Below are 115,343 nucleotides of genomic sequence, written 5' to 3' on the forward strand. Positions count from 1 at the left end.
CGATGATTACCAAACCACTTAACGAGCTGACGATTGCTGAAGCCGCAACACTGATTAAAAATAAGTTGATATCTCCTGTCGAGCTTACGAAATCCTATTTAAATCGCATTGAGAAAGTAGAGCCTGCTGTGCAAGCCTTCGTTACGGTCACCGCCGAACAGGCTTTGCAGGCCGCAAGAGAGTCTGAACAGAAACTGATGAATGGCGAATATCTCGGTCCTCTGCATGGCATTCCCTATGGAGCCAAAGACATTATCCATACCGCTGGCATACGCACCTCGGCCGGATCAAGTACCTTTCCAGACTTCGTACCCGGAACAAATGCAACTGTGATTAATAAGTTGCAAGCTGCAGGTGCTATCCTGCTCGGCAAGACAACAACGACGGAGTATGCCTTTCAGGGAGGAGAACCGCCAACCCGCAACCCATGGAATCTAGAACATACCCCAGGCGGTTCCAGCTCCGGCTCTGCCGCTGCAGTTGCGGCTGGCATGGCTTCCTTCACACTCGGAACACAGACCTTTGGATCTCTGCTTAGACCCGCAGCTTACAACGGATTAACCTGTATGAAACCCACTTACGGCAGAGTTAGCCGTAATGGTGTCATCACAGCCAGTTGGAGCCTGGATCATATTGGCGCATTCACTCGGTCCGCACAAGATAACGCAATCGTTCTGGAAGCAATGGCCGGGCAAGATGAGCTGGACTCCTTCACGCTTCCTTATGGCAAGCCAGACTTAAAAAATGCTCTTGAGCATCCTATTTCAGAAATGGTGATCGGTCTCCCGAGCAACTTCTTCCAAACCGATGAACCAGCGATCTTGTTAGCGGTAGAGTCGGCAATCGCTGTGCTTGAGAAGCTGGGCATGCAATGGAAGAAAGTTGACCTGCCCTCTTATATGGAAGAGACCATTGCTGCTCATCGTACGGTTATGCGGGCAGAAGCTGCCGCCTTCCATCAGGAACGCTTCGCGGAAGCCTCTGATCGTTACGGTCACACGATGCGGGAGCAGCTTGAGCTTGGTTACCAGACGAGTGCCGTTGATTATTTGCAGGCACAACGCATCCGAACGATATTCCGGAGCGAGATGATGATGCTTTTCGATGAAGTGGATGTGTTATTGACTCCATCAACACCCTATGTGGCCCCATACGGCTACAAGACGGGGAGCCCGATTTTTAACGGACCGTTCACCAATACGGGTCTACCGTCCATCACCGTACCCATCGGGTTTGATACCACCTCAGGGAAGCAATTACCTATCGGCATGCAGCTTGCTGGTCCACTCATGCGAGAAGACCGCCTGTTGTCCATCGCTCATCATTATCAGCAGGCTACGAACTGGCATCAGTTAACACCAATCATACACATTCATTAGGAAAGGAATGACCGCTACGATGTCTACCATCATACATGCAAGTGCAGCACCCAAGTTCCCGCTTCCTTTCTCCCATGCTGTCCGCGCAGGAGATTTCCTCTACGTCGCAGGTCAGGTAGGTGTCGATCCACAGACGCTTGAGCCCATTGGCGGCATTAAGGAGCAGACGGAGCAGTGCATTCGTAATATTGAGGTGATCCTGCAAGAAGCCGGACTTACACTCGATCATATTGTGAAGGTAACCACTCATCTGGCCCGAGTCGAGGATCAACCCGAATACAACGAAGTGTATGCGCGAATGATTAAACAACCCTATCCCGCCCGTATTACCGTATTCAGCGGTTTAGGCCCTTATTTAATTGAAATGGAAGTGCTGGCGTATGCGCCTTCCATTCGAGGAGAGTAACACATCACCAAAGAGCACCTGTAGCCATAGATGGGTACAGGTGCTCTTTTTGTTCTAGAAACCCGGTTCTCTTTTGAGAAAAGGGTTTCTTTTCGTATTCCTATTTTGTTTTGAAGCGAGATGCTTCTTCGGCAAGTTGTTTGGTCAGTCCATCAATTCTCTGCACCATATCTGTCAAATGTTCCGTCATGCCGGACTGTTCCTGCATTGTTGCTGTGACTTCCTCAACAGAAGCCGACACCTCTTCACCGGAAGCAGACAAGTTCTGTGCCGCCCCAATGACGTCATCCTTATCACGTTCAATGGATTCGATCTCTGTGGCAATAGCTTGAACCTGGCTCATCATCTCATTCATATTCTCGGTGACAAAATTGAATGTCTCCTTGGTCTGGCTAACGCTGCTCTTATGCTGTTCCGCAATTGCTTCAATAGCCTGAACACTTCGGTTATTCTGCTCCACGTGATCAATGGTCTGCATCACAATTCGGTTGATATCCTCCGATTGAGCTGTCGTCTGCTCTGCCAGCTTGCGAATCTCAGAAGCAACGACTGCGAAGCCACGTCCCTGTTCACCAGCTCTCGCCGCCTCGATCGAAGCATTCAAAGCAAGTAATTTCGTCTGATTTGCGATTTCGGCAATCGTACCTGTAATCTGGTGAATGCCCGAGGAGCTTTCGGCGAGTTGCACTGTAATTTTGGAGATGTTGCCAACTTCAATCTCGTTCTGCCCGTTCACCGCAATGAGTGCATCAATAACTTCATGATTATTTTTGAATGCATCCGTAATTTCATCTGCCTTGAACTTCACTGCCTGCGACATTCCATTCACGTTGGCAATCTTGTTACCAACATTCATGAATTTGTCCACAATGGCTTCCGTATCGTTCGCCTGGGACTCCATCGCTCGTGAAATCTCAAATGCTGTGGTCGTTGTTTCGGCAATCGTGGTCGAAGTTTGCTGAGTGGACTGTTCCAGCTCGGATGTACTTGTTTTCAGGATGCCGATGGAATGGTTCATGCTGGAGATCAGCTGTTTATTACCTGCTGCCATGGTATTGAAGCTGTCCACCAATTGTTTGAATTCTCCGCTATATTTACCTTGAGCCTGCACCGTCAGATCGCCGTCAGCAAGCTGTCTGAACAACACAGTTAGTCTTGTAATTGGTCTGGTTACCAGCAAAGAGATCAGAATACCCGCTACGACGGAAACCGCAATAGCACTAAACAGAACAATATACATCTGTTTTGCCATCGCACGCAAAGGCTTCTGCACATCGCTCAGTTTATCTTCAACAACGACGGTCCAATCGGATCTTGGTATTTTGGAGTAATACGCCACTTTCTCATCTGTGCTAATATCCCCTTGCTGTAGTTCAGCGCCAGGAGCAAGATCTATCAATGATTGGTATTCGCCGGACTCCATCTTCTGGCCTGCCAACTTCTCATCCGCTGAATCGTAGATGACCGTACCTACACGGTCCAGAATGATCACTTTTCCCTCATCATTAATATTGATATTTTGTAGCTGATTAACGAAGAACGAGGTGGATGCTGCAGATACGAGCACTCCCTGTACTTCTTGATTCTCATTGTAGATTGGCATGGCAAAAGCCGTACCTAATTGTCCTGAGGACTTGGCTACAATCCCTTCACTAATCACGTTTTTACCCTGAATCGCTTCTTGGAAATATGCCCGATCTCCGCGTTCCGCCTTGATAACTGCCGGATCATTCGCTGCAATAATAATGCCATTCCGATCCAACAAAATCAGACTGTTGTTACCTTCCATACCTGCCAGACTGTCCGCGAGAATACCACTCGCCTTATCCAGCAGCTCATTGTTTTCCGAGAAGAAGTTCTCACCTTCCTGTCCATCCGTATTCCGAATCTCCAGCAAATCCTGGAAGGTCCGATGTGTTGTGATCAGAAAGGTGGATTGTTCTTCCAAACTTAGTGAAGCAGACAGACCTGCCCCCACCCGGTCCGAGGTTGCTTTAATCTCATCTTTGCTTTTGTCGAGTGTGATGACAGCCGCTACAGTGTAGGATACTACTGCAGTTACCGCCAGTACGATACACACCAGCAGACTGATCATAAGTGGCAGTTTGACTCTGAACGACATGTTGCGCATGCGTTCTCTTGCCTTGCTAAATACCATGATTACATTCACCATCCATTTTCATTTTCATCATTATGAAGTCCAAATTCTATGTATCTACTTTATATCGGTCGATATCAAATAATCTGTAAGCTGTTTCGCCAGTTATACTAGGTCAAAGGCCACTGCAAACGATTGGAAAATGAAGACTTTGGGTTAATACAAAATATAACATCAACATCGTATAATATATAAAATACATATCGTGCAGGAAGAGGGACGACGCATTGAATCCGAAAATGCCTACTTTATTAAAAGTCGAATAGGAGAAGTGATATGGCAAAAACAGCATTACCTACGCTATTAAATGTCGTGCGCATTTTATTGAGTGTAAAACTGATCTACGTGATTGTGTCCTTTATCGTGTTCCTCATTGACTTCAACCAGAACCTGGAGACCTATCTGGGTTTCTTACGCAAAGGAGATGATCTGGCTTACGCCTCTGGCGTAATCTTAGCCAGAATGTTGTTTATCATCGGTCCCAGCCTGCTTGCTGTTATATTCATCACCAAAAGAAAGTTCAAGCTCACCGTGACGTTTCTGAGTCTGGCGCTATTCGTTTCCATTCCAAATGAGAGTAACCTGTTCACCCTGATTCATCTCTTTGCCCTGCTTATCGTGCTCTTGCATCGTCCAAGCAAGTTGTATCTGAAACGAAAGGATACCCCTGTCAATGAAGCCGTAGTTGAACCGAAGAATTAATTCGAAAAGCGATCACATGACATTGAAGCCTAGAAAAAAAGGGAGAGCGCACAAGATATGATGTCATAATAAAAAAACAAGGACGTTCCTATGTATTACAGGAAGGTCCTTGTTTAATGTGACTCATTATACAAAGTGATTGTTAGATTTACAATTACAGTGCAGCTTGATAAATTTGTACTACATCTTCACGCTGCAAGTTTTTGAAGAATCCGAACGGACCAAATCGCATAGCTTTATCAGCCATTACGTCAATCTGACTGTCGTCGATGTCATAGTCCGCCAGACGGCTAGGGGCACCAATCGAAGTCCAGAATGTACGCAGCGCTTCAATCCCTTCTTCAGCAACTTGTTTGTCCGACTTTCCAGTAGGATTAATATCAAATACATTAATGGCCATACGTTTGAATCGATCTACATCCACATCCAGATTATGCTTCATCCAGTGTGGGAAGAGGATTGCAAGACCTCCCCCATGAGGAATGTCATACACAGCCGATACAGCATGTTCTATATTGTGAGAAGCCCAATCTCCGGCAAGACCCATATTCAGGACATCGTTAAGCGCCATTGTTCCGCAGTAGAGAATGGTTTCACGCAGTTCATAGTTTTCTGGATCTTTAATCAGACGAGGGGCCGTATCAATAACGGTACGAAGAATCGTCTCACAGAATCCAAGCTGGACCGGTGTATTCGTATCCAGATGGAAATAGTGTTCAAACACATGAGACATCATGTCTACCATGCCGTATACTGTCTGATCCAGTGGTACTGTGTATGTGTACTCCGGATCAAGAATGGAGAACGCTGGGAAAGAATACTCGCTGAACCATGCCCATTTTTCCTGCGTGTCCTGATTGGTTATTACTGAACCGTTGTTCATCTCGGAGCCTGTCGCTGCCATCGTTAGAATTGTCCCCAGTGGAAGGCCGCCTTCTGGGGTTGCTTCGCGCACAACAACATCCCACATGTCTCCATCGTATTTGGCTCCTACTGCGATGGCTTTCCCGCAGTCAAGCACACTGCCGCCGCCAACCGCAAGAACCAGATCAATGTTATGTGTTCTGCATAGTTCTACACCCTTATGAACCGTAGACAGACGAGGGTTCGGTTCCACACCAGCCAGTTCCGTAACCTCTGCTCCGATTTCATTCAACTGGCTGATTACCTGATCGTACAGCCCGCTACGTTTGATGCTTCCACCACCATATACAAGCAAAATACGCTTTCCGTATTTTGGAACTTCGGTTTGTAGTGCTTGAAGTTGCCCTTTGCCAAAAATCAGCCGGGTCGGATTATAAAACTGAAAAGATCTCATAACGTATGTTCCTCCAAAGAAATCTGAAATTTTGTGCATCCACCATTATAGTTCTCTTTATTCGTAAAAACAAATACAGGCAAGAAGGAGATAACAAATGAGTATGGAGTCTGTCATGGCTAAACACTGTTTTCCTGAACAAAAAAAGCTCCTGCCAGCAAAGTGGCAGGAGCTTACGTGACAGGGATTAAGCATGAACATCACATGATTCATGCTTTCATGACAGGCATGCTATACGTCCCCTCAGATATTAATAATTCGGTACTTAGGTTCTACCCCAGATCGGCAATCCGCTGTCCAATACGCGGAAACAGCCCGAAGGCATTCTCATAGAAGACTTTATCATGATGCTGTTCCGGTACAAGTCGACGGACAAATTCGGCATACAAATCGATGGGCGCAAGCGGCCAGTCGGTGCCAAACAGCATTTTCTCGTAATGATCCGAATAGACCAAGGCCCGGCGGAAATGATCCATGAACAAAGGCTCGTTCATGAACCGTTCAAAATGGGGCCGATCCCCCACCACAAGACCAGACAAATCCGCATACACATTAGGATTCTTCGCCACCACTTCAGCTGCATCCATCACCCAGGGATCACCCAGATGACAGATCATGAAGTTCACACCGCGTTGCTGCAAGGCTAATTCATCCACCGTCAACGGATGCGAATATTTGAGCAATCCATTCATGGAGTACGTGTCACCCGTATGAATCACGACAGGCAGGTTGTACTTGGCTGCGAGTTCATAGACTGGGGTATAGATTTTGTCGTACACATAGTGATGATAGTATCCGGCATAGAGTTTGATTCCGGCTACTTCAGGGGATTGCAGTCTTGCTTCAATCCGGTCCAGCTCATCCTGAGCGTGTTTACCATCTAGCGCATTGGGATTAATCCCCACACATTCCATGAGGAATGACGGAACTTTCTCTTCCAGATCAAGTCCCATTGGGTTAGGAGAACTGGAATCCGGGAACGCTCCCTTCGTCTGCTCCGTAACCCCCATTCCGATACCCATAATGACGTCGTTTTTATCAAACTCCGCTTTAAGACCAGCGGCAGAGTAATCCACTTTCGATAGATCGATTGCTGTTCGGTGAAAGCTGTCGATGTCCGACAGATGAATGTGAATATCAATGATCGGCATGTGGAGCCTCCTTTTCATCGGTAGAAGTTGCAAAATTCAGTTTGAGAAGGTCATGTACATCCGCTGAACTCAGTGAGATTGGTCCCAGAACCAGATATGTCGGCTCTGTCCAGACCGTCTCCCCCTGCTGGAGTGTCAGATGATGATTCACGTTCAGACCCGTCACCTGATTATTGGCAAACCCCCATGCACTCTGATTCGGGTAACGATGCACCGCATGCAGCATGTTTTCACGCGAAACCGATCCTACCCGCAAAAGGTCTTCAAGTGGCAGGCCCACATCCACCTTGCCGAGCGGGAATCGATCTTTACCCGGTTGCTCTATCCAACCTTCCGCAAATACAGATGATGGCTGGAGGAAACGTTCCTCCGCAAGCGAGTAATCCGTCAGCGTCAGGCCGCTTTCGTTTGTCACGGCAAGTAGCGTGCAGAGTACAGGGACACCCGGCAGCATCAGATAATGCTGGTTGATCGTGATTCCCCGATTCGCTTCATGCTTTTCAATCCGGGTGGTCAGCTTTATACCCTTCCAGACGTTGCCGTATTGATCCTTCTGCTCTGTCCAAGAAGCGGCTCTTTGTTCCAACTGGCGGCTGAAACCATTCATGCCCGGAACCCCGACACCCAGTCCGCCATACCACGGATTCCACCACGAGCGTGGAGCGGGTTCAGGGTATGAGCTATCCAGCCATTCTTCTCCTGCATATTGCAGGGAATGTACTACACTCCCGAATACAGGAGCAACGGCGATCGACAACACTCCATTGTCTACAGTGTACAAAGGTCCATCAGAACCTTCTTCAATCTTCTGCTTCACCTCTGTTCCGCTCTGCGGGAACCAAAGGGCAGTTCGCTCCTGAATCCGATCTTCGCCCCGGTATAGCCCACGAACTTTCCAACCACTCACGTGCTGGTCTCGGTCCGCTTCGTCTGGTGAAAATGTCAGCTTGGCGGAGTTTAGGTTCTGCTCCGGACTGAATTCCTTAGCATTTGCCATAACCTCCGGTTCGCCACCCTGTTGCACATATAGCTCCAGCTTGCCCGCAAGCGGAACCAGTTTGTGTTCAGTCAACGTTGCTTGCAGCACGTCTGGTGCAAATGGATTCCCCTCATTCAGTGTCAGATCCAGATGACTGTCCAGCAACGGAATGACCGGGTTACGCTCCTTCCGTGCAAACGCACGGAAATCATACCATTTGGCAAACGTGTTCAAAGCATATACAGTTGCTTTGGTCCGTACAACGGCTCCTGCGGCAATACGGCCAAGCTCATGCTGCAACCCCAGCGTGTATTCCGGGCGAAGCAGCTTCAGAGAAGGGTCCCAATAGATACCGCTGGCACCATACTCTTCTTTGCAGAACAGCCAGTTCTCCGTAATCTGTGAGCTATTCCAATGGCTCGGATCGCCAGCGTAAGAATCCCCCATATCCACAAAACGACCTTGGTAAGGGAGGATTAGCTGGTTTCCGTAGAAACCGAAGTTATTCATCAGAAACAGGTCTTCTTCCCAGGCGGTGTCTCGTGTATTTTCAACCTCTTGGTGGAATTCGGCGACTCCATTCGCAGACAGCTTGACCACGGACTTAATCTGCAAGCCAGGGAAATCCTCCGAGTCATACAGTGCTTCAAGAACCTGACGTTCCCCTTCGGGATAAATATTCACTTCTTTTGCTTGTTTCTTGGATAACTCTTCGGCAAACGGCTTACCCAGCTTCGGATAAGTCCACCAGAACGAATGACGGGAGCCCGGGTATTCAATCCACATAACATTATCATGCTTGTTCATATGGAGCGAGAATGCGCCATTCACAGCCACCCATTGATCCTCAATCTGCCCGCCATATTTCCCTTCGATTCCCTTCATCAGTACAGAAAGTTTACTTGTAAAAGAGATCGCATGGTTCCCCACTGGGACAGCCGTCACTTCAACTTCTTGGGAATAGAGACCATACGAACGCAAGGTGAAGGGCACTGGCACAGACATCTTACCTTTGGCAGGCACCGTAAAGCGCACCGAACGCTCCGCCCATTCCAGGAATTCATCCTCAGGCAGGTTCAAGCTAAACTCCGTTTCGGCATCCACATTATTTTCCACGTTCAGAACCAACTCCGCTGGAATACCTGGATAGAGCTCCTTTACCGGCAAGATAGTCTTGATCTTGGCCGGGAATTTCGGGGCAATACCTAACCTGAACTCCGCTTTCTTACCGCCGATCAACCATGTGCTGGCAACCACGGGGTGGGTCTTATTGTTATTCTGTTCCTCTGTAATTGGATCAAGGTGGAACTCACCTTCCACGATGATGGTTTCTCCCGGAGCGACTGCTCGTGCAACGTCCAGCGCAAATCGAATGTTTTTGTTATCCTCACCATTGATCTCAATCGCAAGTTCGGACGCAGAAGTGTTCTTAATGCGATAGCGAACCTTATAGCTGGAACCGAATACCAGATCATGATCATCGACTTCTGTTGAGATTTCGTAATCTGGTGTTTCGAGGGCAGTCAGCCCGCGACCCGACTTTTCAAATTCAGCCCGCAGGGAGACATCTCCCTTTTTCCACGTATAGTCAAAGAAATCAAAACCACGCTCCCGTCGGCCATCCGGCTCGGTGACGAGTTCACGCGTGCTGTCTGCGTACCAGTCCAACTCCTCGAAATAAGGAGCGAGTGCTTCGGTCTGCAAAATGGTAGGGATGAAATTCATCAGATGCACATTATCATCTTTTTTCTCCCAGAAGAATCCACATTTCTTGTACATCGGTACAGCCTTCGTGTTGCCTGCCCATGTGAACAGATCCAGGCGGGGCCATCCGGCCTCTACGGTCTTGCGCACAGCATTCAGGATCAGATTACGTCCAACTTTATAACCGTGATAGTCGGGGCGTACGTTAAGCAGCGGTACATATAGCGCTCTCTCGTCATAGCGGTAATGAGCAAAACTGCAGAAGCCAACAACCTCTTTCTCATGAACAGCTAGAAATGCATAAAGATTGGACGAACTCTCCATCTCCCGGCGAACGGTTTCCTCTGTTCTAAGGTTGGTGCCACCTCCCCAGCTTTCGTTACTACGGTTCCACATATCCGCGAGTGCGGCAGCGTAAGAGGGATCGTATTCAATAATATGGATTTGATCAATAATCGAAGTTACAGTCATATTTGGATCTCCTTATCTTTATCTATAGGGTGGTCTTTGTGAATTTTCGATATGGCCTTTGCCCGATAGCCGCAGAGATAATACAGGCCATGTTTGAAGAAGCTAGCGATAGTCTTATCATACTATAAATGGAAGCATTTTCAGAGAATTAAAAATCTTTCTTTCCAACTTATATGTGCCTTTCGGAAGCTCTTGTTAGAAGCGTCAAGGATGGACGAATCTATTTAGGCATGAAAGAAAAAATCCACGTCTTTTAGTTAGACGTGGATTTAGGAATATGATCAGCTACTAATTTTAAATTATGCCAATATAGAACGGACATTGCGTAGAACTGATTTCATAAATTCAGAGGTTGGTTCGGCATGCCCCGCAATTTGGATACGTCGTTGCCGCACATCAAGACTCTTCAACTGATCCGTCAAAACAACACCTGAAAATGGCAGCTCTTCTGGTAGAGTAACTTCAAAAGGATAATCCTTGGCTTGACTCATTATGGGACATACAACGGCAAAACCCGTTATTTCATTGAATTCAAGTTCCGATAGAACAATAGCCGGTCGTCTCCCGGCTTGCTCTTGACCCGCTTGAGGATCAAAGTCAAGCCATATCAGATCGCCTCGTTTGGGAATAATCAAAGTAACTCGTTCCCTTCAGTACCAAAGTCTATTGCTTCATGTCTTGTATCCTGTTTCACTTTAGAGAGCAAAGTCTTTAGATGGTTACGTAGTTCCTCATTGGACTCTACAGGCTTGGTTTTTGGACGCAACAACAATTCATTATCTTCTGTCACCAAAATCTCGATTTCCGAGCCTTCTTCCAGATTAAGACGCTTAAGCAGTTGGTTAGGAATGCGAATTGCACTGCTATTTCCCCATTTGCTAAGTGTGGCTGTAGTCATGGCAATCCCACGCCTTTCGTTTGATTGATGCTCCAATTATACTTCACCTCCCTACAGTTGTATATCTATATGATATACATGAAACAATAAAAGGATACATCGTATTCAACCATAAAATAATGATTGTACAGCCTATCATTATGAATAGATATACCATTGGTATAAAGCAAAATAAGCATATAAAAAAACCTCATTTGGTCGAAACGCGTTTTCCCAGTCAGATCATCCCCAACAATGAAAAACAGCTGCAAGCCCTAGACGAAAAAAATGAAGTCCAGACTGCCCCTGTTTTATGGAGCTATAGTCCCTCGGTAGCTTACCCTTGTATAATGTGCCTTGATCTCGACTGCCAGTTCGGACGCAGAAGTGTTCTTAATGCGATAGCGAACCTTATAGCTGGAACCGAAAACCAGATCTTGATCATCGACCTCTGTAGAGATTTCGTAATCCGGTGTTTCGAGGGCAGTCAGCCCGCGACCCGACTTTTCAAATTCAGCCCGCAGGGAGACATCTCCCTTTTTCCACGTATAGTCAAAGAAATCAAAACCACAACTCCCGTCGGCCATCCGGCCTCCACGGTCTTGCGCACAGCAGCGTAAGAGGGGGCGTATTCAATAATATGGATCTGGTCGATAATCGAAGTTTCGGTCATGTTCTGATCTCCTTCTCTTTATGTACAGGATGGTGAAGAAGCTAGTGATAGTCTTATCATACTATAATTGGAAGCATTTTCAGATGATTATATCATTGCCTGGTATCCACTTCTGTATGAAGTGTCAATGAATCCATGCCTTATGTACGGGTAAACATATTGCCGCAGTGTGTCCTGAAATGGACTTTCATGTGAACTTTGACAAGCTCTATTCGCTATTGTTACTCTTTGTATAGGAGTGTTTCTTTTATATATAAAAAAGATAGATTCATGGAGGGAAAGCATGACAGAATGGATCACGCAATTTATACTCTTTTTTAAAGATTTGTCATACTCAGGTCTGGTCATTGCCTTATCGTTTGAATTCGTACCCGCTGAACTTGTACTGCCCATGGCGGGATATTGGGTGTATCTTGGGGATATGAAGCTGTGGCTGGCTATTCTGGCTGGTACCGTAGGTGGTACGTTTGGACCTCTGACGTTATATGCCCTGGGACGATACGGTGGCAGACCGATGGTCGAAAAATTCGGCAAGTATTTCTTGATTCGCCCCCACCATCTGGACGCTTCCGATAAGTTCTTCGAGAAATATGGCAGCGGGGTAGCTTTCTATGGACGTTTTGTACCCGGCATTCGGACCGTGATCTCCATCCCTTGTGGTATGGCGAAGATGAATGTGTTTAAATTCAGTATCTTTACATTCTTGGCCATGCTTCCGATCACATCATTGTACATTTACTTAGGCTTCAAATTAGGCTCTCAATGGGAGCATGTGGATGAAATTGTTAAGCCTTATATCGTTCCGGCAGCGTTGGTTTTCTTAGGCGCCTTTGGATTGTACGTGCTTTTGAAACGTTGGAAAAGAAGAACGGCTTTGAACAAGTCATAGGTTTGTTAAGTAAGGAAAAGAGATGCGCAGATTGATGTTTTTTTTGAAATAAGTCGTATGCTAAAATTCATCTGATTATATGTAAGACCCCACTCGATCCTAAGGATCAGTGGGGTTTTATCGGTTTAATGACTATCTAACTAATAAGATACTGATAGAAAAATTAATTTCTATTTTAAGTCCCTTTTAGAATTGTTTTTAAGTCTTTTATAGACTGACTTGATAGCTCATAAGCATAATTACTGTCAGATTCCATTACGACCATACCGACACTCTTATCAAAATCGATGTATAGATCAAAAATTTTGATATCATTGCTACTGTAATTAACAACTATTTTTTCGTCTGTTTTCCCTACATCAATAACCTTCTTGTTCTTTTGAGCAGATTCTAAAATATTTAGAATTTGATTAACAGTGTCTCTTTGAGTGATTTTGATTACATTTCCTTCCTTATGATATTCTATCTCTGCCACAACATCGTCATTGTTTTTTTGATTACAAGCTACAATGATAAGGGGACATAAACAAATTAAAAACAATAATACTATCCTTTTCATTTTGCATTTCCTTCCTTGTTCATAAAAAAACTCTTTTCCCACTCTAATGTTTAAGTGAGAAAAGAGCCATTAAAAATTATTTATTGCTTTGGTTTATAAGTATTTAAATCAGTTCCTGTCGTCTTTTCAAATACACATACAACACTACGCCAGATGCCGCACAGATCACCGCACATAAACCGATGAATCCATATCCCGCTTGAAGTCCGCGCAGCAGTCCCAACTGAGTCGTTGAACCGTACAGATTCTTCACACCCTCAATCACCCAGCCAATCACATAGTTACCGATAACACTACCAACCCCCATCAAGGTAACCGTGAATGTAATCGCGGTGTCACTGCCATTCGGATATCTGCGTGCGATAAACGCCATAACTGTTGGATAGATCATCGCTATTCCCGCGCCAGATATCGCAAAGAAAATCGCAAGTCGCTCTCCCCCTGCAAGCGCCACGAACGTACATACTCCCGAGAAAGCTGAGAACATAATCAGTGACAATACAAATCCGATCCGGTCCGTCAATGGTCCAAGCAGCAGTCGTCCCAGCGAGAACGTGAGGAAGAACGCAGATAATAACCCGGAAGCTTTGACCGTGTCCCACGTGTAGGCTTTTTCCAGGAAATTAACCAGCCAACCTCCAACCGCCAGCTCCGATACCACGCCAAAAGAAAGAATGAGCACCATCAGCCAAAGGGCAGGATCACGTGTTAACGTCCTCAGTGAAGTCCGATCTTCATGAGGAAGATCATCCCCCGGAAATTTGCTGCGCAGCGCCGCAATGATCGGCAGCAGACAGAGTGATAACATCACCAGATACATGCCGCGCCAGTCCAGTTCGTGACCAAACACTTTCAAGGACATGACACCCGTCGCCAGTAAAGGCGCCACCGTTGAACTCAGCCCATAGAAGAAATGGGACAAGTTCATCATCGTACCTGTGTTTTTCACAAAAATCCGTGCACCCAGAATCGCCAAAGCAATCTCCAGCATGCCGTTACCGATGTACATGAAGAAGTACGATGAAGCAAAGAGTGGATAGGTATGAGACACATAAATGAACACACCCGAGAGGATCATCGATGCAAACGATATGATGCTAACCGCCTTGATGCCCCATTTGCGAACCAGAATAGCCGTGAAAGAGCACGCGATCAGGTACCCCAATGCATTCAGGGACAATAACGTCCCGAGCTGTTTCTCATCCAGATTGAAGTCGAATTGAATGCGCGGAATGGCCGGCCCCTTAATATTTTCCGATATCCCGAATACGATAAATCCCAGAAAGATCGTTGCCAGTTGCATAGCGTAGAGCTTGTTGAACTTTCGTTTGTTCCCTTGTGTACCAGCTTGCTGATTCAAAATAAGTTCCTCCAGTGTGTTCAGGAAAATGATTGCACGTTATAACTACGATTGCAGTACCATCTTCCGACCGCTGTTATCCCTGTATTTTTTTGATTTGTTCCTAAAGGTGAAAATACAGTGATAAAGGCGTTCTTCAGATTGGTTCTGCCCTCTACGTTATCGTGTCAATGATTTGTACATTTGAAATAGGAAACATGGTTAAGCTTTATTCCTAAAAATAGAATACTCGTAAAAGCTCCTTTTTCCTTTACCATTGCTTCTCAATTACCTGAATACGGTAGGTCAGGCTCTCCAGGGTCACCGCGACCAGCCCCGTGACATATTCGCGACGAGTGTCTCTTTGGATGATCAACTCCGGCATATGCTCCAGTGGAATCATTCGATCCAGACAACCTTGCATCAGGTCATCCCTCATAGCAGGGTCCGTCGTATCCCCAGTGACTACAATCGTAGCGGGGTTAATGATCGCGATGATGGATACAAGCGTCTGTACGATGAGCTCCTGCAAACCCTCTGTCGTTTTCAACATGCGCAGTTGCTCTTCTCGTGACACGCCAAAAGGTAAAAAGGACACCTCGCCCCCAAATTGCGTATTCCCTGTCAGCGGACGACCATCAATGATAAAACCTGCACCCGGAAAATGGTTCTCCGGAAAAGTCACCACCGCAAAGTTCTTCTCTTCCTCAAATTGCTGCTGGTTGTACAGACCGTAAACGGTCAGGTTCATGTCGTTGCCAATGACCACTTCCACGTCTTCATATTGCTCCTTGAGCCTTGGCCCGAGTGGCTGATACATCAGCTCCGGTACATCGCAAATGCCAATAACGCCGTTGAGCGCCACCCCAGGTATGCCGATACCAATCGCCTGCACATTGTGGTGTTGTTCGATCAGGTTTGCAATTAGATCCTCTACCACCGGGACATTAATCTCATCCAAAAAGAGTGTCTGTTCGTCCGCCATCTCTCCGTTCAGATTGGCATATGTATGTGTAATCGAGTGAATGCCACCCTCCGTTCGAATAATCAGACAGAGCACACTCGCGTAGTCAGCATTAAACTGGTACCGACTCGCTGGTCTTCCCCCGCTCGATTCGTCTGGACCCAGATCGATAATCTCACCCGTCTGAAGCAACTCATTCAGGATCGTGCCGCATGTCGCCACGCTGAGTTTGGTCAGGTTCGCAATCGAAGCCTTCGTGCCTACTCCCATGGATCGGAGCGTGTTCTTCACCAGTTCGACATTAATGCGCTTCACCTGTTGGGTGTTGTGTGATGTAGGTAACATGGTTAGTTATATGCCTCCTTTCGTTCATTTCGAACCATTCAATGAAAGTTTTTAAAAGTATTTTAATAATTGAAGTTTAGGGGGATTTGTGGGGAAAGTCAATGCTTAATTGGGAGCAAAAATCGTTTTGACGGGAAGGTAAAAAGAAAGTGCAAGATCATCTTGTATGATCCTGCGCTGTCCTTTTGTTAAGGTGATTTTATGTAGACTGGCTCATTTGATTTGCCAAGATGCTCTTCTCCAGTCGAACTTCAAATAACTTTCGGTTCAGATCCTGTTCCATGGCATGAAGGTGATACGCTGCTTGTTTCACGGTATCCATCTCTAGCACACCTGCCTGCTTTGCGATGATGTCCATGGCGTCTAATATGAGTTTGTTACATGTGACCAGTTGGTTAACGTAGTCGTCTTCCTGTTCAATGTGTTGTGCGTACTGTGAACTCAGGTCTTCGCTGTTGGTACTTGTCATGTCACCACTCCTTTGTTAAGGAGAGGGTAACATCTCACTAGAAAAGATGTGGTACGTGAGAACGTACCATTGTATTCCTACTCACATCATTGTTTATTAAAAGTAATCATCTATTTGACTGAATTTATAGTAATTTTTAAGCTTTGCATGTGTAGCAGGTAGCATCAAGATTTTTGTGTAAATGAAAACTTTGACGTTGCCAGAAGCAAATGCGGCTTTATAAAGTATTATTATTTTAGATTTCCAACATAAAACAATCATTAATTCAATTTTTTATATACATATTTGAAACATTTCAATAAATTCCACTGTCTAATTATTGAAAAGAACATAAATTTTGATTGGAGGTTAGCTTTATGAATAAAAAATTAGTTTTTTCAACAGTCATACTCTCTTTAATGACAGGTGGAATGATTTACTCAGGTACACTTGATCAAAGGAATTCAGGGACAGTCGTTAATGGGGATGCTCAGACTTCAGGACCTATTAATATTCAAGAAACGAATGAAAAGAAAACCTTCAGAGGTCAACTAGAGGTATTTCCCTTCGAGGATGGGGTTAAACAAGCCGATTTAATTGTCAAAGTAGTATTACGTGAAAACCTTGGTGAACTTACCGAACCTGTCCCTAAAAGTATATTTAATGCTCAAATTCTAAGTACTCAAAAAAGTGACCCTACACTAGTATCAGAAACTATTAGTATCATGCAACAAGGTAATAATGAAGTCTTGTTTAATGATAATCCGTTATTCCAAGAAAATGAAGAATATATTCTATTCTTGAAAAAAGCTGTTGGTTCTGTGGCAAAAGAATATCCAAACCTTTATTGGATACTGGGTGAAGAGACTAATATGTATAAAAATATTAGAAATAACAATGTTGAAAAATTAGGTTATATTGACAAAGAACTTTATGATATTGAGAATAACCATACTTTAAATCTCAATGAAACGACTAACACCCAAGTGCTCAACGAAGAAGAATTCATTAAGAAAATAGAATCAGTAACTAAGTAGTTATTAACAATGAGAAAGAAATGGGGTATAGATTATGAGAAAATTCCTAGTAAAATTGTCAGTATCATCTCTTCTTTTATCAACTCTTGTTCCTATAAATGCATATGCACATAAGTCTCCTAATACTTGTCACCAGAATGGAGAATCTTCTGGATACTCTGTTGATTGTAACAATCATCAAGGTTCTTCAAATTTCACTTATAATCTCCAAAATGTTGACTCAACATACGCTGGATATGTCAGTAACGGAGCCTCAAGGTGGGATACTACTGGTGTAGTTAATATTACAAAAACTAATACTGAGTCTACTAACGGAAGAGTTATTAAATACGCTGATCCGAACACGAGTACCATTGCTTACTTTGGTAATTATTATTCTGACGTTAACGGAAATTTATATGCTTGGACTCTAGGAATGAACACATCAATTATGTCTTCTAGGACAGTTGCCAAAAATCCCTAAGCAGCCTTGGTTCAATATTCGACTGAACTATGGATGCTTAATTTTTCTTGTATTCGAGTCCGACAAAATAAATAATATCCACTTGGCTACAACTTAGATAGCATATTTGTTACATTATTATTGGCATTCCCTCCCCCATTTGACACCCACCCTCAAAAAGGTCTATCCTAATAACGAACCAACCATTCACTATTAAGGAGTCGTTCCCGATGGTGCAAGCCAAGAAAGACGAAGTCAGGAAAGAGATTGAATACGCAGCGCTCAAGGTCTTTTTTGAAAAAGGCTATGTGGATGCCAAGATGAGCGATATCGCGGATGAGATCAATATTTCCGTGGGCAATATCTATACTTATTTTAAGAATAAGAAAGAATTATTCTACGCCGTTGTGCCGCCGGATCTCGTGGATTATCTAAAAAATGTGCTGGTGGAGACGATCCACTTTGATAATCAGACCTTGTTCGAGGAAACGGATAGCGAGCGAAAGTCGGCACTGTTGCAGGAACAGGTGGATGTATTACGAAAATACCGGAATCAGATTGTCATTATCTTTGAAAAGAATAAAGGCACCATCTACACCAACGCCAAGAATGAGCTTGTTGAGCTGATGATCGAAACCAAGAAGGCCTATCTGAAGAATCAATATAAACGATATGAGATCGGCACCGAGGAGAACCTGATCTTGCTGAACATTCTCGCGCACAACGTGATTGATATGAACCTGGATCTATTGAAGCGAGAGATGAGTGAGGACAGCCGGAAGCAAATCTTTGAGGCGTTGTATGTATACAGACTGTACGGTATGAAGAGTCTCAACGAATAACGCTTCATCTCATCACTTATGCCAGGTAGACAAAGCGTGCAGATCAGATCAACTTCACTTGGTTTGCACGCAAAAAAACACTAATATTAAGTCACTCTATTTTTTTGACCCAAAAATGAATTTATAATTCATTTTTAAGTTGGATATTTACCATTTACCAAACTATTTAAGTTGAACCTACATTTACACGATAACGGAGAGGACAGAAACAACCAGAGGAAACGAAGCGTTCGCCTGAAAGCTTTCTGAAAGAAAGCTACATCGGAAGCATAAGCTATCACCGGATTTTCCCTATTAAGAGGGAATCAAAAAAATCTGGGGATAACAGCGATCCGAAGGTTGTTCTGTCATCGGAGTGGCAAGTGTACATACCCTCTTTCAACTTATATAATCCCATCCACATTCTAAGGAGGAACACAACATGAACACCGCTTACGCATTGAAAAACGTCAATCTGATCCACGGCGACTCAAGCCGCAATTTGCAAGAAAATATGACCATTCTCGTCAATGAACAAGGACTTATTCAGGATATCGGCCGAGATAACGATTTGCATATCCCAAGTCACTACACAACCATCGACCTCTCAGGAAAATACATAATGCCAGGACTGATCAATGCACACGTACACCTCTTTGCAGATGGAAAACCGTTCAGTCTCTCGGTCAGTGAAGGCTTGTTGCAGTTTGGCTATGATCGAATATTGAACACGAAGTTTGGCAGAAACGTTTTGAAAAAACGAATGAAACGCAATGCACTGACCGCACTCCATGCGGGTGTAACAACGATGCGCAGTGTGGGGGAATTCTTTTACACGGATGTCCAGCTGCGGGATGAGATTAACAACGGTGACTTTGTCGGCCCCAATCTGCTCGTCTCCGGGTTTTTCCTAAGTGTCACGGGTGGGCACGGTGCTCCATTTCTGGCTCTGGTTGGTGACTCTCCGTGGGAAGCACGAAAAAATGTACGCATTAATGTGAAACACGGCGTGGATCTGATCAAAATCTGTGTGACGGGTGGTGTGACGGATGCGAAAATAGTCGGCGAGGCTGGCCGTTTACAGATGACGGTGGACGAAGTTGCGGCGATCTGCGATGAAGCGCATAAGATTGGTTTGCGGGTGGTAGCGCATAAGATTGGTTTGCGGGTGGTAGCGCATGTGGAGAGCACGGAAGGCGTACGGGTTGCGTTACAAGGTGGCGTCGATACCATTGAGCACGGTTCGGAGATGGATGACGAAATCATTCGTTTGTACAAAAATAATCCCAATGCCTTGAATGGCTACACCGCACTCATCCCCACCCTGCAAGCCGCTTATCCCTCCGCTTCATTGGATACCAACGTAACGAAGGTAAGTGCAACAGTAAAAGAGAACTCCAGACTCGTCTACGATTCCATGCTCAAAGGCGTAAAACAAGCGATCGAAAACGACATCACCATTGGGATCGGTACCGATGCCTCCATGCCTTACGTGACTCACTATGATATGTGGAGAGAGATGGACCACTACATGAGGCAGGCCAACCTGAACAACAAACAGGTCATCGACATGGTGACTCGAACCAATGCGAAAATCCTCGGTGTTGAGGATGTTACAGGGACGGTGGATATCGGAAAAAATGCCGATCTGATTATCATGGAGCAAAATCCACTGGAACATATCGAGGCCTTGTCAGACATCTCTATGGTCATGGTCAAAGGAAATCTAATTCAAACACCATCTGTCACAAGAATCACAGAAGTCGACGATGTTCTAAACTCAGTTTGGTAAATTCAGGGGTGAAATCATGCTTGGTATATTGTTATCCTCTATGATTATTGGGTCAACGGTATTTTTACAACCTTTTGAAAAACACCCTACAAGATGGACTTTTTCAAAAAGTGTCTATCTTGTAGGGTACAATTTAGTTTTTAAAAGATGATCTGTATCTCAACTTATTAGATCATCATCAAATCAGTATTCGGTAAAGTTGTCTCATAATAGTAGTCCAATGATCTGGCAGAGCTATATTATGACTATTCCGAGTTTCCAGACCACTTCTGAACTTTCACTCGTCTTACAAATACACCTAGAACAAGTCCGGCAAGGGCTACAAACATCGTGAAGAATAATGCGTTCTGCATACCAGCGGTTAACGCCAGTGTTGCATTTCCCAGCTCCGTAGGATCAGCCACACTCTTAATAAATTCTGCGGTTCCGGTTGTCATGATACTTACTGCCATTGCAATACCGATAGCGCCTGCGATTTGTTGAAGTGTGTTCAATATAGCCGCACCATCGGGGTACATATCAGAAGGTAGCTGATTCAGACCATTTGTCTGAGCAGGCATCCATACCATCAGAATTCCGACAATTAGACAGGTATGCATGACCATAATCAAAGCAATGGACGAAGCAACCGTAATATTAGAACAGAACCATAGAGTGACTGCAACTATGATAAGACCAGGGACTACCAAAAACTTAGGTCCGAATTTGTCAAATAGTGCCCCTACGACAGGAGAAAGTACAGCTGAAATTACACTGCCTGGTAGAAGAATAAGTCCAGTCGTCAGTGCGCTTAATTCAAGAACTCGAATCATAAACATGGGAAGAATGAACATGGACGATAGAAAAACCATCATACATATGAATACCAGCAAAGTACCTATAGCAAACATAGGGTTCTGTAGAGTTCTTAAGTTCATTAGAGGTTTTTTCATGTTCAGTTGACGAATGACAAATAGGATTAATGCGATAACCCCGGCAATCAGGGGTACAATAACAACAGGGTTACTCCAACCATGATCTCCCTCTCCTGCACTACTAATACCATAAACAAGTCCACCAAAACCAATTGTCGACAAGACTAGAGAGTATATATCAATACGTGGTTTGGTTATAGGTGCTACATTTTTCATAAACGCTACGCCTGCCAACAAAGCAAGCACCAGAGCCATCAACGATACCCAGAATATCCAATTCCAGCTTAGATAATCAATTAAAAGACCTGAGATGGCTGGGCCTAAAGCAGGTCCCGCTGTGAACACAAGACTGACTAGTCCCATCGCTTTTCCGCGTTTCTCGGCTGGGAATATAATAAGAGCCGTATTAAGCATCAATGGGAATAATAGCCCTGCTCCAGCTGCTTGAAGTATCCTCCCTAATAGCAAGATATCAAAACTTCCCGCCATAGCACCAATTGCAGATCCTACGATAGACATACTGACTGATGTCAGGAAAAGTTGACGTGTTGAAAACCATTGTATCAATAGTCCAGAAAGAGGAACTAAAATTCCCAGTGTAAGTAAGTAACCACTTGTTAACCATTGAACTTTAGCTTCCGTAATCGCGAACTGATTAATAATATCACTTATAGCAATATTAATTGCCGTTTCATTAAAAGTACCTATGATACCAGCAAGCATCAATGCAAACATAATAGGGAAAACCTTAACATTTGGAACTTTTTGATTTTCAGAAATAGTACCTGATTGCAAAACCTTCACTCCTCAGTGTCTTTCAAATTTTTGATTCATGTTAGAAATTAAGTAGAACTAAATACCTCTGTCTGCATATGTTAACCAGAACTGCAATAGCAGGAAAGGCATTGTGTTTTGCTCATATATAAACCTCCTTTTGGAAAGTTATCTGATTCTCGTTCAAAATCTGCAGGAGAACTTTCAACTTTTTGATCATAACATACGCCTGTCAAGGCCCCCCCTGAGCCAAAGAGAAAGTCAACCCCCTTTTTTTTTGATTCACAAAAAAACCGCAACGATGTGCTACTTTCTTACGATATTTATTTTTTTACAATTACCTATGTTCCCAGAGATTCAGCGATGTTTAAACTTAGTCTGTCGCGTCTGACCTGAAACCAAAAAGGTGTATTCAGATAATATGAGCAAGTTGCGAAGTCAGTTATTTTGGTTTGAAGTTTCTTCAAAAAAAATTGGCGACCTCTCCCCGATTGAATTCTAGGGAAAAAGTCGCCGCTTAGTAAATTTTTTTTATTGTCTCTACGTGATGGGGCTATGATCAGAGATGTACTTATTTATTAGCACTTTTACAATAATTTTGCTTCTCACTCATATTTGATTTTTTGGACCTTTCTTTCGAGACTCCTTAGCTAACTCATCTTGCAAATCAAAATCTATGCGATTAAAAGGATTTACTCTAAAAGGTTCCGCCTTATCTCCAAGATCTACATCAAAGTTCGATACTTCTCTTTCAGAGATGGATTCAGTAATACATTCGGTTTGAATCTTTTTACCTAATAACATTACCAAGTTGGCTATCCATCTCATTGGAAATTTGACCTAACAATAACAACTCCAGCGAATTGTTGATCGAGATATCGATTCTTGTAGAAATGATGCTTTAATTCAGTCCATTCCCGTTACTAGTCATTATTCTCAAAGTTTTCCCATCTATTATGAAAATATTTTCACTAATTGTAACAACTCACAGTTATTTATTCCGATCTTTCTGCTGAAGCTTCAGATATTTGCTTCAATTAAATACGCTTTATCTTTAGGATTCAATAATTCAGGCATTATGCTTTGAGAAGGCGGAATATCTTCAACAGGTTCTCCACCCAAAAATAATTCAAGTGCTTCTTTCGCCATCAATAATGCTTCATCAATTGATTCGCCACAGGTGATACATCCAGGCAGATCAGGAAATGTAACATTAATTCCATCCTCAGCAAAATTAAAAATTGCGTAGTATTGGTAAGTTCGAATCATATGGGACACTCTCCTGTTATCTATACTTTTAACAAAACAGCAAAAAGCCTTTCGGATTATATCTGAAAGGCTTTCACTCGTTTTAACTCTTAATTTCCCTCAAATATATTGTTATAAGATCAATCATTCAATCCTTTGCCCTCCAGGATCGGCTGCATGTACTTCTCGATTCGTGACACTTTTGTTTTGGATTGCTTCGGTTGTGAGAAATAATAGAGATATGCCCGCTGCCGTCCGGGTGTCAGTGCCTCAAATGCATCTCGGAAAGCAGGATTCTCATCGAATTGCTGTTGAAGTTCCTCGGGAACGCTATATTCGGCAGTTTTTTTCATTTCCACTTGCAGTCCGGCCTGTTCCACTTCAATCGCTTGCTGGATATAGGCTTTGATCATAGCCTCCTGCTCCACAATCTGCTCCAGACTGGTGAAGCGAAGCTGGCGTTCTGCCTGTACATTCTCCGTTTGCTGGACCAAAATGCCGTGTGTATCCTTCAGCAGAGCACCTTTGAAAAACAGAATGGCCACGTATTCTTTGAATCCATGGATTAAAACGATGTTTTTTCCATCCAGCATGTAACAAGGATGCATCCATTTCATATCCTCTGTCAGTTCAAAATCCCGAATAATCTCTCTCAGCTTTGTGGACTCTTCCTTCCACGTTTTGAGTTTCTTCAAATAACCGTCAACTTTGCGATTCCCACTTGTATCCGTCATGGAGAAATACCTCTCTTTATCTCATGTTCTTATAGGATCAATTGTACTGGTTTTCAGTGGATTGTACAGCGTTGCTTACAGAGCTTTTATTGACTTTTCTACTTGAATTTAAACCTTAATAGCAACAAAGACCATCTTGTTAGATGGCCTATCATTTAATCCAATCCCATCTAATAAGTTTCAATCGACAGTTTACCATACCCATAGTAAAATAATGGAATGTCTATTGCCATAATTCCAACATACGAAAGGATGATTTAAATGAGAGAGTACACAGTTGTTCCAGGTCCGAAAAATGTTCAAGTAAACCGAGGTGATACTCAGGCTGCTGTTAATTTATTTGCGGATATCATCAATCACAAAGCACAATCTGGATGGACCTATCAATCCATGGAGTCGCTATCCGTCACTGAGAAACCCGGTTGTCTCCAGCAACCTGTTACAACGCATCATTATATGCTGATTTTCTACAGAGAGATTTAATAATAGTACAACAATCATGAGAAACTCAGAATCTGAGGAACTGATATATAATAACATGCCATCCGAAGAAGAACTTATTAGACTCTTACATACACATCATGAAAAAAACGACCCTCGAAGCAGTTTCTATATAAGAACTCATGTTATTCCAGAAATCGATTGGTTGAAGTCTTTGCTTAACGTTACACTTGCATTATTCGCAGGTCTAATCATCTCTATGATATGTTTCTATCTCTTGAATCCATTCATTCCAGTATATGCTTTGCTGAGTGCCCAGATTGTTTTCATAGCAAGTATGTTATTCATAGTTCTACGACGTGTTAGAGCAATCCTGATATGGAGTATTAGAATTTATCAACGTTTTGCCCCCATTGAAGTGAGGAACAAATGTCGTTTTGAACCAAGCTGTTCTGTGTATATGATTCAAGCTATTGAGAAATACGGGGCGATTAAAGGTCTTTCCTTGGGCATTCATCGTCTTCGCAAATGTAATATCAACGGTGGAGGATATGATTATCCGTAACAGCAAAAGGTCCATAGACAATCTATGGGCCTTTTGCTTTGGTTAACATTTCTGGCTTAAGCTAATATCCAGTAGTGATAATGTCTCATTTTCCAACATGGAGGAAGCTATCATCATGAAGTCTTCAGCCCCAATTTCAAAATGACCTTTACGAAATGGAAACCCCCAATTGCGATTCCCGCGTGTAAAACTGAGTTGGTCTAACAACGTTGCGATCTTTACTTCTCGACACGGAAGATAACGAAGATCTCGGCGAAAGGGTACAAATGATTCCGACATCTGATATTGGTAGATCCTGTCGTCGGTAATTTGACCAATAGCAGTAAAAGCCTGAAGTGGCTTGCCAGTTGATATGTCTGTGCGTGGAGAATAGTATATCAGCCAATCACCCGCAGACATTTGTCGCAACAGCGCTGACTTGCCATGGCACAACTGCGCAAACCCTCCCTCTACCGCTACATTCACATGAGAAGCAGATACAACGCCAATCCAATATTTGCTGTCCTGATTTGGTTTCATGGATACATCCCATTCCCCTCTCTCGTTTACATTTCCAGATTCGATTTCAATCGATCCAATTGTAAAAAATGATGTCTGTAGTGCATCTCTATCAACAAAAACCACTCCTGAGCATTTAGAGCGCCAAGCCTTGGATGACGTATTTTGTTGTTTACGGACGCTTGGTATAAAAGGGATTCTGTACTCCTCATTCGTTTCACGACCATGTGAAGCCCATCAATCAAGGACTCCATGCTCTCGGATGGTTGCGGGGTATACTGCGGGGAAGCAGGAACCTTAATTGGAACGGGAGGGAATTGTCCTAATTCGAACACTCTCCTACCCAGTTCTGTTTTTTCCTCACCTGAATTTAACGTCGAATCCTCGCTGCTCAAACACTGCTCAATATTATGCAGATGCAAGAAAAGCGCTGATTGAATCAAATGTACATACATCTGTCCAATAGACCATTCCTCTTCACTTTGTTTTTTAAGTAAGCTACCCATATCCAATTTGTTCAGTTCTGCCAAATATCGTTCTACTGCCGTTTCAAATGATTTCAATACTTCCGTTGTACTTCTCATCCTTCAACCCACTCCTCTTGATCTGTGATATATCAAAGTATAAAAAAACACTACTGACAGGTGTATGTCAGTAGTGTTTTAAGATGTTTTTGGCTACTTCCTGCATTCGGAAGCGCAAAGACTCCGGCTCCAAGACCTCGATATCTCCACCCCAGCCAAGTAAATAATGCAAGATTTCTTCCGGGTAGCGGACACGAAAATGAAAAATGACACCTTCCTCTTGCTCCTCAAATGCATCCATATAAAAATGTAGGGCCTCCATAACTTTGTCAGCAATTTCAGGTTTTGCTCTGATTAATACTTGTTCGTTACGGTCGTCAGGAGGTCGATAACTGTTTAGATCAAAATCCGGTGGCAAAAGGAATTGATCCTCCAGCACGGAAAGTTCAGTCATCCGTGACAAACGAAAATGACGGATGTCTTGTCGCATATCACAACGTGCAATTAACATCCAATTCTCCTGAACCAGTGAGAGTCCGTAGGGTGAAACCTCACGCATATTATACCGATTGCCATCCGTTCCTGGCATTTTTTTCAGGTACATAAAACTGATTTTACGTTGCTCCAAAATGGCATTACGAATCTGGTTAAGGTATGTTTTCACCCGTGCTCGGGTTAAAGGTTCAACCGTATGAAGCAGTCGCATCGTTTCCCGAACACGTATTGATTCGTTTCGAACGGCTTCTGGTAAAATCGCTTCAATTTTTCGTTGAGCCGACTTAGCCTCCATCGCGTATTCTGTATCCAATCTCTGTTCGATAAAATCAGCTCCCATGAGCAGGGATACGGCTTCCTCTGCGGTGAAGCTTACCGGGGGCAGAAAATATCCTTCCATGAGGGAATACCCATGACCCGGAGCACCCATAATCGGAACACCAGCTTCGCTTAACGCCTGTATATCTCGATATATCGTACGTACACTTGTCTCAAATTGAGCAGCTAAATCTTCTGCTCGTAGCATCTTTCTTCGCTGCAATTCAAGCGTAATCGCAAGTTGCCGCTCCGTTTTGTTCATTTTCTAGCCCCCACCGTTTCATCATCCAAACCTAACTTATTCTAACACAGTAACTTGTCTTTTCGTTTCGTGAATTAAAGCAATGGCACGTCTCAAATATCATCCAAGATGAGATATTCTTAATCCCCAAAAAAACTGATACCCCAAAAGGATATCAGTTTTTTGTTTACTTTATATCTGCTCTATATACGGTTAATTCTCTTTGTTATTTCTTACACGTACATGGCCAGCAACAAGTTATAGATCATCGTCGCAGCTTCCGCTCGGGTCGTTTCACTTCCTGCACGAACCGTATGGTCCGTATATCCACTCACAATCTTGGCCTGCACCGCTGCATCCAGTGCTTCTTGTGCCCAAGATGGCGTCTGCGATGCATCGGTGAAACTTGGTTTAACGGAGGTATTACCGGACATTCCGGCTTGTGCATCTGAACTTACTTTCAGCGCATTCGCCATCATAACAGCCATCTCGGCACGGGTAATGGTCCGATCAGGCTTAAATGTGTTATCACCGTAGCCGTTCACAATTCCGGCTTGCACGGCTGCGGCAATATCACCTTTTGCCCAGTCTGGCAGACTACCTTGATCTGCAAATGTCAGATCCGACTCCACGGACTTCAATGCCAGCGCCTTACTGAGCAACGTAACAAACTCTGCCCGTGTGATCTTCTTCGATGGTTGGAACGTACCATCTGTGTAGCCTTGAATCACGTTCATGCCCAACAAACGATCTGCGTAGTCGGAAGCCCAGTGTCCATTCAGGTCAGACAGATTCACCGGTGTGTAACTGGACACAACGAATGTACCCAGATGATTAACATTGGCCGTTATGCTTCCTGCTGCATTCATCTTGCCACCGATAAATACCCAGCTCTGACGAGCTTCATTATAGTAATAGATTGCAGGTTGGGTGCCATTAGGCAGCACTGCCGAATCCACATTCAGGCTCAATGCCGCCTGATCATTCAACGTTCTTCCGCCACTGCGGCTAATCTGTACAGCTTGTCCAAGTACATTCAGGGAAGCTGTATTCTGCAACTTGTCCTTGGTAACCACAGACACTTGCAGCGTATCCTTGGAACCAATGGCTCCCGATGGAACATTGAATTGCACGATGTCTTTCAAACCCGTTTGGACCGGCTGATTCACTTCCACCTCTACCTTCACTTCAGTGGATGAATCTGACCCCGTTTCCGGGTTCGTTGGTGTGGTTGGAACGGTAGGCGTTGTTGGTACACTTGGTGTACTTCCTCCAGAATTCCCACCAGAGTTGCCTCCATTACCTCCACCTGAACCCCCGCCGCCATTGCCTGAGCGGGCTTGTACAGTCACGGTACGGATAACTTCCTGTGCCGCATTACCAGCGATATCCTTCACGTTATACCGAAGGGTGTAGATCCCTGCTGCTTGTGTGTTCACCGTGCCATCCACCTGCACGGAACCACGGATGCCGACATTATCAGAAGCCTGTGCTCCAGGCTCGTTGTACGTATCTCCTACGTTCAGCGTCATCTGGCTGCTACCTTGCAGGGTGATGACGGGAATCTCACGGTCTATTTTAATGACCAGAGGTAAAGTATACGTTTGTTCCAGATCGTCTGTTGCTCGGAATAAAAGGTTGTGCTCTCCCGGCTCCGTTACCTCCAAAGGTGTATTCTCTGTATAAAGTTCATACGTCTGCCCTCCATCACGGGACAACTCGATAATTGCGGAAGTAGCAGGCGCGTATACTGCGCTGGTTACACTAACCGTTACGGACTGGTTCGTCCATGTATCCGTGTGATACGGCTGGCCGTCAGCGGTAGTCATGTTGCTTTTTAATACCAGCGCCTGATTATTCTTGCCTTCCACAATGACAGTGAACGTTTTGGGTTGTGACTCCGTGCCACGTTGCACGGTTGCCGTCAGTTCCAATCGCTCATTATTGTCCGGTTGCGTTAGCAGCTTGCCCTCGTTATTCATTAGTTCCGGGTTGGAGCTGGACCAGCTAATCGTTGCACCATGCTTCCCTTCAACAGGAAGGGTAAGATCGGAATGGACCGCGTTCAGATCGCCCAGATCGATTGCTTGAAGTGTATCGGTTACCGCCTGTGCATCACTGTAAGGTGTGGCACTCATGAAGATTGGGTTGGAGTAGAACCACAGATCGCGATAGTTGCTATCGTTAATTTGATTAAAACGGGTCGTTGCATCAGCTGTCGTATTTTTCGGATCAAGTTGTGGTTCACCATTTACAGTCTCACCTGTCACGTTCATCCCCAGATTCGTACCGCGCAGGCGGAAATACTTGTCCTGGTCTGTGGCTTTGATCTTGGTTGTGATGACATTATAGCCTTCGGCATCTGTCGTCCAATCGTTGGATGTGAAGGTAGCCAGTACTTTGGTAGAGTCGTTGGTGTCTTTATTATATGCGGCTGTACCCTTCTGGGCCTTGGCTGTCACATCCCCAGCGATGAGATCAACGTGATCCACCACGGGTACTTGTCCAGCGGACGTACCACTGTTGATTGGATTTTCATAGTTGTTGCTCGTCGTTGGACTCTTGAAGCGAATCTTCAGCTCTACTTCATCGCCTTGAGTCACATTAAGGTCTCCGCCCATCTCAACCTGAGCACCCGCTCCGGAAGCTGTAAAGTCCAGTGCGTTGATCAGGTCGCCGAATACGGAAAATGATTTTCCCGAACGCAGTCCATTCAGAACAGCCTGCATACCTGTACCCTCAACCCACGAATAGGTCTTAGCATATTCGCCAGGAAAATAACCACTGGAATTCGTGCCAATCGTCTTGAAGTGGTAATCCGAATTGCCATAGTTCCAGAAGTGACGTCCTTCTCCCAGCAATGCATCCCATAGCCCGCCAACCTTGGCAACCATATAGTCTACACCGCCGTATGTACGGTATTTGTATCCATCATCTGCGGTCGGATTAGCTACATTGTAGCTTGTGTTGTACCCTCCACGATCCGGTTCCATCTGGTTACCCAACATGCCTTCGATACCAAATACCACTTGTGGAGCCAGATCGTTGAACTCACGGAAGTCCGCGATGGTATATTTGTTTTTGCCGCGTGAAGGATGGTTGATCATCGCATAACTTGTCATTGGATAGTTCGTTGCGAGCCAATTGATAGCGGTTAAGGCATCCTGATGAGACGTGTAAGCACGCCCTCCGTTCTGATCCCATTTTGTTACGTCAGCTGCATTAAACAGATTCGCTGCGCGATTCGTGAAGCGGTACTCGAATTCCTTGGCAGCGTTCAGCGCTTCGGTTGAGTTCGGCTCATCCGTAAGAATCCCCACCCCAACGTGTTCATGTGTTGGCATGTCCCATTCGAAACCGGAGAAGATCGTTTTCCCTGCGTATTTGCCCGCATCCTGAAGGGCCTTGATCTGTGGTACCTGATATTCATTCATCCCTTGGGACATGGGTATTGGTCCACCCGAAATGTCGTTCCCGTTGTGATCTCGCTTGGATAACCGCAAATGATCCGTAAGCGCGATCCAGTCCAGTCCATATTTTGTTAGACCCGCATCGAGTACGTCCTCCAGTGAAACCTGTGCATCATCAGACTCAAACGTATGTACATGCAAATCTCCCGTTTGCCAAGAACCTGTTGCCGAGCTGTTGATTGATGTGTTATCCCCCGCATCTGCATACGTTATCGCAGTAGGGAAAGCCCCCATGACCATCCCTGTAGCCAAGGGTATAAGTGTAAGCATAGCGAGCATTTTCTTGCCTTTATTAATGAACAAAATCATCCCACCACCCGTTCTGAGTTGTTGTGTCGGGAGTAAATATAAGAGACTTTTGGGGGCAGGGTCAACGGCCTGGAAGTATGTATTTAAAATTTTACATATACCTGCATTCTTTCATATTCCCTTAAAGGTTTTTCTAACTTATCCTAACGAAGTTATACTCTATACTGCTCCATATTGGGGGAGTGAATCTAGGGATAACGCTGCAAATAGGAGGTGATACAAAATTCAGAGATTGTTCACGATTCAGGAAAGTTCCACCACTGCTGTGGATCATTAGGAGGAGAATTGGTGTAGGCGAAATGATGAAGTGGAGAAGATAGTGGGTTTTGTAAAAAAAATCAGGGTTACGTATACGCTGAGCATAGAAAAAAAGCACCCACGAACTACAGGCATAATATGCCCTGAAGCCGCAGGTACTTTGGATTGAGCAGGATTTTGTATCAGCCTTTACATCTTTACTTTTGTGAACTGGGGACGAGTTGTTTGTGAAATCCGACCTATCTCCACTTTATAATTAAACTGGAAAAATACGATATATAAACCGATAATGTTGAAGATAGCTAACAACGCAAAGATCATTATTCATTGAAGGAGTTGCACATTTTTGAAAAGATTCTATCTAGGTTTTGGATTAACGATCACCATTATCATTGTACTATTATCAAGCTCTACTCCAACAGAAGCAGCATCGAAGAAAGTAACCTTAAAATTGTCAGATGGAGCGACGTACTATGGTGAAGTTTTAAACGGGAAACCTCATGGTAAAGGAACCGCGAGATGGGGAAAAACCGAAGTTTACTCTGGAGATTGGGTGAGTGGTACACGGCAAGGAAAAGGCAAGTATACATATACATTAGTTGAAGGTGGAGGTGTCCCCTTTGAGGATTACAATGAATCTAATATGGGCCATGGAACAGGTGAATTCACTACAAAAACCTACACCGGATCATGGATTAATGATACATATCATGGTAAAGGAAAAGAAATTACGCAATGGTTAGAAGTACAGTATCTTACTTCTGATGGCAAGGTTTACCCTGTACATGACCGTTACAACAACACCATTAACGATGGAACATTCAATCAGGGCAAGATGTCTCAGGGATATTACGCAATCCACTCTTCAGATACTGTCTCACTAGGATATACTGATCATACAACTACGATTACTCTCAAAAATGATTATTTCAACGAAAAGTTAACCGGGGATAAGGACTTTTTTGACACGATTATCAATTATAACAAGAAACACGGTTCTTCAGAAAAATATATCGGGATTAAACCATCCGAATTCTCCAAAGGCACATTAACTAGTGGCAAATTCACGGGGGTTACGCATCTAATCGATTATAGTGATTCAGTTAGTTATTCTAAGCAAGTCATAATGAACGATAACGTATTAAAAGAGAATCACATAACATCTACAGCCTTTCATAAAGATCGCAAGAAGACCATTAATGAATTCCTGCAAGCTATTAAGCCCTATTCAGTCAAAATCAATACCATCTCTGACGAGATTATGTCATTAAAAGACATTAACTATGAGCAAATGATTCCCTAGGTAGTGGAGGTCACAAAATGAGAAAAAAGCGATGGATTGTTAGTATAGTCATTTTAATTATCATACTTTTCATGAGCGAATTGATGATTTTGTCCTCAGGAAAGGTTGGCGTTCTCAACATAACGCAGAGAGTCATTTCAGGTGCACCTCATGTTATCGTTGAAGGGCAGACACTGTCTTACCAAGGTAAGGTTCATTGGGAGGATATCCAAAGTAGTATCGAAGAATATTCCGTAAGCGATGAAGGAACGGTCTTGTATAAAGCACTAGGCACCCCTGTCCCACCACCTTGGATATATGTGAGAAAAGGAAACCATCAGGGTTTCCGATATAAAATCCCGCAGCTTCCCTGGAAACTATAAAATGATCTGAGAACTTCACGAGCGGGCATCATCAGATGTCCGCTTGTGCTATGAATTTGTAGTCTACCTCGCTCAATGGTGACATCTCCTATGGTTCAGGTATCAAATACAATCCACACTATTGTTCCTCTCACTTTTCTTCCAATCCATTAAACTGCCTGAGCATGGCGGTGAAACGCTCCAGTTCCTTATCATCCCATCTGGATATACGGTTATAAAAAGCTGACTCCTTCTCCTTGAGCGCACCAACCGTCGATTGTTGACCAAGTTCCGTAAGAGATAGTAACACCCCGCGCCGATCCTTGGGGTCTTGCTCTTTGCTAACATATCCCGACTTTTCAAGTTGTTTGATTAATCGGCTGACCGAGCTGCGGTCCATTGCATTTGCTTCTGCCAAAGCCGCGGCGCTTGTTGGGCCATAGGAGTAGAGCCACCGTACCAGTTGAAAAGCGGCAGGTTGCAGGTTCGCATCAAAACGCTCGGCAGACCGAACGTTAAGCGCATGCGATGCACTGATCAGTGCATGAATCTGCTCACCCAGCGCTAGCTCCAGGGTTGCTCTATCTTTGGTTTTGACTGGATTTTCACTCATTATTGTTAACTCCCTCTCCCTGAAACATGAAAGTAGACTCTTGAAATATAGTTGACAAATATCAATTAATATTTATAGTTGATTTATATCCATTATATAATTCCGAATCTATTCGTGTCAAAAGGAGATCTTCTTATGAAAACTAAACATCCCATTATTGTAATTACCGGAGCAACAAGCGGTTTAGGGCAGCTTGCTGCCATGGAACTCGCCAAACGCGGGACACATCTTATACTTACAGCCCGAAGCAAGGAACGTGCCGAGGCTACCAGGTACAAAATTAAGGAAATCATGCCTTCTGCCAAAATCGAATTTTTCTATGGAGACTTGTCCTTACTGAGTGAAGTAAAACGTATTGGGCTTGAGATTGCAGCCGCTTATCCGCGTATAGACGTACTTTTGAATAATGCCGGACTTCATGCTTTTGAACAGCGAGTCACGTCCGAAGGATATGCCGAGATGATAGCCGTCAACTATTTGGCGCCTTGGCTATTAACGCACACCTTGCAATCTTCCCTGATTCAATCCGGCCATGCCCGAGTCGTCAATGTTGCATCTGAAGCTTCGCGGAATCATGGCACACTGGTGTTGCCAGATGACTTAACGGATATCACTCCTTTTACTGCACGCGGTTCCTCTCCAATCTATGGCAAAACCAAACTGCTCAATATTATGTTTACTGGGGAACTAGCCAGACAATGGCGTGGAACCAGAATTCGCGTAAATGCCTTGAATCCTGGCTTTAATGTTACGGGTCTTGGACGAGAGCTATGGTTTGCAAGTGTGCTTGAACGCATGTTAACCTTTTTGCACATCGGCGACCCGCGCCGGGGTGCGGATATCATTACTAGGTTGGCTGTGGATTCGAAGTATGGCGAGGTATCAGGAGGATATTTTAATGTGGGAACTGGAGCATCTATTGTTCCTATACATCCTGGCGGAGATGAGGGCATGCAAAACAGACTGTGGATCGTTACGAAACAACTGATGAAAGATCACGGCGTGCTGGATTAATTGAACAAGAACAGGGGTGTTCCATAAGCCATAAACACAGCTAGGAACACCCCCTCCTTTTTTCAGTAATTAGATTGCTGCAAATACCTTGTCAAAACCTGCTTTCGTCTTAGCGAACAGTTCACTTGAACTTAGATTCGATGCCGGTGCCAGTACTTCCTGAGCCACCACACCATTGTAGCCAATCGCCTGCAGGTTTCTCAGAAACCCACTCAGATCAATGACCCCTTCGCCGGGATACAAACGCTCATAATCCAATAATTCTTCCACAGGCAGATCATAAGCATCGTTGATATGCACATGAACAATCTGCTCTTTCTTCAACTTCAACAGATCTTCCATCGGTAAACCATTTGTTTGCCAGTGATAGGAATCTACCAGTAAACCTACGTTAGGCGCATGGATCGTCTCGATCCAGTCCAGCGTATCTTCCACACGCCAGATAAACGGATTCTTCCATTGCGTCCGCAAATGGTGGCAGCCAACAAACTCCAGCCCTAATCGAATGCCGTAAGCGTCCAAGATATCTGCGCAAAGTCTCAAGCGTTTCGTAGCCGCTGCCATAAATTGCGCTGCCGGTTGATCCGTTGAGGGTAAAATATACGTGCAACAGCTGTAACAGTCCAACGAAGCAGAAGCTTCTGCCATAGCGACCAACGATTGCAATCCCTCACGGAATTGCTCATCTGTCGTCCGCCACTCTACCGTCAGACCCGATGAACCGATGATCACCTGATTACTCTCTAGCAGATGTTGTGCCTGTTCCTTGCCATACGTTTCAATCAATGAGAGCGGATTCAAATCTACAGATCCGAATCCGTGCTTGGCCGCATCTATGATATATTGTTCATCAGACTCGAGATTGCCCAGTCCCGCATTCGTTAACCCTCTAATCATCCCAATTTCCTCCTGTGACTCGTCTGGAATTGCTGCTTGTGTATCATTTTCTTTATCATTTTATAATAGCAGTACTCTCCGAAAAAGAAACCATCAAAAAAGAGCCGCAACAACGTTATATTGACGTCCTTACCGCTCTATCTTTTTTATCTTACACTCTCTAACGTATACCGGTTACGCGGAATCTCAAGACCCAGATTCTCCCTTAGCATCTCATGTTCATACTCCGTACGGAACAGCCCTCGTTCTTGCAGAACCGGAACAACTAGCTCCACGAAATCTTCCAAGCCATTGGGTACCACGGTACGAACATTGAATCCGTCTGCCGCTTCGCCTTCAAACCATTCCTGAATCTGATCTGCGATCTGATCCGGTGTACCAATGAACGATGTACGCGGGGTAGATGCCAGCAATGCCACTTGGCGCAAGGTCAGCCCCTGTTCTCTTGCCTGCTGCTTGATCTTGTCCGTTGTACTGCGGAAGCTGTTGCTGCCAATCTCCCCAATCTCGGGAAAAGGTTCGTCCAGCGCGTGCTGGGAGAAGTCATAATGATCGAAGTAACGTCCCAGATAATTCAACGCCTGATCAATATTCACCAGTTCGGCAATTTCCTGATATTTCTGCTCCGCCTCTTCCGCTGTTCTACCCACAATGGGGCCGATGCCCGGGAAGATCAGGATATCCTCTGCCTTGCGTCCATAAGCCACCGCACTTGCTTTCACATCGCGGTAGAACTCCTTAGCTTCCTCCAGTGTCTCATGTCCCGTGTAGACGGCATCTGCCGATCGGGCGGCCAGATCTTTACCAGATTCAGATGAGCCCGCTTGGAAAATGACCGGATGACCCTGCTTCGAACGCCCCACATTAAGCGGACCCTGCACCGAGAAGTGTGTTCCCTTGTGATTCAACGTATGTAACTTGGCAGGATCGAAAAATACGCCCTGTTCCTTGTCTCCAACAAAGGCATCGTCTTCCCAGGAATCCCAAAGGCCTTTGACCACATTCAGATGTTCTTCCGCAATTTCGTAGCGTAGCGCATGGTTCGGATGTTCGCCTTTGCCAAAGTTCAGTGCCGAACCTTCCAGAGGCGAAGTAACCACATTCCATCCGGCTCTCCCACCGCTTAATTGATCCAACGAGGCAAATTGCCGCGCAACCGTGAAGGGTTCACTATAGGAAGTAGACAATGTAGCAACCAGCCCGATGTGGGAAGTTGCCCCGGCGAGTGCGGACAGAAGCGTGAGAGGTTCGAAGCGATTGAGAAAATGAGGATTGGACTTCTCGTTGATGAAGAGGCCATCTGCAATAAAGAGCAGATCAAACTTCCCTTTTTCCGCGATACGCACCTGCTTCTTGTAGAACTCCAGACTAACGCTCGCGTTAATGGGAATATCCGGGTGACGCCAAAAGGAAATGCTGTTACCCACTCCGTTCAGATTAGCTCCCAACTTCAATTGTCGTTGCGACATATATATTCCTCCCTATGTTGTGGTGATGACACTGCCCAAGCCGCTCCAAGCAATACAATGCCTGTGAAGAGAAAAATAAACGGAATGCCGAACCATCCACCGAGAAAACCACCGATTAACGGTCCAAGTACAATACCGAACTGACTCGCCGTCTGACTCAGACTGACAGCCCTCCCACGAAAATCGTGATCAGCATACTTGATGATCAGCGCATTAAACGCCGGATAGACTGCGGCAAAGAACAAACCATAAACAAATCGCAGGCTGCCAAAATAAATCAGATTATTTGCTGTCATTTGCAGCAGACTGCCAATTCCGCCGCCAATCAGACCAATAAACAGTGTTTTCTCGTATCCGATTCTTCCACCAATCTTCCCCCAGCGCGGCCCCATAATGACGGTTGCCACACCAATCGCCGAGAAGACAATCCCTGCACTAAGTGTTGCACTGCCAACATCTCCGCCAATCTGGACCACATAGAGCGTCAGCACCGGTTCGATGATGAGCACAGAGGTCGAGACTAAGAGAATCAAACCGTAGATTCGCATCAAACCCGGCGTGGAAGCCGCTCTTTTCAAATCCCCTATGATCTTCGTTGGAACGATCGTACGAGCTTGTCGTGACTCCTTAACACCGAGGACCATCATAGCCGCGAGTAATGTAATAATAGCCGATGCAATGAAACATCCCCGCAGTCCGATCCAGTGACTCAACACACCACCGGCCAGAGGACCAAGAATCCCGCCCGCAGCGCTGGCCGTGGAGATCACACCAAGTGCATAACCCACCTGTTTCTCTGGGGTATTGGTACCGATCAGTGTAATCGAGGCGGGATGAAAACCAGCCATGAGTCCCTGAAAGATCCTCACCGCGATAAACGTATATGGATCGTAAACAAAGAAGTTAGCCAGATGTGCAATACCTAGCCCCACTCCTGAACGGACGAGCATCAGTTTGCTGCCATATTTATCAGCCAGCGATCCCCAGAAAGGTGCGCATAATCCACTGATCAGAAAGCTGATGGAGATCGAAATCCCGGACCAAGCTTCCAGGCCACTCTGGATACCTAGATCATTTTGCAGGAATATAGGAAAGAACGGGACGGACAGCGAGTAGGCCATATGATTGAAAAACAGGCCGAACCACAGAATATACAGATTTCTCTTCCATTGTGGCATCTTGGCATTCTCCATACTATATAATTCCTATATAAAAAGTAGGTTATTATCCATATTAGGGTAACGTCATCGGAAAGTATAATAGAAAAGTTCAATAGACCCATTCAAGAATTAAATGAATGGGTCTACTACGTATGGTAATCGTACTATTCCTTCAATTGGACCGACATAAATACATCGACCTCATCTTCACTGTCCAATATAAATCCAAATCGTTCATACAATCGCCGAGCAGGGCTTCCCTGCAAAACATTTAAAATAACACGTTTCCCCTGAACTTCATCCTGTTCCAGCAGCATGTTCAGTACATGAGTTCCTATTCTCTGGCCTTGATAATCGGGATGTATGTAGAAATGTTCCAATAGATATGCCTCAGACTTGGGCTTCAACGCTACACAACCTACCATTGAACCCTCCACTTCAATAATCTGTGTCTGGGCAGGATTGAATGTATTCCGGAAACGTTCACGCACCTTCACATCATCGTACCTTCCCAGTCTGGTTAGATCATCGTATAATACCAAGGCTCGCAAATCAGCGAGTTGCTCTTGGTCTGCCTGTACAGCTTGACGCATTGTTATTGGGTTCATTTGTTGAATTCCTTTCCAGTGGAGAAACGTTAGTTTTTGAATGTCTTATCCCACGATAGGGATAGGACACTAAAAATCATACCTTTCACAACTCACTTGAGCAACATCAGATTTTAGAACGCACTATATTTTTCAAACCTATTGAACTCCTCAAAAAAATAAAAAAGCCCAAAAAGGACGGTGCAGTCTTGCTTATACCAATAAGCGAACCCGCAGCCATCCCTTCTGGGATGTAGATTATTTTAGAGAACTATGAAACATGTGAAGCTTGTGCTGCATGTTGCAATGCTTCCAGACCCAATGCTAGCGCACCACACAAGCCTGCATGCTGGCCCAATCCGGGCTGCACAATATATTGGTCGATATGTTGCGTGATTGGGGCTGCATTTACATAACCATTGAGATTCCGCACTACCTGCTCCCGGATCATAGGAAACAGATGATCTTGCTGCATCACACCACCGCCCAGGATGATCTTCTGCGGCGAATGAAGCAAGATGGCCGTTGTAATCGACTCCGCAATGTAAAAGGACTCAATCTCCCACGCCGGATGATCCGCCGGCAGTTCACTGCCAGGGATCTGCCAACGGGCTTCAATGGCTGGACCTGCTGCCATACCCTCCAGACAATCGCCATGATATGGGCATAATCCGGCAAAGTGATCGTCTGGATGGCGTCTTGTCCGAATATGTCCACCCTCGGGATGTAACAATCCGTGTACTCGTTGGCCCCCTGCCACAAGTCCGACACCAACTCCTGTACCAATCGTGTAATATACACAGTTGTCCAGTCCTTGCGCCGCTCCCCACGTCACTTCACCGAGCGCTGCAGCATTCACATCCGTATCCCATCCAAAAGGAACCGGAAATTCATGCTTCAAGGTTCCAACCACATTACAGTTTTCCCACCCAGGCTTAGGTGTGGTCGTAATATAACCATAGGTGGGACTATCCGGTTGCAGATCAATCGGACCAAAGGAGCCGACCCCTATGGCTTCCACATCTTTATCCCTGAAATAGTCGATCACCTTGGCAAGAGTGGTCTCCGGATGTTCTGTTGGAAAGCTGATCCGATCTTCAATCTGTCCATGTTCATTACCTACACCACATACAAACTTTGTTCCGCCCGCTTCTATGGCTCCAATGCGCATCATTCTGGGCTCCTTTCCTTCATTACAATTAACCTTTAGCCTTGGTTGATGATATCTCATAGATATGAAGTGAAGAGAAGACCAGATCTGTATTTTCGGCATGAGCAGAGATGCCTTGGCAATCCGCATCCGGATAGATCAGATCCGTAATAACCGCCTGACCATCATTTGCAAATACCTCCACAGATGAATGATCTACAAAGATACGCAAACTTTGATTTCCGTTCACTTCTTTTAACTCAGCTGTATGACGGCTCAGGAAAAGTTCATGAAAATTGCCTATGCCCGATCGACTACGATCAACGTACACTTCACTTCGGATCAAGTCTACACCAACGACCGTCTCGTGATCTGCGCCGCTTCTTAGTGCAAAATGGAACGTCTGATCCTGAGTCCACTCTGCATGGATCTCATAGTTCACTAGTTGCAAAGCGTCCAACTGCTCACTCACTTCCCGAATCGAAGCATCCTGTAGGGACAATACTGGCGTACGGGCTTGCTCAAGTTCACGTGCAGGACGTTGAATCAATATAACTTCTCCCGCTCTTGTCTCCAGTGTCAACTCACGGGCAATGGTCATTGCTCCACGGTAATCATTGGTTGGCGTCTGGTTGGCATACATCCAGTTGCTCATCCAGCCGATAATGAGGCGTCTTCCATCTTCCTCAGGAACGTCAGACCAACTAACTCCTGCGTAGTTATCCCGACCATAATCAATCCAGCGAACCGTATGGGAGGCCTCATCTGGAACAAATGTACTTCCATCAAAATCTCCGGTAAAATATTGCGTTCTGGACCCTTCTATGAATGCAGGATCTGCACCGATGCTAACAAGCATCACCCATTTCACCTGCCCTGAATCTCCATCCACTGCAAGCGGGAACAGGTCCGGGCATTCCCACACGCCATCGTGTGAACCGATCCCTTCGCCAAATTCACTTCCTAACGTCCAATCCTTCAGATTGGGAGAACGATACAGACATACCGTTTGACCACAAGCGATAATCATAACCCACTCCTTGGTCTGCTCATGCCAGAACACTTTGGGATCACGGAAATCAACAAAGGACTCATGCTTTAATACCGGATTACCCTCGTACTTGGTCCAGGTTCTGCCGTTGTCTTTGCTATACGCCAGACTCTGGGTTTGTATGGCATCTTGGTTTTTAACTTCAAGATGATGGGTGAAAATAGCAACCAATCCTGGCTCACCCTCAAAGAATCCGCTCGTATTATTCCAATCCACTACGGCGCTTCCCGAGAATATAGTGCCATTCTCATCGGGGAGTAAAGCTATCGGAAGTTCCTCCCAGGAGATCAGGTCCCTGCTCACTGCATGGCCCCAATGCATGGGGCCCCATGTGGTTCCATGTGGGTGATGCTGATAGAACAAGTGATACTCCCCATTGAAAAACACCATGCCGTTCGGGTCGTTCATCCACTTCTCTTTTGGTGAAAAATGGTATTCATTTCTGTAATCTTGTTTAAGAATTGTCGACATTATGGTTTCTCCTCCGTACTTTTCTTTATTTGTTATTACGGTCATATCCCGCTTGTTTAATCTGTAGCCATTCTTGCAATCCAAGGCGATCCAACTCTTTCAAGTAAGCATCCCATTCCTGATCTATTTTCCCGTTCTGATACCATTCTGTACGCAGACGTAACACGTAGGCGAAGAGATCGGTCTCAATCGTGGACAAGCGATCCAGTTCATCAATGGAGAAGAACACACTTGGATATACGTTCTCCGCTTTCATATGCGGAACCATAACCTTGTCGAGAAGTTCCATCCGCCAAGCCGCATCTTCCGGTTTGGTTGTGTATTTGTCATAATAACTGTCGAGTATGGCCAATGGTCCGGCGATACTGGTTTTTTGTCTGAGTTCAACTGGTGCAGAGCCCTCCAGCGGAAGATGTTTCAGCATCCCTTTGGCTTCATCGAATTCAAAAATATTTTGCTGACTCTCGTCTCCATAAGTACCCCAGTTGTTCTGCACAGATTGGAGCGGATCGTACAGTTGGTCTACCCACTTCGCTGTAGATTCCAGGTTTTTATTGCTGCTGGTAATGACCATGCGACCACGATCAAGTCCTATTCCGTTTGTTCTTGTGACATTGACCTCTCCGTTAGGCCCGGCAACCGGAGGCAGAACATCATACGTATCATTCATGCCTGTAATGTTAGCCTTATCCCATGTGAAGTACATGCCGTACTTATTATCCTTGCCTTTCGCCAGGTACGTGTTCCAATCCTGTTGGTACGATTCGACATCCACGAGGCCTTCCTTAACCAACTCATGAATGTATTTAACCGCTTCCTTGTAGCCTTCATCAGCTGCCGTGAAGACCACTTTCCCATCATTGGTTACCACGGTATGATCCCAGTTCTCTCCGAGTCCAAATGCCGCAAAGAGAAATGTCAGATCTTCTCCGCCCGGTTTGTTAATGAAAGATAACGGAATTTCGTCGGCCTTACCGTTGCCGTTTGGATCTTGAGTTTTGAACGCGATCAATACTTCTTTCAGTTCTTCGGTTGTCGTTGGCATCTTCAGTCCAAGCTTGTTCAACCATTCCACATTAATCCAAGGCAAGTTATCCACTGCCTGAATTCGTTGTTTGCCACTTCCGAGTTCTTCAATCCATGGGAATGAGTAAATATGTCCGTCTGGAGCCGTGATCATGCTCTTGTATTCGGGAGCTTCCTCCAGCACCTTTTTCAGATTGGGCATGTGTTGTTCAATCATGTCCTCTAGTGGAATGATCGCCCCGTCCTTCGCCAGTTTCAGGAGATCATAGTCCCCGTAACCTGCATCAAAAATGGCATCCGGCAAATCACCGCTGGCGACCGCCAGATTTCTTTTTTCTGCAAACACATCACTCGTATAGTTCTTCCAGTTGATATGCACATTGGTTTTCTCTTCGAGTCGCTTGTTAATCAGCTTGTCGTTTGGATCAGCGGGAGCCAGCGGAGAGCTCTGTGTTATAAAATTCAATGTCACCTTGCCATCAGGGGATTGCGCCTCACTTGCCGCGCCGCCGCCTCCACCTCCGCCACAGGCGGTTAAAAAGAGCATTGCAGATAACATGGAAATGGATGCCGTTGTAACGGCTTTTCTGGATTTGTTCACTTTTTTCATAATAATGACCTCCATGAGTTGGATTGGATCAACTTACTGTATCGCAGGCTGTTCACTATTTGAGGGAACCGACCATGACACCTTTTTCGAAATACTTCTGGAAGAACGGATACATGATGATGAGTGGCAGACTCGAAATGACAATCGCTGAGTATTTAATCATCTCGGAGAGCCGTTTCAGTTCTGCCATCGCGAGCTGATCACTGATCATGCCCGGTGCAGCCTGATTCTGAATCAGAATGGAACGCAGAACGAGCTGTAACGGATGCAGGTTCGGATTATCGAGATAGATCATTGCATCAAAATAGGAATTCCATTGCCCAACGAACGCATAAAGTGCGAGTACAAAAATGATCGGTTTCGACAACGGAATGACGATCTGGAAGAAAATCTTCATCTCAGAGGCGCCATCCACGTTTGCAGCTTCTTTCAGTTCTCGAGGGACTCCTTTGAAAAAGGTTCTGGAGAGAATGATGTTCCAGACGTTAACGGCTCCAGGGATGATGATCGCCCACACCGTATCCAGCATGCCGAGATTACGTATGAGTAGATAAGTAGGGATTAATCCCCCGCCGAAGAACATGGTAATGATAAAGATAATCATGAAAAACCCACGTCCCGCGAGCCTATCATCCGACAATGCATAACCTGCAAATATGGATACAGTCACGGTGATCAGTGCAAAGGAAACCGAATACAATACAGCATTTGCAAACCCCCGGATCATGGCTGGATTGGACAAAATCATCTGATATCCGTCCAGACTCCAGTCCGATACATTAAAGGACAGTCCACGATTCAGTAACACCGTGGGGTCCATGAATGAGGCGATAACAATATAAATCAGGGGAACAACCACAACCAGTACAGCACAGGTGAGAAAGATAGCATTGAGTGTGAGGATCAACCGATCCATTCCCGTGTGTTTAACAACCATGGATAATACTCCTTTCCTAATAGAGGCCTTCGCCTTCATTCAATTTCTTCACAATCAGATTCACCGTCACCAGCAAAATCACATTGATAACCGAGTTGAACAATCCAACTGCCGCAGAATAAGCGTAATCTCCAGACTGTAACCCCACCTTGTAGACATACGTGGCAATAATCTCGGAGGACGGCAGGTTCATGGACGTCTGCATCAGATAGGCCTTCTCAAATCCAATGGACATAATCCCGCCAGCTGCAAGAATAAAGACGATGGCCATAATTGGACGAATCGTTGGAAGGTCAATGTGGCGAATACGCTGAAGGAGATTGGCTCCATCCAGATTAGCCGCATTGTGAAGCTCCGGATCAACATTGGCCAAAGCCGCGACGTATATGATGGAAGCCCAGCCCGCTCCGGTCCAGATATCGGACAAAATGTAGATCCAGCGGAAATATTCCGGTTCAGACATGAACATGATCGGCTGACCTGTAATCCATGTGGCTAATTGATTAATTGGCCCTGTCGGTGAGAGGAAGATGAACAGCATACCCACAACCACAACAACCGAGATGAAATTGGGTGCGTACAGAAACAATTGAATATTTTTCTTGATGCCAGCTTTGCGTACCTGATTCAGCATGAGTGCCAGTAAAATGGGCACCGGGAAACTGAATATCAATCCCAAAAAGCTGAGTTTAAGCGTATTCATTAAAATGATATCGAAATTGGGTGAAGCTATAAATTTCTCAAAATGCTTCAGTCCTACCCAATCACTACCCATGATGCCTTTGATCGGACTGAAATCCTTAAACGCAATGATGGCTCCGTACATCGGAATGTACTTGAAGATAAGAGTCAAAATTAAGGCTGGTGCAAGCAACATATATAAAAAGTAATTTTTTTTGAGCTGCTGTAACCTATGACCGCTTGTCGTCCTCACTTTCAGTACCCTTCCTTCGCCCTTTTTGCTGTCGGCTATGTTATCCAACACGATACCCCCGTTCATTCTAGAAGTTGACAATTGTTTTCAGTAAGGGCTTTCAATATTTACAATTGCCTATTTGATAATTTACAATTTATCAGGTTTCAACGGATTTAGTCAATACGTTTTGTAAAAAAATATTTGTGCATTTGATCATTTCATCTTTGCATTAATGTAACTAAAGAGGACTAAATTTGCATATATACAGCACTGAATCGTTAATACCCGCATAGATTTTTCTATATCATGACTGGAATAGATTATTATTGTTACACTAATTAACAAAACTTCTGGAACAATTATGAAAATAGAATTCGACTATCTAAATGTAAATGTAATTGTGCATTTGTAAAACAGAGATTGCTATTTGTCCCGTTCTATTATACATTTGACTTAGAGAAGAATATGGATGACTATTGATGATTAGAGGTGAAGCATTAGATGGCAAAGGAAAAAGTCACGATACAAGACATCGCTGATGCTTTGGGGATCTCCAGGAATACGGCTTCCAAAGCATTAAATGATAGCGGAAACATCCCGGATGAAACCCGAAATCGTGTAATTAAAAAAGCAATTGAACTTAAATATAAACAGTTTGCCTATATGGACAATGAGCATGTTCTAACCAAGGCTCCGGGCAATATCGCCCTGTTAACTGAAAACCTGCCTAATACATCTCACTTTGGTTCGTTGTTAATCAGTGGTCTGGAGAAAAGAATCAGTGCAGAGGGATACAATCTCTCGATTCATATCGTGCGTGAAGACGATCAAGATACACTTACACTTCCCAACAATTTTGATATAGCCAAAGTGGACGGCATCATTTGCATTGAATTATTTGATCTGGAATATACACAGCTGATTACCGATCTGGGCATTCCCACCATCTTTATCGATTGCGCTTCCAACATATGTTATCCCGAATTCAAAGCAGATCTGCTACTCATGGAGAATGAACATAGCATCTATCAGTTAACCACAAAATTAATTGAGAGCGGCTACACAAGTATTGGATTCGTCGGAGATTACAATCACTGCAAGAGCTTTAATGAACGATGGGTTGGATATCAGCGTGCTATGCTGGAGGCGGGGTTGCAGGTCGACCTGTCCCATTGCATCGTAGATAATGATCGCCTGTGTTTCTCCAAGCCAGGATGGTTGAACCAGCGAGTGGCAGAGCTGGCATCCCTACCTTCCGCTTACGTATGCGCTAATGACTTTATAGCAGTTGATCTGATCAGGGCGTTAAAAGACAGAAATGTCGCTGTGCCACAGGATATTGCGATATGCGGATTCGATAATGCACCCCAATCTCGAATTATTGAGCCAGCATTAACAACGGTTCATATTTATAGCAATGAGATGGGCATTAAGACTGCGGAGATGCTGTTATCCCGGATAAATAGCCCGACACAGCCGTATCAGGTCTCTCACATTGTGACCAAACCCATCATCAGGGAGTCCACACCAGCAATCATGGCCGATCATTCTCAGATGGTTCATAGTTCTGCAAAATAAAAAAACGTATGTCTCACGAGTAATAACTCGTGAAACATACGTTTTTTTGTGGTTTCGATTGGGTTGGATGAAAACTCTATCCTATCCATCGTGGCCTAGATAAAAAATCATCTCGCGATTAAATCTCTTTCAAGATGCCTTTTACAAGTCCGATAAAGGTTGTTTTCACTTGCGCAGCCACTTCAATAACTTCATCATGACTTAACGGCTGATCCAGAATACCACAGGCCATGTTGGTCAGACAGGAAATGCCTAGTACCTTCATACCGCCATGAATGGCAACAATGGCTTCAGGTACCGTGGACATACCCACTGCATCCGCACCCATCGTACGAATCATGCGAATCTCCGCTGGTGTCTCATATGCCGGGCCACTCCACCATGCATAGACACCTTGCTGCAGGCCAACATTCTGCTCTTCTGCAACCTTAAGAGCAATACTGCGCAGTTCGCGATTGTATACCTGTGATACGTCTGGGAAGCGCACACCCAGTTCAGCATTATTAGGCCCCATCAAAGGGTTATTACCTACTAGGTTAATATGATCTGTAATGAGCATCAGTTGACCCGGCTCAAAGCTTGTGTTGATGGCTCCGCATGCATTGGTGATAAGCAATTGCTCGACACCCAGCGCCTTCATGATCCGAACGGGGAAAGTCACTTCGTCCAATGTAAAACCTTCATAATAATGAAGGCGGCCTTTCATCGCTACAACCGTTTTGCCCATCAGTTCACCAATAACCAATTCATTGGCATGGCCGATAGCCTCAGATTGAGCGAAATACGGAATATCTGTATACGGGATAACGGTCGCATTTTCAATCTCGTCCGCGAGCGCTCCCAGTCCAGAACCCAGAATCATGCCTACGGCAGGTTTGGTATGGATTCGGTTTAATATGTAATCTCTTGCTTCCTGAATATGTGCGGATTGATGCATAATGATATCCTCCTGATGATCTGAATTGAGTTAACGAAAACTGAGTTAATGAGGTGTTACTCATCAAGTGTAATGAACAATGGTCATGATGTAAATGGAAGCTATTCTATATACAATAAAAAAACGACCCTATGCTCCAGAATCGTTTAAAAACATGGACATACCCTAATCCAATGTATATTTGTTTCTACTTTTCATGTAATCGATTGTCATAATCAGTAACAGCATCAATGTTGCAAACATCAGTGGTTTGGCAAAAGCACCTTCTTCAAAGATATAATACGCAGCGACCAAGTTTCCTGCAAATATTAACAGGTAATTGCGGGTGCGATCCATCTTCTCAACTCATTTCTGAAAAGAATATTGTTCGAGATTGCCTTTCTTTTACCCTATCATAAAATTCCATAAAAATCCATATACTTACACACATACAAGCGTGGTGTTCAATCACGAACGAGATAACCGTACTGTATAATCTATATTGACTACAGCAAAAAATCGGCCACATCGTGACCGATTCTCTCCACTTCCCTGATGTTCAGGACATAGGGTTAATGATACGCCAAAATGATTCCTTAGGCTGCAACTGCTGATCAAAAACAAAGGGCCAATTTTTTCGCCCACGAACCGGGAAATGGTCGAGCCAGGTATAATTGTCCGCTACTCCCCAGAACGTCACAGAGGTAATGGATGATTTATACTCACGGAACAAATTAAAGATTTCTTCATATCGACGCTCCTGTAGCTCAGCCATCTCTGAAGTTGGCGCGGTGAGGTCCGTTCGACGATCCTCATGACGAAACACGGACATATCCAGCTCCGTAACATGCAACTGCACATCCAGTGAAGCATAACGCTCAATAGCCATTCGGATCTCCTCAATCGAAGGACCATGAATATTCCAATGCCCCTGCAACCCAATCCCGTGTACAGGCGCTCCCTTGTCAAGCAAAGACCGAACCAGATTGTAGATCTTCTCCCGTTTGACCGGATCCGTCTCATTGTAGTCATTATAGAAAAGAAGAGCATTTGGATCAGCTTCATGAGCCATACTGAACGCTTGCAGCAAATAATCTTCCCCCACCAGCTCTAACCACTTCGTGTCCCGCATGAACAGGTCGGTCTTATCTTCAACAGCTTCATTGACGACATCCCACGCATATATTTGCCCCTTATACCGACCTACTACCGTATCAATATGTTGCTTCAAGCGAGATAATAACAGCTCTCTGGAAGCGGGAGCACCTGAGGTATCCTCAAAGACCCATTTCGATGTTTGATTATGCCAGACCAAAGTATGTCCGCGAACCCCAATCCCTTGGGCAACAGCAAAATCAACAATTTTATCCGCCGCCTCAAATGAATAACGATCCTCTTCCGGGTGAATTTCTTCGAATTTCATCTGATTTTCAGCCGTGATACTATTGAAGTGTTTGGCAATGAAATCTCCTTCGGACTGCAACATTCTGGTATGTACAGCAGCACCTATTTTAAACGTATTAGCGTACGCAGCATGTAGTGATGGAATTTCAGTTGGCATTTACAATTCCTCCCTGCCATTTTTTATCCATCATATCGTTTGTTGAATACGCTTACAATGAACAAATTATACTTCTTCCCCCTCATATTTAACTATTTATGATCCCGGGCCCTGTTTACACAACAAAAACACCTCCACGTATGTTCCACTGCTCATCGCAACAGATCATTTCTTAGAAGGTGTTTGTGATCGGGCTGTTCAATTAAATTCAACTCATATACAAAGAGGATATGAAGCCTTACAGCTTGTCCACCTGTAACAAGGTCACCTGTTTCACTGTGCATGCCGGGTTAATTTGTTCCTCGGACAGAATGTTCAGCTTGATCAGGCTTTTCAGCTTATGGCTGTCTACCTTGGACAACAATCGCCAGATGTCCGGGTCTGGAAGAGAAGCATACAGCTTCTGATCATCGTATTCCTTCCGGTTTTGAAGCACTGTTTTCACGGTGTAACCACCAACCTGCGTCTCATAGACCCCTTGTTCTGTACAATACGCGACAATCTCATCTCGTAGTACACACAACTGCTGCTCAATATCTTTTTGCTGCTGTTTCAGTTCAAAGTAAGTTTGCACTTTCTGCTCCATATCAATCACGCTCCTCTACTATCATAGGTATGCGAGGATCGCTAGTTTAGGACTGACTGTTTATTTTATTTAAAAAAAGTGGTCTTTCTATTACTTAATCGTATACTGTCGTCATTGTGTATCCCCGTATTACGATTACAGCAGATGTTCATTCAAATACGGATTATGGACAGCCATGTTGTGAACCCTTTCCATTACATCTGGCCCCATGGGGACATCCCCAACGCGCTTTAACAGAATCCAGCGAAGACAAGCTACAGCTTCAAAAACCTGCTCCTCTTCCAGCGTGTACGTATAACTTGCAGAACGTGCAAATTGAGCGCGATACATCTCGCCATAACTTTCCCCATTATAGACGGTGATCAGAAACACAGACCATGCCATATCGTACCTTGGATCACCATATTGCCCATTAGTCCAATCGATGATGGTGTAATGGTCATCCATCTCAAGAATGTTTCCCAGATTATAATCGCCATGAATCAAGCGATCCTGTCTGATCTGGACCTGCTGGATCAAGTTTGCCAGAAGATCATTTATATCGTCATGTAATTCAATTTGAGGAAAAAAGTATTGAACAAAATCGTACCTGAATATGTATTCTTCATCTTCTCCAGTACCTACTTCATTCACCGGATAACGATGGACCTCCATTAATCGCTCAGCCAAATGTGTCAGTTTGGTTTGTGTCAATTGGGTAACCGGCTTTCCGTCATAGCTTGTTAATAGCACTTGATTCTCTTGCTCGTCTAATCCCCAACCGTAGGGTTTGGAAACACGAATTCCACTTTGATAAAGCTTGGACAATAGTCGATATTGTTTGGCGATATCCGGTTTAGAATCCTTGTCCCAGACTTTCAAGACGTACCGCTGATCTCCCATTTCGATTTTCATCACAGTTGCTTCTAGTCCAGGTGACAAGGGAATGCTCTGATACTCCTGTTTAATCACCTGCTGAATACGTTCATCTAGTTCTACCCAATTCACCTGGCTAAGTTGAATCGTCATCGGTCTCCTCCTTCCATGATACACAAGATTAGATTATAATCGTTTATCAAATACCTTCTGCCATTTCTTCTCTTCATATCCGATAGCTATATAAAACCGATGTGCAGATTCCCTTTTTCCGTTACAACGTACCCGAATGTTATCAAAGCCGTTAACCCGAGCCCACTCCTCGCATTCGCTCATGATTATCTTACCAATCCCCATCCCTTGATGAATCCCATCCACAACTAGTCCACCAATCTCGGCAAAAGATGGACTCTCAATGGAATGTCTTCCCTGTACATGGCCCCAGCCTACGACCCTCGAATCAATCTCAGCCACACATACATAATGGTCTGGTAAGGAAGAGAGAAGGGTTAGTCTCTCCTTGATTTCTTCAGTTGTGCTGACATAACCCAGTTGATGGGATAATTGACTCATCACTTCGCCATCCTGAATCGTAGCTCTCCTGCAATGAATCATCACTTCTCCTCCGTTCATTCATGTCATGCCGCTCTCTCCCTGTTAGTCAGGTATAATCAGGCCTTTGCCAATGACATTGGCGGATACTGGCTGTTTGCCCAATTCTCTGGCCCATACCGACAGCTGTCCCATATGGTGAATCTCATGGGCGATCACATGTCGCATAACTTCTCCCCATGAATATGTACTGGTCTTGCCAGCTGAGCGATAATCAATAAAAGCTCTTTTTTCCATACTCGAATCCCATGCTGTAACCAATGCCTCCACATTAGGACGTAACTTGCGATCGAGTCGCCTTACCGCCTCAAGATTCTGGTAGTTCGCAAAATCTTCTGCATCATCCGGTTTGCCCTGAAGCAACTGAAGCCAGCTCCACTCTACATCAATGATATGAAATAATGTTTGTAATATGTTGCCTACTCCGCCCGTGCGAGGCCGAAGCAATTCTTCAAGCGGTACATCTTCACACCACACATACCATTGCTCACGCACCATCCAGTTATAACGAAAGAATGTTTCCATTGGTATATTCCCCTTTATCGATGTTTTTCATAGAGATTTGATCAATTCTGTATGGGCAAAGGTATCCTCCGAATGTTCAAGATCACCATAAATTCTACTAATCTGATTGAATCCGGATTTGATCCAGAAGCGTAATGCAGTCCAATTTTTGAGCGCTACGTTGATTCGAATTTCCTTGTAACCAAGTTCGGAAAAGTGACGAGTCAACGCCTGAATTAATTCTTGTCCATATCCCTGCTTCTGGATCTCGCTCTGGACATATAAAAATTCGAGATAGATTGAATCCTCGGAGGGATACCCATGGTACACACTTAACAAACCAATATAGCGGTCATCCGCATTCGTGCGAATGGATTGAATTCGATAATTCTCCAGCCTGCCTCCCGGCGGAAGGTGGCCTTCTTCAAAACATTCTTTCACATAGTTCCGATCATGCTCTTGTCCATCCCATTGATGCAAGTACCGACTGGTCTCATATATGGACTCAAGTTCAGGAATATCGGATTCTTCCACATTTGAGATAATAAGTCGGTCTGACTTCCATTCTACTGGAAGTTGTTTCATCGTAATCACTCCATCTTGATATTCTAAATAAATTAAACTATTGAATATTTACACTTACCACTCCGATGACAGAACAACCTTCCGATCGCTGTTATCCCCAGATTTTTTTGATTCATTTTATAATGGGAAACTCCGGGGATAAAAGCGAACACTTCGCTTCTTCAGGTTTTTTCTGTCCTCTCCATTTCGTGTAAATATTCAGTTCAATTTATTTAGTTAATTTCTTTTTTATATATAAGATCACATGAATTCCTGCATAAATAAACAGGACATTGAACAAATATAGAAGTACATTTAAATAGATGCCAGATATAAACCAGATTGCTCCCTCAGAATTAGCATAATGATAATCCGTAAAGAATCGGAGCGGGAAACCATACTCTGTTCGGAGCGGTCCATCTTCAGTATGTAAAGTTCCAGGAATACATAGGATGGCTAATACAGCAAGCCAGGCTGATAGATTCATTATTCTTTTGTTTATCGTCAATACATCTCCCCCTTATTCAACACTAACGGTATCTTCACCAAAATACGTCCCTTCCAACTTTTGATCCATAAAGTCTCTTAAGTCCTTTTGATCAAGTATATATTTCGAATCTCTATTAAATCTGCTTTTTGTGGATACAATAATCTGTTTCCGATTGTATTGAATCGTAACTTTAGCGTTATGCTTTAATTTCAAAGCAATTCCCGCACTAATACTTCCTGTGACATCATCTACTGGTATTTTGGCTGATTCCGGGGCTGCATTCAGCCAGCCGACTATACGGCTAATGTCTTCTTTACTTAACGTAACATTGTCAATGCTAACGTGTGCTCCACCGTCGCCTGTCCTGGTGTACACGACAATGCTCATCTCTGTGCTTATCACTTGATTTCTTGAAATCGGCTTATTCGGATCAGGGTTACTCGTGATTAGAAGATACAGAAACATGATTGCCGCACCTATGAAAAACCAGAATCGCCTACGTTTTCCTAGCATTACAGCGCATTCTCCGTATCCACCACGTTGGCAAACAGTCTCAGTACCGTATTGTGATGTGCAATAATCTGCTCTGCTTGAAGCGTCTTTGCATTCCATGTGCTGTGCGCATCTTGAACCAGATTGACCGTGTAACCCAGACTGTACGCTCTGCGGCAAGTCGTGTCTACACATACCTCAGTCTGCATACCGGCGAGAATCAACTCCGTCACGCCATCTTCTTGCAATTTCAGATGCAGATTGGTTTCGTGAAACGAATCCGGTGTCTCCTTTTCAATAAGGAGGTCACCAGCAATAGCAATAGGTGAAATGGACGGATGAATGGCCCACCCCAGAGTTCCTCGTTCCAGTGGACTGCCTGGCCCTTCGCAGTGTTGGATATATATGATGGAATGCCCTGCTTCACGGGCCCTGGCAATTAATACCTGGATCTTCTGAAGCAATCGTTCCCCTTGATATACGGGATCTGCTTCATCAAACATCGCTACCTGTACGTCAATGATTAGAAGTGCACAATGCGTTGTCATCTTGCTTTCCTCCTGACAAATCAATTTAATTCAACTCTTTCTTCTTCGTACCTTTAACAAAACTTCCAATCCCATATCAATCAGTACAAATAGAATAGCGGCAAGAACACCAAATAAGGTCAGAACTAACGTCTCTTTGAAATCCCAGATTGCTTCTCCTACGCCCATGACCAGATAATAAATATACATGCCTAAAACTCCAGCACATGCATAGCCTAATATCCTCGTACTTAGATACAACACATGATTAGGGAATTGTATTCGGCTGAGCAGATAGTCTAGCAATATCGATAAAGGTAGCCCTATCAACAGGATCAAGGGAGTCGCGTATACCAGATAAATAAGAATGTAAAAATCAAAACTGTAGGATTCATTCATCGATATGAGACTCGCAGCCAAAGTAAAACAAATGATGGTTAAAACGGTTGTTATCAGCTTTCTTCCCATGTTCATCTCATCACTCCAATACAGTTATCTCTATTCATTGGATGTGCTCATGCGTCAGATTTTGCCGGCTGCCATCCGATTTCTTGAGACCAACGATGTGCTCTCTGTAATATACTCCACACCATTGGTCCTTTTCCTTCAACATATTTGGGACGCTGATCTTTATACAATGACATGAGTCTGTGCTTTTCTTCTGCATATTTCAAACAATCTTCTGGATGCTCCCTTAAATAGTCTCTGAACAGCAAGGTCATCTGCTCGGAGAAACTGCCTGCCTGTCTAACGTGTATATGTATCCTTCTGTTTCCGGGTTCTTCACGAAAGTAACGTTTAGTCTTATCTGGATTTTCTGCTCTAAATACAAATCCGACTGTTTCGATCTCATGTTTGTAGTCCAACAAATTTTCATACTGGGAAACAGATATTTGTATATCTATGATGGGTTTGGCATCTATTCCAACAATTGAAGTGGACCCAACATGGTCAATCCGCACGGCCCTTTCTCCTAACGCGTCTCTTAGTTTCGAACCCGTTTCGAGAAACAAATCACGCCATGCCGGGTCATACTTTGCAATTCTCCATTGATCCTCCATACAACTCCTCCTTGGTTATCCAATCAAGCTATATAATTAAATAACACGTTCTTTTAACCTTTTGTTACATGTAGATTATTTAGTGATGCCATATAGATATCATGCAAAATCATCATTATTTATCCCTAGTTCTATTTGTTTTTGGGATTCGATCATATATTCGTACACATCATCAATTTCTGTTATACCTTTAATATTCTCTTTTAACAGTTCAATAATTAAATTATAATCACTCTCTCGCATCTTTATATCTTCCATATAGTTATCGTTATAGTCATTCATAAAATCTAATTTGTTCTTATAAAATCGAAATCTCTCCAAAACATATACTTCCTTAAGATTAATAAATAATGCTACAAAATCCTTAAAGTTTCTGGCCACTAAAGTTACTTGATTACCAAACGCAGTAGGTTGGATAAAGATAACCGGAGCTTCTTCCAAATCACTAATGGATCTGTTGAACGTAAAAAAAGCAAAATGGTCACCGTCTGCCCCTGTTCTTCCAAATATGATGGCATCATCTGGCGTACAATAGTATCTATCATCATCATTGTTAAAACTAATATAAAAACCCATATAATCGTCGATGGTTCCAACATGTTGTTCACGTAATTTCTTATCTATTCGAACGATGTCTACTAAGGATTCTGGCATTTTATAATGTACTTGCAAGTTTAAATTACTCTCTTCTATTGGCATTTATTAATATATCTATATTTTGACACAAATTAAAAAAAAGAGAAGGACCCTTAGGCCCTTCCCTTAACTTCTTAATGATAATCACACTTGAAATTTGTAAACTCAGCTGAAGTATCTTGCCCGCTCGCGTATAACCCAATAAGTACGCCTGTAAAACCTCCTGCCACCTCCGAGGATAGGTATCTCGTCTGTGCCGTGCCCAGCAGAATCTCTTCACCATCTGCTTTAAACAGGAAACTGTAGCGTTCCTGGCTTGAGCGGATCACCAGCGTTGCATGCTGTTTATTTCCCAGATCCACTTCATGTTCTCTCGATTTGATATCACCGATATTTAGACGCTCGATCACCTTATAGCCGTCCTGTTCCTGACGAATAGCCATTTCATAATGATGATTCTCATCCATGTAGATCGTAATACCGGCCTCGCCATTCGTCAGACTGACATCGACAGAAATCGTAGCATTAAAGTCTTTTTGACGTAACCCGATGAACGTCGGGGATGCTGGAACGTCCAGCGTTACATCGGTTCCTATTAGCGTAAGCTTGTCTGATTCAAGCTGATAATGCTCTGCATTCGGATGACGAAGGTAACACCAGTCGAGGTTCCAATCTGTATTTTCAAACGTATAATGCTTCTTATCCTGCTGGATCACCTTGTCGGGAATGCGATTGGTCTCAAAACTCGTCAGCGTTGTGCCTTCATGCCCGGCTGTAAACCATCCGTCTTCACCAAAAGTGATAGGAGTCAGGAACACTTCCCGGCCCAGATGATGGTACGTAGCCCATCTGCCAATCTGACGGAACCCTAGGTGAAAGAGCCACCAGTTTCCCAAATCATCCTGAACCAGGTCACCATGTCCAACCCCCTGCAACTCATAACCGCCCAAATTACGATTGGTCAGAACTGGATTGTGTGCATAAGCTTCGAACGGACCCGAAGACGAAGTTCCCCGAGCATACGTAACCATATGACCATACTCCGTACCGCCCTCAGCTGCAAGCAGGTAGTAATGTCCGTTTATTTTATACAGATGCGGGCTTTCCAGATATCTTCCGCCAGTACCATTCCATATCGAACGACTCGGGGTCAGTTTGCGCCCAGTTTCAATCTCAATCTCACACTGGACAATTCCGCCAACGCCTTCATCATCCACCCCATTACTCATGAACAAGGTCTTTCCATCTTCAAAATACAAATCTGGATCAATACCGCCTTGATCCACGTTAATAGGCTCTGACCATTCTCCGTAGATATCGTCCGTCCATACATAGAAATTCTGATGTGTCGTATCATTCGTTGTCACCATGTAAAAACGTCCGTTATTGTGCCTAATGGTTGGGGCAAATACGCCCCCGGAACTGCTCACGGTCTCCAGCTCAATCTGACTTTTACGAGTGAGGCAGTGACCAATCTGCTTCCAATTCAGCAAATCCTTGCTCTCAAAGAGCGGTACGCCCGGAAAGTACTGAAAAGAACTACACACCATATAGTACGTATCGTTGACTTTGATTACACTAGGATCTGGATAGAAACCTCTAACAACAGGATTATTGTATTTCACTATACTCCACCTCTTATGCTAAAATTCATAAATATAAGAATCCAACTTTGTAGCAACTAAAAAAATTAAACACCATTGGTTATAAACTTGCAATGAATCTGGATTGTATCTTGGAACTAATTTTATTAAATTAATATATATGTGATTTTAGAAGATTGAGGGTAGGGAGTTGTGCAGATGATCAAAGCAAATGGGGAGCCCCAGTTCCTTCCTTTATATGAGGCGCTGGCAAGCGAAGTCAGATGGAGAATCATGGATATGATTGCAGATCGCGAGAAGAATGTGAAGGATATTGCGGCAGCTTTAGAGCTTAGCCCCTCCATTGTCACGATGCATATTCGCAAACTGGAGGATGCGGGTCTAATTGGGAGCAGACGAGTGCGGATTAACGGAGGAACGCACAAATTATGTTACCTCAAGCAAAATCAGATTGAGATCGAGCTGCCATCCCCAAGCCAAACTTCACGAACCAGAGAGCAGACAATATCCGTAGGACACTATACTGCTTTTGATATCCACCCCACCTGTGGGCTAGGAACACTCGAGAAAGAAATCGGCGTATGGGACGATCCACGTTACTTCCTTGATCCTGAGCGGGTACACGCCGCTATCCTGTGGTTTGGGAAAGGTTATGTAGAATATAAAACACCTAACTTTGTACTTCCCGACCAGACAACCGATGCTATTGAGATTTCCATGGAACTGGCGTCTGAAGCTCCGGGATTACGGGATCATTGGCCTTCCGATATTCGCTTCACCTTCAATGGCGTTTCTCTTGGAACGTGGACAAGCCCTGCCGACTTTGGCAGAGCAGCGCGCGGCAAATATACACCAGAATGGTGGCATCGCAATGTGAATCAATATGGATTATTGAAGACCATCCGAATTGATGCCTCCGGTACGTATATGGATGGTGAGCGGATGTCGGATATTACTCTTGCGGATGTTAAGCTTAGCGAACCGTTCTGGACGCTTCGTTTTACGGTTGACGAGGAAAGCCCCAACGTAGGTGGTTTAACGATCTATGGTGCCGGTTTCGGTAACCATGACCAGGATATTGTTATTCGTGTATTGGGTTAACTTTTGTGGTCTTAGCCTAATCATTTGGTGTCTATAACCACCTTTTCAATTGAATATGATGAGCTTGACAATCTACCATATACCTAAAGAAGGCATATCGTAGATTGTCAGGGTGTTAATATAAAATTTTGGTTATGTCGAATGATAACTGTTCTCCAGGTAGGGAAATACCGATCCTCACTTTTTTCGACCTGCTCCCATCAACAAAAAAAGCGCCCAAAAAGCGCTTTTAGTCTTTAGAGTCCTTTAACTTATTAAAAATGACGAACTGCACTTACAAATGAACTATTATCATTAAGTGATCCCCTGCATAATAATTGGTTAGCTTATACTATCATTACTCCATAACATTCTAAAATTTGCTGTACGCAGACTAATAACCAGAAATCGCATCACTTAGAATCCCTTCTAGCTCAGCTCGTATTTCATCGGGTGTCATTGTTTCAACCGGCTTGTACTCGCCATACCTATTGTAGTCTCCGCTATCATCATACACTGGCGTATTCTCCATGTAAGTATCTGTACTTTGCGTGTTTCCACTATAGGAGTCGCTTTCTCGAGTTGATGATTGTTTTTGTTCAGAGCGATAAGATGCATATGAGTCCTTTACCATCTCTCCATTTTTGTACAGTTTTATGTAATCATCGAAGCTTATCATTGGATCACTGCGTCCTTCTTCATATGATTCGTGGGTATATTTGTAATATGAAACCAAGTCAGCGTTATGACCGGTATACCCTCTAGGTATAGCATATAGTGATTCAAGTGCTTTCTCATCTTCTCCGCCCTGCCCATATACATGGTACATGGCATATTTGTACATCATCTGAATATCCTTGCTTGGATTCGAAAGTTGATCCACCAATTTTGCTACCTCTAGGTATTGGCCAGTTGCTAGATATCCATTAATGGTGGACCAAACTTGATCATCTTCAGGCATGAGTTGAGCTGAAGATTCTCCTTTACTAAACTCATAAGAGTACTCAACCATTCTTCCCCATATCTCGTCATCCTTCACATACTCTCCGGACAGATTGATGCCTTGTTCACCTATAATCTCTTTCACATTTTGAGGTTGTACATTGGCTGTAGGTGTAGTGATTGAGACAATATACTTGCCATCTGGAAGCCCCTTCCCACCTGAAGTAAACGGCTCACTTTGAAACATACTGTTATAAACATAGGCCTTCGACTGAGCGCTGTATCCCCCTTCACTCTTCACGGATAACATCAGTTCCATATCTGCCGGCAGATTCGTATTACCACTAATCGCGAGTCGATCATCTCTATCGAATTCTGCATTCACAGATATCTCCACCTGGATGGGCTGCTGTTGCTCCGTTTTTATCTCTTCAAGCTCCACTTGTTCAGACTTATCTGATGAACATCCTGCAAGGATCATTAGTAGTGCACTTGATAACATAAACATTCTTAAATACTTCATATGTATTCTCCTTTGATATTGCTTCGGTAATTTATGCTAATGTTTGGTGTACCAGACATCCAGACATGATTGTGATTGGGTTCAAGCAAGAAAAAGCCTCACTAGTCAAACTGACTAGCAAGGCATACGCTCAATTTCAAAAGCTTCCCAACCAGGTGTTCCAAACTTCTTTATTTGACGGCTTACCAGAATCATTTAATTTCATGTATTCAAGTAATTGGTCCAGGTTGTTTGAATGGTTAACTCGATAATCCTGTATAAATTGCAACATTGCTTTATAAACAATTAGATCTAGTGGAGAGTACGTTGGGGAATCCGTTGCTCCGCCATCTCCATTACCATTTCCTCCACCGACCGGTACTTCAGGAGGGGCAACAGTCACAGCGTCTGCTGAAGTAAACGTACCCGTATCTCCAATATAGGTAGGATAACTAATCGCAATTTCTCCTGTTAGGCTATTCCCTACTCGACCGATGTTGGGTTTTTCAAGAGTCGTTATTTCTCCGCGGCTATTCACAATTCCCTTTAAAGCGGGGATCGTCAAGCGTGTTGGGAAATTTTCAGAGAAAGACAAAGGTTTATAATGAGCAAAAGGATACTGCACAAAAAACGTTGGCTTAACACTTTTTAAAGTAGGCTTTATACCTAACTCCTTTACTACTGCATAATAAGCGGCTAATGCATTAGGGTATTTATTATTTTTTAAGGGGCTAGAACTAGGTAACGAGTATGTTTCATTAAAGCCTACCCTATATATAGCTCCAATTTCATCTACCTGTACCTCCCTAAGGTAAATATCTTTGCCGTACGAATTCTTCATAAATCCAAGTTCACCAAATCCTACTGTTTCTTTAGATGCATCCACATATGAATTCGTAATAACCGAATTAATCGTAGCCACTTTATCTATTTTATTGGTCGAAGCATTGATCAGGGCTCCCGCACCGAAATATTCATCGAATTTTTTCACAAGATAAATTTGTGCATCTGAGTCCCATTGAAGACTATATTTTCTATTTGTCCCCCAAAGATCATCTAAACCCTTGATTGAAGATGTAATAGCGGCTTTTGTAGCCGTATCCGCATCTTGCCAAGCCTGTTTTCCAAAGTCATGCACTTGCTCCATAATAGCGGGTTCAATACCGGTTGCGTTCCCCGCTGCTGCAAGGAGTGCTGTTCCACCCCACTGCATGATAGCACCCGCTTCCAGTTCACCAGAAGCAAAGTCTCTACTTGCAGCCTCCGCTTTTACTTGTACCGCTACCACAAACAATAGAATAAACACGTTAAAAATAACAAAAGTCCTTTTAAAAAGATTATGCTGTTGATGATGCACTTGGTATTCCTCCTAGTATGTATGTCTCTTTAGATCATTGAAATTCTATAACATTCTTATACTACCACCAACCTCTCCAGCAGGATAAATCTAACAGCTTTCACATTATCTCAGATATAACTTTTAGAGTAAATACGTCTTCCTATTGAATCAATCTTTCTAGAATCAATACATCACAAGGACTGCATATCGGATGGCTTAATCACGACGGTTTGGACTCCTTCAGGTACTTAATATTAACTGAAAGTCTACTCTCCATTTGTCATAAATTGTCCGCCACCCGCAGCATGTAGGTTAGGTTTTTGCAGCAACCGATGCCTAAAGCATCTTCTCAGAATCTCTATTGGGAGATTATCCCCCCTCTCTCTCCAACTGATTCCCATGGAATGCCTTCAAAAGAAAAGCCCGATCAGGAACATTCAACCGTTCATACGATTGCAGATATTCCCTATTGTCATATGGTACTCCAATGAATTTCACGTCCACTTTGCCCTCTTGGAGATCCACAATGCCATATCTAGCTATGGCAAGATCGTTACAGCCTAGAGCGCCCGGATTCATATATACTCTTTGATCTGTCTTATAATAATGAAGAATATGATAATGACCAAAACAAACCAAATCATGGGCCGTCCCCTGATACTTCGCGTCCAATTTGGTCCCGGATGGTTCTTTATCGATGACATCCAACTTGTCCTTGTTCATATGATAGTGAGTCAAAAGGAACCGATGTCCTTCGACCTCTTTTTCAACAAATTTCGGCAGAGCTTGTATTCTCTTGATCGATTCTGCACTCAAATGTTGACCAATCCATTCGTGATGTTCGGCTATGCCTTTATGCCCTTCTAACGGCCCCTTATTTTGGAGCAAACTCAATACGGCCTCTTCGTGATTCCCTGAAATTGCTGTCATATTTTTACGTCTGTACAACATCTCTATCACTTCATTGGAGTACGGGCCAATACCGATCATATCCCCCAAACAAAATGTATGCTCAACATCCCCTCTGGAATCGATATCAGCCAGTACCGCCTGAAGTGCAGGAAAATTCCCATGAATATCGGTTAAGATGGCAACCTTCATTGTGATTCCTCCTCAGGAATATACATCGTCTGAATCTCCTGCACACCCGGAATAAAGCCCAGATTCAGATACACGGACTCCGCATCATTTCCTTGCATCACATACAATCGTAGAACGGGATACTTACCCTTAAGTTCATTTAATGCTCTCTGTAACATCAGTGTAGCAAGCCCTCTTCCTCTATATGTCGGACGAACACCTATGCTATATACAGCAGCCTGATTATCTTGCAAGCACAAGCGACAATTTGCAATAAGCTGTCCCGTTTCCTTGTCGTATACTAGGGTGGAAGCTTGAGTTAGAATCTCATTGGTATAATTAGGGTCATCGCTTGGTATAAAATCTGCAAGCGTGGTATGTTTTCTTCGTGTAGCTTCAAGACTTCCTGCAAAACTCTCCATGTCACATTGAGCAATTTCATCTTCATTCACATATTTTTTGGTGCCGGTTTCACTTTCAATAATCTCTGGACTCTTCACGGTTACCCTGCTGTCCCATTCGATTTCAAAATGATCTGTCGGCCGCTGCATCCAGCGACATCTGAACTCCACTGGCCAGAATCCAGCTCGTGCGTATAGATCAACTTGGTCTGGAAGAATCTCAAAGGTCAGAATGCGTTTGGTGCGATCCGACCACTGTAATAATTTATGCTTCAGAAGTTTCAATACCTCAAAGCACTGCTGGAATGGAGGGATAAAAAACAAATGATACATCCGGTTAGGCTCCATTCTCACGCCACCTATTTTGCTTTCCCCCTTGTAAATCCAGTACGCACTGATCTTGGAAGAACTGAACTCTTCTTCCCTGAAAAATCCGACATAACGCATATCATAATAAACCGTGCAATATAATCCCCATTCGGCAAAATCAGCTTTGCGAATCGAATATTCATCCGACAGATCATATTGAAGAATATCTGTAGACCACTCAGTTAAACCCATACGTCATTCCTCCTCAGTTTTAATTAAATGGCAAGCAATCAAATCATTTTTCTATACGCCACCCCGTGAACATGAATTAACACATGCTGTGTTTCCATACGTTCAAAGAAATCCAACATGTCCTTAAACGGATTCTCGAAATACGAAGACTATCAAGGAAAACCTCTAATGTCTGCCCTGTTTTTGTATTCTTGAACATACAGTGCTCGCCGTGAACATCAAAATACCAATTTCCAGTTAATTCTTCTTCTCCGTGGATTACATCCGCATTGGTCAGCAGATGGTACGCACCTGCGAGAATTTCCATACGATCAGGCTGATCGGTTTCCAATATCAGTTGGTCGATCAATTGCCGCGCGATTCTTTGGTACATATCCATCACAGCCAACAATTCCTCCGTAATTTCCTGGGTTATAGCCTTCATACCTTCATATCCTTATCCGGTATCCAATTTCTTCAATTTCACCTTCGATATCACTTAATTTCAGTTCATCATTTAATTGCTGTAGTAAGACCTCATCGATCGGCTTCATATCAAATACCTGTTCAACCAGTTTGATATCCAACGCTATCTCGTAGTAATCCTGTGCCCAAGCATGATAATATTTCGCGCCGCCTACCAAAATCTCTAACAGTTCGTATTCATGATCCCCAAGCTCCGTACCCGCAGACCACCCTTCCTGATCCGCCACACTCCAGATACAGAACGTTGTCTGATCCATTACAAATGCCGGCTCTACCACAAAAGTATTAAATGCTTCTGGAACGCTTTTTACCACCTCACTCCTATCAACCTTATGCTGAAGTGTATACTCTTTATCAAAGCCTTTAATAATCAGCCCATTCGGACTGAATATTGCAAAATAATGATCTCCTTGCCCATCTCTCATGGATGCCATTTGCTCATTCGTGTCCCACTGGGAATTATACGAGTAATACCTGTACTCCCATTCCGGCATCAAAATGGCATCCAACATAGCTGCTGCCTTTAGAATCTGTTTGCATTCACTAATGTGAGGAAGTTTATCGATAAAATTAAGATTACCCATCGTGTGATACTGCCTCCTTTACCCTTTCAAATGGAATAATTAGTTGCCCGACCTTGCGGTTAGCAAGGATATAATAACGTATCCAAAAAGTTGAACCGCAAATACAATGACAACAAACTCAACCATTATGCTGTTCGCTGCATTAAAATCATTCACAAGATCCACAAAGATCTTCCCAGGTCGGGATAATACATCCCACGAATTCCACCGATTAAATCTACCAATGTAAACCCCTATACTGCTCAATAGCAAAATAACACCGACAACCATCATACTAATGTACTTATTTACTAATTTGTTTAACATGCCGTGGAGCTGAATGATCGAACAAGTCGAGAGCAGCAATCCGATGATCGCTACGGCAAACGTCAGGGTGAGTCCATACCAAAAATCAATATTAACCCAAAATCTAACCTCCCCTTGAGCATCAAAATATCTGAATGAATGCAGAATCTCCGTAAAAAGGTAGGCCGCATTGGGCAGAAAAAAGAGCCATACTCCACACATCAGCCCCATACATATCATGCTCGTTGTGGTTAATTTCTTATTGAATATGTATCTAATGCAGGATGAGATGATAAATGGTACCCATGCCAGTAACATATCCCAACTTAAAAATCGATACATATTCGTATCTGTTTGGGCACGTAAATACATCACAACACCTAGACAACATAAAGTAGCCACGAGCAAGGTAACGATGAGTCGGAGATCTTGAACCGGATGTTTGTTATCTTTCATTTCTTTGCTTCTACTTCCTTTTCCTTGATGAATGTTATAAGTTATAAATACTTTTTAAATGCCTTGCTGGATTCTCCGTTGTACCCCAATTTCGTATAAAAGTGATGTGCTTCGTTTCTGGATGATCCGCTCGTAAGAAACACCTTCACACAATTTTTCTGCTCACATACATGCTCTATATGTTTCATCAATTCAGATCCATATCCCTTGCTCTGCACATGTTCCGTAATGATAACCCGTTCAACTACGCCAAATGGTCTATTTTCCACCAAAGCATCCAGACAAATATGTAAATGAGCCGTACCGATCACCTGATCATCCATTTCATACACAAACAAGAAACTGTTTGGGTTATTCCGAACCTCTTCAATCCGTTCTGCCAGTACCTTCGTGTTTAAGTTGTTCGGCAATAATTCTTTATACAGCCTTTCAATAACCGCTGCATCCCTAGCTTCTGCCTCTCTTATCATCAAGCTTCCCCTCCCTGTTACCTCACTTGATAACTTAAAATGATATCACCGTTGTCCTCGAATTCACCTGTGTCCTGAAATCCGCAACTTTTATACAGCGCATTTGCCGCAATGTTATGTGGAACATGGGATACCCTGATTTGCTGGCAGTCTTTTCTCTCTTGCAACATACGAACCACTTCTTGAATAGCAAGTTTGCCGTAACCCTTCCCCTGGTACTTCTCATCAATCATGAAGCGCAGAATCCAGTAATACCCGTCATTGTAGATCTCGTTATCAAATAAAATAAAACCGACCATCTGATCCTCTGCCAAAATGCCGTATGGTTTGGACGTAATTTCCTTCGTCGCATGAATCAATGAATCCGCATTGCTAGCTACCAAATCTAGCTGATCTTCCCGTGGTTTAAGATGGATGCACTCAAGTTCATTTTCTTTGGTTATAGGTTGTAACGTCACTTGCTCCATACCCACAATCCTCTCTCCTTGCAGCTTATTTACTAAATTTTCTTGATCAATATAATCTCCAGAGGTTGTGTATCCAGCAACAGAGCTCCTGCATCAACATACCCCAGCTTTCGATAGAAATGTTGGGCATGTTCGTCTGATTGTGTTGAAGTCATCACCGTATCAAAGCCTTGTTGCTTCATTAATTTTTCCCAGTGATGCACCACTTTTTTGCCATATCCGCCGTTTCGATAGGGTTCATCAATCCAGATCATATTCATGAAGGGAAGGTTGTCCCAAAAGTAACCGTACCTCATCCATCCAACTCTTGATCCCTCGTCCTCGTCCCACAGGATGAATATTTCTTTCTCACTAATCTTCGTTTTCACAAGTGGCTGATGGATATGCCGATCTCTTTCAATGATATAGTCGTAGTCAGCTTCCGTTGCATACTCAATCTTCATTTGTATTACTCCCTTCATTAACTACGTCCATCATAACCCAAAATGTGGTATATGCGAACAGTTCTTTCCTCCTTTTCTCCCATGCCAAGAAACCACGGTTTCCCGTGGCTGCACCCGCTCTATTTTCTCAATCCGCTGTTGATCCGCTGACCAATTGCCCCTTGTACCATACGGCCTGCCGCGCAGATCGCCGTGCAACAGCTTCCGCCGAACAACTCGCATGTACCAATACAAAACTCGCGGTGTCGCCTACCTTCGGCCAGACTTGTCCCCCTTGTGAATCCAGCGGTGTAATCCCGCCTGTTACCCATGCCAAAGATTGAGACAAGGACAGTTCGTCGCTATATCCGTACAGTTCTGCGAATCGTCCCGCTTTCTCAAGCATATCCCCATTGCCAAAGGGAGACCAATGATCCGTCAGGCTGTCTGTGGCCAGCTTCACGTTCACACCCATACGGTGGAGCATGGGAAGAGGCATCATCGTTCTGCCAATGGGCACCGTGGAAGCAATGCTCATCCCAAGCGAGGCCATTCGCTGCGCCATATCTTCTGCTTCCTGGTGTTCTGCGCGGGCGAACCAGAACGCATGACTTACCGTAACTTTACCCTGAAGCCCTGCTGCTTCGGTCAGATTTGCGAGTTCCAACAGCGTTTGTTTGCCAGCCTGCCCGCCATCATGCAAATGAATATCGATGCCCGCCTGGTGCTGAACAGCCAGTTCAACCATGGCGTTCAGTGATTTCTCGATCTGTTCGTCCACCGTATGAGGATCAAGTCCACCCACATGCGTTGCACCTTCCTTCATCGCTTGGCCCATAAGCTCCACTGAATGGGAGCGAAGCAGTCCATGCTGCGGGAAAGCCACGATCTCCGAAGAGATTTTACCCGAAAATGATTCCAGAGCCTGTCGCGTCGCTTCCAGTCTTTTCAAGCCACTGACGGGTTCAATATTGCAATGACTACGTACATGAGTGGAGCCGTACCCCTGGATCAAGGTCAGAATACTCTCCGCTTGACGCTTGGCATCTGGTAGCAACTTGGGCAACAGAACCTTCTCTTCTTCAATACGTTCGAAAATACTGGAGATACGCTTAACGGCTGTCCACGGCCCATCGTAGTAGGTTTTATCCAGATGAATATGTGCCTCCTCGAACGAAGGCAACAGCAGAAGTCCCTTGCCATCTACTTGTGGTAGATCGCTAGACAACGGGTTGTTTCCTTCCACAATCTCCGCGATCACTCCATCTTTAATCCGCAGATGAGCGGGGCTTGTCCGTGTCCCCGTCACCTGTTCCCCCTCCCGAATATAACTCCGCTCCACAGTCACGTTTGTTAACCAATAAGCCTGCTTCATCATGTCATCCCTCTTTTCTTACCCGGCATTACGTCCCCCGGATACCGATTGATCTATGATCCATGGTACCATACGGTTTCACAGGGCAAAAATACGTAAAACGTTGGTGTTCCATATGCGGAACGTTTGTATTACTCTACCTTAATACATGCAAAAAAACAGGCACAATACGTGCCTGCCCCGTCCAATCACCTTAATCTTCTTGGTTACGTCGAGTCTATTAAAAATGAAACCGCGCATGCCCTCCATCGGTCACGCCTTCAATCTGTTCGATATCCAGCAATCTGCGTTTCATTTCCAAACCACCACGGAACCCGGTCAGCTTGCGATTAGCCCCAATAATGCGGTGGCATGGTAGCAGAACCGGAATTGGATTGGCCCCATTGGCAGCACCAACCGCTCGCACAGCTGAAGGTCTTCCAATCGCAGCGGCAATGTCACCATAGGTCCGAATTTCACCATAAGGCACACGCCCTAGCTCTCTCCATACCTCCTGCTGGAAGTTCGTTCCGATCAAGTCCAGGGGGATCGCATCTGTATAAGCCATGGGTTCCCCTGCAAAATAGGACTGCAACCAGTCCATCATACCTGTTTGTTTCAGAGCATCCTCGTTCTCTTCCAGTTCCACGCCAGGTGCAACTTTCTGTATCCAGCCGTTCCAGTCCTCCAGTGTTTCGTTGGGCATGACCACTCGGCACAATCCCTGTTCCGTAGCGAGCAGTACCCATGGACGACCGTCCAACTGCATCGTGGTGTACATCAACTTTTTTCTCATTCGTTTACCGCCCTCTCCCTGGTGGAATGCTTAATGCTAGAACTAGGAGGTAATCTGCTTCTTCACCTTACGTTTCATACTGCGGATCATTTGCTTGCTCTCTGGATCAACGCGATAAGATTCCGTGATTTTCTGAAGTGCCTTATTATACGTAAAATCGTCCAGGCTATTATGGTGCAGATAACGCATAGTCACCTCAGGTTGTTTCACATAAGCCATTGAGATGGCCCAAGCCACTGCCATTTTCACATAATACGCCTCGTGCCTAATCTGATCCAATGCGGATAGAACCTGATCGATATATCTCTCATTCAGATAAAAATTCAACAGCATTACCACACCAAACCGGATTTCATATTCCTGATCAGATCTCAGATAGGGCTGCAAGAACTCCCACATGGGCTCCGAATGGACCTTCGTATATTTCAGTCCCGCACAGAAGCTGTCACACACCGACCAGTTGTCAATCTTCGGTACAAATGTTTCAATAGCCTTTAACAGTTCGTCCAGATCAGCCTGTACATGCCCAATGACCATCGCTTGCAACATCACTTCTTCAAAATATTCATCCTCTGCCGTTTCCAGATACGTGCGCCAGTCCCCGGCGGCAAGTTGCTTGGCAATTTTTCGTAAGGCTGGCAACCTTACACCAAGTACATTCGTGATGTTGGGAATAAGTGCGGCCGAGAATTTTTGATACTCCGGCTCAACCATGCTGAGCAATTGTGTTCTGATATCTACTTCCACTAGCGCATGTCCTCCTTGTCTGTTGCTGTACAACAAGTATATCCTTGAAGTGGCTGTTTGTAAGCCCATATCGAATGTTTGAGCAAGATTACAATATCATTTTGGGACTCTCATTTTTTCTCCATTTGTTTAATTCCCAACCCATTTCGTTTAAAAATATGAAGCTGACCGAATAGAAAGGAGTGTCGATATGAACGGACCTCATACCAAGAAAGATTTCTCCGTGGAGGAGATCACCGAACAACTCGTGCAACATGTACAATCCCGGAACCTTCCCGATTTCTATAAATTGGTGAAAGAACTGCATCCCTACGACCTCTCACTTGTATATAAAAAGTTCCCTGAAGAAGAAACCAATCGGTTTTTGCTCCTGTTCAAACCCGATGCTCTGGCGGATCTCGCCGAGACCTTGAAGCTGCACGAACAGATTCAACTGTTTGAACGACTTGGGCCGGAACGAACGCTTGAAGTCATGCAGCAGATGGACAAAAGTGATCTGATCCGATTCATGCACGATTTGCCTGCCAAACGCAGAGAAGAATTGCTTTCCAACATGAACCTGGATCACTCTGCCATTATCCGATCCGTGCTTAATTATCCGCCGGAAACGGCAGGACGCATCATGACAGATCAATATCGGACCCTGCTCGCTCATGAGACAGCCAAGGAAGCCTTACGACAATCGCAAGGTACCATGCATATCTCAGCCTCCAGTTATCTCTATGTAACCGATAATGAAGGCAAACTGGTCGGTGTCGTGAGTTATCGATCCCTTGCCCTGGCTGACGATAAGACCCAGGTTGAAGAACTGATGACCCGGCGGGTGATCCATGCAACGGTAGATATGGACCAGGAAGAAGCAGCACAGCTTCTACAGCGTTATGAGTTTATTGCACTTCCGGTCGTGGATGAAAATCACAGGTTATGCGGTATCATTCAGATGGATGATGTCATCGATATTATTATGGATGAAGCCAGTGAAGATTTGGCCAAGATGGGGGGCGGTAGCAAGGATATCGACTTTGATACCAAACCACTCGTGGCCGTCAGACGCAGGCTTCCCTGGCTCATCTTGCTTCTATTGATTGGTCTAATCTCGGGAAGTATTGTGGATTTCTTCGAGGATACACTCAATCAGGTTGTGGCACTGGCATTTTTCATGCCGATGATTGCAGGTATGACCGGTAACACAGGAACGCAGTCTCTGGCTGTTGTGGTACGCGGACTGATCGGACGCAAGCTCGACAAAGCCACCGTACTCGCACTGATTGGTCGGGAGATCAAGGTAGGCATAATGATCGGCTTGGTATGTGGATTACTGATCACTGTCATCGCTTATTTCTGGCAAGGAGACTGGTTGCTGGGCGCCATTATTGGGGTATCTCTGTTCCTCACTCTGGTCATTGGTACACTGACCGGTACATGCATCCCGCTTCTACTTAGTCGTTTCAAAGTCGACCCGGCTGTTGCCTCAGGCCCGTTAATCACCACATTGAATGATATCTTGTCCCTGTTTATCTATTTTGGCATCGCCACACGTTTCCTCGATGCCTTGATGTAAATAAGTTGTGCATACAGCAAAACAGACCTGATCCTGAGATCAAGGTCTGTTTTTTCATTTTACCAAGTGTTACGCCGATCTTTTATTTTTATTATAGATATCAAACGCTACAGCGAGCAGCAGTACCAATCCCTTAATCCCCTGTTGCCAGTCAATACCGAGACCAATCAGGGACATCCCGTTATTCAGCACACCCATAACCAAACCACCGATGATGGCACCAAATACCGTACCTATGCCCCCTGAAGCGGAAGCACCACCGATGAAACAGGCCGCAATGGCATCCAGCTCGAAGTTGGTACCCGCTCTTGGCGTAGCCGCATTCAGACGTGCGGCGAAGATCAACCCGGATACCGCGGCAAGTGTACCCATGTTCACGAAAACCCAGAAGGTTACCTTTTTTGTTTTGACCCCAGACAGACCTGCGGCCTTCTCATTACCTCCAAGCGCATACACATGCCGTCCCATGACAGTACGATTCATAACGAAGGAGTACACAACGATCAGGACAAACAGCAGGACCAGGATATTTGGAATACCTGCATAACTTGCGAGTACAAACGTAAACAGATTTGTCACAACAGCCACCACAATCAACTTGAGCAAAAATAGTCCCTTTGACACGACCTCGAATCCATATTTTCGCTGGGAACGGCGTTCCCGCAGTTCATTGACAATGTACCAAACGGTGAGCACAAGACCCACAATGATAGATACCAGACCAAAACCTGAGAATTGAATGTCCGCCAGAAAGCCCGAACTTATTTTCTGGAATCCACCCGGGAAAGGAGAGATCGATTGCCCCTCCAGCACGATCATCGTTAAGCCGCGGAAAAGCAGCATCCCTGCAAGCGTCACGATAAATGCCGGAATTCGCACATAGGCGATCCAGAAGCCTTGCCATGCACCGATCAAAGCCCCAACCAGCAAGGAAGCGATGACTGCAAGCCAAGCCGGAAGCTGCCAATCAACCATCATAATCGCGGCAACGGCACCAACAAAGGCTGCAATGGAACCAACAGACAGGTCAATATGCCCGGTAATGATGACCAGCACCATTCCGATCGCCAGCACCAAAATGTAACTGTTCTGCAAAATCAAATTGGTAATATTAATCGGCTTGAGCAACAGCCCGCCTGTCAGTACCTCGAACAAGAGCATAATCACTACCAAGGCAATAATCATGCCGTATTGACGGATATTATTTTTGAACAGCTTTGTTATCATTTCCATGCTTGCCGCCTCCAGACTTGGTCATATATCTCATCAACGTTTCCTGCGATGCTTGCTCCCGGCTGACTTCACCGGTGATTCGTCCGGCATTCATCACATAAATCCGGTCACACAGGCCAAGAACCTCCGGAAGCTCGGATGAGATTACCAGTACGCCCTTGCCTTCAGCAGCAAGCCGATGAATGATCGTATAGATTTCGAATTTTGCTCCCACATCAATACCGCGGGTAGGTTCATCCAGGATAAGAATATCTGGTCCGGCAAAAATCCATTTGCTGAGCACCACTTTTTGCTGGTTGCCTCCACTCAGATTACCAGTCTTCTGCAAAATGCTCGGTGCTTTGATGTTCATGCTTTTCTTCATCTTTTCCGCCACCAGTACTTCTTCACGCTCATTCACTACTGCGTTTCGCGTCAGCTTGCTCAGACCCGTTAAAGAAATATTGCGCTTGATGTCATCCATTAGAATGAGTCCGTATTCCTTGCGGTCTTCTGTCACATAAGCAAAGCCGTTCTGAATGGCCTCCGTGACGGTATTGTTGTGGATCGGTTTACCATTCTTAATGAGTTGCCCCGAAATATTCCGGCCATAGGATTTGCCAAAGATACTCATGGCAAGCTCGGTACGCCCAGCGCCCATCAGCCCGGCAATACCTACAATCTCACCACGTCTGATATTCATATCGATCTGATCCAGTACTTTTCGCTCGGCATGATGTTCGTGATATACCGTCCAGTCCTTTACCTCAAGGATAACTTCACCAATGGTGGCATGACGCTCCGGATAACGGCTGGTGAGATCACGTCCTACCATTCCGCTAATAATCCGGTCCTCCGTCACTTTTTCCTTCTTCATATCCAACGTCTCAATTGTCTTGCCATCCCGTAAAATAGTTACGGAATCGGATACCTTGGATACCTCATTCAGCTTGTGTGAGATCAGGATACAGGCGATGCCCTGTTTCTTGAATTCCAGCATCAATTGCAGCAGATTTTCACTGTCGTCCTCGTTCAGCGCAGCGGTTGGCTCATCCAGAATAAGCAGCCGCACCTTTTTGGAGAGCGCTTTCGCAATTTCGACCAGTTGCTGCTTGCCTACACCGATGCTGGATACCAGCGTGTTTGGATTTTCGCTCAGTCCCACCTTCGAGAGCAGTTCTCGTGTACCTACATAAGTTTCCTTCCAGTTGACAATTCCTCTGCTGGCACGCTCATTGCCCAAATATATATTTTCCGCGATTGAAAGGTAGGGAATCAGGGCCAACTCCTGATGGATAATGACAATTCCCAGATCCTCGCTCTGCTTAATATCCTTGAACTCACAATTTTTGCCCTGAAATAAAATGTCGCCTTCATACGTGCCATGTGGATATACACCACTCAGTACCTTCATCAACGTAGATTTACCTGCGCCATTTTCACCACATATGGAATGAATCTCGCCTTCACGGACTTTCAGATTGACATTTTCCAGTGCTTTGACGCCAGGAAAGGTTTTGGTGATGTTTTTCATTTCCAGAATGATTCCGGCCATGGGATGTGCTCCTTTCATTTATTATTTCAGTCCGATTTCTTCCTTCGTGTAATACTGTGTACCAACGATATCCTGCTCCACATTTGTACGGTCCACTGAGATTGGATCCAAGAGATACGCCGGAACAACCTCAATTCCGTTGTTATATGATGTTTCGTCATTAACTTCTGCCTGTTTTCCTTGCAAAATACTATTGGCCATCTCTACCGTCTTCTCCGCTAGCTTCCGTGTATCCTTGAACACCGTCTGCGTCTGTTCCCCGGCCACAATTGACTTAATTGAGGCAAGTTCGGCATCCTGTCCTGTAATAACGGGTAGCGGCTTGTTCGAAGTACCGTAACCAATCCCTTTCAAGGATGAAATGATACCAATACTGATTCCATCATAAGGAGATAATACTGCATCCAGATTATCACCCGAGTAATACGCACTCAGCAGGTTATCCATCCGTGACTGGGCCAGTGCACCGTCCCAGCGCAAGGTTGCAATCTGGGCCATCGTCATCTGCTTGCTGCGCACGACCAGCTTGCCGGAATCGATGTACGGCTTCAGGACAGACATCGCACCGTCGAAGAAGAAATAGGCGTTATTATCATCAGGAGAGCCACCAAACAGCTCAATGTTATACGGTCCTTTTCCATCCTTGAGCCCAAGCTTTTGTTCGATGTAGGAGGCTTGAAGCACACCCACCTTAAAATTGTCGAACGTGGCATAATAGGTTAAATATGGCGTATTACGAATGAGCCGATCATACGAGATCACTTGTATCCCTTCGTCATGTGCCTTCTTGATCACATCCGTTAATGTGTTGCCATCCACGGACGCGATGACCATCACATCCACACCTTTGGTGATCATGTTTTCAATCTGTGAAATCTGATTTTCAACCACGTCCTCAGCATACTGAAGATCGGTTTTGTACCCCTGCTCCTGAAACAGACGGACCATGTTCTCCCCGTCTCCCACCCATCGTTCTGATGATTTGGTTGGCATCGATATACCGACATATCCCTTTTCTTTGCTGCCTGGCCCACTCTCTGCCAGATTGCAGGCCGAGAGCATCAAGGTCATCACCAGAAGCCAGATGAGCATTGCTCCTTTTTTCATATGAAGTTCCCCTTTCCTCACATCATACGGTTCTGATTGAGTTATAAGATAACGCTTACAATGCATGTGGTACATTCTGTTGCTTGGTGTTCCTATCTGAGACCAATAGTAGCATTGGAGATACTGCAAGGTCTTTGCACGTTTTGAACCTTTTTTATAAAAATTTAACTTTTGATGGAAACGCTTAAAGTAAAGTGTGATCCATGAGATACCATTCCAGAGTCAAAAAAAAAAGGACATGCTCCACTTCGCTTCACACGAAGTAGAACACATCCATCTCATTTATCACACATCTGAATGAACCACTGTAATACGATATTTAATTCGCAGAAGGATGATAAGCCGTTCCCCCGTTCTTTCGATACTGCACTGGCGAAATGCCCATTGTTTTCTTAAATGCAGTGCTGAAATAATGCTGGGTATCATAACCTACACGCTCAGCTATGGTGTGAATCGGCAGTGTTGTTGAATCTAATAACTGTATAGCCTTGCGAATACGAGCATGCGTGACAAGTGTGACAAAGGAATCATTCAGCTCTTTCTTCAGCACACGACTAAGATACACGGCAGATACTTGTAGACGGGAAGCGAGCGATTCCAGAGTCAGTTCCCGCTCGGCATACTCCTCGTGAATAAGTTGTCTTGCCCGGCGAACCAGAGGCGACAACTGCACTTCCCCGTATACCCGTTCCCGGCAATGACGGTACGTATCCGGCGTTTCTTCCAGTGTCCCTGCATGTGTCTCCACATGAGCATGAATGGCAATATTCAGGCAAGAACTGATCTGCTGTTCCAGAAGGGACTCTATTTCTTCAGGGGCTTCCTGCCACAGACATATGCCGATCAACCCGCTTACGTCCCGAAACAGGACATGTGGCACGTCCCCCAGCAGTTCACTAATTATATTTTCCACTGCATACAGAAACAACTGACGATCATTCTCTCTCAGTATCGTCTGACGAGCTTCAGCGGCAGGCCAGCGTACGACCCCAATCTGCACAGGTGGGACGGCGGGTAACCGCAAAAACACAAGCTGCTCCGTCAGATCCCTCCCTTCAGCCTGCCCCTCCAGCCACTCCAGCATAAATCGCTGGCGAAGCAACGGGATATTACGTTCAATCTGATGAGCTGCCTGTTGTACATATGCCGTCCTCTGGTGCTCTTCAGTAAGTCGCTGATGTAATCGCTCAAGTGCAGCATATAATTGTTCTGCTTGCACAGGTTTTAAGATGTAATCCTCTACGCCAAGACGAACCGCCTCCTGCGCATATGCAAATTCATCATGTCCCGAGATGATCAGGTAACGACAGCCCGAGCACTTCTGCTGAAGGGCACGGATTAGTTCGATACCGTTCAGGAATGGCATATTCATATCAACGAGAACAATATCCACACCCAAGTCAGCCGCCCGTTCCAGCGCTTCCTCGCCATCTTCCGCTTCACCAACAACCTCCATCCCAAGAGTTGTCCAGTCAATGGCATCCCGAATCCCCTCACGAATGATCGGTTCATCATCAGCGATGAGCACGCGGTATTTCTTCGCCACATGGCTATCCGGCGTAATCTCCATTACTGTGGTCGATGCGGATGTCTCATCTGTTTCAGTGGAATTTGTCACGGTCGATTTTATGAATTTTCCCATTCATTCTCCTGCCTCTCTTCATTATTGATTTGCTAGATTGGTGGGAGCTCTCGCATCAACGGATGAATGATGGTCACACTCGTTCCTTCACCTTCCTGGCTCTCCAGTTCAATACCGTACTCATCGCCAAAGGACAGCCGGAGACGGGCCTGCACATTCAACATTCCATAACTTTTGCCTGTCATCCCAGGCGAAGACGCTTCCAAACTTGCTAGAGGAGCTTCGAGCAGCTGCTGCATCTCGGCCAGTCGTTCGTTGGACATGCCTGCTCCATTATCCTGAACGGTCAGCAGCAGTCTGTTATGTTCCAATCTGGCCTCCACCCGAATGTGTCCCGGCCCACGCCTGCCCTTGATTCCATGATAGATTGCATTCTCTATCAGGGGCTGAAGCAGCAGCTTTAACACAAAAAGGTCCCGCAGTTCCTCTGGAATATTCAATGTATACTGAAGACGATCGCGGTATCGTGTCTGCTGAATTTGCAGATAGCTGGTCATATGCTCAAGCTCGGAGTGCAGTGGAATGTAATCCTGTCCTTTACTGAGCCCTATGCGAAATAATCGAGATAACGCGCCAACCATGCCGGACACATCTTCTGCACCTTCTTTGCGTGCCATCCAATGAATCGTATCCAAGGTATTGTATAAAAAGTGTGGTTTGATATGCTCCTGCAAACTTCGCATTTCAGCGTCGCGCTTCTGCCGCTCCCTCAATTCATTTAGTGATATCAGTTGTCTAATCTGTGCCAGCATTCGGTTATAACTGTTGCCAAGCATGCCAATCTCGTCAGCGCGATCGCTCCAGCGACCTGGTCTGAGATTGCCAGTCTCCGCCCTGCGCATATAGGACATGAGCCGGAAAATAGGCTGAGCAATGGAACGGGAGAACCATAAAGAGGCACTCAGGCCAAACAAACACACCACAAATACAAAGCTAACCACGTAAAACTGGATTTGGCGTACTTCGGATATCGAGTCTCTTGTGGGAAATACCCCTACCGTTCTCCAACCCGTAAAGGTAGACGACTGATACATGAATAATAACGTTCCACCTTCTGTATCGGCGGTAAATGTTCCACTCTCACCGGAGGGGAACCAGTCTGTGGGAATGTGTTCTATTAGCGGGTGCTCCGGCTTGTATACACTTTGACCTTCTGCATCCGTCACCATCACATAACCGGATTTCCCCAAGGTTACATTACGGGCAGCCTGAGAGACGGACCTTAGTTTAAGATCAATCATAATAACACCCCGCACACGTCCTGACGCTTCATCTGTTATGGAACGTGCAACCGATACAATCTCATCATCCTTGTAGCGTACATGTGTCGTGAGATTACGCTCTTTCGGCTGACCCAACACCATGAAGATGCCCGGATTGGCCGAAGCTTTTTGGTACCAATTTTCCTGGATCAGGCTCTGTTCCGCTCGGGGATACATCTCGTTGCTAATATAGTCACCATTTGCATTGACGAGAACAATCCCGGCGATTTCAGGATACAATGTTGTGAACCCCTGCAAGGTTTGTTTGATGCCATATAACCGATTTTGCTCCGTTTCGGCATTGGTGTCCATGTTCATCGGTTCGATACCTGCTTCATCATTCAGTGGCATTTTGTCGTTCATAAAAGCATCAATATCCGGGTCAAATGCAATCAGATAGGTCATGTTTTGCAAATTCTCCATTTTGCTGTTCAGAGCTTCATTCACTTTGCCAATCAGTTGCATGGTATGCCCTTCAACCTGTCGTTCAACAACCCGCTCCACCGTCCAGTTCACAAGCAACCCAAGCCCTACGGAAGGCACAATGGCGAATAACAGAAAAAGCAGCATCAGCTGGTACCGAAGGGGCATATTACGCAAGCGTAAACGCCGAATCCCGTTCCTGAAAGTGGAGAGAATCGCTCTCCTGCTCCAAGGCCTTGGACTCTTGAAATCTCCTTTGTTATTTGGCATAGTAATCATCCACATCCAAGCGTGTCACCACAGATATCCCTGTGTCCACCATCACGGGAAGCGGTGCATTTTCACCGGATGAGGATGGGGCAGGGACCGTTAACTGGTGATGCAGATGGAACAGATATTGGAGTGACCAATATCCCATATTCCAGGTTCCCTGTGCAATTGTAGCTGAGATCGTACCATTCTTGATCATATCCAATGTAGCCTTATTTGTATCAAACGAAATAATCTGCAATGGATGTCTGTCCCCCGCAGTTTGAACGGCTTCACCCGCTCCTGCTCCTCCGGTAGCTTCAGTCACAAAAATACCCGCTAGCTCCGGATGTTCCTTCATCATTCTCAGTGTTTCGTCTCTGGATACCATCGCATCACCGTGTCCGTCTGCAACTTCAACAATCTGCATGGAAGGGTATCTCTCCTTGATCGTATCGCGGAAGCCCTTCGTCCGCTCTTCATGATTTTGTTGTCCGGGCAAGGTTAATACCGCGACCTCTCCCTCACGACCCAGCAGTTCAGCCATTTTATCGGCAGCCATTACACCCGACTTGTAATTATCTGTCCCAAGAAAAGAATAGGCCTGGCTACCAGGTGCATCCGCGTCAAATAATACAACAGGGATATCTGCGTCGATTGCCTTGTTAATCGCTGGAACTAACGATTGAGGATCGATTGCAGATATGGCAATGCCCGCAGGTTTACGAGCGATAGCCTGCTCGATCACCATGGTCTGCTCCTTCGCATCATACCGGGTAGCCCCACGATATTCTACGGTCACGCCAAGTGCATCCGCGGCATCCTCGAAACCTTTGAGCGGGCTCTTCCAATACTCCAGCCCGGACTGGAATGTAATCATGATATACGTCTCTCCGATATCGCCGCGCAGCCCCCGGTCCTCCCAAGAACTGTTTACCTGACTGGTGTATTCGAATCTCAATACATACAACGCAAATGCTGAGATTAGCAAAATGTAAACAAGTAGCATTTTTTTCATTCCGTTCACTTCCTCAAGTCGTCTGATCACCTTGTACATCGTCTAAATTGTAAACGCAATCATTCAAAAAGAAAACCACCCCTTATCTTTTAAAAGCAAGCTCCTGTTGCTAACCGTGTACCTGCTGCAATAATGTACTATATGGTTTCTCCCTTTGGACGTATGATCATGAAACTAAACTACAACCAGAGGAGAGCATCATCCTTATGAATCTTGCATCTTTTTTAATCTACTGCATCGTCGTAACATTTACCCCCGGCCCCAGCAATATCGTAATTCTTTCTTCTACACAGATCGTTGGCGCACGAAAAACAATGCGTTATGTCTGGGGAGCTACGTTGGCATTTGGTCTGCTGCTTACCGCTTCAGCTTTTCTTAATCAGCTTCTTGCGGGAGTGTTACCCGGAATTCTGAAGGTGATGCAGATTGTCGGCGGCCTGTACATGGTGTATCTGGCGTACCAGATCTACAAGATGGGTACCACCGAGGATGCACCGAAACAAGTTACCGGATTCTGGAACGGTTTCATCATGCAATTTGTGAACCCAAAGGTGGTCTTGTTTACTTTCACTGTCATTCCAAGTTATGTATTGCCCTTTTATCAAAGTTCATTCTCATCGTTTCTGTTCGTGGTGCTCATTACATTCATTGGATTTCTGGCCTATTCCAGTTGGGTTGTTTTTGGCACGGTTTTCAGAACGTTGCTGAATCGCCACCAAAAATTACTGAGTATTCTCATGGCACTTTTTTTGTTATACTCAGCCATTATAGTATCCGGATTGATCTAAAGCTTGGGAGGTGTGCTGCATGGAACGGTTTAACTATAAAAAGTCGCAAGACGTGCTGGCACTATCCGCCAGCTTTACTGATTTTGCATACAAAAAACATTGCCATGAAGAGTATGCGGTTGGCGTAACCCTGCGTGGCATTCAACAATATAACCTGGACGGACAATATCAGGCGTCTCACCAAAATGGTGTCATGTTGTTTAACCGTGAACAGTCCCATGATGGAAGCTCCTATGATAAGGCTGGCATTGACTATGTGATGCTGTATTTGAAGCCGGAATTGGTAGAGGAGATTATCGGCAAAAAGGAATTGCGTTTTGGAAGTCCCATCGTCTATGATCCCGAGCTTGCACGTAAGATCCTGATGCTGAACGATGCCGTTCAACTCAGACAGAACGAAGCCGAGTGCAGCGAACGGGTCTTCGATCTGGTTCACCTGCTGGCTCAGAAGGAAATGGACACCAAGCTCTGGTTGCCTCAGGACAACCTGGTCCGCAAAGCCAAGGAAATCATGTTTTGCAGCACTGAAGATGTGCTCAAGCTGGACAACCTGAGCTCCGAATTTGGCATGTCCAAGTTTCAATTTATCCGTGAATTCAAAGCACAAGCAGGCATATCCCCCTACCAGTTTTTCTTAAACTGCAAAGTAGAGCGTGCCCGTCAATCCATCGAAATGCAGAAGGACGTCTATGCTGCTGTTGCCGATTGCGGATTCGTCGATCTGACCCATCTGAATCGACATTTCAAACGGGTATTTGGTGTCACAGCTTATGAATACATGTTGCAGCTGAACTAGTTCCATCGGATCGATAATCTCGACCCCAAATGGATATAATTTTGACGCCACTCCTGAAAATCCCCGTATAGAACGTCAATGTTTCTTAACGTTCTGTACGGGGATTAGCTTTTTTTTCCGTTGGGCAATCAGATTCTTTTCTTTCGTTTCCATATCCACACGATTGCCAACGCTGCCAATAAAATGACTCCACCATATAATATGAGTTGGATATATTCACTTCTCCCATCGGTGGTTTCTCCAAAATCTTCTTTACTTACAAGCTTGCCCGCACCCAGCAATTTCAGATCGTCTCCGGCTTGTTCAATTGGAACATTGCGACTGCACAGATTCGTATGAAGCTTATGATCCACTTCATATTGATAAGCATAGATCAGGTAGGATTGATTCTTTTCAAATTGAATGCCACAGGAGTCAGACCCTCCGTCACTCGCGAGGATTTTCATCTTTTTGGCATTAACCCCCTTCCATGCAGTACCTACATCAAAGGTATACTCTCTTAATAAACCATCATGCTTCGACTGTTGAGAATTGCCTTTATTCACCACTTCTCCCGTAAATACTGCTGCGTAGGTCTTCAATCTCTCTTGAACATCATTCTCGACACAACTGCAAGCATACACTCTCTCTCCGGGAAATAGAGCTAACCCAGACGTAACCAACAGTAAGATCAACATGCACATCACCAAACGTCGTTTCATTCCGACCGCTCCCCTCCTACATTCTCTGCTTGAATAAGCGTTGTTAAGGTTACATATTTTTATTGCTGCTATATTTATTGTAAAATTATAGCACAATATAAATATCGTTATGTCCAACATACGCAAGGACACAACATACGAAATCAACCATCACGGAGGAACTCAACATTTGATACACAACTGGAAAAAGAATATCTCATTCTCGCTGCTCGTTGCAGCGTTATGCATGATCGCTTTTATAAGCATCGCCCTGTCCATCAGTGACAACCAGATTCATCGATTTGATGACACGCTGATCGGCTGGATTCAGGGGTTGGAATCCCCTGGTATGACACAATTCATGCACCTTTTTACCTGGATCGGCAGCGAAATGCCAGTGGTCTTCATTACCATCATCGCCATGATTGTGTTATACATTTTCCTGCGACACAAACGCGAACTGCTCTTCCTGGCTTGTGTGCTCGCAGGTTCAACCCTGTTAAATGCATTGCTCAAGCTGGTATTCCAGCGTGCCAGACCTACCATTAACCGGATCATTGAAGTGAGTGGTTACAGCTTCCCCAGTGGGCATTCTATGGCAGCATTTAGCCTGTACGGTGGACTGGCCTTTCTAATCTGGAAACATGTACCCACCGTTACCGGACGTGTGCTGATGATTGTTGCCAGCGCCGTATTTATACTGACCATTGGTATAAGTCGTATCTACTTGGGAGTGCATTATCCAAGTGATATCGTAGGCGGATACTTCTTAAGTGGTTGCTGGCTCTCCACATGTATATGGTTTTATCGGCGGCATTTGGAGCGCATGTCCCAACTGCAAAGCAGAAGGCTGGCCTAGGCGGCCCGCTATTGAACTACACAAAAAAATACCCGGCTTTCCTTAACTGAAGGATAACCGGGTTTCTTTTATATTCATATGTAGTAGTCCTGAACTCGTTCAGGACCACATGGACCGCTTGTCCCATTTAAGGGAACAGACCGATCTAATTTTTTTTACACCAAATTATAACTCTTCACCATTGGATTCAATGACTTTTTTGTACCAGTGGAAACTCTTCTTCGGTGTTCTGCTCAAGTCTCCGTTACCGTCGTTGTCCTTGTTGACATGAATGAAGCCATAACGCTTCTTCATCTCTCCAGTGGATGCACTAACCAGGTCGATACATCCCCACATGGTGTAGGCAATCAGATCTACGCCGTCAGCTACCGCTTCTTTCATCTGTTCAATGTGACCTTTCAAATAATCAATGCGATAGTCATCTTGAATGGAGCCGTCTTCCTCTACCACATCGACAGCACCCAGACCGTTTTCAACCACCATCAGTGGAATCTGATAACGATCATACAGATGATTCAGCGTGTAACGCAGTCCTTTTGGATCGATCTGCCAACCCCAGTCGGAAGCTTCGAGATATGGATTTTTGATACCGCCCAGCAGATTACCTTCTGCTCTCTCAAGGGACTCATCCGCACTTTCAACCAAAGACATATAATAACTGAAGGAGTAGAAGTCTACGCAGCCTTCACGCAAAGTCTGCTCGTCTCCCGGTTGCATCTCGATCTGGATACCTTCTTCGGCGAAGAAACGTTTGGCGAATCCAGGATACGCTCCACGAACTTGTACATCACCGCAGATCATATTGGAGATTTGGTCTTTCTTCTGTGCGAGCAACATGTCGTCCGGGTTACATGTGTTTGGATAGGTGGTCATGAACGCAACCATACAGCCGATCTGGAAATCAGGGTTAATCTCATGTCCCAGCTTCACCGCTTTGGCACTCGCAACGAATTGGTGATGTAATGCCTGGAAACGAGTCTGAGGATCATCCACTCCGTCGACCAGTGTTTCTTTACCTTCAAACAGAATACCTGCAGCCATATAAGCACCCATCGGCATCGTCAGACAGTTGATTTCGTTAAACGTAAGCCAGTATTTGACCTGATCCTTGTAACGGTGGAACAGGGTTGTACAATAACGGATATAACAATCGATAACTTCACGGGAAGCCCAGCCGTTATACTTCTGTGTCAGACCAAATGGCGTTTCATAATGGGAGATTGTTACGAGCGGCTCAATATTGTATTTTTTCAACTCGGCAAAAACATTATCGTAGAACTGCAATCCCTCTTCGTTTGGCTCCAGATCATAACCGTTCGGATAGATCCGGGACCAGTTGATGGACATGCGGAACATTTTGAAGCCCATCTCTGCCATCATGGCAATATCTTCTTTGTAATGTCCGTAAAAATCAACCGCTTCATGGCTCGGATAATACGTGCCCTCTTCCAGTACAGGCGTAATCCGGCGTGGAATCGTGTGGGTTCCCCCTGTCATCATGTCAGACGTGCTTGGCCCCTTACCACCCTGGTTCCATCCACCCTCGAATTGATTGGCAGCCGTAGCGCCACCCCAGTAAAATCCTTCTTTCATTGTCATGACCAGTTCCTCCTTAATAATTAACTCATTTCGGTATAAAGTGCTTGATATTATGCGAGTAGCCGTTCCGGTCACGAATCGTTCTTCTGATCGCTGTTATCCTCGGATTTCTTTTATTCCTATTTCTAAATGGAAAAATCCCATGATAAATGCGAACACTTCGTTTCTTCAGAATCGATATCGTCCCCTTCACTACTCCCCAATAAATGAAGAACAAATTATAAATCTGAGTCAAAATGTCTTGGTAAGACTTTTACACCAGTGTACCACCCATACCCTGACACCTATTGTCATGGTATAATTATGGCATGGAAAATAACCGACTATTTCGAATGTTGCTTTTGTTATTGGAGAAAAAGAAAACCACTGCACCAGAGCTCGCCCGTATGTTCGAGATTTCTGTACGTACAGTGTATCGCGATATCGACCGTCTGAGCGCTGCGGGTATTCCCGTCTATACAACGACCGGCAAGCACGGCGGTATCCATCTGATGGACAACTATGTCATGGACAAGTCCCTGTTGTCTGAAGAAGACCAGAATGAAATTTTGATGGGACTATACAGCATCAGTGCGATCCCCCATCTTAACAGTGCCCATATGCTACAACGGCTAACCGCCCTTTTTGATCACAAACTGGATTGGATCGAATTCAATTTCTCACCATGGGGCAGCATCCCTCTGCAGGAGAGAGAACTGTTCAATCAGGTGAAGCAGGCTATATTAACGAATCAACTGATTACGTTTCATTATGTTAATTCAGATGGTGAGAAGAGCATTCCAACCGTGGAGCCACAGAAACTTATATTCAAAAACAGTACGTGGTACTTCAAAGGATATATCCATGATGACCCTGATCGGGAAGAATTCGAGACATTTAAGATGAAACGGATCACCCAGTTGACTTTTCTGGCGAGAAAACACGATCACTCTGTTACTGCCGGATCAAACGACCCTGAATCAGAAGCAGCTCCTGTCCTGACTCCTCTTACACTCTCGTTCTCCAGCAACATTGCATACCGAGTGTATGATTTTTTCGAACCCACCCTCATTAAAAAAGAGCCTGATGGCAGGCTCCGTGTTTCTCTCGAACTGAATGTAGGGGAATGGCTCTACTCCTTCCTGCTGTCGTTTGGTTCCGAGCTGACCGTAATCGAGCCTGTTCATGTTGGACAGGAATTGCTCAGACGTCATATCAAAGCCGTTGAACATTTGCAGAACGTCATGAACAAACTTCCCAATAATGAATGATATAATATAGGCCTATACAACTTTTGATCACAGCTGACTCTCCGTCATCCATCTGCCCGAAGGAGGTTTATCCATGCAAGACATTAGACGCAACAATGTGGAACGTTTCAAAGGTTTTGGTACGTTATACGATCAGAACCGACCAGCTGCTCCCACTGAAGTGGTGGATATTCTAACGACATATCTTGGCAGCACACCGCGTATGGTCGCAGATATTGGCTGTGGCACCGGCTTATCCTCGTGGATCTGGCTTAATGAAGCTGAACGTATCATCGGCTTTGAACCCAGCGATGACATGAGGTCTGTAGCTGAATCCAAGTGGGAATCTGCCGGGAAGCCGGATAACCTGCGGTTTGTGTCCGGCTTGTCTCACGACCTCGGACTACCAGATGGCAGTGTGGATGTGCTGACCTGCTCCCAATCGTTTCACTGGATGGAGCCGCAACCCACACTACGCGAGTTTGCACGTGTACTTCGTACAGGGGGCATATTTGCAGCCTACGATTGCGACTGGCCGCCAATGTTAGACTGGCAGTTAGAACAAGCTTATCTGCAGCTGAATAAGGAAGCAGATCAACGAGCAGCCAGTCTGGCTCCCCAGGATAGTCAGGCACACAAATGGAGCAAGGATGGGCATTTGCAGCAGATTCAGCAGTCTGGGCTGTTCCGATATGTCCGGGAAATCGTATTTCATCACCACGAGACATTCACAGCCGATCGATATGTCAATCTCGCCCTGAGCCAAGGCGGCCTGCAAACGGCGTTGAAGCTCGGAGCGGATGATCTATTAACAGCTGCTGACGAGTTCAGAGCGCTGGCTAATCGTGTATTTGACGGAGAATCCAGAAAAGTACTCTTTTCTTATCGCATGCGCCTTGGTATTGTTTGAAAACCTTCCGTTGCTTGCATCTCTCGTACATACCAAAATGAAAAAGAAGGTCCTACACGTCATAAACATGATCTGTGGGACCTCCTTTTGTCTACATCCTCAGGAAGAGAATAAGTCACTTAATTGTCGCTCCTGTACATTCAATGCCAACACCAATTTTGTTGGGTCTTGTCTTGAATAAATGACGTTAATGATATGACCTTGCTGCACCTGGGGCAGCGCAGATGACAAAATTTCTTTTTGCGTTGTCACATTGAAGGTTTCACCGTTCGTCTTTGTTATACTGAGTTTGAGCTGAAGCTTGATCTTGTTACTGCCTCCACTCCCAAGTGGAGTGACATCAAGGATCTTGGCCATCGCTTTTTCCCCTGTTCTTGCAATATCCATCATTTCAGGTGATACCCCTTGCTGTACCATCTTTTCATCCAACAATTGCTGCATATCCTCCTGTGATAATTGCCCCTTCAGATCAATCCCTACCTTGCGCTCATCCTTCACGGAGACCACTAACGGAATGAAACTGCCCGGCTGAAACTGTGCCATGGAGGTCAGCGGAATGACGGCTTTCATCTCGGTATCGTATTTCTCGCGCCCCTTACGCGACACCGTCAGACCCAATCGAACCTCAGGCTGTTCATTAATATACGTCCCCGTCTGTTGTATAGTCTTAATGACCCCAACTGCTGGTAAACCTGTCTTCACTCGACCTACGCCAAAAATATTGCTCAAAATCACAGGAACAAAGATCAGTGCAAACCCGGCAAAAATCGCAGGAGTGTACCACCATGCCTGCATAATCATAAATGGATCATTCCACATCTTCTGTGCCAGAAATGGGGAGAACCCCACTCCGAACACAGTTAATACGCCAATGAATCTCAGGAAACCTACCATATGATCTACCCTCTCTTAATCCTTCTCTTACTATCTCTATCCATACCTTTAGTTTCATGTATCTATTAATCGTTGTTATACGTATTATACACATGGGATATCACTGTCTTATAAGCAAAGACCTTCTAAATGGACACTAGTCCCATATAGATCAGTTCGGACGGATTCGCTGGATTCTGACCCAATCCCACCCGATCTCCAACTCGTGGAATCTGCATTTTGGACACCAGTGTCTCCAAGGTTCGCTGATACTGGTTACCGTTGGTCTCTGTCACATCCAATACAAGCACAACAATCGGATCAAAATTGATCAGTTTGCCTGTATCGGTGATCGTCACCACCGTTGCTGTTGCCGTTAATGGAAGCGAACCACTCGCGGCCAATTGTGCCTGCTTTGCCGAATCCAGACTTTGGTTGATGGCCTCCCGATGTTCCTTTGATACAAAACCTTTCATCATCATGCCAGTGAGTCCTTTATTCATCATTTTATCCGCTTTAGCAATCGCATCTTCCTGTTTGTTCTTTTTACCGAACCATCCCATATCAAACACCTCATTTGTTTTATTTGTTTTTAGAAGTTGTTCAAAAAGTCCACTTTTGATTACGAATCATGCCTAGCGGCATCATCAGCATCGAATATGAAATTCAGCCGAATAAGCATATGCTTACGAAGTATGTTTCCTTCGGAAACATTGTAGTTGCTCACGTAGGTCTCCTACGCTCCGCTACTCCATTTCTAGCTTCATTCCATCTTCTCGGTACTGAAAACCAGACTTTTTGAACACGTATTTATAATTAAATTATAAACACCGCGGCTTGTCCTTGAATACCCTTCTGGCGGCATACAAAAAAAACGAAAAATCCGGCAAATGAATTACGGGATAATCGTTTCTTTGGTAAAGAATTATGCTAATTCCGCAAAAAAAGATCTGCTAATCCGATCTTCATTTCACAATTGGCGGCCATATTTTGTGCCAAGTGCTTTGGCAATGCACAAAATCATGTCATAATCAGGCTCTTCCAAGCCGATTTCCGCTCTATTTTTTGCGTAACAGATAGACCAGTTTCCGATAATACATCGCGGCTTCTTTGTATTTACGCTGATCCTCGGATACTACAGCCATCCCCTCATATAACGGTTCAAGCCGCATGACATGCTGCGCTGATTCAAAATAAGGCAGACACGCAAGTGCCCGCTCCATGAAAACTTCGCGATCTCCATGCGCAAGAGCCAGATGGCTCTGGTAGAAGGTTGCGCTCATCTGCTGGTCCTGTGTTGTTGCACATTTCAAAAGTTGATCTACACTCTGCGCGAGCACGCCCCAGTTCTTCCGTGCCAGAGCTACTTCGCATCGATACACACTGACGAGCGGCTGCATTGCGATCTGTGTTTCTTCCGGTTCCTGCTGCAATAACGATTCAAATCGTTCAATCTCAGCCTGTGCCTGATCCAGTTCACCTGTCATCGTCAGCATGACAATCCGATTGTTGGCAATCGCCGTCACCAGATCTCCCTGATTGCCCGCATACACGAGGTTTGCCTCCGCCATGGTTAATGCCGAGAGCGCCTCTTGAACCAGCCCCATTGCGAAGCAATAACCACTATATGCCACATATAACCCGGACAACCGATGGAACATCCGCTGATCATAGACATGACGCATCGTAAGCTCGAATACCTGTTTTGCCTCTTCATACTGTTTGACCTGGATGTAGGCTTCCATCTTGATATTTTGCACAGACAGCCAGAATTCACTGCCAGGAAGTGCCAGCTCACTGAGCCTGGTTGCATGAGTTAATACATCCACAAAGGCCATTTTGGAGCGATAATATTGTATTTTATAGAACAAAAGTGCTTTGGCTAACGGACGCGGCAGATCAATATCATCCGGACGACCATACTTCTCCAGGTAAAAATTAAGGTAGGACGTATGTATATACTCATGAGCCGTTGCATCGTTTAATTGCTGATAATAGACCGCCTTCATCAAGGCCGTTGTCAGCTCAACGGTCAGCGTGTCATCCCGATCTGCCAGTGCATGCACCGTATCTTCGGATATCGCCGACGCTGGAACAGACATTTGTTCAAAAACGACCTCTGCCCGTTCAATTGTATCCTCGTCCTGAGCCGCAGCTTTTAGAATATAGGTAGGGGATACCCCAAGACGCCCGGCGATGGCTTCTGCCAAGTCCTCAGGTAGCGGATAACGATCCGCCAGGATATTGGCAAAGTGGGCCTGCGTGACCAGACCTTCCACAAGGTCTTTACGGGAGATTTGTTTTCTTTTGCTTAGCAGTTCAATGCGTTCCTTCAGCATGGTATCCCTGTCCTTTCTATCCTAACAAGCGAGTACATTCTATTCACATCATCGCAAAATTAGAGATATAACGCCACCCTTCCGGCGAAATCAAACGAAACGGTTTCCGTTTCCAAGGTAATTGTTTTACAATAAGAATGTATGTGTAAGAGCATTTTATCGAAATGCTGAAACATGAGCTGAATATGAAAGGATGCAAATAAATGATTATTAAACCAAGAACACGTGGTTTTATTTGTACCACTTCCCATCCTGTAGGTTGCGCTGCGCAAGTGCAGGAACAGATTGATTATGTGAAATCCCAGCCTGAGCTGAAAGGACCGCGTAATGTACTCGTGATCGGTGCTTCCACTGGATACGGTCTGGCGTCACGCGTTGTTTCTGCTTTTGGAGCTGGAGCGAATACAGTCGGCATTTATCGTCCAAGCAGTTCCACAGAGAAACGTACAGCTTCTGCAGGCTGGTACAATTCCGCTGCATTCGAAAAAGCCGCGGAGGAAGCAGGCCTGAAATCGTACAGCGTTACAGGTGATGCATTTGCAAACGAAACACGAGACAAAGCCGTTGAACTGATTCGCAGTGAACTCGGTCAAGTCGATCTGGTTGTATACAGCGTAGCCTCGGCACGCCGTACCGATCCGAACACGGGTGAAGTATTTAACTCTGTGCTGAAGCCAATCGGACAATCCTACACGAACAAAACGGTGAACTTCCACACAGGCGAAATTAGCTCCGTTACCCTCGAACCGGCAAACGAAGAGGAAATTCGTCAGACGGTAACTGTCATGGGTGGAGACGATTGGGAACTATGGATGGATGCCCTGCAACAAGGTGGCGTGCTTGCTGACGATGCAACAACCATCGCTTTCTCTTATATCGGTCCTGAACTTACCCATGCCATTTATCGTGATGGTTCCATCGGTCAAGCCAAGAATCATCTGGAAGCGACTGCACACAAGCTGAATGATCGTTTGAATGCCAAAGGTGGACGTGCGTACTTAACTGTAGCCAAGGCGCTGGTGACTCAATCCAGTTCTGCGATTCCAGTCGTGCCGCTGTACATCTCAGCATTGTACAAAGTCATGAAAGAAAAAGGCTTGCATGAAGGATGCATCGAGCAATTGCAACGTCTGTTCGCTGATCGCTTGTATACGGGAGGAGAAGTTCCAACCGATGCCGAAGGCCGTATTCGCATTGACGATTGGGAGATGAGAGCTGACGTTCAGGAAGAAGTGGCGAAGCTCTGGAATGAGTTGACCACAGAGAACATCTACGATCTGTCCGATCTGGAAGGTTACCGTCGCGAATTCTTCCAGCTGTTTGGTTTTGAAACCGATGGTGTGGATTATGAAGCAGATGTTGATCCCAACGTTGAAATGCCTCATCTGGTGAACTAAATAAGTTTTGGCGTGGACGTGAACCTAGGTTTTTGTTTTCGTTAGCACTTCTGATGTAATGCTAGAGATATGATATTAAAATCAAATGAAGAAGGAGGGGCCCTCTGGCTCCTCCTTTTTTTGTCCTTTTTAGATCCTCCCCCCTTTAACAATTCCAATTTCCGTATCCGTACACTCCTTTGTATATCCCCTAATCAAATCGATTTAAGCTGCTTTTTCAGCTCTTTTGATACCGTCTTCTCGATAGTAATGGAACGTGCTCCATGCATGGACGCAAAGAATTGAAGCCCCTCCCGAAAATTCGTAATCCATTCCTCCACAGGTGGAGCAGTCTCTTCCATCGATAACAAACGAACGGTAAGTACTCCAGTTTTGCGATCAAGTCGTGGGTCCATACGTCCAATCAACCGATCACCGTGAAGAATAGGCATGGCATAATAACCGTAGGTTCTTTTCACCTCTGGCGTATAAATCTCCCATTTATAATGAAAATCAAATAAATCAACAATACGTTCTCTTCTCCATAACAGGTTGTCCAGCGGCGGCAGGAAACGTACCGGGCCAGACGGATCATAGTGTGGCTCTTCGCTTTCCATGTGCAGCAGCAAATCCTCATCTTCAGCACGAATATAATAAGGCGTGGCCACGTCCTCCACCTTAAGCGGGATCATTCGCCCATCTGACACACGTGCAGCAATATCGGCGCGTCGTTCAGCCGCTGTAGATTTCAGCCAACCCAGACGGGGATCACGGGCATCTACAACACGATACGCATGAATGTATTTATCCAGCAGAGCCTGTCTCTGGGCCAACACATCGATGTCTTCTTTCATCGTAAGTCCCTGTTGCTGCAACTCAGATTCGGTAATATGAAAATAACGTTCATTCCCCTGCCTCGCCACCACACGAATCACAGCGGAGTCCAACAGTAGATTCAGAGCAAGTGTGGTATCCTTTGTCTTTGGCACATCTGCACTGTCCCAATAACCACTTACCCGTTCAACAGCACGGAAGGCTCTGGAAGGTAAAGGACCCTCTTCCTTCAAACGCTGTAACACATGCTGCACTGTTTTCTCTAGACCTTGTAAGGACGGAGCCAGACGCTCCCTTAATCGGGCACGCACAGGTTCAAAGAGAGCATAATCCTCGATTGGAATGACACAGGCAGCATTTGCAAAATATTCAAACACCTTGTGATCACTCAGCAACGTATTTAAGCTGTCAGCATTATAACCAGGGTCACGAGCCCCCAGCACCAAATGCTGGTTTCCGGTTACAGCAGCCACAGGATCGATCTGTACGCAACCAAGGGAACGAATCAAACTCAAAACTTGGTCAGGTCCCGAAGGTAAGGAAACTGCGGGCCAACGTCCCAGTAAGGCTTGCGTTTGCAGCAAAAAACGCCGAACGATTTTTTTATTCAAGTGCAGCGCTGTTGTCATATGTATAGGTTCTTCCCTTCATTAAATATACAAGGATTTATAGTCCAATTTATCAAGATACCTTGATTTTAACAGTCCACATGATTACTTTCCAACCAAAGAAAGAATTCAATGTCTTACTTATCCAGCAATCCGTTCCTTATGGACAAAATAAAAAGAAGCACCACCATCTTGGATGATCTGCTTCTTGTGTTTGACCTTTTGCAATTTTTCCTGCTTCGTAGGCATGAGCCGTACATGCTGGGATAACGCACCATAATCTCCGTTAACTCTTCGGCTCTGTTCCGAGCACCATTGACCTGACCGCTCTGCTTTGCGTAATGCTTTTTGTGTTTGTGTACGTGCCATAATGGATCACACACTCCTTTGGTTGATATACACTCAATATATCATGTGCAGCTACGCAAGTGAAGGTGCTTCCTACTGGAATGAGATGTACATCATTAAAAAGGCTTCCACCCAAGTACTTAGCGGGATTGCCGCTTTCGCCGAGACTGCCACGTCTCGATTGGTTCATGATCATCTTCTTCGATCAGTTCCAATGCTTCTTCCACTCTTCTGGCTTTGAATAACAGAATTAATTCCATCAGGTCTTCCCTGTCCAGCAGCTTCACTCCATTAACCGCTGCAAGCGTCCGACAGGCTTCGGTGTAACGGGCGGACGTTAATACAATCGACCGGTCGGCTTCATAATAACGCATCGATGTATATATCTCCTGCACAGCACTCAACCCTACGGGATGGTTCGCACCATATCGCTTCGCTTGTATCACACTTCGTCTGCCGAGTCTATCAACAAACACCAGATCTGCCCCAAAATCCCGGCTACTCGTTGTCTTATGCACCTCATCGTACCCGAGCTCTTCGAATAAATGATAGAGATATAATTCAAATTCCGAACCATCCTCCATCTTGTCGATGTCCTTTATTGTGATCTTACGAGGATTGGCTTCACTTCGGATCCGCTGCCCGCGCCCGATAACACGCCGAATAATCCAGGCCAGCAGCAACAATATGATGATACATCCAATGACCCATAGGGTCACATTTTCGCTCCAGTTCATAGCTATTCTCCTTGTTTCATTTCCTATGTTCTATCCAACGTCTTACGCAGATACGGCTGTCACCGCACTAAATATATCAGACTTCCACCTTCATCGAAAGAAGATGAATTCCCTGTAACCGTTACACTTCTCCAAACATAGTCATTTCGACAAACCAATGATAAAAGGTTACAGTGCGTTCGGTTGAATTCAGCTTGACTTTAATGGTAAAATTCAACAATCGGTTCTATTTTGAACCGAAGAAGAAAGGTGGTTTATCACTTGCATACATTGACCAAACACAAGTCCAAAACATGGGCTGCCCTCATTCTCAGCGGCATGCTCCTCTTCACCATGAATACAACAGGTTACGCCGCTGCTTCAACCGAATCCATGCCCAAACCGGCGTGGACGTCATCGTCCCTGATGTTATCTGAGGCTAATACAGAGAAAGATGTCCTGATCAAGGGAATTCATGCCGTGCCATCCAAAAATCTTGTATATGTACATGCCTCCCAACCCGTGACCAAAACAAGTAGCAAAACAACACTCGACTGGCAACTGGACTCTCTCCAAGCATTCGATGTTACAACTGGACAATTGAAGTGGAATACGATATTCCATGAGAAAAGTGGTCCTTATACCACCTACTCCGATTCGGTATATGCCAGCAACGGTACAGCTTATGTGTATATGGAATATTCAGACAAAACCAAAAAATTGTACTCATTCAATACATCCGGTAAAACCAACTGGGTCAAAACGGTGAATTCACCTGCAAGCATATCCCTATTGGATAACGATACGCTGATGGTTGCTTCAAGTCAGGGCGTGCAATCGAATGGTTCGGTTCGCTCCGCCATCTCGTTATATGACAAAAAGGGCAAGCTGATTACTGAAAAGACCATCAACGGTAACGTGCTTAAAGCTGATCATGGTCGAATTGTAGTGGATGCCAGTAAACAAACGAAGGTAGGAAACTTCTGGCAGCAAGCAGCTAATCCCAAAGTAGAGATCTATGATCGTACGTTGAATCGTCTGTCCTTCTACCAATTCCCTGCCAATGCAAATACATTAGGAGATGGCGGCGGTGAATCGCTGGCCATTCTCGACGATGGTTCCATCATTATGCGCGCCAATTTTGAGAACACCGGTAACAGACTGATGGGCTTTGGCATCGATGGCAAGCTTGCTTGGGGACGTGCCATTGCTGGTGATGCCTACATTCAGACGGCTGGCAACGGTTATACAGTCTTTACAGGGCAGAAGCTGGAACTGTACACGATGAAAGGCAAAGTGACTGAGCGTACATTCAAGGACGCACAGCCTGCACTTATGCGTGTTGACCAGACACAGGATGGTCAGTATCAGCTTGATTTTGCCAAAACAGGATACATTCTTGATCCACAGACGCTGGAAGACGTGCATATCTACACAACCAGTGCCTCGGTTCCTTCATTAGAAGGTGTTTCAACTTATGTGGATGATGTCATCTATTCCATGAACGATGAGACATTGTCCAAATATGTACTGAAGTCCAATTCTGCAAAATAAATACTCGATTTAATAATAAGCCGGGAGAGTTCCATAAGGAGCTCTCCCGGCTTATTACATTGGCAAATTAGAATATCATCCTATTTCCAATTCTCGTCTATAAATTCGTCCCGTCCGGATAACGCACGGTCTTCCTTATAATGTTTTTCGTTTTTCTTGTGATAATCCTGATGATAGTCTTCAGCCGGATAGAATACAGCTGCATCCCGAATTTCCGTAACAATGGGTTGATTGAATCGTCCGCTGGCAGCAAGTTCCTGTTTGGACTGTTCAGCAAGCTCACGTTGACGTTCATTATGCACAAAAATCGCCGTACGGTACTGTGTCCCCCGATCCTGGAACTGACCTCCGTCATCCGTCGGATCAATCTGAGGCCAGTACAGCTCCAGCAGTCGTTCATAAGGGAATACATCTGGATCAAATGTAATTTCAACCACTTCGACATGACCGGTCTCCCCGGTTTTGACCTGCTCATATGTTGGATTCTCGACGTGACCGCCAGCATAACCCGATATAATGCCATGAATGCCCGGTTGTTCTTCAAACGGTGTAACCATACACCAGAAACATCCGCCGGCGAATGTAGCTTTTTCCATTCTGTTCATCCCCTCTTATCGAAACTATCTATAGAATACTGATGCTAAGTTACGCATACATTCTTATATTTTAAAACAACAAGAGGTTGATTGAAAGCCATGGTTATGGCTCTCAATCAACCTCTTCATTGGTAAAACATTTAGCTGACAACTAATTCAAGAAATTATCTTGATTAAGTTACCCGCGACTACGTCCCATCGAACGGAAGATCAAGCTTACGATGGCTACAAGAACGATCGCACCGATCAAAGCAGGTACAATGTAGAATCCGCCCATCTCAGGACCCATATCGCCCAAGATTACTCCACCTAACCATCCACCGATAAAACCAGCAATGATGTTACCAATAACACCACCTGGAATGTCACGACCAACGATCAAACCTGCCAACCATCCAATGATACCACCGATAATTAATGACCATAACCAACCCATATCATTCACCTCTAATTAAAGTTTTTGTTGTTGTCTGTCTACTATTAACCGCTACAGAAGCATTTAAACAATTGGCATAAAAATTTTTGCATATTACCTTTTGTCCCCATGCATCTTTCTCTGCAAAACAAGCCTTAGTCAGGTATGGAAACAGATCGCGTTACTTTCCGGCATCTCACCAGCTCAGGGCTGCGTTATGTACCTCCCGAAAGTCATTGTATGTTAGAGCAGACAAGGTTAGTATCACCAATTGAGGTAGGATTATTTATAAAATTGCGTCATATTATAGGATGGATGGGTTAGGTCTGATCAATAAAAGCCTGCACGGCCCTTACCTGGCTGCGCCAGCCAAGTATGTTTATGGCTCTTGTCCAGCTCGCCACGCATCGACTGAATGACTTTCACAATGTCTGTCTGTCCATTCTGATGCCATTCCAGCGCAGCGCTCACATACAACTCACCTAGCTGTGCAAGAGAAAACGTTTCGGTCAGACGAGCTGCTTCTACCGTGCCTTCTTCACCCGCAAATACGGTAAAGCCTCGTTGGCGCAAATATTGCAGGCGCAGCGCTTCATCTGGCAACGGAATTTCATAAGCCCGGTCAAACCGTCCAGCACGGTTCATGAGGCCAGGATCTATTTTCTCCGGATAATTCGTTGTCCCGATCAGGAAAATGCCTTCTTTTGACGTAGCTCCATCCAGTGTATTCAGGAAAAAGGAACGGACTTCATCCGGCATCGAATCGATGTCCTCAATGATCAGTACCATCGGTGCCAACCGCTTGGCAGCCTCGAACACTTCACGCACCGACTCACTGTTGGTATACTCCGTAATCTGCCAATACGCAGCCGGGCCCGGGATACTTCCAGCAATGGATTTTACCAACGTGGTCTTGCCGTTTCCCGGATGCCCATACAATAGAATGCCCCGTTTGTACGGGATATCATAATCTCTGTAAAAAGAACGATCCGCTTCGAAGAACTGATCCAGCGAGCGGAAAATATCCTGCTTGATCTGTGCCGAGAGAACAACATCCTCTCTTCCCACGGAGCGAGTGATGGATTCGACGTGACGATCGCTGCCATTACGGGCATCGGTGTAGACCGTTACTTTTTTCATATTTTGCTGACGTTCCCGTTCCCGGACACTTCCCAGAAATTGCTTCATCTCCTCATCACCGATGGCAAAGACAAAGTCTTCACTGTAGATCCCGTTCTCTCTGAAAAATGGAACCCGCACAAGTGCTACGCCCCATTTCGGATAAGCAAATACGTTGTTGCGAATGGAGTAATGCACACCATAAGTAGGCACATCTCCATCATCGTCGTAATGCAAGGTCTGAAGCTCCAGATCTTCGAATATACGGGCGACCAATTCCACTTCGTCACTGCCATTTTGCAGGTCTTCCCGGAGTAACTCCCAGTATTCATTGTTCGGGTCGGAACTGGCATACAGCTTGTACTCAACTCCATAGCGCTGATGAAGTGCCTCACTGATTCCACGAATCAGCCTTGAATAGATGGCGTACCCCTCCACTCGAATTCGGGTATCATGTTGTTCGTCATAAGTATAGATCGCCTGGGTTGGATCTGTTTGTTTTTCGTTTATTGTCATTATTTCGCTCCCTTTACCGCTACAAGCGGTTTGCATTTGGCTACAACTTGAGCCAGGCCTGCGCCGGTAACACTGTCTATAATTTCATCTACATTTTTATAAGCCTGAGGTGATTCATCAATAATGGATTCAAGTGAGCGTTGATTTACCACGATCTCATCTTCTGTACCCACACCCAGTGCCGTAGCAAAATCCTCCACGCTAATCAATCGTTTTGTTGCCGTCCGTGAACGGATTCGACCCGCACCTGACATATTGAATAATAATTATCAGCACCCTGCGGCTGACCTACCATGATATATGAAGCAGTTCCCATGGAACCCGGAATAAGCGCCGGATGCCCTGTTGCCAGATAAGGCTTTGGATTGTCCGGATGACCTGCCGGCAACGCACGTGTCGCCCCTTTGCGATGTACAAAAACGGAACCTTGGTCTGCGTGAGATTCCTCCCAGGCATAGTTGTGCATCAGATCGTATAACGTACGAAATTCATATTTGGAGCCAAACACATCCCGGAATGCTTCGCGAATAGCATACGCAATCAGATGACGATTGACAACAGCGTAATTCAATGCAGAATACATCATGTTCACATAATGACGACCTTCCGCATGCTCCAGTGGAGCAAATACCAGTCTGGGATCGGATGTACCCAGGTTAAGCCGCTGCATGACTTTGGCAATCGCTGACGAACTCGTCTGACTTACATAACCACCCCACGCACGAGAGCCGGAATGAATCATGACCACGACCTGTCCATCATACAATCCCCAAGCTTCGGCGATTTCACGATTCTCTTCAGCGATCTCAATCGCCTGGATCTCGGCAAAATGATTCCCCCCACCCAGTGTTCCGAGCTGACGATGCGAACGATGCCATGTCATATCAGGAACGTGGTTTAACACATCCTCATCGTAACTGAACTTGCTGCTTTCCACATGTGTCATCGCGGTTGATTTTTTCGGTGTATAGCTGTCTGGAATATACTTTTTGGGTAAACCATGCAGGCCTTTACGAACAATATGCTCCAGTCTGATATCCGAGTAATGACCTCGCTGGTTCGCCTCCATCGGCAATACTTTCTCAATGGCCTTGACGAGTTTGCGGCGGAGCTTGATGTCTTTCAATTCGTCCTTGTGTAAGTTTGTCATATGCACTCGCATGCCACAGCCGATGTCACTGCCCACGATGGAGGGAGAAACATATCCGCTCTGCGCATCCCACACGGCTGTCGTTCCAATGCACGTACCTACACCGACGTGTACGTCTGGCGTATAACTCATATAAGAAATTCCCGGAATCTGCAGATTATTGTTTGCCATCTCAAACACCTTGTAATCAAGCGAGGAGAAGAGTTGTTGCGCCGCATATACGATTAAATCACCTGCAGGCAATTTTACTTCATGCCGGTAGGCACCTGTTAATTCGTTTGGATTAGTAAATAAATTAAATTCTGTATTCATAAAAGTGTATTATTCCTTCCTGTACGTTCAGCAAATTCGGTTTGCTGATTCATCTGTAAAATAAAACCAAAAAAAGCCATAGGCTAGTCGCCCATGACTTCTACTGAATGACAATAACGGAGAACAGAACAGCATAAACATGCTGTGTGTCTGTCATCCATCGCTATAATATAAGCGAAGAACGCATATCGATTATAAAACCTGCTAAACGATATGCCTATCCCCTATGTCGACCGTATGAGGCCAATGAAACGATGAGCCGGATATGCTATTGTGTCTACGTTGCGCCCTGTTTGAATCAAATCATAACCAAGCATCATGTCTCTCGGCCTCCCTTCGTTAATGTTAGTCTTATATTAAGGGGACTAGAATTCATGTGTCAACCCTTTTCTTGGAAATTGGTCCATGGTGTAGATTGCATATGTAAACAAAAACAGGAGATTGTCCTAGGACAATCTCCTGTTTTCCAAATAATAATGATGTTGTTAGCGTAACATGATTATTACAGTCCTGCTTGTTTTTCTAACTCTTCAACCGGATTTTCGTCTTCTTTTTCAGGAACTTTGGAAGACAGGAACCAACCACATACCGCAATGGTGATCAGTACAATATAGAATCCGAATTTCCAAATTTTATTTTCCGGGAAATGCTCATCCAGAACACCCAATGAAGGGTGTGCGAGTGTAATAACCGCCAGCTTAACCCCTACCCAACCTACGATGACAAAGGCCGCAACTTCAAGTCCTGGACGGGAATGAAGCAATTTCACAAAGTATGAGGCTGCAAAACGCATGATCACAAGCCCGATGAATCCACCGAGGAAGATAACGATAAACTGTCCACCGTCGAGTCCGCCAATTGGAGGCAATCCACTTGGTGGCAACGCCACAGCCAAAGCAACAGCAGCCAGAATGGAATCAACTGCAAATGCGATATCCGCTACTTCGACCTTGAAAACGGTCATCCAGAAACCGGATTGTTTTTTCGGTTTCTTCGGCGTTGAATCAGCTGCTTCATCTGTCTTATTGCGACTACCCAGTATCTTTTTAACGATATGGTTAATCGAAATATACAGGAGATACAGGGCACCGATCGCTTGCACCTGCCATACATCGACGAGGAAAGAGATCAGGAACAATGAACCTAAACGGAAAACAAATGCACCCATCAGACCGTAGAACAACGCTTTTTTGCGCTTATCTTCAGGCAAGTGTTTAACCATGATTGCGAGTACCAATGCATTATCTGCTGCGAGTAATCCTTCAAGGACCACTAAGACAGCAAGCACCCACCCATATTCTAATAATAATGAAACATCCAAAATTGACTCCTCCTTAATATTCTTATGATGTACAAAAAAAAGGACCTTTACCATCACTGGTAAGGTCCTTTTATATCCACAAAAAGAGACCTTTACCGAGCATGAAAACTTGGTAAAGGTCTCGCTAACAACAAAATTGCTGCCAATAAAGCCGGGGATATGATCCCGAATTGACGACTTTACTGTAAAAGCTACTCCCCTTTAACAGGAATATGTAGTTTTAGTTGGAACGGGTTGATTAACCTGTACTCATCATATTTCATAACGTTAAATAAAGTCAAGCTTTATTTAGTTGACGATACAGCTTACGGAATACGACAACATCGTAGATCATATTCCCCAGTGGAATGAAAGAAACAAAGAACAGAGCAATTGGACGGCGCAGACGCCATTTCTGTGAGGTGTACATAGTCACCATAAATAACAAATACATTAAAAACAAAAAACCGTACAGATTCCCAAACCATGTGACAGCCTGCGGCATAACCCCAGCATCTCTCAACGGAAAAGCAACAAACAGTAACAACACGTACGAAATGCCCTGCAACCACAACATCAGCCGGAAGCGCCCCAGCGTAGAATGTAACATTATTTTCCTCCTGCTTTTATACATGTAACGAATTCAATTGTTCCCGTACAGTATATCACAAAAGCTGAATATCTCGCTTGATGCCATGTAGCAGATTATTCCTGCACGCTTATATGGTTGGCTCACCTACCATTTCGCAGGAGCCAAATGCTTTAACTTCTCATAAGATATATGACGAAGATTGTTACAGATGTCGGACAAGGAGGAGCCGGATCATGAAAATAGCTATGGTTGCACCCGAGAAATTGCCTTTGCCCGGTAATGGTTCCGTGGAAATCTGTATCCTGGGCATCGCTCGTGAACTAGCCCATCGCCATCAGGTGACCATTATAAGTCGTCAAATGCAAGGTCTCGCCGCCACAGAACAGATCGATGGGATCACCATTCAACGTGTCCCTGCGTCGAGTCCTGTCATGTACACCAAAGCAGTCATACGTTTGTTATCCCAACAACCCTATGATGTAATTCAAGTGGATAACAGGCCACGAAGTATGGCTACCATCAAACGAGCCTTTCCACGCACTCCCGTTGTACTCTATCTTCACTCATTAACGTTTGCTCAGCCCGGGCCTTCCAAACTCACATTAATGAAAAAAGCTGATTGGATTGCCGTCAACAGTCATTCCCTACGACAAAGGTTAGGCCGCAGATTTCCGTTGGTAAAACACCGGATGAGTGTTGTTCCATTGGGTGCAGATCTAAGCCGCTTCAGACCTGTTGAATCCAGCGAAGAACAGATTCATCTGCGTACACAATTTGGAGTAACTAAACCATTCTCTATTCTGTATGTCGGCAGGCTGATCCCTGGAAAAGGTGTAGACGTATTAATTCGTGCGACTGCCCTCCTTCAGCAACAGGTATCTGTTCAACTGGTTGTTGCAGGCAAAGGACCTCCGTATTACATGCGTAAACTTCGCGAACTTGCCCAAAAACATAAGGTCCATGTTTCCTTCCGTGGTCAGATAAACCATGAGCATATCGATCAGTTGTATCGGGCAGTCGATTGTCTGGTCTGTCCGTCTCAAGAACATGAAGCTTTTGGCCTGGTTAATGTTGAGGCGATGGCTTCAGGATTACCCGTCATTGCTTCGGATAACGGAGGTATTCGCGAGATTATTGAATCAGGTATCAATGGATACCTTGTCACTGCTTATAAGCGCCCTCAACGTTTCACCTCTTACCTGTACAAACTTGCAAGCAATCCCACTTTTGCCGAGAAGTTAGGAAAGGCTGGCCGAGACAGCGCAAGGGCATATTTCAGTTGGGCAAGAACAGCCATGCATCTGGAAGCGACCTATACCAGGCTCATCCGTAAATGAGCCTTCTTTTGTTACGATGATCAAGCTTTTTCACGAAATTGCCATCCCTTAATCAAAGAATCCATCTGCGGAACAGGAATGTGACTCATCTCAATTAACTCCATAATCACCATATCTCTCATCATGAATCGTACTTTGGCACACGTTAGTTGATGAAACACATCGTAGAATGCCGTCCCGGCCCAACATCCATGAGGTACGACCAGCGGATCATTAACGATATAACCTACGGCTCCAATCGGGGGAATAACAACCTTAATTGCTTGATGATCCAAACGATTATCTGGATCTTTGACGAGATACACGGTATCCCCCACATGTAGAGCCTGTACTCCATCGTAGTGGTCCATCCCATACATAGCTGCGAATAATTTGGTGCTCATATTACCTGCTCCTTTTCCTGTACTTCTCCATGATTAAAATTTTTACAAAGATACATCGGTTTCATAATGTTCCAACCACTCGACAAGTTGCCTGCGTATCTCTCTACGGAACTCACGAGGTTCAAGTACCTCTGCCTCGGGTCCAAATTGATACAACCATTTCAAAAATTCTCTGCTGCTATTCAGTGTCACTTCAAATAACAATCCCCCATCGGACATATTCGTCATTCGCGGGCGAACAAACATTTCTTCTTCTTTTATGTAGGGGGCCACTTTCTCAGAGAATCTTACCTTGAAATGGATATTTTCGTCGCCACGGTCAATAGACCATGTGTTCTTCATATACTGCGTTATGTTGAAATCACCCTTGTCGAAACCGGCATTTGTTCGTGTCACATCCAAAAAACGGCTGATCCGAAACAATCGAACTTTCTGCAGCAAATGGCAGTATCCAATCAAATAAAAACGTTGATCACGTGGAATGAGATAATAGGGATCGATATCCCGGACTGTGATCTCATTTCTTGTCAGCGTATGATATTGAGTACGAATGGTTTGCTGGCTTAGAATAGATTCGATAATGGGAATCAGCAAATTAGGGTCTTTTCCTTCCTCGCGATAAGCTGGCGTGCCCATCCGAATAATTCCCGCAATATTCTCTACAATGTCACTGTTTCTTGATTTTAATTTGGTATGAGCCGACATAACCTTGTCAAACGCTGAATCAAACTCAGCAGGTAACTTGGAGGTATCAACTACGGACGGGAGCAAGGAGAAAACCATTGCTTCCTGTTCAGTAAAATCTAATGGATACATCGCAAACTCACCAATAAATCGGTAACCTTTGCCGTATCCTTCATTCATAATCGGGGCGACCCTATCCAAAATCCGGAGATCACGATAAATCGTGCGTACAGTCGTACCGCATTTCAGCGCCAATTCCTTGGCCGAAATTCCAGGATTTGCTTGTATAGCCTGAAGTATACGCAGCAGACGAATTAATTTCTCTGTCATGTAGTTTCTCCCCTTCGATATTTTATCGGCAAGGAAAACTAGTTCCTTTAGTACAGAACTAAATCTTTAGTCCCAATATTATTTTCGCAATTTCACCATTTTTGTATAGTCCAATTGCACTCTTACCCCCTTTTAATATACATTCTCTTACTCGCTTGCGTAAAACATTAACCCAAAAGACCTTAAACCTAAGCCTGAAAGCCTATACAATTTTCTAAAAATAATACAAAAAAGCCCTGATCTCCACAAAGAGACAAGGCTTTTCTCGGAATTACTGGTTATGCAACTGTAATAATTGATTCATCACATTTGCCATATGCTCACAGAGTTCAGCAATGTCCCCCATCTGGTCTTCATTCACACTGCGGTCAAAACAAACGTGAGCCATGACGTTATAAATGATTGGCTGTTCATCAAAGATATACTGGATAGTCTGGCATATCCTCTGCTCAGGCCAGCTCTCCTGTAATATCGAACGAATGGCTGGGCACTGCCTCTCAGGCTCTTTCATAACCATGCCAAACCGGATTTCCAAACGACAACCTGGATGAGCGCCAGGCGTCTCCAGGATCTCCGCTGCGAGCTCATTTAGGGAACTACTTAACACAACCTCGCCTGTTACTTCCGGACGATCCCTGAGACAAAATTGTAATGTGAACTCTCTGGACATCACTGCCATCTCCAGCCGATCTTTACGCCCCGTAATCTGAATACGTTCGTCCAGGTTATCCATATCATAGAGATAATTCTCAAACCCGACTTTCAGATTGTCATACACTGTTGGATCAAACATTGAATTAAACCTACTTTCTTACCCTTTAACATGTATTGTAGTACATTCTCATTTTTCATGCGAACGATGTGCCTATTGAACTCTCTTGCTCAGCAAAAAAAGCCCAGTCACTAGGACTGGGCTCTGGTTAAGCATGAGATCTGGCAAGATCCCGTAGCTTGGTTTATTCTTCTGTAGCTTTTTCTTCAGCTGCCGGTTCAGCTTCCTCAGCAGATGCTGTTGGCTCTTCCTCAGCGGCTTGTGGCGGCATGACGGACGCAATGATGGATTCAGGTGATGTTACGAGTGTCAAACCTTTATCGAGTTTGATATCCGCAGCAGTCAAACGATCACCAATGTCCAATCCACTGACATCCACCTCAATGGACGTTGGCAGATCCGCAGGCAATCCTTCTACTTCCAGCTGTGTCTCCTGTGTCTGGAATACACCGCCAGCTTTCGAGCCGGCCGCTGTACCCTGGAAGTCGATCGATACACTTACGCTAATCGGCTTGTTCTTGGAAATTTGCAAAAAGTCTACGTGCAACAAACGTCCGTTACGCTCTTGCTGATCCTTGATCAGCACCGGAAGCGTTTTACCGCCCTCCACATTCAGGTTGAACATTTCGGAGCGGCCTGTGCGTGCCACTTTCAGCATTTCTTTTTCATCTACATGTATTGAAGCACCTTCAAGTCCCGGGCCGTAAACGACTGCGGGAACTCGTCCGCCTTGTCTTAACAGGCGCAGTGCTGCACCTTTCTTTTCCGTTCTTGGCGTTGCTGTAAGTTGAGCCATTTTTCCGTTGGATTTCATGATTGAACATCCTCCTTCAAGGGATCACTACATTATATTTGTTGGAAAGCACTGAGGCTTATCTCATAGACCATAATGGTCTTTTTTCCTTTGGCCGAATCGTGGGCCATATCTATATTTACCCCAATGATAGAGGATCTCAAACACGAAACAGGACAATTAATTATTTTTTGGCAAGTTATAAGGCATATAATCAGACCAAAAAAGCAGTCGGAATCTCTTCCAACTGCTGATTTATCAAGGTTTTGACGAACTACATTTAAAGTTATACATAAAGAAACTATGCGCTATTACGATCCTCTGTTTTTTCGCTTTCACGAATGATCTGCATCTCGTCTGATCCGCTACGGACAATAATGTGTACATCCCCGTCTTCAGGTACAATGTCCACGTAACGGTCCCCGCACGTATCTTTAGCTTCCCATTCGTTCAATCGAATGATCAATCCCAGGTGATGCAGACCCGGAGCAACGCGGAAGCGGGCTTCGGCGGCATTACCGACTTGTTCCAGCCGTACTGCTCCGTCCTCCATACCTGTGCCCCATACCCAGACATCCCAACCTTCATAATGCTGGTCTTCCCGTTCGTATCGAAGCGTGACGGTTCGCGAAATCTGTTTATGAATCGTTACGCCAAGCGTTGCCCGGATTCCTCCAGCCTCAGCAATAATATGGGTTAATCCAGGTGTCATCGCACGTACGATCCCTGCTGCACTCACCGCTGCAAGTTCTGGATGAGAAGAGCTCCAGCGTATATTCGAATCCTGAAGCGGCTGACCAAATTGATCCAGAACCAAGGCACGGAAGCGACTGATTCGAGTCATGTACATGACAGGTTCACCCACAATTTCAATTCGTTCAGCATGACGATAATCCACTTGTAACATACAACTTGCCGTTATGTCCCCACAGTGCACTGTAATCGAAGCTTCTCCTCGTTCCAGTGCATGGATTGTTCCATCAGGCTGGATCTGAATAATATCCGGATCAGAAGAAGTCCAGGTAACTGGCGCTTTTTCCACCACATTGCCAATACTGTCCCGTACGATCGCTCGCAGTTGAGTAGTCTCCTTCGGACTATATACGTGGCGAGGAAAACTAATCTCCACTGTTGATGGTTCAGCGCCTCCAGCATGCTCTGTGTCATACAGTACCATTAAGGACCATCGTTCTACCTGAACAGTACCACGAACAGTCTTGATCACGTCTGTGCCTGCCTGATGATCATTGACTACAACATGCCAGTCCCCTTCCCCCAGGTCAACATGCTGCTCATGTTCTGTTCCGTTATAGATGACCATAATCTGATTCCAGGTGTCCTGATTCGCACCATTCTGAAGTATAAAGGCAACTACATTGCCATCCGCACGAATCACACGTAGGTGATTTCGTACCTGTTCAGCATCAATCATACGAAAAGCGGGATGTGTTCGCCGCAAATGAATAAGACCACGATAGTAGTCGAACACTGGTCTAAACCGTGATTTGTTGGCCCATGTGATGGCGTTCACCGCATCCCCGCTCCGATAACTGTTATGATCACCGGCTTTGGATCTGAGCATCTCATCCCCTGAATGCAGAAACGGAATTCCCTGAGATGTAAGCAGAATACCGGAAGACAGTAAAGAGCGACGAACCATCTCATGATTCAAAACATCATCTGCATCCACATACCGATAAGGATCTGCTGCTTTTACCGCGGACTCAGCACTCCCTCCACCCACGGGCTGTCCGTCCTTCCATACGGGAAACCCTAATTCCTGTCTAAGGTTCATCGTTGTCGCAATTTTATCCCACAGATTGAGATTGTCATGGGCAGTTACATAATTGACAACCTCCACAGGTGAAGATGTGAAATCATCCAGTGCTCCTGCTAATCCCCTAATAAGCTCATATTCCTGCCCTCCGGCACCCGTAACAAACCCTCTGCCACTGCCATCACTATCGCCCTTGATTGCACTGCGAAAATGATCATTAAATACTGCAAACCCCTGACCTCGCTGGGTTCCTTTTAATGTTTTACGGTCCAAAGGTGAATCTCCACCCATCCAGGGTTCCCCATAGATCAGAAACGCCGGATCGATCTGTTCCTTCAATTCACGTGTCAATTCATTCATCGTTTCCGTATCAATCAGGGCCATGAGGTCAAATCGAAATCCGTCCACATGATATTCTTCTGCCCAATATCGGAGAGAATCCAGAATATATTTTCGCACCATTGGACGTTCTGTCGCCAATTCATTGCCTACACCAGAACCATTACTGAGGGTGCCATCCTCCCGATAACGGTAATAATAGCCTGGTACAATCCGTTCAAAAGGTCCCTCTTCCACGCTATACGTGTGATTATAGACAACATCAAGTACAACGCGAATGCCTTGTCTGTGCAGCGATTGAACGAGTGATTTGAGCTCCCGAATTCGAACTGCAGGATCACGAGGATCTGTCGCATACGAACCTTCGGGAACGTTATAATGCTGGGGATCATACCCCCAGTTGTATGGTGCTCTGACATTTGAACCCACATCTGCCGTAGCAAGTTCATTCACCGTCTGATAATCCGCCACAGGCAGAAGATGTACATGAGTAACTCCCAGTTCGGCAAGATGGTCTACGCCAATACTATTGCCTGCTCTATCCGTCAGACCGGATGCCGTGAATGCCAGATATTTTCCCTTATACGGAATGTCTGCATGTGGGTCTGAGGAGAAATCACGGACATGCAACTCATATAACACGGCATCGACAGGACGTAGAAAAGCAGGTTTGACATCCAGGTCCCAATCGACTGGATTCGTGGTCTCCGGGTCTATAATAGCCGTTCGTTGCCCATTAGCCGTTACCGCTCTGGCGTAAGGATCAACAACCACTTCAACCCGCTGATTATCATGGATAATTCGGTACATATAATAATGTCCTGCCCAATCGCCGCTGAGCTTCAGACTCCATATTCCGTCCGCATCGCACGTCAGAGTATGTTCCTGCCCATTTTCATGATCTTGTACTTTACCACTATCGTTGTAATGCCCTTCATCGTCAAAAATCAATATATAAACCTGCTGTGCCGTAGGTGCCCACAATTTAAAAGTACTTGCTGCACGAGTATATGTTAAGCCAAGATCGTTGCCTTCGTAACAAAAAGAAGTCCATTCCGGCATCGTTCCCACCGCCTTTATATCCATTGATTTCGTGTTGTCCCGATGTTACGGAGCGGGACGTGTTTTGTCAACCCGGGGTTGTCTGTACTCATCATATCGGTCCAATTTGCGTATTCAATTAGCAATCGCTTTCAAAATATAGGATATGAAAACAAGCGCCATAGATTGACAGCATTTGTACCTGTCCTGACAAAAAAAGTTTGGAATATACAAGAATAAATTGCAGGATGTCATTTGGTTGAGATTAAAATGCACCAACAGGTGCATAGCATAAAAAAGTTCCAGACATGACAATGTATAGCCCTGCGACCAAGGCAGTGGTTTCTGACGCATCAACAAATCCCCCTTTCTTACGGGAAAGGGGGATTTGTTTTACCTCAATTTATTTGATTAAATTTGATTGATTGGATATCTTGAACGTGTCCTTGTTAGCGATTTTACTAATGGTCTGTTGGCAGCCTTCAATTCTTGGCAAGCTTTGCGTTCATTAGGAATTGGAATACATCACCGTAAGGGATATCGCATTCACATGTACCTGTCCGTCCTGTATGGTACGTATCGTATCAACGCCTGCTTGTCCTTTTTCTACAATCACATTCCATGTCCCTGTGGGAACAGAGACGTCATGGTTTTCTTTTGCCGCGTTATAGATGACAACAATACGTTCCCATGAATCGCTGGCTGCTATACCGTTCAGCTCATAGGCTAACAGCCCATTGCCTTTTTCTATTAGACGAATATGCTTCTCGATCTCCTCCCAGGTACGAAGTCGAAAGGCTGGATGCTCTCGCCGAAGACGGATCAGCCCACGATAATAGTCAAACACCGGCTTGAACAGCTGCTTTTGCTCCCAATGTATGGCATTGACCACGTCTCCACTCTGGTGGCTGTTGGCGTCCCCATATTTGCTGCGAAGCAACTCATCTCCAGCAGCGATCAGAGGCACACCCTGGGAGGTTAGCACGATACCATTGGCAAGCAGACAACGTCTAACGGTCTCATTCTCCAGAATGTGTTCTGGATCGATCTGCAGGTAAGGTTTAGACTTCTCTACGGCCTCCTCCACACTCTGGCATCCACGAATACTTCCATCCTCGTCATAGGTGAGGAAATTCAAGGTATCGTGGAGTCCTTGTGTACGTGCAACTTTGTCCCACAGGTTGAGATTATCATGCACTGTTACATAGTTAATCGTCTCAGATGGACCATCCGTAAAATCCTGAATGGCTCCCCGGACGCCAGTCCATAATTCGTCTTCTTTTCCGTCCGCCCCCGTCGCAAATCCCGTACCCATGCCATCGCTGTCTCCCTTGATTACTCCGCGGAAATTATCGTTAAACACAGCAAAACCCGCCCCGCGCTGCGTTCCTTTTAGGGTCATATCATCACCAAGCGGCGAATCCATTGCGCCCCATGGTTCACCATATAACAATATGGAAGGTGACACTTCGGTGTGCAACTCCGCTGCAAGCTGTTTCATCGTAGTTGTGTCGATCAGACCCATCAGATCAAATCGAAAACCATCCACATGGTACTCCTCTGCCCAGTAACGGACTGAATCGATGATAAACTTGCGAACCATGGTGCGTTCAGTAGCCACCTCATTGCCCGTACCTGAACCATTGCTGTAGGTCCCATCGGCGTTTTGACGATAGTAGTACCCTGGTACAAGTTTTTCAAAGGAGCTGCCTGCTGTATTAAAGGTATGATTATATACCACATCCATAATGACACCTATTCCCTTGTTATGAAGGGCAAGCACCATTGATTTGAACTCACGAATTCGTGTCTCCGGATCATCTGCACGTGATGCATAGGAACCTTCCGGGACATTGTAATGGAGCGGATCATATCCCCAGTTATAGTTGGAGCCATCAGACGTATCACCATCTACTCTGGATTCATCCACCGTCGCAAAGTCAAATACAGGTAGCAGATGCACATGGGTAATCCCGAGTTCAACCAAATGATCGATCCCCAGTGTGTTGCCCTCCGAATCACGCAGACCCGTCTCGGTAAAAGCCATGTATTTGCCTTTATTCGTTATACCAGATGATGGGTGAATGGAAAAATCACGTACATGCAGTTCGTACAGGACTGCATCTACAGAACTGGTCAATTCCGGGCGAATATCCTCACTCCATCCCTTCGGATGTGTCTGCTCCAGTCTCACAATTACACCCATTTCTCCATTCATGGTCACTGCTTGTGCGTAGGGATCTACAGCAGTAGTTGAATGTCCATCTTCGAAAGTAGGCTTGTACATGTAACGGTAGCTACTTAAATCACCCTCCAGTTCCAGAACCCAGATGCCTTGTTCTTTCTTTTGCATAGGTAGCGCCTGCTGTTTCCGTTGATTGGGCTCTTCCTCCGGGCTCCCCCCTGTCAAAGGTGGGTACAGAAGTAGTTCCATCTGAACAGCTAACGGTGACCAGACTTTGAAGTGACAGGTTTGTGCTTCTAATGTGACACCTAAATCTCTTCCTTTGTATGTATCTTCTGAAATCAATAGTTCCTGCTTATCCTCTTCAATCATATGTGTTGTTCCCCTCTCGTTGAGAAAATTGATGAACATGGATGGTACGAGTGCTTCTTACCCTTTATACCCGTTCTGCTACCCAACCATAATCCGAATTACACAAAAGAAGACAAACGTCATGTAGATTTACATGACGCCTGCCTTCTTTATGGGTAAAACGATATCTCCCTAATGCGGTACCTGGGATTGGAAATCATTCCGGCTGGATTGATCGGCGTGGTACAAAACCACGTCCCCATCTTGCATCGGCCAGCTTTTTCCCTGACCATCTACCGGGCTGTTATCAAAACCTTCCATTTGCCATTGATTCATCAACGGTGCATGAATATATTGCAGATGCGGTGCACTCGTATTGCCACTGCGCAATGTTTCGATATTGAAGTTAACCGCAATGTAACCGTCCCTCAGAAATACCATTGCCTTCTCATCCAACTGGTTTTGTCTGGAAAGCGACTCGAGATCGGTTCCTTTGGGTACAGCATATACATCTGCTGGCAAGCTATATTCCCCATACCAGCGCTGAATCGCTGCATTCGCCCGATCCACATTAACACTGGAGGGAATATCTGCTTTTGGGCCAATGAGTGTACGGATCTGTGAAGGAAGAATCATCCAGTCATAACGACCTACCCACGTTTTATGATGAGAGGTCTGATCCACGAAACGAACCATATGTTCCGCCATTGTACCCTGATTGCGTTCCTCCGCCGACAGTTCATAGGTATACTGATAACGCGCTGTATCACCTAACTCCGTACCGGGGACATTCCGCAACCGTGAGTTCAGGACAACAAAGCGTTTTTCTAAATCTTGTGCCGATCCGATACGAATGAGTCGTTCCTGTCCTCGATGGTAGTATAAATCCACTTCTTGCCGGGTGGTGCCATCTTTACTCACAAAAGAGAACGTCGGCGTAATTCGGATACCATCCTGTTTCCCAAACATATTACCCTTGGTTTTCAGATCAAACTTGAAATGGTAACCCGTCTTCACTGCAGCATTTCGGAACCCCTGTACCGGATGACTGCCAGGACGAATAGGCAGGACATAGTGAGCCAAATTACCTCGGGGATCTCCGTCTATACTGTTTCCTCCGGTCCAGTAGCTTACACCCGTTGGTTCGGGGCTGCCTATCCGCTTACGGAACACATTCTCCCAGTTGTAGTCTGAAATATCGGTGATGTGAAAATCATATAATCGTCCGATAACGTCTACAGCAACGGTATCTGCTGCGACATGATGAGTCAGATTGGTGTTGGCATCCTGTTGTTCTGTGAAGTTTGCAGGTGCATTTTCGGCGATATTTCGAAACTCAACCTGGTAATTCCCTTCATCTACCCATACAGGGAGATAAAAAGGAGTGTCCAACTGATTTACCGGAATATCCACCCAAGTCATGGCCGGAATAAACTGATTTCTGGCACCGTTATAGACATCAAATGGGAAACGAACCTGTTTGATCCGGAAATATTTCGCATAATCATGGTTTCCATAACCAGGGTAACTTGCTACATCCAGATGCTGCCCTGAGGTCGGTATCCGCACAATGAATGGACGCTCTAAAATAAGTGCAGCTCTGGTCGGATCTGGCGTAGTCTTCTGATTATGAGGCTGATCATCTGACACCCAGGCATAGTTCACAACTGGAGTATGTACTGTCACCGAGTTAATGCCCAGAATGGGGAACTTCTGATCCTGCCCTCCGTTAACATTACCAGGGAGCAATCCATACGTTATCTCACCCGTGGTTGGCTGGTTAGCTTTGTTCATCAATGTGTTCTTGATCGTCAGACGGTTCTGGTACAGAACAATATCCCCAATCATGCCAGGCTGGGGGATACTTCCCGGTTGCGGAGCGGTTTTGGTCACAGGAGCAGGATCCATAATTGTCGCTCCATTAAAGGTTACCTTGTCGTTATTAACGGTGTTCTCTCTAACCTCCGCTTCAGCTTCAGATTGAAACAATGACGTTTCATCTGGCGTAGAGGGTTCAGTAGAACCACCCGGAACCCCTTTGATGCCAAGATCAATTTCTCGACATGGCGCAGGTTTCACATGATTGGTAACCGCAGTATCCATAGCCGATTGCAAAGTCGGTGCTGTATATGCATTGGGCGTCAGGGTCACGGTGTCACCATAACCGCCTAGCGCATAGTTAGATACCTTGGCCTCATTTAACTTGTATACCTCCAGGTTATCGATCTGCCAATAGCTATATGTCCTTGTTACTTGCATAGTTTTATCCCCGGGCACATCACGTTCTCTGGGCTGAGGAGGTGTCCCTGGATCACCCTCACCACTAGAGGCTCTTCCTGGGATCGTCCAGGTTTTATGATAAACCCTTTTCACCTTAACGGTGTAAGTCACCGTTCCTGTCATGTTAACCCAACGGTGCTGAAACAGATATTCCTTGGCTAAAACATTGGCATAGAGATCTTCCGAAGTTGGAATACCACGGTTAACATCGAACTTCTCAGATCCACGCTCGTCTGCCTTCAACACACCTCGAACAGACGGGTCTATAACCGATGCTTCAATAACCGTGCCTCTACTCGGTGGGCTGATGGTCACAGGGCAAGTGTTCGCAGGGTCACCCCCCGGATCGCCATCATTACCACCCTCTCCATTATCCGTGCAGTCCTTCACCTCAAGCACCTGAGTCCCTTGTTCATCCAGTTGCTGAGTAGAATCAAGAAAATGAGCTTTGATGGTAGTGCTACCCACGATCCCTTTTGTCGTGATTTTTCCATCAGCGCCAATCGTTGCCACAGCCGGATTCGAGCTTTGCCACGTCAATTTAGGATGAGCTGTCAGTTTATGAACAGAGCGATCCGGTTTGGTTAGAACTGCTTCCGCCTGTAGTGGTGTTGTATTGGCTTTACAAGCGTTCGGCAAATTCACCACGAGTCCTGGCTCAGACGTAACGGTTATGGTGGCTGTATCCGAGATGAGATATGTACCATTGTTCCAGATTGCACGCACAGTGACCGTGCCCGGACTCTCAGCTGTTAACATCCCTGTTTTCAACTCTATACTCGCAATTGTCTCGTCAGAAGAAAACCATTTGATCTCTGCTTCCCTTCGCGATACGTCGATGCCCTCATTAAAATCTGTCGCACCATAATGTCTTATGCTAACTTCGGCTTTCATCTGCTTTGTTTGTCCAATAGTCAAAACCGAATCTGGTGTTACATCGATTTCTTTTTCTTCAACCAGATCGCCTTCCCAAATGATGTCCATTGGTGTATGGTAGGCTACCACTTGCTTGAGACAACCTTGATTTGTTCTACCACCATTCTCATAATCATCCCACTCAGTTACTTGGTGTGAACCTCCTGTTTTGGTAATGATTTTTACTATAGTACTACCTTCTCTTATAACCGTAGTACCAACCCCAGTATAGAATAACTGCTTATTGCTTGTTTGATAATCTACGCTCTTAATCCGAATGTTTTCAACCATTCGCTGTGTAATTCTTTGGGATTGGAGCTCTGGCCAATGTTCAGCAGGCCACCTGGAAAAATCGACTTCGTTAGGTATTTCTTTCTCAGCCGGGAATGGTCTAGAACACGAATTGCTATTAAGGTTATCCGAGTAAGTTGGTCCATTAGTATGGTCTGCCCTGAAGCTACCATTATCAAGCTGGTACCAATAAACACCTGGATTTGCTACCCTTTCTAACGACTCTATTGTATGAGAAATTTCTTGTTTCTTGGGCCCATACGGATCCGAGCCTGCAGCTTCTATAGGCGAGGATAAATTCAAACATAGTATATTAAAAAGAAAAATTAAGATAACAATTAAGGATTTTTTCTCACCATGGACCCACAATAATACTTCACCACCATTTAATACTACTTACATATTTTGAATTTGTAGAACATTTTTACTTTTTTCGTTAAAGATATACGCCCCCCTTTTTCCATCCAAAACGGATGTGACCCAAAATCTTTTCTTCACATCTTTTTTTATCAAATCTCTCGAACTTTCCGGAATAGTAACTAAGCCGTTCTTAGAGGTGTGCTTAAGATCCAATCGATTAAACTGTAAAAAACCATTGTATAAGCCTCCATTGAAGGTGATTAAGTTGGATTTATCAATTTTGGATGTAAAAGATATATCTGCAAAAGCCATATAATTACCTTTGAAAAGATGAGTTTCTGGACCAATAAATAATGGTGCATAGATACCTTTTGCTTTACCTTGGGTAACATCCACGACGATATATCTATGGAGTGTAACTACACCGGATTTATTAGATAAATTAATTTCTTCTTTAGATATATCACTTACTTTAACCGAATTCTTCGTATACCTATAATTACTAATGGTCGTTAAATTCGTACCCGTCGTGCCGACCTCTCTCATCTCATTCAGATCACTGTACTTCCCCGCATCCGTGCCCTCCACATCCATATAACGCAGTAAAATGGCCGATACTTCTGCACGAGTGGTGGAATCCGCGGGTTTTAATGTGCCATCCTGGAATCCACCGACAATGCCTGTCCCACGGACAAGGGCAAGATACGGAATCTGCTCAGCACGAATGGTGCCACGGTTCACTTCCGGTGTGGGAAGCAGCGTATTTTTTGTATCGTTAAAAGCATCTTGGAAGCTGGCTCCGGACTTGATCAGTCCATTGGCAATCCATTTCATCATCTCGTAACGCGTTAGCTCCGCATTCGGATTGAACCCTTTGGCATAATCGCCAGCGTTAATGAATCCTTGTCCAACAAGTTGGCTAACCGCCGCTTCAGACCAATGTCCCTTGAGATCAGCAAAGGGATTCTGCCCCTCTACCTTCTCCAGTCCAGTCGCACGGGCAAGTATGGTCGCATATTCCCCACGCGTGATTTTGCCATTAGGACGAAACGTTCCATCCTGGTATCCAGAGATCAAGTTTTTTTCATACGCTTTGGCAATCGTTGCTTGAGCCCAGTGGCCCTTGATATCCTTGAACTTGCTAAGGGCAGTGTCACTTGTTCCCGATGCAGCATTCGCTGTTGACGTAAAATGTACGGGTCCAACGAGCAATAGTGTTCCTGCCAATACAGCTGTCGTTAA

The 115,343-nt window shown here is 45.0% G+C and carries 108 protein-coding genes and 1 pseudogene (2 of these 109 only partly in view); 25 read left to right on the top strand and 84 right to left on the bottom strand.

Translation table 11 applies throughout. The annotated features are described in order from the left end of the window. The 3 genes in view from MKY95_RS25350 to MKY95_RS25360 are tightly spaced (at most 19 nt apart) and all read left to right on the top strand, a layout consistent with a single transcriptional unit that may run on beyond the window. Positions 1-6 carry the 3' end of a hypothetical protein gene (locus MKY95_RS25350; RefSeq protein WP_339194997.1) on the top strand. Its footprint begins 186 nt before the window's first position, so 6 of the gene's 192 nt are visible here — the last part of the coding sequence; its start codon lies off the left edge, out of view; its stop codon occupies positions 4-6. Beyond that, positions 3-1,379: an amidase gene (locus tag MKY95_RS25355; RefSeq protein WP_339194999.1), complete on the top strand. Its 1,377-nt coding sequence runs from the start codon at positions 3-5 to the stop codon at positions 1,377-1,379. Before MKY95_RS25350 ends, MKY95_RS25355 begins: the two co-directional genes overlap by 4 nt. Positions 1,380-1,398: 19 nt before the next feature. Beyond that, on the top strand, positions 1,399-1,785 hold the full coding sequence (locus tag MKY95_RS25360) for a Rid family hydrolase (protein ID WP_047843941.1): 387 nt from the start codon (positions 1,399-1,401) through the stop codon (positions 1,783-1,785). Positions 1,786-1,885: 100 nt separating this feature from the next. Here MKY95_RS25360 and MKY95_RS25365 read toward each other — a convergent pair whose 3' ends face one another. Continuing rightward, positions 1,886-3,943 carry a methyl-accepting chemotaxis protein gene (locus MKY95_RS25365; protein ID WP_339195001.1) on the bottom strand — a complete coding sequence of 686 codons (2,058 nt, stop codon included), beginning with the start codon at positions 3,941-3,943 and terminating at the stop codon, positions 1,886-1,888. 276 nt (positions 3,944-4,219) lie between these two features. Between MKY95_RS25365 and MKY95_RS25370 the strand changes: the two genes are divergently transcribed. Next, on the top strand, positions 4,220-4,645 hold the full coding sequence (locus MKY95_RS25370; RefSeq protein WP_338706812.1) for a hypothetical protein: 426 nt from the start codon (positions 4,220-4,222) through the stop codon (positions 4,643-4,645). 154 nt (positions 4,646-4,799) lie between these two features. On the opposite strand, the gene MKY95_RS25375 is transcribed toward MKY95_RS25370, so the two are convergent. The 6 genes from MKY95_RS25375 to MKY95_RS25400 form a co-directional block, all read right to left on the bottom strand. Beyond that, entirely contained in the window at positions 4,800-5,963 is a 1,164-nt protein-coding gene (locus MKY95_RS25375) for an iron-containing alcohol dehydrogenase (protein WP_036674351.1), read from the bottom strand. Between the two features lie 272 nt (positions 5,964-6,235). Further along, positions 6,236-7,114, bottom strand: coding sequence for a TatD family hydrolase (locus MKY95_RS25380; protein WP_237177071.1), 879 nt, complete (start codon positions 7,112-7,114; stop codon positions 6,236-6,238). Next, on the bottom strand, positions 7,101-10,268 hold the full coding sequence (locus MKY95_RS25385) for a GNAT family N-acetyltransferase (RefSeq protein ID WP_339195005.1): 3,168 nt from the start codon (positions 10,266-10,268) through the stop codon (positions 7,101-7,103). The genes MKY95_RS25380 and MKY95_RS25385 overlap by 14 nt, the downstream gene beginning before the upstream one ends. Positions 10,269-10,567: 299 nt before the next feature. After that, positions 10,568-10,903, bottom strand: coding sequence for a type II toxin-antitoxin system PemK/MazF family toxin (locus tag MKY95_RS25390; protein ID WP_339195008.1), 336 nt, complete (start codon positions 10,901-10,903; stop codon positions 10,568-10,570). Next, positions 10,900-11,202, bottom strand: coding sequence for an AbrB/MazE/SpoVT family DNA-binding domain-containing protein (locus MKY95_RS25395; protein ID WP_339195011.1), 303 nt, complete (start codon positions 11,200-11,202; stop codon positions 10,900-10,902). Before MKY95_RS25395 ends, MKY95_RS25390 begins: the two co-directional genes overlap by 4 nt. A 254-nt stretch (positions 11,203-11,456) precedes the next feature. Beyond that, complete coding sequence (locus tag MKY95_RS25400) at positions 11,457-11,732, bottom strand: hypothetical protein (protein WP_076329089.1); 276 nt, start codon at positions 11,730-11,732, stop codon at positions 11,457-11,459. Positions 11,733-12,101: 369 nt separating this feature from the next. On the opposite strand from MKY95_RS25400, the gene MKY95_RS25405 reads away from it, so the two are divergent. Further along, positions 12,102-12,707, top strand: a complete 606-nt coding sequence (locus MKY95_RS25405; protein ID WP_076329090.1) for a DedA family protein — start codon at positions 12,102-12,104, stop codon at positions 12,705-12,707. Between the two features lie 175 nt (positions 12,708-12,882). On the opposite strand, the gene MKY95_RS25410 is transcribed toward MKY95_RS25405, so the two are convergent. From MKY95_RS25410 to MKY95_RS25425, 4 genes are all read right to left on the bottom strand, one after another. Then, positions 12,883-13,266 (bottom strand): hypothetical protein, encoded by a 384-nt coding sequence (locus MKY95_RS25410; protein ID WP_076252841.1) that lies wholly within the window; start codon positions 13,264-13,266, stop codon positions 12,883-12,885. Between the two features lie 103 nt (positions 13,267-13,369). Next, the gene (locus tag MKY95_RS25415; RefSeq protein WP_076252987.1) at positions 13,370-14,569 is read right to left on the bottom strand and encodes an MFS transporter; all 1,200 of its coding nucleotides are present in this window, start codon (positions 14,567-14,569) and stop codon (positions 13,370-13,372) included. Positions 14,570-14,876: 307 nt separating this feature from the next. After that, positions 14,877-15,914 (bottom strand): ROK family protein, encoded by a 1,038-nt coding sequence (locus MKY95_RS25420; RefSeq protein ID WP_083677502.1) that lies wholly within the window; start codon positions 15,912-15,914, stop codon positions 14,877-14,879. A gap of 199 nt (positions 15,915-16,113) precedes the next feature. Next, entirely contained in the window at positions 16,114-16,383 is a 270-nt protein-coding gene (locus tag MKY95_RS25425; protein WP_076252843.1) for a hypothetical protein, read from the bottom strand. A 356-nt stretch (positions 16,384-16,739) separates the two neighbouring features. Here MKY95_RS25425 and MKY95_RS25430 point away from each other — a divergent pair, with 356 nt between their 5' ends. The 4 genes from MKY95_RS25430 (at position 16,740) to MKY95_RS25445 (ending at position 20,454) form a co-directional block, all read left to right on the top strand. Next, positions 16,740-17,399: a hypothetical protein gene (locus MKY95_RS25430; RefSeq protein ID WP_076252844.1), complete on the top strand. Its 660-nt coding sequence runs from the start codon at positions 16,740-16,742 to the stop codon at positions 17,397-17,399. A gap of 34 nt (positions 17,400-17,433) precedes the next feature. Beyond that, positions 17,434-17,862, top strand: a complete 429-nt coding sequence (locus tag MKY95_RS25435; RefSeq protein WP_143781275.1) for a hypothetical protein — start codon at positions 17,434-17,436, stop codon at positions 17,860-17,862. Between the two features lie 209 nt (positions 17,863-18,071). Beyond that, positions 18,072-18,683: a TetR/AcrR family transcriptional regulator gene (locus MKY95_RS25440; protein ID WP_076329091.1), complete on the top strand. Its 612-nt coding sequence runs from the start codon at positions 18,072-18,074 to the stop codon at positions 18,681-18,683. 421 nt (positions 18,684-19,104) lie between these two features. After that, positions 19,105-20,454, top strand: coding sequence for an amidohydrolase family protein (locus tag MKY95_RS25445; protein ID WP_339195019.1), 1,350 nt, complete (start codon positions 19,105-19,107; stop codon positions 20,452-20,454). Positions 20,455-20,699: 245 nt separating this feature from the next. Here the strand turns inward: MKY95_RS25445 and MKY95_RS25450 are convergent, their stop codons facing one another. From MKY95_RS25450 to MKY95_RS25465, 4 genes are all read right to left on the bottom strand, one after another. Further along, positions 20,700-22,103, bottom strand: coding sequence for a DHA2 family efflux MFS transporter permease subunit (locus MKY95_RS25450; protein ID WP_339200045.1), 1,404 nt, complete (start codon positions 22,101-22,103; stop codon positions 20,700-20,702). 648 nt (positions 22,104-22,751) lie between these two features. Beyond that, a complete protein-coding gene (locus MKY95_RS25455) occupies positions 22,752-22,946 on the bottom strand; it encodes a hypothetical protein (RefSeq protein ID WP_179086554.1) in 195 nt (64 codons plus the stop codon). 216 nt (positions 22,947-23,162) lie between these two features. Beyond that, a complete protein-coding gene (locus MKY95_RS25460; protein WP_339195021.1) occupies positions 23,163-23,411 on the bottom strand; it encodes a type II toxin-antitoxin system HicB family antitoxin in 249 nt (82 codons plus the stop codon). A gap of 119 nt (positions 23,412-23,530) precedes the next feature. Beyond that, entirely contained in the window at positions 23,531-24,124 is a 594-nt protein-coding gene (locus tag MKY95_RS25465; RefSeq protein ID WP_315370892.1) for a YdeI family protein, read from the bottom strand. Positions 24,125-24,385: 261 nt separating this feature from the next. Here MKY95_RS25465 and MKY95_RS25470 point away from each other — a divergent pair, with 261 nt between their 5' ends. Together MKY95_RS25470 and yidD are read left to right on the top strand one after the other, a co-directional pair. Then, positions 24,386-24,607 (top strand): hypothetical protein, encoded by a 222-nt coding sequence (locus tag MKY95_RS25470; RefSeq protein WP_036617217.1) that lies wholly within the window; start codon positions 24,386-24,388, stop codon positions 24,605-24,607. 295 nt (positions 24,608-24,902) lie between these two features. Then, on the top strand, positions 24,903-25,130 hold the full coding sequence (gene yidD / locus MKY95_RS25475; protein WP_036617551.1) for a membrane protein insertion efficiency factor YidD: 228 nt from the start codon (positions 24,903-24,905) through the stop codon (positions 25,128-25,130). A 42-nt stretch (positions 25,131-25,172) separates the two neighbouring features. On the opposite strand, the gene MKY95_RS25480 is transcribed toward yidD, so the two are convergent. The 4 genes from MKY95_RS25480 to MKY95_RS25495 all read right to left on the bottom strand — a co-directional run bounded on the left by MKY95_RS25480 (position 25,173) and on the right by MKY95_RS25495 (position 30,979). Next, positions 25,173-25,649, bottom strand: a complete 477-nt coding sequence (locus MKY95_RS25480) for an EVE domain-containing protein (RefSeq protein WP_036617214.1) — start codon at positions 25,647-25,649, stop codon at positions 25,173-25,175. A 26-nt stretch (positions 25,650-25,675) separates the two neighbouring features. Continuing rightward, positions 25,676-26,212, bottom strand: a complete 537-nt coding sequence (locus MKY95_RS25485; RefSeq protein WP_036617212.1) for a DinB family protein — start codon at positions 26,210-26,212, stop codon at positions 25,676-25,678. 67 nt (positions 26,213-26,279) lie between these two features. Further along, positions 26,280-27,227, bottom strand: coding sequence for a YafY family protein (locus MKY95_RS25490; protein ID WP_036617209.1), 948 nt, complete (start codon positions 27,225-27,227; stop codon positions 26,280-26,282). 212 nt (positions 27,228-27,439) lie between these two features. Then, positions 27,440-30,979, bottom strand: coding sequence for an S-layer homology domain-containing protein (locus tag MKY95_RS25495; RefSeq protein WP_339195027.1), 3,540 nt, complete (start codon positions 30,977-30,979; stop codon positions 27,440-27,442). Between the two features lie 610 nt (positions 30,980-31,589). Between MKY95_RS25495 and MKY95_RS25500 the strand changes: the two genes are divergently transcribed. Together MKY95_RS25500 and MKY95_RS25505 are read left to right on the top strand one after the other, a co-directional pair. Further along, positions 31,590-32,546, top strand: coding sequence for a hypothetical protein (locus MKY95_RS25500; RefSeq protein WP_036617206.1), 957 nt, complete (start codon positions 31,590-31,592; stop codon positions 32,544-32,546). Positions 32,547-32,563: 17 nt separating this feature from the next. Next, positions 32,564-32,908 carry a hypothetical protein gene (locus MKY95_RS25505; RefSeq protein ID WP_036617205.1) on the top strand — a complete coding sequence of 115 codons (345 nt, stop codon included), beginning with the start codon at positions 32,564-32,566 and terminating at the stop codon, positions 32,906-32,908. Positions 32,909-33,038: 130 nt separating this feature from the next. Here the strand turns inward: MKY95_RS25505 and MKY95_RS25510 are convergent, their stop codons facing one another. Further along, positions 33,039-33,500, bottom strand: a complete 462-nt coding sequence (locus MKY95_RS25510) for a MarR family transcriptional regulator (protein WP_036617203.1) — start codon at positions 33,498-33,500, stop codon at positions 33,039-33,041. A gap of 135 nt (positions 33,501-33,635) precedes the next feature. Between MKY95_RS25510 and MKY95_RS25515 the strand changes: the two genes are divergently transcribed. Next, complete coding sequence (locus MKY95_RS25515; RefSeq protein WP_036617200.1) at positions 33,636-34,514, top strand: SDR family NAD(P)-dependent oxidoreductase; 879 nt, start codon at positions 33,636-33,638, stop codon at positions 34,512-34,514. 69 nt (positions 34,515-34,583) lie between these two features. Here the strand turns inward: MKY95_RS25515 and MKY95_RS25520 are convergent, their stop codons facing one another. The 9 genes from MKY95_RS25520 to MKY95_RS25560 all read right to left on the bottom strand — a co-directional run bounded on the left by MKY95_RS25520 (position 34,584) and on the right by MKY95_RS25560 (position 44,749). Continuing rightward, on the bottom strand, positions 34,584-35,411 hold the full coding sequence (locus tag MKY95_RS25520; RefSeq protein WP_036617197.1) for a sugar phosphate isomerase/epimerase family protein: 828 nt from the start codon (positions 35,409-35,411) through the stop codon (positions 34,584-34,586). Positions 35,412-35,557: 146 nt separating this feature from the next. Next, the gene (locus MKY95_RS25525) at positions 35,558-36,880 is read right to left on the bottom strand and encodes an LLM class flavin-dependent oxidoreductase (RefSeq protein ID WP_036617193.1); all 1,323 of its coding nucleotides are present in this window, start codon (positions 36,878-36,880) and stop codon (positions 35,558-35,560) included. Further along, positions 36,862-38,058 (bottom strand): MFS transporter, encoded by a 1,197-nt coding sequence (locus MKY95_RS25530; RefSeq protein ID WP_339195031.1) that lies wholly within the window; start codon positions 38,056-38,058, stop codon positions 36,862-36,864. Before MKY95_RS25530 ends, MKY95_RS25525 begins: the two co-directional genes overlap by 19 nt. A gap of 146 nt (positions 38,059-38,204) precedes the next feature. After that, on the bottom strand, positions 38,205-38,648 hold the full coding sequence (locus tag MKY95_RS25535; RefSeq protein WP_036617185.1) for a GNAT family N-acetyltransferase: 444 nt from the start codon (positions 38,646-38,648) through the stop codon (positions 38,205-38,207). Between the two features lie 250 nt (positions 38,649-38,898). Next, the gene (locus MKY95_RS25540) at positions 38,899-39,798 is read right to left on the bottom strand and encodes an ROK family protein (RefSeq protein WP_339200047.1); all 900 of its coding nucleotides are present in this window, start codon (positions 39,796-39,798) and stop codon (positions 38,899-38,901) included. A 28-nt stretch (positions 39,799-39,826) separates the two neighbouring features. Then, positions 39,827-41,299 carry a glycoside hydrolase family 32 protein gene (locus MKY95_RS25545; RefSeq protein WP_036617179.1) on the bottom strand — a complete coding sequence of 491 codons (1,473 nt, stop codon included), beginning with the start codon at positions 41,297-41,299 and terminating at the stop codon, positions 39,827-39,829. Between the two features lie 25 nt (positions 41,300-41,324). Then, positions 41,325-42,935 (bottom strand): ABC transporter substrate-binding protein, encoded by a 1,611-nt coding sequence (locus MKY95_RS25550; RefSeq protein WP_155985154.1) that lies wholly within the window; start codon positions 42,933-42,935, stop codon positions 41,325-41,327. Between the two features lie 55 nt (positions 42,936-42,990). Further along, complete coding sequence (locus MKY95_RS25555; RefSeq protein WP_036617174.1) at positions 42,991-43,872, bottom strand: carbohydrate ABC transporter permease; 882 nt, start codon at positions 43,870-43,872, stop codon at positions 42,991-42,993. Positions 43,873-43,888: 16 nt separating this feature from the next. After that, a complete protein-coding gene (locus MKY95_RS25560) occupies positions 43,889-44,749 on the bottom strand; it encodes an ABC transporter permease subunit (RefSeq protein ID WP_223200008.1) in 861 nt (286 codons plus the stop codon). A 540-nt stretch (positions 44,750-45,289) separates the two neighbouring features. Here MKY95_RS25560 and MKY95_RS25565 point away from each other — a divergent pair. Next, entirely contained in the window at positions 45,290-46,366 is a 1,077-nt protein-coding gene (locus MKY95_RS25565; RefSeq protein WP_101314524.1) for a LacI family DNA-binding transcriptional regulator, read from the top strand. Positions 46,367-46,484: 118 nt separating this feature from the next. Here MKY95_RS25565 and MKY95_RS25570 read toward each other — a convergent pair whose 3' ends face one another. The 14 genes from MKY95_RS25570 to MKY95_RS25635 form a co-directional block, all read right to left on the bottom strand. Then, entirely contained in the window at positions 46,485-47,303 is an 819-nt protein-coding gene (locus MKY95_RS25570; protein WP_036617166.1) for a purine-nucleoside phosphorylase, read from the bottom strand. Positions 47,304-47,468: 165 nt separating this feature from the next. Next, complete coding sequence (locus MKY95_RS25575; protein ID WP_155985153.1) at positions 47,469-47,639, bottom strand: hypothetical protein; 171 nt, start codon at positions 47,637-47,639, stop codon at positions 47,469-47,471. 202 nt (positions 47,640-47,841) lie between these two features. Next, positions 47,842-48,843: an endo-1,4-beta-xylanase gene (locus tag MKY95_RS25580; protein WP_036617163.1), complete on the bottom strand. Its 1,002-nt coding sequence runs from the start codon at positions 48,841-48,843 to the stop codon at positions 47,842-47,844. 238 nt (positions 48,844-49,081) lie between these two features. After that, positions 49,082-49,429 (bottom strand): hypothetical protein, encoded by a 348-nt coding sequence (locus MKY95_RS25585; RefSeq protein ID WP_083677505.1) that lies wholly within the window; start codon positions 49,427-49,429, stop codon positions 49,082-49,084. 135 nt (positions 49,430-49,564) lie between these two features. After that, complete coding sequence (locus MKY95_RS25590; protein ID WP_076329109.1) at positions 49,565-50,437, bottom strand: aminoglycoside phosphotransferase family protein; 873 nt, start codon at positions 50,435-50,437, stop codon at positions 49,565-49,567. Between the two features lie 33 nt (positions 50,438-50,470). Beyond that, positions 50,471-50,917, bottom strand: coding sequence for a GNAT family N-acetyltransferase (locus MKY95_RS25595; RefSeq protein ID WP_076329110.1), 447 nt, complete (start codon positions 50,915-50,917; stop codon positions 50,471-50,473). Positions 50,918-50,941: 24 nt separating this feature from the next. After that, positions 50,942-51,421: a DinB family protein gene (locus MKY95_RS25600; protein WP_076329111.1), complete on the bottom strand. Its 480-nt coding sequence runs from the start codon at positions 51,419-51,421 to the stop codon at positions 50,942-50,944. Between the two features lie 27 nt (positions 51,422-51,448). After that, positions 51,449-51,985 carry a GNAT family N-acetyltransferase gene (locus MKY95_RS25605; protein ID WP_339195036.1) on the bottom strand — a complete coding sequence of 179 codons (537 nt, stop codon included), beginning with the start codon at positions 51,983-51,985 and terminating at the stop codon, positions 51,449-51,451. Between the two features lie 499 nt (positions 51,986-52,484). Continuing rightward, complete coding sequence (locus MKY95_RS25610) at positions 52,485-52,919, bottom strand: hypothetical protein (RefSeq protein WP_339195037.1); 435 nt, start codon at positions 52,917-52,919, stop codon at positions 52,485-52,487. Between the two features lie 47 nt (positions 52,920-52,966). Beyond that, positions 52,967-53,494, bottom strand: a complete 528-nt coding sequence (locus MKY95_RS25615) for a cysteine hydrolase family protein (RefSeq protein WP_339186088.1) — start codon at positions 53,492-53,494, stop codon at positions 52,967-52,969. Between the two features lie 30 nt (positions 53,495-53,524). Further along, a complete protein-coding gene (locus MKY95_RS25620; RefSeq protein WP_339186087.1) occupies positions 53,525-53,683 on the bottom strand; it encodes a hypothetical protein in 159 nt (52 codons plus the stop codon). A gap of 305 nt (positions 53,684-53,988) precedes the next feature. Next, positions 53,989-54,534 carry a GrpB family protein gene (locus tag MKY95_RS25625; RefSeq protein ID WP_036617141.1) on the bottom strand — a complete coding sequence of 182 codons (546 nt, stop codon included), beginning with the start codon at positions 54,532-54,534 and terminating at the stop codon, positions 53,989-53,991. A 99-nt stretch (positions 54,535-54,633) separates the two neighbouring features. Beyond that, positions 54,634-55,188 (bottom strand): hypothetical protein, encoded by a 555-nt coding sequence (locus tag MKY95_RS25630; protein WP_155985152.1) that lies wholly within the window; start codon positions 55,186-55,188, stop codon positions 54,634-54,636. 116 nt (positions 55,189-55,304) lie between these two features. Beyond that, positions 55,305-56,795, bottom strand: coding sequence for a glycoside hydrolase family 43 protein (locus tag MKY95_RS25635; protein ID WP_036617137.1), 1,491 nt, complete (start codon positions 56,793-56,795; stop codon positions 55,305-55,307). 177 nt (positions 56,796-56,972) lie between these two features. Between MKY95_RS25635 and MKY95_RS25640 the strand changes: the two genes are divergently transcribed. Beyond that, complete coding sequence (locus MKY95_RS25640) at positions 56,973-57,875, top strand: ArsR family transcriptional regulator (RefSeq protein ID WP_036617134.1); 903 nt, start codon at positions 56,973-56,975, stop codon at positions 57,873-57,875. 373 nt (positions 57,876-58,248) lie between these two features. Here MKY95_RS25640 and MKY95_RS25645 read toward each other — a convergent pair whose 3' ends face one another. The 13 genes from MKY95_RS25645 to MKY95_RS25705 form a co-directional block, all read right to left on the bottom strand. Then, the gene (locus MKY95_RS25645; RefSeq protein ID WP_051447462.1) at positions 58,249-59,319 is read right to left on the bottom strand and encodes a hypothetical protein; all 1,071 of its coding nucleotides are present in this window, start codon (positions 59,317-59,319) and stop codon (positions 58,249-58,251) included. A gap of 136 nt (positions 59,320-59,455) precedes the next feature. Continuing rightward, positions 59,456-60,655 carry a hypothetical protein gene (locus MKY95_RS25650; RefSeq protein ID WP_339195043.1) on the bottom strand — a complete coding sequence of 400 codons (1,200 nt, stop codon included), beginning with the start codon at positions 60,653-60,655 and terminating at the stop codon, positions 59,456-59,458. 351 nt (positions 60,656-61,006) lie between these two features. Further along, complete coding sequence (locus MKY95_RS25655) at positions 61,007-61,738, bottom strand: metallophosphoesterase family protein (protein ID WP_036617128.1); 732 nt, start codon at positions 61,736-61,738, stop codon at positions 61,007-61,009. After that, positions 61,735-62,679 (bottom strand): GNAT family N-acetyltransferase, encoded by a 945-nt coding sequence (locus MKY95_RS25660; RefSeq protein WP_036617125.1) that lies wholly within the window; start codon positions 62,677-62,679, stop codon positions 61,735-61,737. The genes MKY95_RS25655 and MKY95_RS25660 overlap by 4 nt, the downstream gene beginning before the upstream one ends. A 76-nt stretch (positions 62,680-62,755) precedes the next feature. Next, positions 62,756-63,103 (bottom strand): hypothetical protein, encoded by a 348-nt coding sequence (locus tag MKY95_RS25665; protein WP_235200857.1) that lies wholly within the window; start codon positions 63,101-63,103, stop codon positions 62,756-62,758. 4 nt (positions 63,104-63,107) lie between these two features. Further along, positions 63,108-63,728, bottom strand: coding sequence for a hypothetical protein (locus tag MKY95_RS25670; RefSeq protein ID WP_036617123.1), 621 nt, complete (start codon positions 63,726-63,728; stop codon positions 63,108-63,110). A 39-nt stretch (positions 63,729-63,767) separates the two neighbouring features. Beyond that, complete coding sequence (locus tag MKY95_RS25675; RefSeq protein WP_051447461.1) at positions 63,768-64,469, bottom strand: DUF1361 domain-containing protein; 702 nt, start codon at positions 64,467-64,469, stop codon at positions 63,768-63,770. Positions 64,470-64,510: 41 nt separating this feature from the next. Continuing rightward, a complete protein-coding gene (locus tag MKY95_RS25680; RefSeq protein WP_036617120.1) occupies positions 64,511-64,939 on the bottom strand; it encodes a GNAT family N-acetyltransferase in 429 nt (142 codons plus the stop codon). A gap of 17 nt (positions 64,940-64,956) precedes the next feature. After that, positions 64,957-65,406: a GNAT family N-acetyltransferase gene (locus tag MKY95_RS25685; RefSeq protein ID WP_036617536.1), complete on the bottom strand. Its 450-nt coding sequence runs from the start codon at positions 65,404-65,406 to the stop codon at positions 64,957-64,959. Positions 65,407-65,438: 32 nt separating this feature from the next. Beyond that, complete coding sequence (locus MKY95_RS25690) at positions 65,439-65,849, bottom strand: GNAT family N-acetyltransferase (protein WP_036617117.1); 411 nt, start codon at positions 65,847-65,849, stop codon at positions 65,439-65,441. A 127-nt stretch (positions 65,850-65,976) separates the two neighbouring features. Continuing rightward, a complete protein-coding gene (locus MKY95_RS25695; RefSeq protein WP_036617533.1) occupies positions 65,977-67,203 on the bottom strand; it encodes an amidohydrolase in 1,227 nt (408 codons plus the stop codon). 220 nt (positions 67,204-67,423) lie between these two features. Further along, entirely contained in the window at positions 67,424-67,978 is a 555-nt protein-coding gene (locus MKY95_RS25700; RefSeq protein WP_036617114.1) for a methylated-DNA--[protein]-cysteine S-methyltransferase, read from the bottom strand. Between the two features lie 42 nt (positions 67,979-68,020). Beyond that, positions 68,021-68,725, bottom strand: coding sequence for a DNA alkylation repair protein (locus MKY95_RS25705; RefSeq protein WP_036617112.1), 705 nt, complete (start codon positions 68,723-68,725; stop codon positions 68,021-68,023). A 190-nt stretch (positions 68,726-68,915) separates the two neighbouring features. Between MKY95_RS25705 and mgtE the strand changes: the two genes are divergently transcribed. Continuing rightward, positions 68,916-70,286 carry a magnesium transporter gene (gene mgtE, locus MKY95_RS25710; protein ID WP_051447459.1) on the top strand — a complete coding sequence of 457 codons (1,371 nt, stop codon included), beginning with the start codon at positions 68,916-68,918 and terminating at the stop codon, positions 70,284-70,286. A gap of 69 nt (positions 70,287-70,355) precedes the next feature. On the opposite strand, the gene mmsB is transcribed toward mgtE, so the two are convergent. The 6 genes from mmsB to MKY95_RS25740 all read right to left on the bottom strand — a co-directional run bounded on the left by mmsB (position 70,356) and on the right by MKY95_RS25740 (position 78,754). Beyond that, positions 70,356-71,519: a multiple monosaccharide ABC transporter permease gene (gene mmsB, locus MKY95_RS25715; RefSeq protein WP_036617110.1), complete on the bottom strand. Its 1,164-nt coding sequence runs from the start codon at positions 71,517-71,519 to the stop codon at positions 70,356-70,358. Next, on the bottom strand, positions 71,488-73,053 hold the full coding sequence (mmsA, locus tag MKY95_RS25720) for a multiple monosaccharide ABC transporter ATP-binding protein (RefSeq protein WP_338706851.1): 1,566 nt from the start codon (positions 73,051-73,053) through the stop codon (positions 71,488-71,490). The genes mmsB and mmsA overlap by 32 nt, the downstream gene beginning before the upstream one ends. Positions 73,054-73,074: 21 nt before the next feature. Continuing rightward, a complete protein-coding gene (gene chvE / locus MKY95_RS25725; RefSeq protein ID WP_036617106.1) occupies positions 73,075-74,160 on the bottom strand; it encodes a multiple monosaccharide ABC transporter substrate-binding protein in 1,086 nt (361 codons plus the stop codon). A gap of 319 nt (positions 74,161-74,479) precedes the next feature. Beyond that, a complete protein-coding gene (locus MKY95_RS25730; RefSeq protein WP_338708994.1) occupies positions 74,480-75,730 on the bottom strand; it encodes a response regulator in 1,251 nt (416 codons plus the stop codon). Positions 75,731-75,834: 104 nt separating this feature from the next. Next, positions 75,835-77,655: a sensor histidine kinase gene (locus MKY95_RS25735; protein WP_036617523.1), complete on the bottom strand. Its 1,821-nt coding sequence runs from the start codon at positions 77,653-77,655 to the stop codon at positions 75,835-75,837. 91 nt (positions 77,656-77,746) lie between these two features. Further along, entirely contained in the window at positions 77,747-78,754 is a 1,008-nt protein-coding gene (locus MKY95_RS25740; RefSeq protein WP_036617104.1) for a substrate-binding domain-containing protein, read from the bottom strand. 206 nt (positions 78,755-78,960) lie between these two features. Between MKY95_RS25740 and MKY95_RS25745 the strand changes: the two genes are divergently transcribed. Together MKY95_RS25745 and MKY95_RS25750 are read left to right on the top strand one after the other, a co-directional pair. Further along, entirely contained in the window at positions 78,961-79,542 is a 582-nt protein-coding gene (locus MKY95_RS25745; RefSeq protein ID WP_036617102.1) for a LysE family transporter, read from the top strand. A 19-nt stretch (positions 79,543-79,561) separates the two neighbouring features. Continuing rightward, entirely contained in the window at positions 79,562-80,338 is a 777-nt protein-coding gene (locus tag MKY95_RS25750; RefSeq protein ID WP_036617099.1) for an AraC family transcriptional regulator, read from the top strand. A 128-nt stretch (positions 80,339-80,466) separates the two neighbouring features. Here the strand turns inward: MKY95_RS25750 and MKY95_RS25755 are convergent, their stop codons facing one another. After that, positions 80,467-81,039, bottom strand: coding sequence for a hypothetical protein (locus MKY95_RS25755; protein ID WP_076252894.1), 573 nt, complete (start codon positions 81,037-81,039; stop codon positions 80,467-80,469). Between the two features lie 169 nt (positions 81,040-81,208). Between MKY95_RS25755 and MKY95_RS25760 the strand changes: the two genes are divergently transcribed. Next, positions 81,209-81,877 carry a phosphatase PAP2 family protein gene (locus MKY95_RS25760; RefSeq protein ID WP_338706852.1) on the top strand — a complete coding sequence of 223 codons (669 nt, stop codon included), beginning with the start codon at positions 81,209-81,211 and terminating at the stop codon, positions 81,875-81,877. 165 nt (positions 81,878-82,042) lie between these two features. On the opposite strand, the gene MKY95_RS25765 is transcribed toward MKY95_RS25760, so the two are convergent. Beyond that, positions 82,043-83,476 (bottom strand): glycoside hydrolase family 1 protein, encoded by a 1,434-nt coding sequence (locus tag MKY95_RS25765; protein ID WP_339195052.1) that lies wholly within the window; start codon positions 83,474-83,476, stop codon positions 82,043-82,045. A 308-nt stretch (positions 83,477-83,784) separates the two neighbouring features. Here MKY95_RS25765 and MKY95_RS25770 point away from each other — a divergent pair, with 308 nt between their 5' ends. Together MKY95_RS25770 and MKY95_RS25775 are read left to right on the top strand one after the other, a co-directional pair. After that, positions 83,785-84,726, top strand: coding sequence for a YafY family protein (locus tag MKY95_RS25770; protein ID WP_338706853.1), 942 nt, complete (start codon positions 83,785-83,787; stop codon positions 84,724-84,726). A gap of 73 nt (positions 84,727-84,799) precedes the next feature. Then, positions 84,800-85,615, top strand: coding sequence for a class I SAM-dependent methyltransferase (locus tag MKY95_RS25775; RefSeq protein ID WP_036674482.1), 816 nt, complete (start codon positions 84,800-84,802; stop codon positions 85,613-85,615). Positions 85,616-85,714: 99 nt separating this feature from the next. Here MKY95_RS25775 and MKY95_RS25780 read toward each other — a convergent pair whose 3' ends face one another. The 3 genes from MKY95_RS25780 to MKY95_RS25790 form a co-directional block, all read right to left on the bottom strand. Continuing rightward, positions 85,715-86,509 carry a hypothetical protein gene (locus MKY95_RS25780; protein WP_338706854.1) on the bottom strand — a complete coding sequence of 265 codons (795 nt, stop codon included), beginning with the start codon at positions 86,507-86,509 and terminating at the stop codon, positions 85,715-85,717. A 125-nt stretch (positions 86,510-86,634) separates the two neighbouring features. After that, positions 86,635-87,051, bottom strand: coding sequence for a hypothetical protein (locus MKY95_RS25785; RefSeq protein WP_074096159.1), 417 nt, complete (start codon positions 87,049-87,051; stop codon positions 86,635-86,637). Positions 87,052-87,546: 495 nt separating this feature from the next. Next, positions 87,547-88,827 carry an XRE family transcriptional regulator gene (locus tag MKY95_RS25790; RefSeq protein WP_339195056.1) on the bottom strand — a complete coding sequence of 427 codons (1,281 nt, stop codon included), beginning with the start codon at positions 88,825-88,827 and terminating at the stop codon, positions 87,547-87,549. Positions 88,828-89,030: 203 nt separating this feature from the next. Here MKY95_RS25790 and fabV point away from each other — a divergent pair, with 203 nt between their 5' ends. After that, positions 89,031-90,224 (top strand): enoyl-ACP reductase FabV, encoded by a 1,194-nt coding sequence (fabV, locus tag MKY95_RS25795; protein WP_339195059.1) that lies wholly within the window; start codon positions 89,031-89,033, stop codon positions 90,222-90,224. Between the two features lie 194 nt (positions 90,225-90,418). Here fabV and MKY95_RS25800 read toward each other — a convergent pair whose 3' ends face one another. The 3 genes from MKY95_RS25800 to MKY95_RS25810 all read right to left on the bottom strand — a co-directional run bounded on the left by MKY95_RS25800 (position 90,419) and on the right by MKY95_RS25810 (position 92,730). Then, entirely contained in the window at positions 90,419-91,666 is a 1,248-nt protein-coding gene (locus MKY95_RS25800) for a crosslink repair DNA glycosylase YcaQ family protein (RefSeq protein ID WP_339195061.1), read from the bottom strand. Between the two features lie 120 nt (positions 91,667-91,786). Continuing rightward, positions 91,787-92,014, bottom strand: coding sequence for a hypothetical protein (locus MKY95_RS25805; protein WP_036617079.1), 228 nt, complete (start codon positions 92,012-92,014; stop codon positions 91,787-91,789). A 119-nt stretch (positions 92,015-92,133) separates the two neighbouring features. Next, complete coding sequence (locus MKY95_RS25810; RefSeq protein WP_036617077.1) at positions 92,134-92,730, bottom strand: restriction endonuclease; 597 nt, start codon at positions 92,728-92,730, stop codon at positions 92,134-92,136. 261 nt (positions 92,731-92,991) lie between these two features. Between MKY95_RS25810 and MKY95_RS25815 the strand changes: the two genes are divergently transcribed. Beyond that, entirely contained in the window at positions 92,992-94,263 is a 1,272-nt protein-coding gene (locus MKY95_RS25815; protein WP_339195063.1) for a hypothetical protein, read from the top strand. Positions 94,264-94,343: 80 nt separating this feature from the next. Here MKY95_RS25815 and msrA read toward each other — a convergent pair whose 3' ends face one another. The 6 genes and pseudogenes from msrA to MKY95_RS25845 form a co-directional block, all read right to left on the bottom strand. Next, positions 94,344-94,859, bottom strand: a complete 516-nt coding sequence (gene msrA / locus MKY95_RS25820; protein WP_127551385.1) for a peptide-methionine (S)-S-oxide reductase MsrA — start codon at positions 94,857-94,859, stop codon at positions 94,344-94,346. A gap of 178 nt (positions 94,860-95,037) precedes the next feature. Further along, the gene (locus tag MKY95_RS25825) at positions 95,038-95,295 is read right to left on the bottom strand and encodes a GlsB/YeaQ/YmgE family stress response membrane protein (protein WP_017686880.1); all 258 of its coding nucleotides are present in this window, start codon (positions 95,293-95,295) and stop codon (positions 95,038-95,040) included. A 309-nt stretch (positions 95,296-95,604) separates the two neighbouring features. Then, on the bottom strand, positions 95,605-96,909 hold the full coding sequence (locus MKY95_RS25830; protein WP_339195067.1) for an AAA family ATPase: 1,305 nt from the start codon (positions 96,907-96,909) through the stop codon (positions 95,605-95,607). Beyond that, positions 96,909-98,371: pseudogene (locus MKY95_RS25835) on the bottom strand (RtcB family protein). The gene MKY95_RS25830 and the pseudogene MKY95_RS25835 overlap by 1 nt, the downstream one beginning before the upstream one ends. 502 nt (positions 98,372-98,873) lie before the next feature. Further along, entirely contained in the window at positions 98,874-99,692 is an 819-nt protein-coding gene (locus MKY95_RS25840; protein WP_036617064.1) for a TerC family protein, read from the bottom strand. Positions 99,693-99,969: 277 nt separating this feature from the next. Further along, a complete protein-coding gene (locus MKY95_RS25845) occupies positions 99,970-100,281 on the bottom strand; it encodes a DUF3817 domain-containing protein (protein WP_036617062.1) in 312 nt (103 codons plus the stop codon). Positions 100,282-100,496: 215 nt separating this feature from the next. Between MKY95_RS25845 and MKY95_RS25850 the strand changes: the two genes are divergently transcribed. Next, on the top strand, positions 100,497-101,600 hold the full coding sequence (locus MKY95_RS25850) for a glycosyltransferase family 4 protein (RefSeq protein ID WP_339195070.1): 1,104 nt from the start codon (positions 100,497-100,499) through the stop codon (positions 101,598-101,600). Between the two features lie 20 nt (positions 101,601-101,620). Here the strand turns inward: MKY95_RS25850 and MKY95_RS25855 are convergent, their stop codons facing one another. From MKY95_RS25855 to MKY95_RS25890, 8 genes are all read right to left on the bottom strand, one after another. Then, positions 101,621-101,983 carry an HIRAN domain-containing protein gene (locus MKY95_RS25855; protein ID WP_339195073.1) on the bottom strand — a complete coding sequence of 121 codons (363 nt, stop codon included), beginning with the start codon at positions 101,981-101,983 and terminating at the stop codon, positions 101,621-101,623. Between the two features lie 42 nt (positions 101,984-102,025). Beyond that, a complete protein-coding gene (locus MKY95_RS25860) occupies positions 102,026-102,997 on the bottom strand; it encodes a transcriptional regulator (RefSeq protein WP_076212352.1) in 972 nt (323 codons plus the stop codon). Positions 102,998-103,268: 271 nt separating this feature from the next. Further along, positions 103,269-103,790: a hypothetical protein gene (locus MKY95_RS25865; RefSeq protein WP_339195077.1), complete on the bottom strand. Its 522-nt coding sequence runs from the start codon at positions 103,788-103,790 to the stop codon at positions 103,269-103,271. A gap of 163 nt (positions 103,791-103,953) precedes the next feature. Then, positions 103,954-104,583 carry a 50S ribosomal protein L25 gene (locus MKY95_RS25870; protein WP_036674494.1) on the bottom strand — a complete coding sequence of 210 codons (630 nt, stop codon included), beginning with the start codon at positions 104,581-104,583 and terminating at the stop codon, positions 103,954-103,956. Positions 104,584-104,863: 280 nt separating this feature from the next. Continuing rightward, positions 104,864-107,740 (bottom strand): type I pullulanase, encoded by a 2,877-nt coding sequence (pulA, locus tag MKY95_RS25875; RefSeq protein ID WP_339195079.1) that lies wholly within the window; start codon positions 107,738-107,740, stop codon positions 104,864-104,866. A gap of 487 nt (positions 107,741-108,227) precedes the next feature. Further along, a complete protein-coding gene (gene pulA, locus MKY95_RS25880; RefSeq protein WP_339195080.1) occupies positions 108,228-110,276 on the bottom strand; it encodes a type I pullulanase in 2,049 nt (682 codons plus the stop codon). 171 nt (positions 110,277-110,447) lie between these two features. Next, positions 110,448-113,741, bottom strand: coding sequence for a DUF5704 domain-containing protein (locus MKY95_RS25885; RefSeq protein ID WP_339195084.1), 3,294 nt, complete (start codon positions 113,739-113,741; stop codon positions 110,448-110,450). 396 nt (positions 113,742-114,137) lie between these two features. Further along, positions 114,138-115,343, bottom strand: the 3' portion of a protein-coding gene (locus tag MKY95_RS25890) for an S-layer homology domain-containing protein (protein ID WP_339195086.1). 63 nt of this gene lie beyond the right edge of the window; 1,206 of the gene's 1,269 nt are visible here — the last part of the coding sequence; the start codon falls outside the window, past its right edge; it ends in the stop codon at positions 114,138-114,140.

Origin of the sequence: Paenibacillus sp. FSL P4-0176, from assembly GCF_037975265.1 — a bacterium.
GTDB classification, from domain to species: Bacteria; Bacillota; Bacilli; order Paenibacillales; family Paenibacillaceae; genus Paenibacillus; species Paenibacillus amylolyticus.

What these genes read in the sequence shown, in the direction of transcription:
- MKY95_RS25355 (WP_339194999.1), top strand. Translation starts at nt 3, where the DNA reads ATGATTACCAAACCACTTAACGAGCTGACGATTGCTGAAGCCGCAACA.
- MKY95_RS25360 (WP_047843941.1), top strand. Translation starts at nt 1,399, where the DNA reads ATGTCTACCATCATACATGCAAGTGCAGCACCCAAGTTCCCGCTTCCT.
- MKY95_RS25365 (WP_339195001.1), bottom strand. Translation starts at nt 3,943, where the DNA reads ATGGTATTTAGCAAGGCAAGAGAACGCATGCGCAACATGTCGTTCAGA.
- MKY95_RS25370 (WP_338706812.1), top strand. Translation starts at nt 4,220, where the DNA reads ATGGCAAAAACAGCATTACCTACGCTATTAAATGTCGTGCGCATTTTA.
- MKY95_RS25375 (WP_036674351.1), bottom strand. Translation starts at nt 5,963, where the DNA reads ATGAGATCTTTTCAGTTTTATAATCCGACCCGGCTGATTTTTGGCAAA.
- MKY95_RS25380 (WP_237177071.1), bottom strand. Translation starts at nt 7,114, where the DNA reads ATGCCGATCATTGATATTCACATTCATCTGTCGGACATCGACAGCTTT.
- MKY95_RS25385 (WP_339195005.1), bottom strand. Translation starts at nt 10,268, where the DNA reads ATGACTGTAACTTCGATTATTGATCAAATCCATATTATTGAATACGAT.
- MKY95_RS25400 (WP_076329089.1), bottom strand. Translation starts at nt 11,732, where the DNA reads ATGGCCGACGGGAGTTGTGGTTTTGATTTCTTTGACTATACGTGGAAA.
- MKY95_RS25405 (WP_076329090.1), top strand. Translation starts at nt 12,102, where the DNA reads ATGACAGAATGGATCACGCAATTTATACTCTTTTTTAAAGATTTGTCA.
- MKY95_RS25410 (WP_076252841.1), bottom strand. Translation starts at nt 13,266, where the DNA reads ATGAAAAGGATAGTATTATTGTTTTTAATTTGTTTATGTCCCCTTATC.
- MKY95_RS25415 (WP_076252987.1), bottom strand. Translation starts at nt 14,569, where the DNA reads ATGCAACTGGCAACGATCTTTCTGGGATTTATCGTATTCGGGATATCG.
- MKY95_RS25420 (WP_083677502.1), bottom strand. Translation starts at nt 15,914, where the DNA reads ATGTTACCTACATCACACAACACCCAACAGGTGAAGCGCATTAATGTC.
- MKY95_RS25425 (WP_076252843.1), bottom strand. Translation starts at nt 16,383, where the DNA reads ATGACAAGTACCAACAGCGAAGACCTGAGTTCACAGTACGCACAACAC.
- MKY95_RS25430 (WP_076252844.1), top strand. Translation starts at nt 16,740, where the DNA reads ATGAATAAAAAATTAGTTTTTTCAACAGTCATACTCTCTTTAATGACA.
- MKY95_RS25435 (WP_143781275.1), top strand. Translation starts at nt 17,434, where the DNA reads ATGAGAAAATTCCTAGTAAAATTGTCAGTATCATCTCTTCTTTTATCA.
- MKY95_RS25440 (WP_076329091.1), top strand. Translation starts at nt 18,072, where the DNA reads ATGGTGCAAGCCAAGAAAGACGAAGTCAGGAAAGAGATTGAATACGCA.
- MKY95_RS25445 (WP_339195019.1), top strand. Translation starts at nt 19,105, where the DNA reads ATGAACACCGCTTACGCATTGAAAAACGTCAATCTGATCCACGGCGAC.
- MKY95_RS25450 (WP_339200045.1), bottom strand. Translation starts at nt 22,103, where the DNA reads ATGTTTGCATTGATGCTTGCTGGTATCATAGGTACTTTTAATGAAACG.
- MKY95_RS25455 (WP_179086554.1), bottom strand. Translation starts at nt 22,946, where the DNA reads ATGTTATTAGGTAAAAAGATTCAAACCGAATGTATTACTGAATCCATC.
- MKY95_RS25460 (WP_339195021.1), bottom strand. Translation starts at nt 23,411, where the DNA reads ATGATTCGAACTTACCAATACTACGCAATTTTTAATTTTGCTGAGGAT.
- MKY95_RS25465 (WP_315370892.1), bottom strand. Translation starts at nt 24,124, where the DNA reads ATGACGGATACAAGTGGGAATCGCAAAGTTGACGGTTATTTGAAGAAA.
- MKY95_RS25470 (WP_036617217.1), top strand. Translation starts at nt 24,386, where the DNA reads ATGAGAGAGTACACAGTTGTTCCAGGTCCGAAAAATGTTCAAGTAAAC.
- yidD (WP_036617551.1), top strand. Translation starts at nt 24,903, where the DNA reads ATGTTATTCATAGTTCTACGACGTGTTAGAGCAATCCTGATATGGAGT.
- MKY95_RS25480 (WP_036617214.1), bottom strand. Translation starts at nt 25,649, where the DNA reads ATGAAACCAAATCAGGACAGCAAATATTGGATTGGCGTTGTATCTGCT.
- MKY95_RS25485 (WP_036617212.1), bottom strand. Translation starts at nt 26,212, where the DNA reads ATGAGAAGTACAACGGAAGTATTGAAATCATTTGAAACGGCAGTAGAA.
- MKY95_RS25490 (WP_036617209.1), bottom strand. Translation starts at nt 27,227, where the DNA reads ATGAACAAAACGGAGCGGCAACTTGCGATTACGCTTGAATTGCAGCGA.
- MKY95_RS25505 (WP_036617205.1), top strand. Translation starts at nt 32,564, where the DNA reads ATGAGAAAAAAGCGATGGATTGTTAGTATAGTCATTTTAATTATCATA.
- MKY95_RS25510 (WP_036617203.1), bottom strand. Translation starts at nt 33,500, where the DNA reads ATGAGTGAAAATCCAGTCAAAACCAAAGATAGAGCAACCCTGGAGCTA.
- MKY95_RS25515 (WP_036617200.1), top strand. Translation starts at nt 33,636, where the DNA reads ATGAAAACTAAACATCCCATTATTGTAATTACCGGAGCAACAAGCGGT.
- MKY95_RS25520 (WP_036617197.1), bottom strand. Translation starts at nt 35,411, where the DNA reads ATGATTAGAGGGTTAACGAATGCGGGACTGGGCAATCTCGAGTCTGAT.
- MKY95_RS25525 (WP_036617193.1), bottom strand. Translation starts at nt 36,880, where the DNA reads ATGTCGCAACGACAATTGAAGTTGGGAGCTAATCTGAACGGAGTGGGT.
- MKY95_RS25530 (WP_339195031.1), bottom strand. Translation starts at nt 38,058, where the DNA reads ATGCCACAATGGAAGAGAAATCTGTATATTCTGTGGTTCGGCCTGTTT.
- MKY95_RS25535 (WP_036617185.1), bottom strand. Translation starts at nt 38,648, where the DNA reads ATGAACCCAATAACAATGCGTCAAGCTGTACAGGCAGACCAAGAGCAA.
- MKY95_RS25540 (WP_339200047.1), bottom strand. Translation starts at nt 39,798, where the DNA reads ATGCGCATTGGAGCCATAGAAGCGGGCGGAACAAAGTTTGTATGTGGT.
- MKY95_RS25545 (WP_036617179.1), bottom strand. Translation starts at nt 41,299, where the DNA reads ATGTCGACAATTCTTAAACAAGATTACAGAAATGAATACCATTTTTCA.
- MKY95_RS25550 (WP_155985154.1), bottom strand. Translation starts at nt 42,935, where the DNA reads ATGAAAAAAGTGAACAAATCCAGAAAAGCCGTTACAACGGCATCCATT.
- MKY95_RS25555 (WP_036617174.1), bottom strand. Translation starts at nt 43,872, where the DNA reads ATGGTTGTTAAACACACGGGAATGGATCGGTTGATCCTCACACTCAAT.
- MKY95_RS25560 (WP_223200008.1), bottom strand. Translation starts at nt 44,749, where the DNA reads ATGTTGCTTGCACCAGCCTTAATTTTGACTCTTATCTTCAAGTACATT.
- MKY95_RS25565 (WP_101314524.1), top strand. Translation starts at nt 45,290, where the DNA reads ATGGCAAAGGAAAAAGTCACGATACAAGACATCGCTGATGCTTTGGGG.
- MKY95_RS25570 (WP_036617166.1), bottom strand. Translation starts at nt 47,303, where the DNA reads ATGCATCAATCCGCACATATTCAGGAAGCAAGAGATTACATATTAAAC.
- MKY95_RS25575 (WP_155985153.1), bottom strand. Translation starts at nt 47,639, where the DNA reads ATGGATCGCACCCGCAATTACCTGTTAATATTTGCAGGAAACTTGGTC.
- MKY95_RS25580 (WP_036617163.1), bottom strand. Translation starts at nt 48,843, where the DNA reads ATGCCAACTGAAATTCCATCACTACATGCTGCGTACGCTAATACGTTT.
- MKY95_RS25585 (WP_083677505.1), bottom strand. Translation starts at nt 49,429, where the DNA reads ATGGAGCAGAAAGTGCAAACTTACTTTGAACTGAAACAGCAGCAAAAA.
- MKY95_RS25590 (WP_076329109.1), bottom strand. Translation starts at nt 50,437, where the DNA reads ATGACGATTCAACTTAGCCAGGTGAATTGGGTAGAACTAGATGAACGT.
- MKY95_RS25595 (WP_076329110.1), bottom strand. Translation starts at nt 50,917, where the DNA reads ATGAACGGAGGAGAAGTGATGATTCATTGCAGGAGAGCTACGATTCAG.
- MKY95_RS25600 (WP_076329111.1), bottom strand. Translation starts at nt 51,421, where the DNA reads ATGGAAACATTCTTTCGTTATAACTGGATGGTGCGTGAGCAATGGTAT.
- MKY95_RS25605 (WP_339195036.1), bottom strand. Translation starts at nt 51,985, where the DNA reads ATGAAACAACTTCCAGTAGAATGGAAGTCAGACCGACTTATTATCTCA.
- MKY95_RS25610 (WP_339195037.1), bottom strand. Translation starts at nt 52,919, where the DNA reads ATGTTTCTGTATCTTCTAATCACGAGTAACCCTGATCCGAATAAGCCG.
- MKY95_RS25615 (WP_339186088.1), bottom strand. Translation starts at nt 53,494, where the DNA reads ATGACAACGCATTGTGCACTTCTAATCATTGACGTACAGGTAGCGATG.
- MKY95_RS25620 (WP_339186087.1), bottom strand. Translation starts at nt 53,683, where the DNA reads ATGTATATTTATTATCTGGTCATGGGCGTAGGAGAAGCAATCTGGGAT.
- MKY95_RS25625 (WP_036617141.1), bottom strand. Translation starts at nt 54,534, where the DNA reads ATGGAGGATCAATGGAGAATTGCAAAGTATGACCCGGCATGGCGTGAT.
- MKY95_RS25630 (WP_155985152.1), bottom strand. Translation starts at nt 55,188, where the DNA reads ATGCCAGAATCCTTAGTAGACATCGTTCGAATAGATAAGAAATTACGT.
- MKY95_RS25640 (WP_036617134.1), top strand. Translation starts at nt 56,973, where the DNA reads ATGATCAAAGCAAATGGGGAGCCCCAGTTCCTTCCTTTATATGAGGCG.
- MKY95_RS25645 (WP_051447462.1), bottom strand. Translation starts at nt 59,319, where the DNA reads ATGAAGTATTTAAGAATGTTTATGTTATCAAGTGCACTACTAATGATC.
- MKY95_RS25655 (WP_036617128.1), bottom strand. Translation starts at nt 61,738, where the DNA reads ATGAAGGTTGCCATCTTAACCGATATTCATGGGAATTTTCCTGCACTT.
- MKY95_RS25660 (WP_036617125.1), bottom strand. Translation starts at nt 62,679, where the DNA reads ATGGGTTTAACTGAGTGGTCTACAGATATTCTTCAATATGATCTGTCG.
- MKY95_RS25665 (WP_235200857.1), bottom strand. Translation starts at nt 63,103, where the DNA reads ATGAAGGCTATAACCCAGGAAATTACGGAGGAATTGTTGGCTGTGATG.
- MKY95_RS25670 (WP_036617123.1), bottom strand. Translation starts at nt 63,728, where the DNA reads ATGGGTAATCTTAATTTTATCGATAAACTTCCTCACATTAGTGAATGC.
- MKY95_RS25675 (WP_051447461.1), bottom strand. Translation starts at nt 64,469, where the DNA reads ATGAAAGATAACAAACATCCGGTTCAAGATCTCCGACTCATCGTTACC.
- MKY95_RS25680 (WP_036617120.1), bottom strand. Translation starts at nt 64,939, where the DNA reads ATGATAAGAGAGGCAGAAGCTAGGGATGCAGCGGTTATTGAAAGGCTG.
- MKY95_RS25685 (WP_036617536.1), bottom strand. Translation starts at nt 65,406, where the DNA reads ATGGAGCAAGTGACGTTACAACCTATAACCAAAGAAAATGAACTTGAG.
- MKY95_RS25690 (WP_036617117.1), bottom strand. Translation starts at nt 65,849, where the DNA reads ATGAAGATTGAGTATGCAACGGAAGCTGACTACGACTATATCATTGAA.
- MKY95_RS25695 (WP_036617533.1), bottom strand. Translation starts at nt 67,203, where the DNA reads ATGAAGCAGGCTTATTGGTTAACAAACGTGACTGTGGAGCGGAGTTAT.
- MKY95_RS25700 (WP_036617114.1), bottom strand. Translation starts at nt 67,978, where the DNA reads ATGAGAAAAAAGTTGATGTACACCACGATGCAGTTGGACGGTCGTCCA.
- mgtE (WP_051447459.1), top strand. Translation starts at nt 68,916, where the DNA reads ATGAACGGACCTCATACCAAGAAAGATTTCTCCGTGGAGGAGATCACC.
- mmsB (WP_036617110.1), bottom strand. Translation starts at nt 71,519, where the DNA reads ATGGAAATGATAACAAAGCTGTTCAAAAATAATATCCGTCAATACGGC.
- mmsA (WP_338706851.1), bottom strand. Translation starts at nt 73,053, where the DNA reads ATGGCCGGAATCATTCTGGAAATGAAAAACATCACCAAAACCTTTCCT.
- chvE (WP_036617106.1), bottom strand. Translation starts at nt 74,160, where the DNA reads ATGAAAAAAGGAGCAATGCTCATCTGGCTTCTGGTGATGACCTTGATG.
- MKY95_RS25730 (WP_338708994.1), bottom strand. Translation starts at nt 75,730, where the DNA reads ATGGAGATTACGCCGGATAGCCATGTGGCGAAGAAATACCGCGTGCTC.
- MKY95_RS25735 (WP_036617523.1), bottom strand. Translation starts at nt 77,655, where the DNA reads ATGCCCCTTCGGTACCAGCTGATGCTGCTTTTTCTGTTATTCGCCATT.
- MKY95_RS25740 (WP_036617104.1), bottom strand. Translation starts at nt 78,754, where the DNA reads ATGAAAAAAATGCTACTTGTTTACATTTTGCTAATCTCAGCATTTGCG.
- MKY95_RS25745 (WP_036617102.1), top strand. Translation starts at nt 78,961, where the DNA reads ATGAATCTTGCATCTTTTTTAATCTACTGCATCGTCGTAACATTTACC.
- MKY95_RS25750 (WP_036617099.1), top strand. Translation starts at nt 79,562, where the DNA reads ATGGAACGGTTTAACTATAAAAAGTCGCAAGACGTGCTGGCACTATCC.
- MKY95_RS25755 (WP_076252894.1), bottom strand. Translation starts at nt 81,039, where the DNA reads ATGAAACGACGTTTGGTGATGTGCATGTTGATCTTACTGTTGGTTACG.
- MKY95_RS25765 (WP_339195052.1), bottom strand. Translation starts at nt 83,476, where the DNA reads ATGACAATGAAAGAAGGATTTTACTGGGGTGGCGCTACGGCTGCCAAT.
- MKY95_RS25770 (WP_338706853.1), top strand. Translation starts at nt 83,785, where the DNA reads ATGGAAAATAACCGACTATTTCGAATGTTGCTTTTGTTATTGGAGAAA.
- MKY95_RS25775 (WP_036674482.1), top strand. Translation starts at nt 84,800, where the DNA reads ATGCAAGACATTAGACGCAACAATGTGGAACGTTTCAAAGGTTTTGGT.
- MKY95_RS25780 (WP_338706854.1), bottom strand. Translation starts at nt 86,509, where the DNA reads ATGGTAGGTTTCCTGAGATTCATTGGCGTATTAACTGTGTTCGGAGTG.
- MKY95_RS25785 (WP_074096159.1), bottom strand. Translation starts at nt 87,051, where the DNA reads ATGGGATGGTTCGGTAAAAAGAACAAACAGGAAGATGCGATTGCTAAA.
- MKY95_RS25790 (WP_339195056.1), bottom strand. Translation starts at nt 88,827, where the DNA reads ATGCTGAAGGAACGCATTGAACTGCTAAGCAAAAGAAAACAAATCTCC.
- fabV (WP_339195059.1), top strand. Translation starts at nt 89,031, where the DNA reads ATGATTATTAAACCAAGAACACGTGGTTTTATTTGTACCACTTCCCAT.
- MKY95_RS25800 (WP_339195061.1), bottom strand. Translation starts at nt 91,666, where the DNA reads ATGACAACAGCGCTGCACTTGAATAAAAAAATCGTTCGGCGTTTTTTG.
- MKY95_RS25805 (WP_036617079.1), bottom strand. Translation starts at nt 92,014, where the DNA reads ATGGCACGTACACAAACACAAAAAGCATTACGCAAAGCAGAGCGGTCA.
- MKY95_RS25810 (WP_036617077.1), bottom strand. Translation starts at nt 92,730, where the DNA reads ATGAACTGGAGCGAAAATGTGACCCTATGGGTCATTGGATGTATCATC.
- msrA (WP_127551385.1), bottom strand. Translation starts at nt 94,859, where the DNA reads ATGGAAAAAGCTACATTCGCCGGCGGATGTTTCTGGTGTATGGTTACA.
- MKY95_RS25825 (WP_017686880.1), bottom strand. Translation starts at nt 95,295, where the DNA reads ATGGGTTGGTTATGGTCATTAATTATCGGTGGTATCATTGGATGGTTG.
- MKY95_RS25830 (WP_339195067.1), bottom strand. Translation starts at nt 96,909, where the DNA reads ATGACAATAAACGAAAAACAAACAGATCCAACCCAGGCGATCTATACT.
- MKY95_RS25845 (WP_036617062.1), bottom strand. Translation starts at nt 100,281, where the DNA reads ATGTTACATTCTACGCTGGGGCGCTTCCGGCTGATGTTGTGGTTGCAG.
- MKY95_RS25850 (WP_339195070.1), top strand. Translation starts at nt 100,497, where the DNA reads ATGAAAATAGCTATGGTTGCACCCGAGAAATTGCCTTTGCCCGGTAAT.
- MKY95_RS25855 (WP_339195073.1), bottom strand. Translation starts at nt 101,983, where the DNA reads ATGAGCACCAAATTATTCGCAGCTATGTATGGGATGGACCACTACGAT.
- MKY95_RS25860 (WP_076212352.1), bottom strand. Translation starts at nt 102,997, where the DNA reads ATGACAGAGAAATTAATTCGTCTGCTGCGTATACTTCAGGCTATACAA.
- MKY95_RS25865 (WP_339195077.1), bottom strand. Translation starts at nt 103,790, where the DNA reads ATGTTTGATCCAACAGTGTATGACAATCTGAAAGTCGGGTTTGAGAAT.
- MKY95_RS25870 (WP_036674494.1), bottom strand. Translation starts at nt 104,583, where the DNA reads ATGAAATCCAACGGAAAAATGGCTCAACTTACAGCAACGCCAAGAACG.
- pulA (WP_339195079.1), bottom strand. Translation starts at nt 107,740, where the DNA reads ATGCCGGAATGGACTTCTTTTTGTTACGAAGGCAACGATCTTGGCTTA.
- pulA (WP_339195080.1), bottom strand. Translation starts at nt 110,276, where the DNA reads ATGATTGAAGAGGATAAGCAGGAACTATTGATTTCAGAAGATACATAC.
- MKY95_RS25885 (WP_339195084.1), bottom strand. Translation starts at nt 113,741, where the DNA reads ATGGTTGAAAACATTCGGATTAAGAGCGTAGATTATCAAACAAGCAAT.